The sequence below is a fragment of the Marinobacter antarcticus genome (assembly GCF_900142385.1).
Lineage (GTDB): Bacteria > Pseudomonadota > Gammaproteobacteria > Pseudomonadales > Oleiphilaceae > Marinobacter > Marinobacter antarcticus.
The window spans coordinates 115,343-230,685 of record NZ_FRAQ01000004.1; the positions used below are offsets into that span (position 1 = coordinate 115,343).

Genomic DNA, 115,343 nt, shown 5'->3' on the forward strand with positions numbered 1-115,343 from the left:
TTTTTGGGTAGGCCCTCATGTAGTCATCCCAGAATTTCCGTTCTTCACTGTCTGCCATACTGAATTTCCAGTTTTTATCAGCATCATCAATGCGGTCCAGGAATCGCTGGCGTTGCTCTTCTTTGGAAAGGTGCAGGAAAAACTTGCAGATGCGCGTGCCGTTGCGGTGCAAGTGCGCTTCCATGTCGACGATGGACTGGTGCCGGTCCCGCCAGATGGTGTTTTCGTTGAGTAATGCATCCGGAAGATTCTGGCTATGCAGGATTTCCTTATGCACCCGCACGATAAGCACTTCCTCGTAATAGGAGCGGTTAAAAATGCCAATGCGGCCGCGCTCCGGCAGTGCCTTATTCGTGCGCCAGAGAAAGTCGTGGTCCAGTTCCATGGCGCTGGGGTGCTGGAAGCTGAAAACCTGGCAGCCTTGCGGATTGACGCCGGACATCACGTGGCGAATGGCGCCATCTTTGCCGGCTGCATCCATCGCCTGGAAAACCAGCAGCATCGCGTAGCGATTAGAGGCATAGTGTAGTTGTTGGAGGTCACTCAACTCAGACACCTGGCTTTGGAGTCGCTTTTTATAGTCCTTCTTGGATGTGTAAAAGGGATCAACCCTTGTCGGCCACTGGCCGAGGTTCACCGCATGCCCCTCTTTTACGCGGAATTGAGTAGTATCGAGCTTCATCTTCATTGGCAGTGCACTCCAGATCCTCGGTGCTTTCCCTGCAGCGCGGATCGAACTATCTTCGCGCTGTTTCTTTAGGCGGCGTTTGTGCAGGATCAAGAAAAGGTAACGTCCACAAGGTTCAGAGGTATCCGCCCCGCGGGACCTTTGAATCGCGTAGTCTTTCCCCTAAACTTGAAATAATACATTGGCAGGGCGAGGCGGTTAGCACAAGCATATGTCCGACAAAGAGCTCCGTACCAAGTCTGATAAACAGTCGATCGACCAGTTTATCCATCAGGTCCGCAAGCTGCCTAAGCAGGGTGGCGAGCGAGGCCGGTTGATTTTCGCCCTGGATGCCACTGCCAGCCGGGATGCTACCTGGGATCAGGCTTGCCACTTGCAGAGTGAGCTTTTCCTGGCGACCAGGGATTTGGGCGGCTTGGCGATTCAGCTTTGCTACTACCGCGGTTTTGGGGAATTCAAGGCCACGGAGTTTGTCAGCGAGACCGGCCAGCTGCTTAACCTGATGAACGGTGTTTCCTGTCTGGGCGGACGTACCCAGATTAGCAGGGTGTTGGCGCACGCCCGGAAAGAGACCCGTGCAAAGGCAGTCAAGGCAGTGGTGTTTATCGGGGATTTTTGTGAGGAGCCTGTGGACGAGCTCTGCCATATTGCCGGGGAATTGGGCATGCTGCGAACCCCGGTGTTTATGTTTCATGAGGGAGCCGATGCACACGCCAGGGCGGTGTTCCAGCAGGTGAGCAAACTATCGGGGGGTGCCTATGCACCCTTTGATCGCAACAGCCCGCAGGTGCTTAAGGATCTTATGGCCGCTGTTGCGGTCTATGCGTCCGGGGGGGCCAAGGCACTGCAGGACTATTCCAACCGCAGCTCCTCGGAGGTTAAGCGTTTGACCCAACAGCTCAGATAGCGCTTATTTCAATCAACCGGTGGGCCATTTGGCCCGGAGTATCCGAGTGCCACTAACGCTTCTGGTTGTCATAATGGCGGTTGTTGCCTGGGTCTGGCTACGCAACCAGCCGCCCGGCCAACAAAAACCGGCCATCCTCAAGCTGGTGTCGATTGCCGGTATCCTGATGGCGATCGTTCTGGCCGTTACCGGCCGTTTGCAGGTCTTGTTGGCCTTGTTGGTTTTCCTGTTTCCCCTGCTGCGCCGTGTGTTGCCATCCTTGCTGATGGGTCGGATGCCGGGCTCAGGCGAAGCAAGCGCGAAACCGGGCAACCAATCTCATGTTTCGAGCGATATCCTCAATATGACCCTGGACCACGACTCCGGAACTATGAGCGGTGAGATATTGAAAGGCCCCATGGCCGGGCGGGCGCTGGCGGATCTGGGCGAGGGTGAATTCATCGAATTATTGCAGTATTGCCGGGACCACGACGAGGATTCCGCCAGGCTTCTGGAAACCTATCTGGACCGCCGTTTTGGAGATTCCTGGCGCACTGACGACCCGGCGGGCGATGACAGTGCGGGGGAAAGTGAACGTGAAAATTCAGGCAGTGGCGGCGCCCTGACCGAGAACGAAGCCCTGGATATCCTGGGGCTGGAGGCTGGTGCCAGCCGGGATGAGATTGTCCAGGCCCACCGTCGGGTGATGCAGAAAATACACCCGGACCGTGGTGGGAGTAACTACCTGGCTGCCCGTGTTAATGAAGCCAAAGAGCGTCTTCTGAGCTAAGGAGCCGACCTGCAGTTGCCGATCCTGAAGTGCCAACTATCAGACGAAGGGTGACTCGGATTGGAGGATCTCAATGTCAAGTTCTGGTTTCCTTAGCCAATGCAACCAGGTCTGTCCGGATGTCTTCAACACTCAGGTCAGGTTTGAACAGAAGGCGAGCATTTCCGTTGCGGTCGAATACATAGACGGCGCCACTGTGCGACACGTTGTAGTTGCCCTCCGCATCCGGATCGTCGTAGCCAAAGGTGGTGCGGTAGCGTTTACTCAGCTCCCGCAGCGCTTTTTCTTCACCGGTGAGGCCGATGGCTCTCTCGCTGAAGAAAGCCACATAGCTTTTGAGCCGTTCCGGCGTGTCCCTTTGAGGGTCAACGCTGACGAAGATAATCCGGGTGTCGTCCTGCCATTGGTCAGGCATGTCCTTAACGGCGCGGGACAGCTTCTGGAGGGTAGCGGGGCAGACGTCGGGGCAGGAGGTGAAGCCGAAGAACAGCATCCGGATCTCACCATCGGTTTTCTTAGCAGTCACGGTATCGCCGGATGTGTCTGTCAGCTCGAAGGCCAGTTCCGGCATCAGCCCGCTGATGTCCTTGCCGCGCCAGGATTTGTCGTCGCCGAAACAGCCGGCCAGGATTATCGCTGCGGTGACTACGACAGTGATCGGCAGCATTCTTGGCAGGCGTAAATGGAACTGAATACTCATGAATGGGTTGCCTTCAGCTTTTCGGAATAGGGGGGTATCTTACCGCTTTCCCGCATGGCGCGGCGAAGGATGATCAGTATGCCGAGAACGCTCATCATGGCAGGAGGGATCCAGGTGAGCAGCCCGCCCAGGAGCTGGTCCGTCTCCGGTGCCATCGGCCAGGCACGACCGCACACTTCGTAGACGTCATAAACCATGCTTCGGGAGAAAACGATGGTGGCGCCCAGGATTATCTGCGGAATCGCCACCAGGGCCAGCAGCAGGATCCGCTTGCCATACCCTAGGGCATCACCGGACACCGGCGAGCGCGGGTCGAAGATAAGCCACCAGAACAGCAGGCCATCCAGCAGCATGCTCCAGTTCATGATCCAGTATAGGTTGCGGCTGAGCATGGCATTAAAGTGGATGGGCGGCCATAACCAGAAGTAAATCAGCCCTATGAACAAGAAAGATGCAATAGCAGGGTGCTGCAGGAACCGGTAAACCCAGCCCAGAGGGGACAGTGCCTGCCTTGTCCCGGGCTTGATCCGGCTGTAGAGAAAGCGCATCACCGGCAGGGGATTGGAGAGTGCGATCAGGATCGGCCCCAGGTGGTGAAGAATCAGGTGCTGGCCCCGGTGAACGAAGAACATGTATTGAGAGTAGTAATCAAATCGGGTTTGCATAACACCGTAGCAAATCATCACGCCCACCACGAACACGAGTATCCGACCGCTACCAGGCCGATTGTCTTCAGGCATTTTCAGCAGCCCGTAACCATAGAACCCCAGCACCAGCAAGCAGCCCAATATTGTCGCTGGCGAAAAATCATAAGGTGTCAGGTAGTCTGTAATGGACATCGGGCGTGCCTTAAAGCTCTGGCGCGGAACCAGGGAGTAGTGTGGTAGGGGCCGTGTTGTAAGGACAGGCACCCCAAGCCTACCATCATTCGTGGGGCAAGGCAGGCATCCAATAAAGAAGGCCCCGGGCAAAGTCTGCTATCGCTGCGTCAAACTGCATTGACGCATTGGCTAGAGCACGGCTACCGCAAAGGGTCAGGGTGAATCCTGATTCTACTTTAAAATCATGTGCATCCAGGCCGTAGCGCACTCGTGTTGCTATCCACTCAGCCCTCGCGTAGTAACAGGGCCGGATTCAACCGCAGGGCCCGCAGTGTTGGCAGCAGGCCGCCCAGCAGGGCGAGTGAACTCACCGCCGCCGCAACCAGCGCGCCAATCCACCACAGATTTCCTGCCGGTAGTTTCAGCAACATGGTTGCCAATGGCAGCGCGATCAGTGCCCCGAGTGCTGTCGCGAACACCGTAGAGAGCAAGGTCAGTAACCCTGTTTCCAGCAGCATGGACAGCCGGATAGCCCGGTGCCTGGCGCCGAGGCAGTGCAGCAGATTGGCCTCATAGAGTTGTCGCCTGCGGCTGACGCTGACTACGCTGGACAGCACCAGCAGGCTTGCTGTGAGGCTGACCAGGGCAACGGCAGCAAGGCCGGCAGCCGCCTTGTTGAGCAGATCACCGGCTGTCTCTAGCCAGTCGGCGGTGCGCAGCGTAATCACATTCGGAATGTTTCTGGCCAGCCACTGTTGTGACCTTTTTGCGGCTGGGTCACTCTGGTAAACAACGCCGACGTAACGCCCAATCAAATCGTCCAGTGCGCCATCCTGCAGAACGCCCTCGAACCAGAACCGGGTCTGAAGACCTTTCTGCCGGTAGATGGCTCTGATTTCAGCGGCAATCGGCCGGCCCCCGGCCATAAACTCTACTCGGTCGCCGACCGTCAAGCCGAGCTGGTTGGCTTCCCGATCCTCCATAGCCATGAAGGCGGGCTGTCCCTCTGGCGCCGGAGACGACCACCAGCTGCCTCTGACCAGCTCGAGATCTTCCGGGTTCCCCGACAGATAGCTGAGCTTGTATTCATCACCCATGGCCTCGCGTCTGGCTTGCGAATTGTTCGCCAGAACATCCGCGATCGACTCCTCGTTGATCTTGGCCAGGCGGCCGCGAACCAAGGGCAGAAGCTCGGTCCGGCTGGCAGGATCAAGCTTCTTGAGGCCAGACTCGAGCGGTTCAATCTGATCAGGGAAAACCTCATACAGAATCAGGGCCGGTGCTTCGGCCGGTATCGTCGATTCCAGCGCTCGCAGGAGGGTGCTTACCAGCAGGGTGCAAGCCACCACCAGTGTCAGCGCCGTACCCAGTGAGAGCAGCGTTGCCCGCAACGGCGAATCTGGCCTGTGGAGATTGGCCAGCGCCAGCCGCCGGGCAAAATGTCGATCGGCAAAGCCACCGTTTTCCAGCGCTTTGGCAGCGCGTTGCAAGCCCTTGATCACACTTTCCAGCAAGCCCCAGAGCACGACGACAACCAACAGGAACATGAATCCAAGTTGCGGGGAGGGCAGCCAGAACAGAGTGGCCGCGATATAGACAGCCAGCAGAAGATAGCTGGCGATTCGCCAGCTGCGAGGCTCATGACGGGCCGCCTGAACCTGGCCTCTGAACAGCCCTGCCGGTGAGGCCGCAAGTGCTCTGGCCAGCGCCGGTAGCGCGAAGACGTAGGCGGTCAGCACCGCAAACAGCCAGCTCAGGAGCAAGGGTACGACCCAAAGGCCTATCCACTGGCCAGCCAGGCCAGCATTGTCAGATCCGGACAGCGCAAAGGCATCGCCGGCCAGACCAATGGCCACGGTGGACATTCCCAATCCGATGCCACCGCCGATGAGGCCGGCAAGGCTGCCCAGTATGCCGATCTGTAGCAGATAAATGCCCACCAGGGGCCTGCGCCGTAAGCCCAGCGTCTGCAGTGTGGCAATGGTGCCAAGCTTTTCATCCAGATAGGCATGTATGCTGTTGGCGACACCCAGACCGCCAATGAACAGCGTCGTGAAAGCGATCAGAATGAGCGCCGTTGCAACCTGGTCAAGCCGCTCGGACAGGCGTTCGCTGCGCTCGGCAAAGGTTGTGGTATCCCAGCGAGTATCGGGAAAGGCCTGCTCGAATTCATCCAGCCAGACGTTCAGGTCTCGGTCGGTCTGCACCCGGTATTCGTAGTCGATGCGGCTGCCTGGCCGGATCAGCCCCGTTGCCTCCACCGCCGCTTCGGAAATCATGATCGGTAAGCCGCGCCAGTTGGCATTCAGGCTGCGATCCGGCTGCGCCTGAATAAGGCCGCTGATGCGAAAGGTGGCTGCGCCAATCTGAATCTGATCGCCAATGGACTGGCCCAGACGTTCAGCAAGCAAGGGGTCAATGATGGCCCCCCAACGTTCATCTTTCTGTGCCGTGAGCTCCGACAGTGGTTGGTCCGGCGTCAGTTGCAGCTCGCCGTATAGAGGATAGGCCGCATCAGGGATCAGTATTTCGGCTCTCACGAAGCTTGCGCCATCGTCTTCACTCGCACCACTGACCATGGTGTCGAGCTCGCGAACCAGCGAGAGACTGCCAGTCGCACGAACCCATTCAAGCACTTCATCCGGCAGTGGCTCACTGGCATCCAGCTCGACGTCGCCACCCAGCAGGGCGCGGGTATCGGCCAGCAGACTCTGCTCGATAACCCGGTAGAGACTGGCCGTGGCGGCCACCAGGGTAACGCCGAGTATGAGGCAGGCCAGAAAAACCTTGAGTGCGGAGATGCGCGAGCGGAGATCGGAGATCGCGAATCTCAGCATCCAGAGAGGCCTGGCGGATGTTTCAGATTTCATAGAGGCGCCCACCCTCCATCCTGACCCGGTGCTGACAGCGCTGTGCAACGCGTTCATCGTGGGTAACCAGCACCAGCGTGGACTTGCTTTCCTTATGCAGGTCGAACAGCAGCGAAAGCACCTTCTCGCCGGTTTCCTGGTCCAGGTTGCCGGTTGGCTCATCGCCCAGCAGAAGGCTTGGCTGATGCACCAGCGCCCTGGCAATGGCTACACGCTGCTGCTCACCACCGGAGAGTTGTCCGGGATAATGCTGCAACCGATGGCTTAGCCCAACCGCCTCCAGCATGGCAAGGGCGCGCTCACGGGCGCTCGCCTGTCCGGCAATTTCAAGCGGCAGGCTGACGTTGCCAAGTGCGCTGAGGCCCGGTAGCAAATGAAATGACTGGAAGATGATGCCAAGGTGCTCACTGCGCCAGTCGGCGAGCGCATCCGAATCCATGTCGCCAAGGCGCTGGCTACCAACCTGGATCTCGCCCTTGTCTGGATGCTCAAGACCGGAGAGAAGCAGAAGCAGGGAGGTCTTTCCACTTCCGGATGGGCCGGTAATCGCCAGTGTCTCACCAGGTGGAACCTTGAGTGACGCGTTGTTCAGCACCGCGACGGTACCTGACTCTGTCGGGTAGGTGAGATAAATGTCGCTCATTTGGACGCTGGTGGACACAGAGGTTCCTTTTCATGATTAAGGGGTGTCGCTCGCACAGCAGAATGCGCTGTTTGCCACCGCCATAATTAGCTAAAATTGAGATTGACTCTGAACCGCTGAGTAGCTTTGAAAAAAAGTATGCCGGATGTCAGAAGGGTGTGCAATTGAGCGTGGCAATCTCGAAGATGTCGCGCCTGTTGGCGATAAAGGCTACCAGGCAGCATATATTGCAGCGCTAGCTGATCGAAGCGTTAGTTTCTACAAGGAGTGTCAATGTCAGTTGTAATACGAGAAGCAAATAAAGATGACTCAGGTTTAATTCTGAAGTTTGTTAAAGAGTTAGCCAAATATCAAAAAGCTGAACACCAAGTCCTCGCTACTGAGTCGTCTATTGAGAATTCGATCTTTGCTAAAGATTCTTCTACAAAAGCGGTCATTTGTGAGAAACAGGGTGAGCCAATTGGTTTCGCTGTTTACTATTTTAATTATTCAACCTGGTTAGGAAAGCATGGTCTCTATCTTGAAGACTTGTATGTAACGCATACGGAGCGAGGTAGTGGTGCAGGAAAGTTTATTCTGAAGCATTTGGCCAAAATTGCTTTGGATAATCGGTGTGGAAGGCTTGAGTGGAGCGTGCTTGATTGGAACGAAACGGCTATCAAATTTTATAAATCACTTGGTGCTAAACCAAAAGATGAATGGATTGGTTATCAGTTAACGGGTTCCGAGTTACTTTCTTTGGCTGAGTCCTGAAGCTAACACATTGTTGTCGTTTGTCCCCGACCTTGATTGGCATGCCTCGTGTCACTCAGGAGTGGGTGCGTTGGGCCACGAGGTAATCCGGCAACTCCGGTACCATTTCCTTGAGCAAGCCGATTAACCGGTTGTTAGCCCATTTCTGCTTGTACACCAGCCCAAAACGATAGTTAAAGGCTGGCGTGAACGGCTTTATTAGCAGGTCATCGCGGGTTACCTGGTGGTCGTAGGCTGTGATGGGGTTGATCAGGGTGATGCCGACACCGTTGGCGACCAGTGAGCAAATGGCCGCGATGTTGGCTTCGGTTTTACCGGCAATTGGTATGTTTTTCTGCGACAAATGCAGCAGGAGTTGGTCGGCTGCCAGATTGGGCTGGTTGGGTATGACCAGATGCTGTCCTTTCAGATCTTCTATTGAGATCACACTGGCTTTGGCCAGGCTGTGGTTTTTGGGAATCAGACACACGGCTTCGGTTGAGATCAACTCATCAACCACGAGTGCCTGACTGTTCACCGGAAGAGTGACAAATCCGACATCGAAATAACCTGCTTCAACCGCACGCACCACTTCCGGGCTGGGCATGATGTCCAGATAGACATTGTATTTGGGGTTGTCGCTAAGAATGCGGGCGATGGTTTTGGGGACATAGGCAAAGCCCAGAGCCGGTGCTGAGGCGATGCGTATGCGCGAAGCGCCAAATTCTCGCAGTGCCACAATGCTGTGCTTCATGTTCTCCAGGTTGCTCAGCAAACCAAGAATCTCACCATAGAGCTCATCGGCCTCAGGCAGAATAATTAGCCGCTTCTTGTGCCGCATGAACAGCGGAATTCCAATATTTTCTTCCAACTGCGCCAGAGATCGACTGACGCCAGACTGGGTAATGCCCAAATCCCTTGCCGTCCGTGTCGCGGTGCCGGTCTCATAAAGCGTTTTGAAAATAATCAAAGATTTCAGAGAGTTAATGTTTATATCGCTCATATGGCTGGCCTCAAAGACGGTTTTATAAGCTGGAACATGAGCATAAGTCATTAAATAATGAAAAAACATTATGCATTGAAATTAATTAATAGCTGTTCTATTAATTAATAGTGATCAAAAAAACACCACTTTGTGTCTGAGGATGTTAGGCGCCATGTCCAGCAATGCTTTGTTCTACCTGACCAGTAATGACATGCCGCTTGTCAGCCATGCCGATGGCATTTATATCTGGGACACCACAGGTCGGCGTTACATCGATGCCTGTTCCGGTGCCATCACCTGTAACGTTGGCCACAACCACCCCACCGTAAAACGCGCCATGGTTGAGCAACTTGATAAGGTTGCTTTCAGCTATCGCACCCAGTTCGAAAGCCAGGTCGCGCTGGACCTGGCAAACCGCCTGGTCGGTCTGACCGACGGTGAGCTGGATAAAGTCTTCTTTGTCGGCAGTGGTTCAGAAGCGGTCGAGAGCGCGATCAAACTGGCGGTTCAGTATTTTGTTGCCAAAGGGCAGCCAGAGCGTAGCAAGTTTGTGTCGCTACGCCCTTCGTATCATGGCAGTACCATGGGGGCACTGGGGCTAACCGGATACGAACCCCTGGAGGCACCGTATCGCTCGATAACTATTGGCTCGGTCAAGGTGCCCTCGCCGGACTTATACCGTTACCAGGAAACCAGTGTTGAAGAACACATTGCATTGGTGCTGGAACAGACCGAAAACGCCTTTCTGGCGGCGGGCCCGGAGACCATTGCCGCCCTGGCGCTGGAGCCGGTTGGCGGTGCCAGCACCGGGGGGCGCATGGTCACAAAGGCCTATATGGAAGGGTTGCGGGCTTTGTGTGACCGCTACGGTTGCCTATTGATCATGGACGAAGTGCTCAGCGGCATGGGCCGCACTGGCGCCTGGTTTGCCTACCAGCATTTTGGTGTTGCGCCCGACATTATGGCGCTGGCCAAAGGGCTTGGTTCTGGCTACTACCCCGTCGCGGCCATGATGGCGCGTCAGGAGCTGGTTGACGAGGTGAGTCGCAGTGGTGGTTTCATGCACGGTCATACCTACGCCGGCAACCCTTTGGCCTGTGCCACGGGCCTTGCTGTCATTGGTGTGATGGACTCGGAACAGCTGGTCAGCAATGCGGTAAAGCAGGGTGCCTATCTTCGTCAGCAACTCGACCAGCTGGCTCTTAAGTATGACTGCATTGGTAATGTGCGAGGCGTCGGTTTGTTGCAGGGGGTGGAACTGGTGCAGGACAAAGCCAGCAAGCAACCGTTCCCGGCATCGTTCAATGCCTTCGACAAGCTCACCGCTCTGGCCAAGGTCCGTGGCCTGCTGATTTATCCGAGGCGTTGCCTGAACGGCCTGGAGGGTGATCATGTGTTGATTACGCCGCCGTTGACCGTCACCGCTGCGGACATTGACGACATAATCGCCCTGCTGGATAACAGCCTGGCTGCCTTCGAACAGGTGGCGCTGGAGCTGGAGCAGGAGGTTTGTTCATGAAAAAGAATCAAAGACTGGAAAATGCCATCGCCGCCATTCCTTCCGGGGCTGTGGTCATGGTCGGTGGCTTTGGCAATCCGGGCACGCCGTTCAGCCTGATCAACGAACTGGTACGCCAGGGACAGACCGGTCTGACCCTTATCAAGAACGATGCTAATGAACCCGGTCATGGTTTGAGCCGGCTGATCGAGAATGGCCAGGTGCGCAAGTTGATCACCACGCACATTGGCCTGAACAAACGCGTGATTGAGCTGATGAATCAAGGCGATCTCGAGGTCGCGTTTCATCCCCAGGGCATTCTGGCCGAAAAGATTCGCACCGCCGGTGCCGGAAGCTTTGGTTTCCTCACCGACATCGGCATTGATTCCGAGATTACCCGGCCGGAAGATCTGCTCGACTGGCAAGGTCAGACTTACAAGGTCGAGATGGCGTTGCCGGCTGACTATGCTCTCATTCATGCCGCTCAGGCGGACTGGATCGGCAATCTGGTGTATCAGGGTTCGGCTATCAATTTCAGCCCGCTGATGGCCATGGCTGCGAACCACGTCATTGTCGAAACGCCGGATCTCGGTGAGCCGGGCCGATTCAAGCCGGAACAGGTGCATACGCCGGGTGCTTTTGTCGACAGCATTGTACCGCTGGAATCACTCACCTCTGAATACGGGATCCTGGAACATCATGTCCGCCGTTGAACGCATTTTGAGCCGGGCGGTGAATGAAATCACCCCGGGCAGCATTGTCAATCTGGGCATTGGTTTGCCAACGCAGGTTATCCATTACCTGCCGGACGACTTCGATGTACAGATTCATTCAGAGAACGGCATTCTCGGTGCCTGGAAGCAGAGTCTGCCAGAGGCAATGGACCCCTTTCTCATTGATGCCGCTGGTGCCTATGTTTCCCTTCGGGAAGGGGCCAGCCTGTTCGATAGTGCTGTCTCTTTCGCAATAATTCGTCGCGCCCGGCTGGATTTAACCATGATTGGCGCCTTCGAAGTCGACGCGCTCGGCAACCTTGCCAACTGGAAAATCCCGGGAAAATTTTCGCCCGGGATTGGTGGTGCCATGGAGCTGGCACAAAAGACGCCCCGCATCGTCGTGCTGACGACCCATACCGACAAACACGGGCGACCCAAGATCCTGACGTCTTGCCGCCTGCCTTTGACAGCCAAAGCCTGCGTCAGCCGCATAGTATCCGACCTGGCTGTAATGGACATTACCCCGCAAGGTCTGGTGGTGCGCGAAAAACTGGTCGAGATCAGCGACGCTGATTTGCAGGCCCGGACCGAAGCGGAGCTAACCTTTGCGATCGGGGAGGCAGAGTCATGATGTATTTCAATGGAATTTTGCCCATTACCGGTCGGATGCCGGGTAATGCGCACAAGACGCGTGCATCAGGCCGGACCCTGATGCCCCGGTCGCACGGGTGTTCTTCTGGCTGGTGCCGCTGGCACGGTCGCTGCATGAATCAGGAGTAAACGCACAGGAGGTGGCCATAGCAACAAGCAAGGTGGTTAAAACCAGTGTGAAGAGGTGCGATGCATCAATGTGTGCATTGCTTTATAGAAAGGTCTGAACAGGAAGAAGAATATGAAGGCGCTTACTAAAAAGTTATCTCAATCTCTGGCTGTCGCAGCAATAGTCACAAGTGCAGCGGCCATGGTCGCCATGCCGACACAGGCGCGTGAACTGGATGAAATTCGTGGCGACGTATTTCAGGTGGTCAACTCCGGTGCTTACCCTCCCTTCAGTTTTGTCGACACCCAGGGCAACCTGGTTGGCTTTGATGTTGATATTGCCGAGGCTCTGGCTGAAAAGATGGGCGTAGAGGTTAACGTGCAGTCATCTCCCTGGAACGGCATTATCGCCGCCATGGTCGGTGGCCGTTTTGATGCCTGCATTTGCAGCATGAGCGACACAGAAGAACGCCGGCAGGCGGTTGACTTTTCCGACCCTTACTACAGCGCCGGTCTGTCGGTTTGGGTACAAGGCAGCACCGACGATATTAACAGCATCGACGACTTTGCTGGCAAGACTGTCGGATCCACTCTGGGTGAAACCGGTAACCAGTGGGCGGTGGAAAATGGCGAAGGCAAGTGGCGTAACCAGACCTTTCAGGGCCTGCCTAGCATGATGAATGGCCTGACCACAGGCCGCATCGATCTCATGATCGCCGATGACGTGCCCGTGCTGGTTGCCATGCAGGAAAACGCACCCGACATCAAGATGGTAGACGTGGGTGAACTGCCACGCTGGCCTGCCGCCATTTCCATTCAAAAGAACAAGCCTGAACTGCTTAAAGCGCTGAATACTGCCCTGGCAGAAATCAAGGCTGATGGTACTTACCAGGCCATTGTCGACAAGTGGATTGGCGAGGGTGCCAACATCGAGTAAAGGCTGTGGGCAAGGGGGGAGCCAGTTGCAGCCTGCGCTTTAAGGCTCTCCCCTCGGTCAACACGTCGAACGTTGTATCACCGACAACAGCAAAAAAGGTAAGACCATGGATTTCAACTTGATGGTCGAGGTCACGCCCCTGTTGCTAAAGGCAGCCTGGGTCACGATCGATGTTTCTGCCCGTTCAATGTTCTTTGGATTCTTCGTCGCCTGTGGACTGGTGTTCTTGCAGTCTTTTCGCTTTGCACCCATCCGCTGGTTTGCCCGAGGCTATATCAGTGTGGTTCGCGGGACACCCTATTTCGTCCAATTGTTGCTGGTGTTTTATGGCGGTCCCAGCATTGGCTTCAGGCTTGACCCCATTACTTGTGGGATCTTCGTGGGCGCTTTCAATATTGGCGCCTATATGAGCGAAGCGATTCGCGGCTCCATCGAGTCTGTAGATAATGGTCAGACAGAAGCCGCCAGATCAGTGGGATTTGGCAAGGTACAAACGATGGTGTCTATCATATTGCCGCAAGCCGCAGCACTGATGATTCGGTCGGTCGGGGTGTTGGCCATTGTACTGGTGAAAAACTCCTCTCTGGTTTCCATCATCTCGGTGGTTGAGTTGACTTATCAGTCTCAGCGGTTGATTGGTTCGACCTACAAGCCGCTGGAGATTTTCACCCTCAGTGCGCTGATGTACATCGTCATTGTTTACGCGGTGATGGGTATTATCGAACTGGCCTATCGTCGCGCGACGCGCTACACAACCCAATAAAAGGACGCAGAGATGGAATTTGATTTCGGTCCGGTAATAACCTATTTCCCTACCTTGCTGAAAGGCCTTGGTGTGGGTTCTCTGGTGGCCATCGTCGTTGCATTCATGTCGGTTGTGGGTGGGCTGGTGGTGGCGGTGATCTCTGTTTATATCAATAAGGTTCTGAGCTGGCCATTGCGGTTTTTTATCTGGCTGTTCATGACGACGCCACTGCTGTTGCAACTCTACTTTTTGTATTTTGGCCTCGGCGAGTGGATTCTGATTCCCGCCATCCTGGTTGGCATTCTTGGGCTGGGTTTTCACTACATGGCCTACAATGCCGACATATTCATTGCCACCATCAAGTCAGTGTCCGACGGTCAGTATGAAGCTTCACGGTCGCTCGGCTTTGGGCATGGTGCCACCATTTTCTACATCATTGTGCCACAGGCCTTTATTCGCGCGATCCCGCAACTGGGCAACAATATGATCCTGATGGTGAAAGATACGTCGGTCTTATCCGCCATTGGTGTGGCTGAGGTGGTGTATGCCTCCCAGTATGCGATCAGCGTAACGTTCCGGCCATTCGAGTTTTTCATCGTTATCGCCCTGCTGTATTACGTGATCAACATCTTTATGGAGCTAGGCCAGGCCTGGCTGGAGCGGCAGACGGCCTATCGTCGCTAAACCCCAATTTATAACAGTATAAAAGGCGGTAGAGCCCATGAGCACTGAGCATCAAACCGACACTCCGATGGTCGAAATCCGCAATGTGCACAAGCGTTTTGGCGATCTGGAAGTTTTAAAAGGCATCGACCTGACGGTGAATCGCGGAAAGATCGTATCCATCATTGGTCCTTCCGGTTCTGGCAAGAGCACTCTGTTACGCTCGGTGAACCACCTGGAGGTGATTGACCAGGGTGAGATTCTTCTCGACGGCGTCCGGGTGAACCGGCCCGATATGAACGGTCTTATATTTGAACGGCACATCAACCACATCCGCCAGAACATGGGTATGGTGTTTCAACACTTTAATCTCTTTCCTCATCTGTCCACGATCGACAATGTCACCCTGGGGCCACGCAAGCTGAAAGGCATGGATAAACACATTGCCCGGGAATTGGGCATGGAATTGCTTGACCGGGTTGGCCTTGCTGAAAAAGCCGCGGTATTTCCCAACCATTTGTCGGGCGGCCAAAAGCAACGGGTGGCCATTGCCCGGGCGCTGGCGATGCAGCCCAAGGTGATGCTGTTTGACGAGGCGACTTCAGCCCTGGATCCGGAGCTTGTCGAAGAAGTTAACCGGGTAATGCGCGGCTTGGCAGAAGAACATATGACCATGTTGATCGTGACACACGAGATGACCTTTGCGCGCGATGTGTCGGACTGGGCCATGTTTATGGACGAAGGGGTCGTCGTTGAAGAATGCACCCCGGAGAAGCTGTTCAGCAATCCGGATCAGGAGCGCACCTGCCACTTCCTGCGCAAACACCTTGGCGATAATCACTAGGCGGTGAACCGTGAAATGTTTTTACCATGAGGCGCAAAAGCTTCACGCGCCCAAGCACTTTTTTCTTCGCGGCCAACCTGCGCCCTCACCAGAGCAACCGGTTCGCTCCGAGCACCTGAAAGCGGCGATTGATGCCACCAGTGCCAGTCTGGTTCTGCTGCCACCCCTTGCCGGGGATACGCTCCTCCTGGACCGGCTGAAGCGTATTCATACCCCTCGCTATCTTACCTTCCTTGAAATCGCGGTGGAGCGTTGGCGAGCCTTGCCTGGTACATCTGGTGTGGTTACTCCCAATGTACATCCTTGTGGTCATGCCCGTTTTTACCCACGCCACATAGTCGGCCAGGCAGGCTGGCACATGCATGATATGGCGTGCCCGATGGATGAAGGTAGCTATACCGGCATTCTCGCCAGTGCAACAACCGCCCAGGCAGCAGCCGATGCCATACTGCAAGGCGAGGTTGCGAGCTACGCTCTTTGTCGACCGCCGGGCCACCATGCCGGGCCGGAACGGGGAGGTGGCTTCTGCTTCCTGAACAACTCGGCTCTGGCCGCCACCGTATTGCGTGAGCGCTACGAGCGCGTAGCCATCGTTGATGTCGATGTGCATCACGGCAACGGAACTCAGGACATTTTTTGGCAACGAAGCGACGTCTGGACTGGATCAGTGCACGTCGACCCTGCGGATTACTACCCTTTTTACTGGGGTGCGTCGGATGAAGTGGGGGAGGGTGATGGCAAGGGGTATAACCGCAATATGCCTCTGCCACTTGGTGCCAATGGCATTGAATTTTTACAGGCCTTGTCGCGCCTGTTGTCAGCCCTTGCTGAATTCCAGCCTCAGGCCATCGTCATTGCACTCGGGCTCGACGCCCATAAGGATGACCCGCTGGCCGGGATGACGCTGGAAACCGAGGATTTTTACCGCATTGGCCAGCGCCTGGCTCAGGTCAAAGGCCCGAAAGTGATTGTTCAGGAGGGTGGCTATCCAACGGACAGCCTCGGTGATAATCTCACCGCCTTCTTGCAGGGCTTTCATCGTGGTTAATGGTGCGGGCTTCCCGTTTTTTTCAACGACAACTAGAAAGAGTGTGTTTTATGAGTGATCGTTACATTGATAGCAACCAACGCATGAGTCAGATCGTCATACACGGCAACACGGCCTATCTCGCAGGCCAGGTAGCGCATGACGCCAGTGCCGGTATGCAAGGACAGACTGAACAGATCCTGCAAGGCATTGATCAACTGCTGGCCAAGGCCGGGACCGATAAATCCCACATTTTGTCTGCAACCATCTGGGTAACCGACATGGCCGAGTTTCAGGAAATGAACATGGCCTGGGATGCCTGGGTAACACCAGGACGCACCCCGGCTCGTGCCTGTGTCACAGGCAACCTGGCCAAACCGGAATGGAAAGTGGAAATGATGGTCATTGCCGCCATTCCCGCTTGATTCACCACTATCAAACGGTAAAAGCGTAACAAGTCGTGTCGGCGGACGTGCTAACGCACGCCGCCCTCCGGTAGCATGGTTTTGGGGTCACGCTCGTAACGCTGGATCTCGTAGGGCACTCCCAGCTCCACCCTCGCCAGAAATTCCCCTATATGCTCGAACGCCTCTTCCGCCTCCGGTAACAGTGGCGTAAACAGGTGCCACACATGAACCATGTCGGGCCAGGTTTCCACTTCCACCGGTGAGCCAGCCGCCTGTGCTTTTGCTACATACCGTTTGGCGTTTTCCAGCAGTAGCTCCGATTCACTGACGTGAATCAGTGTTGGCGGGAGGTTGTGGAGGTCTCCTCGCAGGGGTGAGACCGTTGGGCTGGTGGGCAATACCCGCATGCCCAGAATCGTTCCCCACCACAGCAGCGGCAGGGGTATGCGCGCCAGTTTCTCAACAGTTGGCCCCAGCATGGCATCGGTCTTCAGGTTGGCCCGGCTGCCGAGCGACGTGAGCATGAGCTCGGTAGAGGGCGACAGGGCAATAGCGGCATTCGGTGTTTGCAGACCCTGGTCTCGTATCCAGGCAATCAGCCCCAGGGTGTGACTGCCGCCGGCGGAGTCCCCGGCGACCACTACAAAATCGGCCGGCGTCTTTTCGTCCGGGCCATTGTCAAGCAACCAACGGTAAGCCTGCTGGCAGTCGATAATTCCGTCCAGATAGCGATTTTCCGGCATTAGCCTGTAGTCAATGGCGAATACGCAGGCGTGGGCCAATCTCGACAGCCGGTCCGTGATAGTGCGATGACTTTTGGGGCTGCCGGCGACCCAGGAACCGCCGTGAATGTAGAGAATCCGGCGGTTGGGGTCTGATCCGGGTGCAATCACCCATTCCCCCTTGGGCGCGCCGTTTGCAGAGGGGCGGATTTCGGAGGCGAGTTCCAGGCCGTCGCTCATGCTATCCATGTGGCGTCGCAGGGCCTTTACCCGAGCCCGGCCACGGAGGCCTTCAACCGCTGTATGCATGCCCTTGACCTTTTCAAGCACTTGTTGGCGAGCCTCGCTTTGTTGCTGGGGGGTGGTCGTTTTGCGTTCATCACCGGCATCGTGTTTCCGGCGCAGGACAAACACCACTAAAGCCAACAGTGCGACCATTACCAGGCCAAACCACATCATTGCGAACCAGGCGATTCCAAAAATCATGTGCAATCCTTGCGTGGTTTTACGGCAGCTCGCGGGTTAGCTGCCCATGTTTGGTTAACCAGCGTCTCAATATCTGTAAGGATAGCAGGAGCATCGGTTACCCGGGCCAGCCAGCTCAGGGGAATGCCGCGCTCTCCACCAACGCCGAACAGGGCTTCCATCGCCGGCCCGATGATCCAGACCCGCCCGCAGGAATCTCCTTCACAATAAATATTGGCACGAACGGCTTCGGTAAAGCTACGGGCATGGCTCAGGATATGAAAGATCACCGGCATGGCTTCGGGCAGATAACAGGTACGTCCATAAGTGTCGCCAGCCCCCGGAGCAGATGGTCCAGAAGTTGCGCGGCACAGCGGGCCCATGCCACCGCTTCGTCGTTGTGATTGGTCACCCGAACAGCCGCTTCTGTCATCTCCATCAGATTGCTTTTACCGCCATAGCTCGCAACCAGTGGTGGCAGTTTTGAGACCGCTGATAGTTGCATGTCGTCGGCGCCATAAATTCCGGTGACAGGCCGCCAACCTCATGAATGCGTTGACTGTCGTACAGCCAGTGCAAGCCAAGACTGGCTGCGTCCGCAACCCAGCCGCCGACAAGGGCGTTGATGATGCGTGAGCGTTCCTCTGGCTTTGCTTCATGACTCATGTGGCTGCCTCCTGACGGATTGGTCTTTGTATGCAAGTATAAACCGTCTCAGAACAGGACATTCATAAGATTGCTTTGTGCGTCCCACCTTCTACCCAGCCAGAAACGAAAAAGGGCACATCCGAAGATGTACCCTAAATCATTGAAATATGGTCGGGACGGAAGGATTTGAACCTTCGACCCCTTGCACCCCATGCAAGTGCGCTACCAAGCTGCGCTACGCCCCGATTTGCTAATTACTGCCTTTTCAAAGCCGGACTTTGAAGGCATTGGCCAAAGAGACTTAAAGAGGAATCTCAGTGGCTTAGCGGGAGCGAAGTCTACACTAGCCCAGATCAAAAATAAACAGGCATTGTGGGATTCGCTCCCGGATTTTTAGCGAAGCTTTGTTTCTCTGAGTTGCTGAACAAACTTTGGCGGATCAAAGCTATACGGTTGAGATTCCGCCCAGTATTTGTCGAAGACCGCCATGCCGGTTTTGCCCTCAAGCAGCGCGCCGGGAGCCAGAAAGGGGAACAGGTCATTGTAAGAGTGTACCTCTGTTTTCGATACCCGGCGTATTATGTGCTCAGGCCCCAGCTCACCAGGATGGCGCAGGCCTGATGCTTCCAGCAGGTTTTGCAGGGCCTCCAGGGTGTTTTTGTGGAAGTTGTACACCCTCTCGCTTTTGTCTTTCACGTCAAGTTTGCTGCTTCTTCTGGGGTCCTGAGTGGCAACACCGCTGGGGCAGCGGCCGGTATGGCAGTTCAGAGCCTGAATGCAGCCCAGTGAAAACATGTAGCCGCGGGCCGCGTTGCACCAGTCAGCACCCAGAGCAAGCGTGCGCGCAATATTAAAGGCAGAGGTTATTTTGCCGGCGGCGCCGATGGAGATATCTTCTCTGAGATTGGTGCCTACTAGAGTGTTGTGTACAAGCAGCAGTGCTTCTGTCATCGGCGTGCCAATACGGTTGATGAATTCCAGTGGCGCTGCGCCGGTGCCACCTTCGCCGCCATCTATAACAATAAAGTCTGGTTTGCGTCCGGTTTCAAGCATGGCTTTAACTATGGCAAACCACTCCCAGGGATGGCCGATAGCCAGCTTGAATCCTACCGGTTTGCCTCCGGACAGATCGCGGAGCTGGTCCAGAAACTCAAGCAATTCAATGGGAGTTGAAAAGGCTGAGTGCTGCGCGGGGGAGACGCAGTCTTCGCCTACGGATACGCCACGGGCTTCGGCAATTTCCGGTGTTACCTTGGCGCCAGGGAGGATGCCGCCATGGCCGGGCTTTGCACCCTGAGATAGTTTGACCTCTATCATTTTTACCTGATCAAGCGTGGCATTTTTCTCGAACATTTCGGGGTTGAATGAGCCATCTTTGTTCCGGCAGCCGAAGTAGCCCGAGCCTATTTCCCAAACCAGATCGCCTCCTGGTTGCCTGTGATAGCGCGATATAGAGCCCTCTCCCGTGTCGTGATAGAAGTCGCCCATCTTGGCGCCTGTATTCAGGCTGAGAATGGCGTTGGCAGAAAGGGACCCGAAACTCATGGCGGAAATGTTGAAAACGCTTGCGCTATAGGGTTTGGCGCAGCGTGAGCCGATCTGAATGCGAAAGTTGCTGTCTGCAATTTTTGAGGGTTTTAGTGAGTGGTTTATCCACTCAAAACCTTCTTCGTACATTCCCAGTTGCGAGCCGAAGGGGCGCTTGTCCAGCGCGTTTTTGGCGCGCTGGTAAATGATGGTGCGCTGTTCTCTGGAGAAGGGCTGTTCTTCTGTATCTGACTGGATAAAGTATTGTCGAATCTCAGGTCCTATTGATTCAAACAGGTAGCGGAAGTGCACCATGATGGGGTAGTTGCGGCTGATCGTGTGCTTTCTCTGCAGTATGTCGTAGGTGCCAAGAATGACCAAAGCACCGAATATGCCAGGGAAAAGATACCCCGTCTCAAAGTGCAGGCTGAGCGCCAGTGAAACAATAAAGCCTGTAATGCTTGTAACGTAGGCTGAGTAGCGCATCGGGAAAGTGGTTGTTTTCTCCATGAATATCTCGTGTGGCTCCGTAAAATCTATGGGTGGCGTTGATAAATCTACTGCTGCGAAGTATATCGTTACGACGACTAACTGATATCCGATTGATCGGTTTTTTATCCTTCAGCGCTTAGATTTTGGTCTATTCTTGAGATTGAATCCCAGAAATATAGTGTCTTTGATGTTTTGAACTCAAAACATTATTATGGCGCGCCTGCAATGTTTGAATCCAGATCATGAAGGGTTTTCGGTACTAAATTCAGAATCAGGAGGCGCCAACACGTGGGCGACGTAGTTAAAGACGAATATCAAACGGATTACGTGGCCGGCCAGGACAATATCAATCCGTTCGGGCTGGATCTCCACGCACCGGTATTTCCGATTACGGCAATACTGGTTGTGCTATTTGTAGTGGGAACTCTCATGTTCCCCGCAGAGGCGAAATCGCTTCTGGACGGGGCGAAGTGGGATATTATTGCTACATTTGACTGGTTTTTCCTGCTCAGTGCGAACATTTTTGTGGTGGTTTGCTTTGCATTGATCGTAATGCCAGTGGGTAAGATTCGCCTTGGCGGTATGGATGCCAAGCCGGATTTCTCCACTATTTCCTGGTTTTCCATGCTGTTCGCAGCGGGTATGGGGATTGGTCTGATGTTCTGGGCAGTTGCGGAGCCGACTGCGTATTTCACCGGTTGGTACGAAACGCCGTTCAACGTTGAGGCAAACACCCCGGCGGCAGCCGATCTCGCCATGGGCGCGACCATTTACCACTGGGGTCTTCATCCCTGGGCGATCTACGCCATTGTAGCGCTCTCATTAGCGTTCTTTTCGTTCAACAAGGGTATGCCGCTGACTATTCGTTCGGCTTTCTTCCCACTGCTTAAGGATAAAGTCTGGGGCTGGCCTGGACATATCATTGATATTCTTGCGGTGGTTGCGACTATTTTCGGTCTGGCGACATCCCTCGGTTTCGGTGCTCAACAGGCGGCCGCTGGCATGAATTACCTGTTTGATACGGGCGCTGGAACCAATGTGCAGATGGCGATCATCGTTGGCGTGAGTGCGGTTGCTCTGGTATCGGTGCTCCGTGGCCTGGACGGCGGCGTGAAGGTGCTGAGTAACATCAACATGGCACTGGCGGGCCTTCTGCTGCTCTTTATCATTTTCGCCGGTCCGACTATGAAAATTCTGGAAACCTTATGGGTTACTTCATCCAGCTATGTCGGCAACATCATTCCCCTGAGCAACCCGTTTGGTCGTGAAGATGAGGCCTGGTTCCAGGGTTGGACTGTGTTCTACTGGGCATGGTGGATCTCCTGGTCACCGTTCGTAGGCATGTTTATCGCTCGTGTGTCCAAGGGACGTACCGTTCGGGAGTTCATTACAGCGGTTCTGATCGTTCCTACTGTGATAAGCGTGGTTTGGATGAGTGCCTTTGGTGGCTCAGCACTGGAGCAGATTCAGAATGGTATTGGCGAGCTTGCCAAGAATGGCCTCACAGATGTGTCGCTGGCCATGTTCCAGATGTTCGCCAATCTGCCGCTGACCGAGGTTATTTCGTTCGTTGGCATTATTCTGGTGCTGGTGTTCTTCGTAACCTCCTCGGATTCCGGGTCGCTGGTTATCGATAGCATCACCGCTGGTGGTAAGACGGATGCGCCCACTGCCCAGCGTGTTTTCTGGGTAGTCATGGAAGGCGCGATTGCCGCAGCTCTGATTTTTGGTGGTGGTGAAGACGCCCTCGGAGCGATTCAGGCAACCGCGATCATGGCGGGTCTGCCCTTTACAGCTATTCTTCTGGTGATGACATGGGGGTTGCTGAAAGGCCTGACCCATGAGCGTAAGTTGCTGATCTCCAGGGGCGAGATGACGTAAGCAACGATGCATAAAAAAACCGGAGCTTTGGCTCCGGTTTTTTTATGCTCATCATTCAGAAAAGCAAAAAGCTCAAAGCGAATTTTGCTTGCAGCTCAGAGACTCGCAAAGGTCTCCATCGCATAGTTTGCACGCTCTCTGGGTGTAAAGTGAGGGCGCTTGAGGCTTTCAACCGCGCGTAACCTTGGCAGCAGACCGCGGCCATTTGCCATCTGGATGGCAAGGCCCGGTCGCGCGTTGAGCTCGAGCAGCAGTGGGCCTTGATGGGCATCGACGACAAGGTCTACGCCCATATAACCCAAGCCGGTTGCCTCGTAGCAGCGCGATGCCATTTCGAGCATCTCTTCCCAGTCCTCAATATCGATGTTTTGCAGGGCCAGACCAGTATCCGGATGAAGCGTAATTGGCCGGTTAAACTGAACCGCGTTGAGGCTTTTACCCGTGCCAATATCAAGACCTACACCTACAGCACCCTGGTGCAAGTTGGCCTTGCCATCCGATGCGGTGGTTGCAAGCCGCAGCATGGCCATAACCGGATACCCCCGAAATACGATAATCCGAATATCAGGAACACCCTGGTGGGAATAACGAGCCAATGATGGCGCTGATTCCACCAGGTCTTCAACGATGGCAACGTCCGGGGTTCCTGCCAGAGAGTAGAGCCCGGCAAGAATGTTGGTCAGGTGCCGTTCCAGCACGGGTGTACCCACACGGGCTCCGGATGCTTTGATAAAGGAATCCTCATCCCGGCCGGTGATCACGGTAATGCCTTTGCCGCCAGAGCCCTTTGCAGGCTTGATGGCAAAGCCCACGAGCCCCTCAGCCATTTCCCTGAAGTGGGAAATCTCGTGCTGTTGCTTTACAACCTGCAGGAGTTTCGGGGTTTTAACACCATACTCTGCAACAACCAGCTTCGTTTTGAGCTTGTTGTCTACCAGCGGATAGGACGAGCGCTCGTTATAACGCGCGATATAGTCCACGTTGCGCCGGTTCATGTTCAGCATGCCCAGCCGGTTCAGCGAGCGCGGGGAGATCCAGTCCATATCAGTCGTAGACCTTCATTGGCGTAAAACGTCTAAGCTCGCTGAGCTTGTAGCCGGTGTATTGGCCCATCAGAAGAATCACTCCCAGAATCGCAAGGTGCAGCTCGGGGAAGTTGAATGTCAGGTGGCCCGCCAAGGGTGCGCTCATCAGTAAATAGGCACAGATAGCTACGAAAAGGCTGCCGGAACCCTGCACCAGAACTTCCTGTCCACCCTCTTCTTCCCAGAGAATGGACATGCGCTCAATGGTCCAGGCGATGATGACCATCGGGAAGAAGGTTACAGTCATGCCGGTATTGAAGCCCATCTGATAACCAAAGATGCTGAGACCTGCGGTAATAAAAATGACCAGAATGATCAGTGCTGATATACGGGATACCAGCAGAAGGTTCAGGCTTGAGAGATATCCCCGCATCGTCAGGCCAATGGCAACCACTGACAGGAAGGCAATAAGGCCGGGTATCAAAGTTGTTTGAACAAAGGCAACGGCAATTAGCACCGGCATGAAGGTGCCTGAAGTGCGAATGCCGATCACAATACGCATGAATGCAACCACGAGCGCCCCGAGTGGCAGCAGAAGAAGCATGCGGAACATGCTTTGTTCTTCAATGGGAAGTTCATAGAAGCTCAGAAAACCCAGGCCATTTCCATCAGATTGCATGGCTGCCAGCTGCAGGGCTGGTATGGTTTGCCGGAGCATTGAGAAGCTGACCTCGGAATTGCCGCCCCCAACGACATCAAGCAATGACTCCGATCCCTGTCGCCAGAGCAGGAGGTCTTCCGGTACGCCTTGGGCAGCGGTTTTCGGATTAAGCGTTAGCCATTGTTCCCCGTTGTAGATCTGCAGGAAAGGTGTCAATTGTTGGCGCCTGCGAGCGTCTTCAAGCTTCAGGCCGTCAGCGGTCCGGGCTGGAATTCCTGAGTGGTTCAGCATGTCGACCAGCAATTGCAGATAATTTTCCTCGGCAACCAACAGAGTCGTGTTCTGAACGCGTGTATCTGGCTGCATCAGCCGAATCAGTTCCCGCGTCATGCTCTCAGGTGTACTGGAGCGTGCCTTAGCCTGAGCCAGAATTTCTCGAACAGCCGTTGCTTGGGGCTCTTCCCAGAAGAGTCTTTGGGTCTTTGGCGGTTCGGACGGTGGCGTAGGTTCAGCACTCGGGTCGGGTATGAACTGCGCTTTGAAGTACAAGGTTTGCGGGCCGGATACTTCACGCTTTGTCCACTCTGCACGCCGACTACCGGATTTATCAATAATCGAAAAGCCATAACCCGGAGAAGCGGCCTGTTCTGTAAGAATCCGGAACCCGGGCGGCTGTTCGGGAACCTTCAGGCTCGCCACAACGGGTTCATTTGCGCCATCAAAATCAACCCGGGCTTCCACCATCCAGACCGGGCGCTGATCACCGGTTAGCCAGGGAATCCCAAGCTCTATGTGCCGCCATACGGCAAGTGAAATTCCCGCAGAAATGAGCAGGAAAACAGCAATATAAAACGGCAGGCGGGAGGGGGTAGTCACTATTTTTCCCCGTTGTCATTGTCGGTCTGGAGCGATTCGGGCAGTTCCGTGGCGTATTCCTTGCCGACATCAATCAGCATCACATCCCGGAGTACGTTACGGCCAATGAGAGCCTGATAGGTCAGGTTACTTCTGTCTGCCAAGGTAAATTCAGCCACCTGTTGATGATCGCCGATTGAGAACTGAAGCTCCACAACCACACGCCGTTCTGCACCGTCTGCGCTGGCCTGGATTACTTTTACGCGCCGTGAAATTTCCTTCTCAAGGGTTATGAAGTCGTCTGCACCAGGTACGGGTACATCAAAGCGAACCCAGTTACTTCCATCGCGCTCAAAGCGGGTGATGTTGCGCGCGTCGATAGAAGAGGTTTCCGCCCCGCTATCAATGCGCGCTTTGTAGATCAGCCCAGGACCTGCCAGGTAAAAGTTTTCAACCTCGCCAACAATTACCTTCCCTTTAAGCCGGTCAGTCCTGCCTTTTGTTTTATCAGCTGCAGGGCAGGCTTTCTGCTCCTGCACAGGAGGGCAGGAAGGCTTGGCAACCTGGGTTGCAATAGCATCCAGCACTTTCTGAGTGGCTGCTTCGTTGTGTTCGAGAACCTTCTCATGGCGAACCGTTGCGTTGTTCTCCATGGTTACCAGTGTCGCACGCTGGCTTTGAACTGAAGTGTTCAGTTCGCCCAGGCCGGCTTTAGGAACCATGAAATATCTGTCTGCCGAGCATCCCGTCAGCAGAACAGTGCCTGCAAGCACAATAACGGAGAATGTCGATAGACCAGCTCGCAATCGCTTAGAACACATGAAAAACCCCTGAGCCGGTAGCCGGTCACGCCCGGAATAAGGCAAATGTGACGGTATGAAAGTTTATGATGGAGAATATCCGGAGCGGGAGTATACAACAACTGACCTTTGTATTTGCTTTACAGTTGGTTAAGGGGACTTTGTTGTGCGCGTTTGTTATCCGTGCAGGTATCTGTTTAACGGGTTAGAAAAGGGCCAGTTCCAAGAACTTCGTCGTAGCGCAGATATTCCTGGATTATCGGGGAACAGTTCAGATAGAACAGCAACAGTTCCCGCTGGATGTCCTGATCCTGAATTCGCGCAGCATAAGTGATCAGATCAAGCACAGTATCGTCATTGCCGGTATCTGCTGTCCCGGAACTCATGCCATATCGGCTCTTAAGCAGTGATATCAGCCGTTCAAGCTGGAACTCACCGGTATGGGTGATGTGAGGGAGGATGCGAAACCCGTCTGAGCCATAAACCCCGGGCATGCTTTCTCTGCACTCATTGCCTGAGTAGTCAGCCTGCAGAAAATCTGCGCCCAGCTTCCGCCAAAGTTCTTTCAGCATGATCGTTTGTCCGTTCTGGCTCTGGTTTTGGCTCTGTGAGTGTGCCCGAACGCCGTTAAAAAAGCGTAATGCAATAAATCTCGGGCGACTATCACTCTGGTAATGGATATTACGTCACGCGTCCAGAAGCGTATTCAGGCGCATTACCAAATTTCCAAGCAGTCGCGATGCAGACCAAGCGAGCGCTCCGGCCGAAGAGCGTCAAAGAAAAGCCCGTTATGTTCCGATAGAATGTAATGCGAGCGTAAGCTCACGTTAATCCGGATAAATACGGAAAACCCAGAGGAGTCTTGTCTGTGCCTGAAGCCGTCAGCGAATTTATAGTATCCCGGCCGGGATTAGTGGCGGCATTTGTGGCTCTGCTGTTGGCAACTATGGTTATTGTTGCCGTTTTTCTGGCGAAGGCCAGGGCTGAAAGCCGGGCTGCAGGCCTGCAATCGGATGTGGCAGCTCACAGTCGACGAATCGAAGAGCTGGTAGACGAGCGCCAAAGCCAGCGAGCGAAGATTGATGAGCTTGCGACTGAGTTGAGCGAAGCCCGCGCGGTGCTGCGAGAGCACCAGGTTATGCTGAGAGAAGAACGGCGTTCCGCTTCTGAGAAACTGACGCTGTTGGAGCGCAACCGGGATGCTCTGAAACAGGAGTTTGAAAATCTCGCCAACCGGATTTTTGAGCAGAAAAGCGAGCATTTCACCCAGCAGACCCGCACGAGCCTCGATACCTTGCTCAACCCCTTTCGGGACCAGTTGCAGGATTTCCGCAAGCGCGTGGAAGACGTATATACCTCAGAAACCAGGGATCGGCAGGCCCTTCGCAGCGAGATAAAGTCTCTGCAGGATCTTAACCGGCAAATTACCGAAGAAGCTGCAAACCTGACCCGGGCTCTGAAAGGCGATAAAAAGATTCAAGGCAACTGGGGCGAACTTATCCTTGAGCGGGTTCTGGAGAAATCCGGGCTACGCAAGGGCGTTGAGTATGAAACCCAGGGCAGTTACAGAGGCGCCGAAAACCAGCTGTTGAGACCCGATGTGGTGGTTCATCTTCCTGATAATCGAAACCTGGTTATCGATTCCAAAGTATCTCTGCTGGCTTACCAGAAGTGGGTGATTGAGGAAGATGACAAGGCCCGGGAAGAGGCCCTGAAAAGCCATGTCGAAGCGGTGCGCAACCATATCCGCACGCTGAGTGAGAAAGACTACAGCCAACTTGAAGGTCTGCACTCGCCTGATTTTGTTTTTCTTTTTATGCCTATAGAGCCGGCATTTGTAGCAGCTTTTCAGCAGGACGAGAACCTTTTCTCAGAAGCCTTTGAGCGAAAGATTATTGTAGTAACACCAACAACATTGCTGGCGACTCTGCGGACGATCGAAAACATCTGGCGGTATGAGCGCCAGAGCCAGAACGCGCGCTTGATAGCAGAGCGCGCGAGCGCGGTTTATGACAAACTCAGGGTGTTTGTGGAAGCCATGGAGCGCCTTGGCGGACAACTTCATACTGCACAGGTCACGTACGACTCAGCAATGAGTACACTGACCAGAGGGCGGGGTAATCTGATTTCCCAGGCCAACCGGTTTGTTGAGCTTGGAGTGCGGGTAAAAAAAGAGCTGCCGAAAGCCATTACGGATCAGGCAGAGGTGGATTCGGAAGAACAGGCAGTTGGTGCAGATAACGAGCAGGAGTAAGTATCATGGCAGTAGGGTTTGGGAATAGCCGTTTACCGGCCTTGAGACTAAAAGGCCGGCAGCTGGCCAGAGTTGTGATTATCAGCTCTGCGCTGTTAGCAGGGCAGGTTGCTGCACTGGCACCAGAGCATGAAACCCGCCGGCTGATGTTGGCGATCGAAGAATCGGTAGCCGCCGAAAGCTGGGGCGAGGCCAGTGAATATCTTAACCGCTTGCAGCTTCTGGAGGCGGAAAAGCCAGCCGATTACCACTACTACCGTGGCAAGGTGATGCTGCAGTCTTCTCATTTCAATGAAGCCCAGTCAGCGCTTGAGGCCTATGTGAACGAGGCGGGTGCGGAAGGCAGTCATTATCAGGATGCCCTGAAGCTCATCACCGGCATTGAGCGGGCAAGAAAAGAGAAGTCCCTGGCAGCACCGGTTGGTGACGAAACCAGAATCGCTGTGATTGAGCCCGCAGGTGACAAGCGAACCGCGTCTTTGCGCAAACTGTATCTGGCAGACTCTGACCGTGAAGCACTTGTTTTACACATCAACAGCTTACTGGGTGTTGCCGGGTGGCGACAGGATCAGTCGGTAGTGCGTCTTGATCGGCCAGCGGATGTTGAATACCGGCTGAGCGTTGCCGATGACGCCATCTCCATTCAGGAAATCCAGCGCAACAACTCAGGCGGCGTTACACGGAAAACCGGGCAGATTCCGGTTTTTGGTGTAAATCCCCAGGTCGAGTGGGGCTGTGAACCGGCGGTGGCTACTTGCTGGGTATACGATCCAAGAGACGGCTCTCGCTTGTTCCAGCTTTCGCCAAACCGAAGCCAGGTCGAAGAGATAGCGCAGACTCTGGGCAAACTGATCCGAGACCTGCAGGCCCCTTCAGGCTCCTGACGCTAAACCTTGAGGTTGCCCCGCTCGCCTTCTCGATAGGCGCCCGGGGTAACGCCTGTCCACTTCTTGAAGGCCCGGTGAAAGGTTGAGGGCTCTGTAAACCCGACTTTCGCTGCTATGTCATTAATTGAAAGTTCCTGACGGCCCAAGTAGTAAATCGCCATATCCCTGCGCAGTAAATCTTTGATCTCCTGAAATGACGTGTTTTCCTGTTTCAGTCTGCGGCGCAGTGTTTGCGGGCTGGTATGCAGTTCAGTCGCAATCCATTCAAAGTCGGGCAGAGGTTTTGAAAAGTCCCGTCCAATGAGCGCTCGAATCTTACCGGTGAAGGTATTGCTCTCATCCGGGCGTGACAAAAGATCTGCCGGCGAGGTTTTCAGAAACTGAAGCATTTCCGGTTTATCCCGAATAACCGGTGCTGACAGAAAGCGTTTATCGAACGTCAGAGCCGTGCAATCAGACTCAAACTCCAGGGGGCAACGAAAAATGTGGCGATACTCATCGCCATGGGTCGGCCTCGGGTAGTCGAATTCCGCTTTCTCAAGCTCCACCGGCTGGCCTATCAGCCAACAGCCAAGCCGGTGCCAGATGACCAGAATGCTCTCGCGCAGAAAATAATGCGGGTCGTGGATTTCGCCTTCAATGTTAGTAACCAATCGCACCTTCTGTTCGTCGGTTTCCAGTTTCATGGCGACCATAGGATCAAACAAACGGGAAAACTGGTATGCGCGGCGGTAAACCGCCTCCAGCGTGGGGCAGTCAATAACCAGAGCACACATAGTGGCAAATGTACCTGCCCTCGCTCGCCGTGGACCCATGCCCATAAATTCATCATCCATGCGATTCCAGGCAATCTGTAACAGCAAGCTGAATTGGTCGCTGTTAACCCTTGCCATCTCAATGCGCAGAAGATCGGGGGATATGCCCGCTTCCCGGAGCATTTCCCCGGTATCAAACCCCAGATGTTCAGCGCCGGCCAGGGCAGCCTGCACAAAGTGCCGTGAAACTGTCAGGTCAGACATCTAACTCGCCATTTCATAAAAACGAGACCTATCATAAAACCCCCAAGCCACAATGCAACCGAGGCGGCTGTAAGAATCGGCTAATTGTAATGGCGCAACAGGCAGTTGGCCTTAATGGCAAAACCGTGCAGCATGGAGCCAGTCGCAAAAACAATCAGAACAACACATTACAGAAAAGGAGAGCACCATGGCGGGTCCTTTGACCTCGATGAAAATTCTGGATTTCAGCACCCTGTTGCCCGGGCCATACGCCACCATGCTTTTGGCAGACATGGGCGCGGAAGTTTTGAGAGTTGAGGCGCCAGACCGGGTAGACCTTACTCGCGTGATGCCGCCCCACGATGCGGGTGTGAGCACAGCTCATGGGTTCCTGAACCGGGGCAAGCAGTCCCTGGCGCTTAACCTGAAAAAAGAAGGCAGTAAGGAAAAGATTCTGGAGCTGGTCAAGGATTACGACATTGTGATCGAACAGTTCCGCCCCGGTGTGATGGATCGGCTCGGCATTGGCTATGACACTCTGAAAGCGATCAACCCCGGGCTTATCTATTGCGCCATTACCGGGTACGGCCAGACCGGCCCTTATAGAGATCGGGCAGGGCATGACATTAACTATCTCTCCCTTGCCGGCGTCAGCAGCCACTGTGGCCGTGCCGAGAGTGGCCCACCACCCATGGGTATCCAGATCGCCGACGTAGCGGGCGGCTCCCACCATGCGGTAATGGGAATACTCGCGGCCGTGATCCACCGGCAGCAAACCGGAGAAGGGCAGTTTGTCGATATCAGCATGACCGACGCCGCCTTTGCGCTCAACGGCATGGCCGGCGCCGCTTGCCTGGCGGGTGGCGTGGAGCAGATGCCAGAAACCAGCCTGCTGAATGGTGGATTCTTCTACGATTACTACCAGACCCAGGATAGCCGCTGGCTATCTGTAGGAAGCCTGGAGCCCCAGTTCTCCGCAAGGCTCTGCGACATACTCGAACTGGCCGATATGAAGAGCTTTGCGCTCAGCCAGAAGCCGGAACATCAGAAAGCCTTCAAAGCCGCGCTCAGTGAAAAGATACAGCAAAAAACGCTGGCGCAATGGCAGGCTATTTTTGCCGATGAAGATGCTTGCGTGGAGCCGGTGCTGACAATTTCCGAAGCGGCTGAGCACCCGCAGTTAAAAGCACGGGATATGGTGATTGGTGTTGACCGGGGTGATGGCACCCTGCAGAGGCAGATTGGGTTTCCGATCAAGTTTGAGAAGACACCTGCAGCAACTACACAGATTGGACAGCCGATGGGAGGGAGCGGTCAGAAAGTATGATTTGTTGCGAAATAGCCTGAATATAAATTCAGTTTTCTCGACCTTCTGCTAGGTTTAATAGTGTCGCCGGTGACGGCGAATCCCGTAGTCAACAATTATAAGGGTGACACTATGCAAACCTGGAATAATCGGGCCGCGCGCATGGCGCGTGGCATAACGCTGGTGCTATTGGGTAGCACTCTGCTGACCGCCTGTTTTGATGGCAGTAGCTCATCATCAGAGTCGTCTCAGTCTGAACTCGACACAAATCTGTTCCCGGCGGATGGCCAGCTGGAAGCAACCATACGGAGAACGGAAGGGGGTGTGCCCCATATTAAAGCAGACAACCTGAAGTCAGCGGCATTCGGGCATGGCTATGCGCAGGGACAGGATAATGTTTGCATGCTGGCGGAGGCCGTCGTCAAGGCACGGAGTGAGCGGGCCAAATACTTTGGCCCTGGCCCAGATGATATTAATATTATTAACGACTTCAGCTTTAAGGCCCAGAAAATACTGAGTGGGGCTGAAACCGAGTTTCCCGCGTTGAGCGACGAATCGAGGGCGCTTATTGAGGGGTTTGCGGCGGGATACAACAAGTATGTAGCCGAGACAGATCCAGCAGATCTGCCTGCTGAGTGCAGAAGTCAGCCCTGGGTGAAAGAGATATCGCCGATTGACCTTTTGGCGCACTATCGGATAGTTGGTCAGTACGCCAGTGGCGCGCTATTTGCCACAGGGGCACTATTCGTGGCGGTGCCTCCAGGGGAGTCGCCTAACCCTTTGCCGGTGATTAGTGCTACTGGCGGTGAGCTAGAAGGTTTTTTCAAGCAAGTTGCTCTCAATGCGCGGAGTAATGCCAGCGAGATTGAAGACTTTCAGGATATGGGGTTGGCAAGTAATGCCTGGGGTGTTGGTAGCGATCTGACAGAAAATGGTAAAGGCGCGCTGCTGGCAAATCCTCACTTTCCGTATACGGGGCATCGCAGGTTATATCAGGTTCAGATGACGGTGCCTGGATACCTTAATGCGATGGGAGCAGGCCTTCTGGGAACCGCAGTCCCTCTAATAAACTTCAACGAGAATCTTGGTTGGTCCCATACAGTTACTACGAGCCGTCGCTTTACTCTTTACGAGTTGACGCTCAAGGATGGAGACGATCTGGTTTATGTAAAAGAGGGCGAGGAAAAGCCGATTACATCAGAGACTTTCCAGATTGAGGTTTTTGATGGTTCGCCAAACCCTGTGGTTCTGGAGAAGACATTCTATTACTCCGAGTACGGACCCATGGTTTCTGCCAACGCTATAACTGACGGTGGACTGCCATCATGGGGAGCGAGCGGTACGGCCTACACCTATCGGGATGCTAACGCCAGTACTACGAGGCTTCTGGATACCTGGCTGCAGATGAGTCGGGCCTCTACGCTTGCGGAATTCCAGGATGTTTTCAGGAGCTGTGGGTCCACTCTCTGGACCAATTCGACATATGCTGACGATCAGGGCAATGCATTTTATATCGACAGCAGCTCTGTTCCGAATCTTTCCGATGCGACGCTTGCTGTCATTCAATTCAAGCGTCAGGCAAGCCCGGCATACAATCAGCTTTTTGAAGGCGGTTTGACCTTACTGGATGGTGATACGTCGCGCGATGATTGGGTAGAGGGTGAATGTGATGGGCTGGTTCCATACGAAGATAAGCCGAAGCTGTTGAGAACCGATTGGGTACAGAATTCGAACGACAGTTACTGGTCCACCAATCCTGATCAATTCCTGACTGGGTATTCTCCGATGTTCGGGCCCGAGGAGTCGGCCTTGGGTCCTCGTACTCGTCTTGGTATCTCAATGCTGCAGAACCCAATGTCATCGGGTGCGGTTTCACCCACCGCACCGCTTCCTGCGGGTCAAGATGGGAAGTTCGGGGCTCTGGACCTCATCAATGTCATCTACAATAACCGCGCATGGTACGCCGACCAGTTCCTGCAGGAGCTTCGTGACAGATGTACTACGATAGGAGCCACGCCCGTCAATATACCGGGGGGCGGGTCGCGGTCGGTGGATCAGGCATGTGGTGTCCTGCAGTCCTGGGATGGTTTGTACAATGTTGACAGCGTAGGTGCTCACGTCTTCCGGGTTTTCATTGCGAACTATCGAAAAAGCTTTGGTTCCGACCTGACGATTGCTTTTGATCCTGAAGATCCTGTGGAAACGCCATCCACCCCTTCAAGTAACAATGCTGGAACGGCAGATGACATTATGCTTCAGGCGCTTGCGGTGGGGCTCAACGCGCTTGATCAGGTGAATATCGCGTATGACGCAGACCTGGGTGCGGTCCAGTATTACCAGCCCTCGGGTGGTGCTCTGCCGGGTTTGGCGGGAGGCAGTCTGAGTGGCGGAACACCAACAGACCTCGGAGCTTCCTTTCCCTGGCATGGTGGAGACGGATCTATTGATGGTACGTTCAATGCGATTGGAGTCGTATCCGATCTGTTCCTCGAGGATACGCGCTTTCCTCGCGTTGCGCCCAGTACCATTGACGACACAGGCGGTCTGTCCGCGACCAGTGGAGAAGGCTGGCGAATGGCGCGTGGCACAAGTTGGCACTTTGGTCTGGAGTTTACCGATAACGGTCCTGAGGCTTACGGGCTGATCAGCTATTCCCAATCGACAGACTTTGAGTCTCCCTTCTTCAATGACCAGAGTTTGAGATACTCAGAGAAGAGCTTCAGACCAATCCTGTTTAAGGCTGAGGACGTCGAAGCAAATCTTTTGCCGCAGGGGGAAATGACCATTTCGAATTGATGGTAACAAATAAGCCTGGGAGATATTTCCGGGCTTTTTCAAGTTTTAGTGTGTTAGTTAAACGAAAAAGGGACGGCAAATGCCGTCCCTTTTCTCTTGCTTAGCTTATCAGTCTTGCTGAATGATTTCCGTGATTTCCGGGTCCAGGCCGGCTGGGTTGGGAACCACTGCGGTGCCCACCGCCGAGATCAAACTGGCAGTTTCGGAGACCATCTCTGCAAAGACTCTCTCGTCCAGAGGGCCGCCCAGCGGCAGCACTGGTGTGCTGTGAGTGCCTTCGAGATAACGGGTAATTGCCGCGTTATCCAGCGCTACAGGAACGCCATCCCCCGTTACCGGCGTCGCGCCCAGCAACCTGGCGAAAGGTTCGGTGCCAGACAGGTAGGCCTCGAACGCCTGACCAAGCGGGTTGGCCAGTGGATCATTTGGAATTACCTGATCGCCATTCACTTGCGAGAGCACCACCTTGGAAGTAGCCAGATCATCAGCAAAGTTGATCGGATCGGCAGAATCCAGAGCGGCCTGGAAGATGTTGAAGAATGTTTCCAGGTCGGCATCACCCTGCTCGAGTCCTGCAGCGGCTTGTAGGCCACCCAGAATAGTCGGCGCGAATGCTGGTGAGTTTTCGAGCAAGCGAACAATGCCTGCGCCAGGCGTCAGCAACTGGGTTGCAATGATATCGTCCGCAGTCTCAGCCGAATTATTGGCGACGGCAACGAACGGCGCTCCTACGATGGTTCCAAGTGAGTGGCCTGTGAAGTAAACCTGCGTTGCATCAAGGTCAGCACCGACGGTGCCATCGAAGTCGAGGCCGCCGAGAGATTCACGCAAGTTCAGCAAGTCGAGAACCGCTTGACGGTTCTTGTCACGGGAGTTGGTGAAGTTGGTCAAATTGATGAACAGGCTTCCGGACTCACCAGCAGTGGCCGTCATGGGCACTGGTTGGTTGGCGGCGCCTGCCGTAAAGTCAAAGTGACGCTCGTTCTCTGTCTTGGCAAGCCCAGGAACGGTGCTTCCCGCATTCGCTACGGTATTTTCGAACGAGCGCAGGCTACGGATCGCCGGGTCAAGGAGGGCGGCATCTGGAATGGAGATTCCCTGGAGGTCGCTGATCGTTCCTCCAGTGGCCACATCAGCCACTACCGCTGCCGCTGTAGCAGCATCAATCGGCTGCGCTTCTGCATCAGCTTCAACTGCCGCAAGAACGAAGCCAATCGCAATCTGACCAGCGATCACCGCATTGATGTTTGTTTCGTTGGAAGCCAAGGACTCGGGTAGTCCGCCTGCCTGGCCAACCGTTAGCAGCTGGCCAGCCAAGGCTTGCTGGTCTTCAACGCTGAAGGGTGTAACACCATGCAGAGGCTGGTCAATTGCGACTACAGCCACGTTGGCATTCTTTGCGAGAGCGCTGCCAAAAGTCAGAGCAGCACTGCGATCAGTGGTAATGCCGTGCTGATAAATCACCGTTTCAAGAGGTGTGGAGCCATTGTAAGAAGCCGGATATAGGATGAAAACCGGGATAGAGAGCGCATTGCTTGTCGCACCCGGGAAGGGGAAACGGTAGTTGACGACGTCGCTGACAGTGGCGTCTGATTGAGCCAGTTGAACGCCAAGCTGGTCACCGATGTTAGACGCTGCAACCAAGTCAGCGGTGAAGTCGCTTGTATTGATTACCGCACCTTCAGCTTCCGTTTGGCCTGTTGGTACGCCCAGATAGTAAGGCAGATCAATTGTGCCCTGGACGATATTGACGTCACCAAAATCAACAAACTGATCTGTAATGGCTGATACTTGAGTTACGTCTTGTGGCGCACCAAAAGTCGCGCTGCTACTCCGATCACCTGGATTCGGAAGAAGCGCGCCGAGACCTGCATTCAGGGCAGCCGCTGTATCATCGGGGTTTGAAGCTGCCTCCGCAGTATTCGCTGCTTCCAGCAAGTCTAAAAAGTCTGAAAGTCCATCGGCAAGTGCTTGTTTCACACCAGCCACTCGGGCAGCGCCTGCAACAGTGTCCCGGAAGTAAGTGGTTGGGTCAGCGATGTACTTCAGCACTTCCTCATCGTTAGACGTCGTAAAGCTGTAAGACAATGCGATGTCTTCAGCAGTTAGCGGTGTCGGGCGGGTTGTGTTGTTTACTCCGAAATAGCTGCCTGCGACGGTTTCCCAGAAGCTGTTAATAATTGTGCGGACAGGAGCCAGCGAAGAAGTGCCAAGAGGCTGGTTTTCATCGGTTAAGTTGCTATAGGTCGGTGAGGCGATAATTGGGTCGCCATTAATATCCGTTACTTCCTTGGTTACAACAACCAAATAACGCTTCTTGGGATCAAGAGGAACCGTGGGGTGAATCCGGATTGCCGAAGTGCCGTCGAGTTCTACAACTTCATGTGTGTAGGTCGGATTCTGAGCCAGGCCCGCCAGGTAAGCGCCTGCTGCGGCCTGGTCCCGGCCTTCAAGATCCAGTGGCAGAGCTCCCGCTGCAACCTGTGCAGTTATTGCAAGCGGGACTGTCGGCGGTTCACCCATACCGAGGCCCTGGACTGGGTCGCCACTTGCGTACTCCAGTTCGATCAGGAATACGTTTTGGTTTGGATTCGGGGCCGGTACGGGCCCGGATTCGGTCATTACGATTATGAACGGGCGAGAATCAACCGAGTCAACGTCAATCTGGCCATTCAGTCGGACTACCGCCGGAGCGACGGTTGAGGCACCGCTCAGGCTGTTCAAAGCGGTTGTGACGGGTGGGGAGGTGTCGGCGACACTAAAGGTTCCATCGGCTTCAATGATGGCTGTAGCCGGATCATCGGACTTGAATATAAGGTCGTTGGGAAGAGGTAGTTCACTGGTGACCGGATTAAAAATGGGCCAGGTTTTGCCATCAATGGCAGGATTGCTGATTATATAATCCGGATTAGCATTCGCCCCCGTTTCGGCACTATCAAAGCAGCCTGTCAGCCCAAGGGAAGACGCCACGGCAAGACTTATTAGAGTTTTCTTGAACATGGGTGGAACCTTTTCCTGTTGTTGTTTCGTTATGTTAGGCAACTAACGGGGCCGGTCTGATCCGGTAAGCCCGATGTCAGTGGCCTGTTCTGCTTAAACGGTTGTCTGAAATTGTAGCCAGCGCTTGAAGCCAATTTCTATGCCTATAACTATAGCGCCACTGTAGCCAGTGTTGATCAGCCAAAAGTGTGATTCTTGCTATTTGAATCCTCCTCGCACAAGGGGAACTTGGCCTTCATGAAAAATAGTTGGCCGGGGGCCGTTTGTCGAGCCTTGGCGGGTGATAGGATTATTTGAAATTCGAGAAATCCGGTTTGCGCTTTTGCATGAAGGCGCCGAAGGCTTCGGCCGCTTCCGGCGATTTCAGGCGTTCTGCAAACAGTTCCCCTTCCGCCAGCATGGTGGCGGCAAGCTCTTCATGAGTAGGGTGGCTCAGAAGCTTCTTTGTAGCCCGGATGGCGGCTGGTGGCTGGTTGGCAAGTCGCCGGCAGGCTTCGAGAGCGGCTGCTTCGGTGCCGGCAGGATCGCACACGCGGTTAATCAGCCCAAGGCGGTGGGCGTCGTCTGCACTGAAGGTGTCGCCCAGCATCAAAAGCTCGGCCGCTCGCACTCGCCCAATCCAGGAGGGCAACAGCAGGCTGGAGCCGCCTTCGGGGCACAAGCCCAGGCTGGCAAACGGCATCTGGAAGCGGGTATTGGTGCCGGCAAAGACCATATCGCAGTGCAGGAGCATGGTGGTGCCAATGCCCACGGCGGGCCCGTTTACGGCGACAACGACCGGTTTGGTGGCGCTGGCCAGAAGAAACAGAAAACGGCCCACGGGCGTTTCTTTGAAGTCTCCCTGTAAACCACTGGCAAAATCGCTCAGGTCGTTCCCGGCGGTAAAGCACTCTTCGCTGCCGGTAAACAGTACGCAGCGAATGTCAGCATCTGCATCGGCCTGTTCAATTGCATCTCCCAGCGCCGTATACATAGCGTGGGTGAGTGCATTCTTGCGCTCCGGGCGGTTAATGCGGACCGTCAGAACCTGGTTGTTGATCTCGGTAAGAACAAAGTCTGTCACGGTATCTCCTGACGTGCTTTTTGAAGTGCTTTTTATCATTTGATTAGGATGATACCTTTTTTGCGGCGTTTGTTAAGAAAAGCTTCGCCTTCTGTCGAGTCCTCGCTCTTTCGATTTTCTGGTAAACTCTGCGTCCTGTTTTTTGACGATACTCTCCTAACGAGACCAACCTGATGAGGCGCCTATGACCACCGTAATTCGCCAGGATGACCTGATTGAAAGCGTAGCGGACGCGCTGCAGTTCATTTCTTACTATCACCCGAAAGATTTTATTCAGGGTGTTTACGAGGCTTACCAGCGGGAAGAGTCGCAGGCGGCCAAAGATGCCATGGCGCAGATCCTGATCAACTCGCGTATGTGTGCTCAGGGCCACCGGCCGCTGTGTCAGGACACTGGCATTGTTACGGTATTTGTAAACGTTGGCATGAACGTTCAGTGGGATTGCGAGATGTCTCTGGACGATGTGATCAATGAAGGCGTACGTCGCGCCTATACCCACCCGGACAACGTGCTGCGTGCGTCGATTCTGGCGGATCCGGATGGTAAGCGTCAGAACACCGGAGACAACACGCCGGCGATTATCCACTACAAGATAGTGCCGGGAGACACGGTTGAAGTGCACGTGGCAGCCAAAGGTGGCGGTTCTGAAGCCAAATCCAAATTTGCCATGCTGAATCCGTCCGATTCTGTGGTGGACTGGGTGCTGAAAATGATTCCGCAGATGGGTGCTGGCTGGTGTCCGCCTGGCATGCTGGGTATTGGTATCGGCGGGACTGCCGAGAAGGCCATGGAAATGGCGAAAGAATCGCTGCTGGATCCGATTGATATCCACGACCTTCAGGAGCGCGGTGCGTCCAATCGTGCCGAGGAGCTGCGCCTTGAGCTTTTCGACAAGGTGAATGATCTTGGTATCGGTGCCCAGGGTCTGGGTGGTCTTACGACGGTTCTCGATGTGAAGGTCAAAGACTATCCGACTCATGCCGCGAATAAACCTGTCGCCATTATTCCGAACTGTGCCGCTACCCGCCACGCGCACTTCACGCTGGATGGCACTGGCCCGTCTCTGCAAACGCCGCCGAGCCTGGACGACTGGCCGGAAATCACCTGGGAAGTGGGTGAGAACGTGCGCCGGGTAAACCTGAATACGGTTACGCCGGAAGATGTAAAAGACTGGCAGCCAGGTGAAACCGTTCTGTTGTCCGGCAAGATGCTGACCGGCCGCGACGCAGCGCACAAGAAGATGGTCGATATGATCAATAACGGCGAAGAGCTGCCGGTGGATCTGAAAGGCCGCTTCATCTATTACGTAGGCCCGGTTGATCCTGTGCGCGAGGAAGTGGTTGGCCCCGCAGGCCCTACCACCGCAACTCGCATGGACAAGTTTACCCACACCATGCTGGAGAAAACCGGCCTCACCGGCATGATCGGCAAAGCCGAGCGCGGTCAGGCGGGGATTGACGCTATTCGTGAATTTGGTGCGGTGTATCTGATGGCGGTGGGCGGCGCTGCGTACCTGGTGTCAAAGGCCATCAAGCACGCTGAGGTGGTGGCCTTCCCGGAACTGGGTATGGAAGCCATTTACGAGTTTGATGTGGAAGACATGCCGGTAACGGTCGCGGTGGATTCCCGTGGTTCGTCCGTGCACCAGACTGGCCCCGCTGAGTGGCATGAGAAAATCATTGCTGCCAAGGCGGTCTGAGGTTTAGTGAATGGTTAGCTCGAGCAGCTGATATTTATGTGTTTGCCCCAGTCTGGCGGCAGCGCAGCGTATCTTGCATGCTCGGGCTGCTCATCATACGGCCGCTCCAGAACCTTGATCAGTTCCTTCATGGGCTCGTAATCGCCATTCTGTGCTTCCAGAATCACTTGCTGTGCCAGATAGTTCCGCAGAATGTATTTGGGGTTCACCCTGCGCATCTCGAACTCACGCTCGTCGTGGGCGCGGGTTTCTTTCTCAAGCCGCTGCTCATAGCGCGCCAACCATTCATCTGCCACTTGACGATCCACAAACAAATCCCGCACGGGTGCATGGCCATGGGCGTAAACGTTGGAAAGCGCGCGGAAGAAGGCGGTGTAGTCGGTATGGTGCTCGTTGAGCATGCTGAACGTGTCCATAATCAGACTCAGATCCCCTTCGTCTTCCTGCACCAGGCCGAGCTTGTCCCGCATATTCTGTAAAAAGCGACCGTTGTAGGCGGCTTCATAGCGCTGCAAGCCATTGTGGATGGTGTCTTCGTCCATGACCGGCAGCAGAGCGTTGGCAAGATACTGACAGTTTGCAAAGCCTACCTGAGGCTGGCGGTTATAAGCGTAGCGGCCACCCTGATCGGTGTGGTTGCAGATGTACCCGGCATCAAAGTCGTCCAGAAACGCGAAAGGCCCGTAATCGAAGGTATCGCCGATGATCGACATGTTGTCGCTGTTCATAACGCCATGGCAGAAACCGACCGCCTGCCAGTCCGCAATAAGACGGGCGGTGCGCTCCACCACTTCTTCAAACCAGCGGGCGTAACGCTCTTCCTCTGCCAGCTTTATCAGATGTGGAAAGTGCAGCGCGATAACATGTTCCAGCAGAGTTTTTACCGCTTCCGGCCCTTCATGGTGAGCCGCAAACTCAAAGTGACCAAAGCGGATATGGCTCTGAGCTACGCGCACCAGAGCCGCAGCGGTTTCAATAGATTCTCTGCGTACCGGATTCCGGGCACTGACCATAAACAGAGCGCGGGTGGTTGGAATGCCAAGCCCGCTCATGGCCTCGCTGCACAGATACTCGCGAATGGTTGAGCGCAGAACCGCCCGGCCATCCCCAAAGCGGGAATAGGGTGTCATGCCGGCGCCTTTGAGGTGCCAGTCCCAGCGGCGGCCATCGGGGCCTACCGTTTCCCATAAAAGCAGACCACGGCCATCACCCAGTTCCGGGTTGTACATGCCAAACTGATGGCCGGTGTATTTCATAGCCACCGGGTCCATGCCCTCAAGCAGTTCTGTGCCGCCACCGATTTTGGCCCAGTCGGCTTCGTTGGTGACATGAAACCCCATTTCCTGCGCCAGCTTGTGGTTGAAACACGCCATTTTTGCGTCTTTAAGCGGGGAAGGCTGCACGCGAGTGTAAAAGCTGTCCGGGAGTTCCAGGTAGCGATGCTCTACACGAAAACCGTTGCTACTCATAAAAACCTATACTCCCATATGGTACGAATTCTGCTGAATGCTTAATTAACCGATCCATCAAAGACGGGAACCTTAACGTGTCTGACCGTGAGCTTAAACCAACCATTGACGCCCTGATTGAGCAGGAAGGGCTACCTCACAATTACGCTGCTACCGTGGAACTGACCATCCTGCCCCTGATAGAACATATTGTCTCGTTAAGTAGCGCAAAAAAGAGAACCGTCGTTGTGGGCATTCATGGCGCCCAGGGCACCGGTAAATCCACCTTGGCGCGGTTCCTGACCACTCTGCTTTGCGATCACTGGCACTGCCCGACAGCGAGCTTTTCGCTGGACGACCTCTACCTTACCAGAGCCGAGCGACGGGCACTCGCTGAGCAGGTCCACCCCCTGTTTATGACCCGAGGGGTGCCTGGAACACACGATGTAGAGCTTGGCGAGCGGGTTATTGATCAGCTTCGAACGGCTGGCCCGGGCGATCAGACCCGTATTCCTGCGTTTGACAAGTCTCATGACGACCGCGTGCCCTTGAACGAATGGCCCGTTTTTAACGGCAAGGCAGAGATTATTCTGGTTGAAGGTTGGTGTATTGGCGCTCGACCTGAAGACGATAAAGCTCTGGCCGCACCCCTCAACACACTGGAGGCCGAGGAAGATCCCTCGGGCATCTGGAGAGGATACGTAAACCAGTGTCTCAAGGGTGCGTATCAAGAGTTTTTCGGCAAACTGGACAGCCTGATTATGCTGAAGGCGCCGTCGATGGCGAGTGTTCTGGAATGGCGCACGCTTCAGGAACATAAATTGGCAGAAAAAATCGATCGCGCACTAAATGAGGGCGCTTCAGCGCGTGCTGCGCAAGATTTGCGCATCATGAGTGACCAGGAGGTAACCCGCTTCATCATGCACTACGAGCGGGTGACCCGATCCTGCCTTAAGCAATTGCCAGGCCGGGCAGATGCGCTGATTGAGGTCTCCGAAGACCATTCCCTGAGCCGCCCCCACTTTCGGGCTCAACCATAAAGGAACTTCCCATGCCCAAGCCGCGTTTGCTCATATTTTCAGATCTGGATGGAACCCTGCTCAACCATGAAAACTATCGTTGGCAGCAGGCGATGCCGGCGCTGGAGCGGGTTGCGGAGGCGGGCATCCCGCTGATCCTGAACTCCAGCAAAACCGCTGCGGAAATCCGGATGTTGCGCCGGCAACTTGGAAACACCGACCCTTTCATAGTGGAAAATAGTGCAGCCGTGGTTATTCCGCCGGGAACGTTTGGGAATGATAGTGAGCAAATTGTGCATTTTGGGGCGTCCCGGGCAGAGGTGCTGAAGGCGCTGGCCGCGCAAAGGGCAAGCGGCGCACGGTTTCGGGGCTTTGCGGATATGACCGATGACGAACTGGCGCAGCTCACGGGGCTGGATTCTGCTTCGGCCGCACGCGCCCGGGAGCGCCTGGGAACCGAACCACTGATTTGGCAGGGGAGCGACGAAGAACGGCTACGTTTTGAAGCCGCCCTGTCTGCTGAAAACCTGCGACTGGTTAAAGGCGGCCGGTTCTATCACGCCATGGGCACCTTTGATAAGGCCGATGGGGCCCGCTTCTTGCTAAACAAATACAGAGAGCAATACCAGGAGCGCTATGGCAACCAACGAATGACGGCGATTGCGTTGGGGGACAGCCCCAATGATCAGCGAATGCTGGAGGAAGCAGATATTCCGGTCGTCATCCGTGGGGTTAACAGCAACGAGGTGCAGTTGCCCTCAGAAAAACACGCCATGCGCTCTCTCAAACCCGGCCCGGCGGGCTGGAATGAGTGTGTACTCAATCTCCTGTTTGAGTATGGATATTAGTACTGCAAAGGAGAAGCGCCATGGGCGACTTTTACCAGAATGGCATTGTCACCACACTGCACAACCTTGTTCGCCGGCCGGTGGAGGATCTGGAAGCCGAGCTGATGACCTTTCGCAAGTCCCGGCCTATGTCGCTGGTGTTGCCGTCGCTCTATTCCGAGCTGGAAGGGCCGGCGTTAAAGAACATTGTGCATGAACTCACGAAAGTGCCTTATCTGGACCAGATCATTATCGGCCTGGACCGTGCCAATGAAGAGCAGTACCGCCATGCACTTGAATACTTCTCTGAGCTGCCACAAAACTTCAAAGTGCTCTGGAACGATGGCCCGCGCCTTCGTGCTATTGATCTGAAGCTCCGCGAACAGGGGTTGGCGCCGACGGAAATGGGTAAGGGCCGCAATGTCTGGTACTGCTTCGGCTATGTGTTGGCCTCCGGCGTGAGCAAGTCGGTCGCGCTGCACGACTGTGACATTCTCACCTATTCGCGGGATCTGGTGGCGCGTCTGATCTATCCGGTGGCTAATCCCGGTTTTAATTATATGTTCTGCAAGGGCTATTACGCGCGAGTGGCGGATGGAAAGATGAACGGGCGAGTCAGCCGCCTGCTGGTGACCCCTCTGATTCGTGCACTGAAGAAAGTGTGTGGCCCGAACGATTTTCTGGATTATCTGGACAGTTACCGTTATCCCCTGGCCGGAGAATTCTCCTTCCGTACCGATGTAATTGATGATCTTCGTATTCCCAGCGACTGGGGGCTGGAGATTGGCGTACTCTCGGAAATGAAGCGGAACTATGCCACCAACCGGCTATGCCAGGTGGACATTGCCGATGTCTATGATCACAAGCATCAGGAACTCTCGCCGGAGGATGCCAGTCGTGGTCTTTCCAAAATGAGCGTGGATATCGCCAAGGCGCTATTCAGGAAACTGGCAACAAACGGAGAGATTTTCTCAAGCGAGAAGTTTCGCACCATCAAGGCCAGCTATTTCCGTATCGCTCTGGATTTTGTGGAGACCTACCAGAATGACGCCATCATTAACGGTCTTGGGTTTGATCGCCACAAGGAAGAGAAGGCTGTTGAGTTGTTCGCCCAGAACGTGATGCGTGCGGGCGCTTACTTTCTTGAGAATCCCATGGACACACCCTTTATTCCAAGCTGGAACCGGGTCACCAGTGCGATTCCGGATATCAAGGAACAACTGCTCAAGGCCGTGGATCTGGACAACGAGGAATATCGGCCATGAGCCAGGTGCTGAAGGCCAAGCTGGTTAGCATGCTTGAAGTTGTCTATCCAGCGCTGGATTGTGACTTCCTCGCTGAGCAGCTGCTAACAACGATGGGCCTGCTTCCGGATCAGCCTCCGCCGACGGCGCATCAGAGCCGCTGGAGTGAATCGGATGTCGTTCTGATCACCTATGCGGACACCGTTCAGCAAGCGGATGAAAAGCCTTTAGCGACACTGCATCAGTTTCTGAATCGATGCTTTTCCGACAGCATTTCCGCCGTTCATATCCTGCCGTTCTTCCCCTACAGCTCCGATGACGGTTTCTCGGTAATGGATTACCTTGCCGTCAACGAATCCCATGGAAGGTGGGAGGACGTTGAGGCCATCGCGCGGGACTTCAAGCTCATGGCGGATCTGGTGGTCAACCATATGTCAGCCCGCAGCCGTTGGTTTGAGAATTTCCGGAAGCGGATTGATCCGGGCAAGGACTATTTCTTCGAGGGAAACCCCCGGGACGATCTGAGCGCGGTGGTAAGGCCGCGCACATCACCTTTACTCACGCCGGTTCAGACGGACGATGGCGAGCGTTATGTATGGTGTACCTTCAGCGAGGATCAGGTCGATCTTAACTTTGCCAATCCCCGGGTTTTGATCGAGTTCGCAGCGATTATCCGTTATTACCTTGAGCGCGGCGTTGTTATTTTCCGGCTGGACGCCGTCGCTTTCCTGTGGAAAGAGCCAGGTACGCCCTGCATCCACCTGCAACAGACCCACGAACTGATCAAGATTTTGCGTCTGCTGATAGAGCATCATAGCCCGGATGCCGTGGTGATCACCGAAACCAATGTGCCCAACCGTGAGAACCTGACCTATTTCGGCAACGCTAACGAAGCCCACGTGATCTACAATTTTTCTCTGCCGCCGCTACTGATCAATACACTGGTTACAGGCGACTGCAAACACCTGAAAACCTGGCTGATGAGCATGCCACCGGCACAGATGGGTACCACCTACCTCAACTTCATTGCGTCCCACGATGGCATTGGCATGCGACCCACGGACGGGTTGCTGGATGAAGAGGAAAAGCAGCGACTGGTCAACACCATGGATTCGTTCGGCGGTAAAGTGTCCTTCAGGCGCACACCAGACGGCCGGGACCAGCCCTATGAAATCAACATCGCCCTCTATGATGCGTTGAAGGGCACCGCCGCGAACGGCGCGGACCATTGGCAGTTGCAGAGGTTCATTTGTGCGCACACGGTGATGCTCGCTCTGGAGGGAATACCCGCTTTTTACATACACAGCTTGCTGGCGACGGAAAATGATACCGAGCGGGTGGAGCATACCGGCCGCCTGCGCTCCATTAATCGCAGCCAGTGGCAGCTTGCGGATCTGGAACGGGAGCTGGACAACCCTTTGAGCCATCACAGCAAGGCCTACCGCGAACTGAAGCGCCTGATTGCGATTCGCCGCAGGCAATCGGCGTTTCATCCCAATGCGACCCAGTTCACCTTGCACCTGGGGCTAAAGCTGTTCGGCTTCTGGCGCCAAAGCACGCGGCGTGACCAGTCCATTTTCTGCATTCACAATATCAGTGACGAGGTGCAGCAGGTGGCGTTGAGTGATATCAACCTGATCGGTACCGACCACTGGCTCGATCTTATCGCGGGTACGACTATTGACGACCTCTCTGGTTGTATCACCCTGAAGCCTTATCAGAGCGTCTGGCTGTCCAATCGGGAGTAGGGCAGAATGCCTTCATGCCCAAAACCTCTGCCCCTCGAAAACCCAGAATACTCCTGCTCTCCGCCTATGACGCAGGCAGCCATCGTCGCTGGAGAGAGCAGTTGGTGCTCAGTCAGCCGGAATTTGAGTGGCATGTACTTTCTCTGTCTCCGAGATTCTTCCGCTGGCGGATTCGAGGTAACGCGCTTACCTGGCTGAACGAGCCGCTGTTAAAGGAGAGTTGGGACCTGCTGCTTGTGACTTCCATGGTCGACCTGGCGTCGATCCGGGGTTTTCATCCGAACCTGGCCGCTACGCCGGCGCTTCTCTATATGCATGAAAACCAGTTTGCCTATCCGGCATCGGATGCGCAGCACAACAGCATTGATCCTCAAATGGTGAATCTATACAGCGCTATTGCCGCCGAGGCCGTTCTGTTCAACAGCGACTGGAATCGACGGAGCTTTCTTGATGGTATTGAAAAACTCTTCCGGCGATTGCCCGATGGTATCCCGGAGGGAACGCTCGAACGCATTGCCGCGAAATCCCGGGTTCTGCCGGTCCCCATCGATGATCATGTGCTCCTCAACGAAGCAGGGCGCCGAAATCCTGAGGTGGGTGAGCGGTTATGGGGCAATGGAATTGAGTCCTGGCCCTGTTCATCGCCGCTAAGAATTGTGTGGGCGGCTCGCTGGGAATATGACAAGGGCCCTGACCGGCTGATCGCGATTTTGCAGGAACTTGATCGCAGGGCGGTGAACTTTCAGGTGTGTATCCTTGGTGAGAGTTTCCGAAAAGTACCCGAAGCCATGATGACTATCCAGCAGCAGTTTGCCCATCGACTTGTTCAGTTTGGATATGCCTCAAGCCGCACCGAGTATTACGAGTGGCTGGAGAGTGCAGATGTGATTCTTTCAACCGCGTTACATGAGTTTCAGGGGCTGGCGGTGCTTGAGGCTGTGGCTGCTGGCTGTGTGCCCATTGTGCCGGAAAGGGAGGTCTATCCGGAGTTGTTTGCACCGGAATACTTGTATCCGGACTGTGGCGACGATATTCCGGATGAGGCGGTCCACGCAGCGGCGTTGATTGAAAGCCAGGCTGTGGAAAGCCATCGTGACCGATTAATGGTGCCAGATGTAAAGCGCTTCAGCCGTCGCGCATTGAAGCCGATATACAAGGCGTTATTGTCGGGAGCTATAGCAGGTAACGCATGATATAAGGCCCGGCTGTGGGGCGCAGGCGATAACCGGATTATGAAAACATACTCATTACACCCACGCAGCCACATGGGGTATCCTGACCGAATATTCCTGACTGGACACTCGATTCATGACGGGACACTCGAAAGTGCCGAGACTTAATACATGATGAAAGTAATCAAGATAACCGGTGACTCCCTCAAATGGGAAGACTGCGCGAGCTTTGAAGAACTGCCGGCAGATCACGTAGAAATCGATGTTGTCTGGAGTGCCGTGAACCGTGCAGACCTGTCGCAACGTGCTGGAGTTTATCCTCCACCCCCGGGTGCGTCTGACATTTTAGGGCTGGAAGTCAGCGGTCGTATCGCGGCGGTTGGCAAAGCCGTGGCAGGCTTTGAACCGGGCGACGAAGTGTGTGCCCTGCTGACCGGTGGTGGCTATGCAACCAAGGTTATGGTTCCTGCCGTTCAGGTGTTGCCAGTTCCCAAGGGGTATTCGCTGAAAAAAGCCGCGGCTATTCCTGAGGTGTTTGCGACAGCCTGGCTGAATCTTTATCAGGAGGCTGACCTTCAGCCGGGCGAGAGGGTGCTGTTGCACGCAGCCGCCAGTGGCCTGGGTACTGCCGTTATTCAGATTGCGACAGCGTTTGGTAACCCGGTATTTGCAACCGCCGGCGATGAAGAAAAGCTTGAGATTTGCCGTAAGCTGGGTGCGACAGGCACTTGGAACCGAAAAGACGGCTCTTTCGTGGATGCTGTAAAGAGCTGGGGCGGTGTGGATATGGTGCTGGATCCGGTCGGTGGAAGCTACATCAAAGAGGACCAGGAAGTTCTGAGCGCCGATGGCAGGATTATTCTGATAGGCCTTATGGGTGGCCGATCTGCGGAAGTCGATCTGGGCCTTATGTTGATGAAGCGTCACAGGCTGATCGGCTCAACATTGCGGTCCCGGTCAGTAGAAGACAAGGGGAGTGTAATGCAGGCATTGTATCGTCACGTCTGGCCGTTGCTGGTAGCGGGGCAGATTGAGCCTATGATCGACAGCACCTGGCCCATCGAGGAGGTTGAGGATGCTATGGCTCACGTGGCGGCCAACAGGAATACCGGGAAGGTTCTCCTCAAGATAGCGGAATAGCCTTCCCAGTGGTGAATTCCGTTTTGCTTTAATCGGCGATATGCACCAGTTGCTTGCCGAAGTTCTTGCCCTTCAGCATACCCTTGAAGGCCTCAACTGCGTTTTCGAGGCCTTCAGCAACCGTCTCACGGTATTTGATCTGGCCTGAAGCAATGCGGCTAGTAAGGATATCGGTAATCTCCTGATGCTTATCCTGCCACTCGGTGACCAGAAAAAAGCGGTGCTCTGGAACCGGGTCGAGGCGTTTGAGAATATCGAATGGCGTCTCTACTTTGTCTGTACTCTTGGCATTGTAAGCCGAGACATAACCGCAAATGGGTACCCGTGCCCCAGGGTTCAGAAGCGGTGCAACGGCTCTGGTGACGTCTCCACCCACGTTCTCGTAGTAGATGTCGATGCCGTCCGGGCAGGCGGCTTTCAGATCGGCCTCCAGGTTGCCCGCCTTGTAGTCCACGCAGGCATCAAACCCTAGTTCATCAACCACATAGCTGCATTTCTCCGGGCCACCGGCAATGCCAACTACGCGGCAACCATTTGTTTTGGCGGTTTGGCCAACAACCGTGCCTACGGGGCCGGACGCGGCAGAGACCACCACGGTTTCACCTGCTTTGGGTTTGCCTACATAGGTTAAGCCGCAGTAGCCGGTGCGGCCTGGCATGCCTGCAACACCAAGGTAGGTTTGCAGTGGAACACCGTCTTTCTGATGGATTTTGTAAACCATCGGAGCTTCTGCGGGAAAGGTTACGTATTCCTGCCAACCTGAATAACAGGTGATCAGATCACCGACTTTCAGCTTGTCCGACCGGGACTCCACAACCCGCGCGACGCTCTCGCCGGTGATGGGCTCATCAATGCCGATCGGATCCATATACCCTTTGGCATCATTCATGCGCGGGCGCATGTACGGATCCAGCGAAAGCCATAGTATCTGTGCAACCACTTCGCCTTCTCCGGGCTCGCGTACCGGGCGCTCTTCCATAACCAGGTCACCCTCCTGGATTTCTCCGTTGGGGCGTTGCTTCAGAACGATGGCGCGATTGTGATAATTGCTCATGATGTTCCTCCCTAATCTTCAGTGAGATAGTTTGGAGCAGTCTTGCTCCTTGAGTTGCGTAACGAAACCAGATTAGCGTGCAGCAGAATGGTGTTGTGGTCAACCTCTCATGTTTTACGCGGTTCTGTGTGGCGGGGTTACATTCCGGAATCTGAAGGTTATAATCGGGCACCGGCTCAGGATGAGCACGAAAAGACACCAATCTTCAGGGATCGAAGATATGCCCCAGGCAAACGGACTGCAGTTTACCGCCTGTATTGGCGAACTCCCCTCTGATCTATTTTCCGTTGTTGGCTTTACGCTGACAGAACGGCTTTCCGAACTGTTCCACGGCTGCCTTGAACTGGCCAGTACCGATCCGGGCGTTGATGCGTCTGAGGTTCTGGAACAACCGGTGGATCTTCTGGTCTGGCAGGATGGTGCGCTCCTGCGACGCTTTACAGGTGTGGTCAACGAGTTTGCCCGGGGTGACAGCGGTCACCGCCGTACCCGCTATGAACTCGTCATCCAGCCGCCTTTATGGCGTTTAGGGCTGATGCACAACAGCCGCATCTTTCAGACTCAGACCACAGACACCATCGTGCGCTCGCTGTTGGAAGAGCGGGGCATAGTGAATTCGGTGTTTGATCTCAAACGAGGTCCCCAAGAACGGGAATACGGCGTTCAGCACCGGGAAAGCGATCTGGCGTTCATTGAACGAATGGCCGCAGAGGAAGGCTGGCATTACCGTTACCAGCACGGCAGTGTCGATGGAAGCCAGCAACCTGGCCTGGTCATGGCCGACCATCACGGCGATGCGCCCCGGCTGGGAACTGCTGAATATAACGGCAAAGCAGGCGGAAGTACCAGGCAGCCTTCGGTGTTCCGCTTCTGCTACGAAGAACGGGTTCGCGTCGCCGCCGTAGCCACGAAGGACTACACCTTCAAGAACCCTGCCTACGCCCTGATGCACGAACAGAGCGCCGCCACTCCCAGCCAGCGCCAAGACTATCAGCACTTCGACTACCCGGGCCGCTTCAAGGCCGATGCCAGCGGCCAGCCGTTTACCGAAGCGCGATTGGATGCTCTCAGAAACGACGCCAGCACCGCCCACGGCGAAAGCAATCGCGCAGACTTTACCTGCGGTGCCAAAGCCGAACTGACTGAGCACGACAACGAAAAACTGAACCGGGACTGGCTACTCACCGCCGTCACTCACACCGGTAAGCAGCCCCAGGCCATGGAAGAGGAGGGCGGTTCTGAACCGACCATCTATCACAATACGTTCAGCGCCGTTCCTGCCGACAAAACCTGGCGCCCCCTTTGCGACCATCGCCCGATGATGGACGGCCCCCAGATAGCCATCGTCACCGGCCCGGAAGGTGAAGAAATCCACTGTGACGAATTTGGCCGGGTAAAAGTACGGTTTCCCTGGGATCGGCGCCATCAGCAAAGCAAGGTAGAGAGCACCGAGAACAACGAACACAGCAGCGCCTGGCTCCGAGTCAGCCAGGGTTGGGCCGGTGGTCAATACGGTTTTATGGCCCTGCCGAGAATCGGCAACGAAGTCATCGTCTCCTTTCTTGATGGCGACCCGGATCAGCCCATCATTACTGGCCGAACTTTCCACGCCACCAATACACCGCCTTACGCGCTGCCGGAACATAAAACCCGCACTACCCTGAAAACCCGGACCCACAAGGGTGAGGGCAGTAACGAACTGCGCTTTGAGGACGAGGCGGACAAGGAGCAGATCTACATCCACGCTCAGAAAGACCTGGATCTGCTCACCGAAAACAACCGCACCGAAGTCATCAACAACGACAGCCACCTGACCGTTGAGAATGACCGCTTCAGCCACGTAAAGAGCAATGATCACATCACCGTTGATGGCGAAAAACGCCAAACCGTGGGCGCCGATTGCAGCCAGAACGTTGGCGGCACCCTGCATCAGAAATCTGGCGGCGCAACCTTGTGTGAGGCCGGTCGTGAAGTTCACTACAAGGCTGGCTCCAAAGTCATGCTGGATGCCGGCGTCGAACTCACCATTGCCGGTGGCGGCAGTTTTATCAAACTTGATCCGGGTGGTGTGACGCTGAGTGGGCCGGGGATCAAGATTAATTCTGGGGGGAGTCCGGGGCGTGGAAGCGGTGTGAGCGTTCAAAGTGCAGATATGCCACAGATGTTAGATGGCGACAGGCCGGTTTCTCCGCCTGCAGCAACTTTTGCGAATGTCAGTACGCGCAAAGCTGCTTCTGCAGCTCCCCTTCAGATAGAAGGCCTGCCAGGTACCGATCGAAAGCTCATTGTTGATGTGATTGGAGGGGATGCTGGCAGGGGTTCCGTTGACGTTATCAAGGGCTCTTCAGAAGGCGATGAGGTATGACAGGCCCCGTGACTTTTACAGACGAGCTCAAAGATCGTTCAGTTCGTCGCAAAGCAGAATACGATGACAGCAATCCTCACGATCTGGTTCTCACGATAGCCAAGCGTGGAGGAGGGCAGATCACCATCCCTCTCCTGAAAAATGCCCGTTCGAATATTGAGCGGGAAGACTATCAGGAGAATACCCTGTTAAGAATTAAACCCTTGGCAGAAATTGAAAGCGCACTGCCCGTCTCCACCGGTTATGGAGCCCCGGTTTTTCAGGGCAAGGCTGTTGCGATGATCCGGCCGGGTTATCTGTATATCTATCGTCGGGACAGGCTGTGGCGTGAACTGGAGATCGGGCCGGATTCGAGGGTGAGTGATGTGGATCTGGTTGCAGCTCGGAAAGCCATAGAGAGCCCGGAAAGCAACTTACGGATAGAGCGACCCGCCGAAGGCGAATGGCTTGATGATGTGCTTGTACCTGTATTTCTGCAGGGACAGGGAGTCATGCACGATATCCGCATGGCTTACAGTGAAGTGCAGTGGGATTGGAAATATATCCAGAAGCTGGAGACAGACGAAAAGGCCAGAAATGCCCGAACGACAGGTGTTGGGCATGCCTGGGCAGTGACCACGGTGGAAGGTCTTAGCTTCCAGACCGGTTTTCCGGCATCACGAGTTGAGGATTTGCCAGAGCTCCGTGCAAGGGATCTGGGTGTTGAGCTGATGCTGGAGAACCCCAGAAATTTTATACCCGAATTCGAAAAACCATCTGACTCTGAACTCTGCGTAAAACTATCTGCGCGCCTGCGCGAAGCGCAAGGAGAGGGTGAGAAACCTATTGAGCTCGACATCCATTGTGATGCCGATGAAGACCGGTTGGCTGGGCTGAGAGGGCAGAAAGGGTTGGCCTGTGTTGCTTTGCCGGATCCGCTATTCAAACTGCGCCATTCTCTAGCTCAGTTACAGTTGGCTTTGCATTATCTGGATGCAGTTGATGCTTCTATTCAGAAAGACCCGATGGTTCATTCTGCAATGCTGATCCGGCAAGCGGTGTTTGATCCTTCGCCAAGCGGAAGTCCCAGCGCTCTGGCCAATTACTCCCAGGCTATCGACAGATCAAAGCTGGATGAGGTGCTGGGCACGGAAGAAAAAAATCATGCCATTCGCGTAATTGAGCAACACGTTGGCGAGTTTCTGAGGTTGATGGGTGCAAGAAAGCTCGACCCCGTTCTGGAAGATTATCGGGAGTGTAGAGACATCGCGGTCTGTGAGGCCTACCTGTTGATTGCAAACAAGCTAGACCTGCTCCAGCAGATCCCGGGTGTGCTCAAAGCGCAAGGTGTCGATAGCCAGAATAACGTGTTGCCGGGTTTACGAGATTGGATGCTGAATGGCGATTTCCTGGAAGACTGGGCTCCAGCATCAAGTGAATCCACGGAGGAGTACGAGGTTGATGGGCGAACGCCGTCCGCCTTTGAGCGTTTGCAAAAGCTTGCTCAGCAGCAAACCGAGATTGATGAAGCCTTGTTGAATCGGCTGAATGTAATGTCCTTGATTCACCTTGAAAAGCAAGTCAGAGAAAACGATGAAAGCAATAGCAGTGGTATCAAGGGTGTTGCTAACGCAGGCAAGGTAGGCGGTATGATTTCCGGCGCCCTTAATGAGTGGAGTGCTTCGATATTGGCCGTGTGCAAGCGTCTTATCGAAGCCGACGTGATTCAGTCCATCGAAATGCAGCGGATCATGCAGAGAGTCAGCTCGAACCTTGTGCTGGCTGACCCGTGGCTCACGGGCATTGATGTGAAGAGCAGAGCCGGGGCAATGGAGCGAAGAGTTATTGTGGGAGTTTATGGTGATGGACTCCGGCGGGGGCTTACGGATTTCGATCTAACTCATGGCCCGCTCACAAGGCGTAACGATTATCTATATGCGGATCTTTTGGATGAGGCAGGTAAAAGGGTGGCTTCAACCAGTCCTTCTCGTGTTGCGGAGACACTGGGTGAAGCCATTAAAAAGGTTGCTGGCTCGACCTTTGTGTTTTCTGCTCCGGCGGGGCACCCGGAAGTCCAGAAGCTGAGTTTGCTTAAGGTGGATTATGCCAAGCAGCTCGGAAAAGTCGTGGATGGTCCGGTGGTGTCTCGTGGGCTGGCGGTGTTGGCGGCGTTTAATGTGTTTCTTGAGTTACATAACTTTGGCAAGGCACTGAATTCAAATAATGAAAACGGAGCGTTGGCCGGGGTGAAGCTTTTTGCTGGTGCTGTGTCTGACCTGGTTGCGGCATCGTTTAAGCTTAGCGAAGTCATGGGCAGATCTGCGTTAAGCGCTACCACCCGGATGAACCGAATAGCCACCCGCCCCCTATTTGATATGAAAAATTGGATTTTCATTGGTGACGGGCTAAAAGCTGCGGGAGCACCCACCTTGGTTCGGGTCGTTGGCTTGGCTACCTTCTTTGCAGGAAGTGTAGGCGCTGGCCTTAGCTATTGGGATATGCGTATTAGCATGTCCAGCAAGGATTTTGATGCCGCCACTGGCCATGCCATCGCCATGACTGGCAGCCTGGTTGTATTGGCATCACCTCTTATGAATGGATTGCTGGCAATGCCCGGTTGGGGCTGGGCTATTTTCGGTTTAGCGATGGCGGTTGGCGGTGGGTTGTATGCGGGTTCGGCCACCGATGATGCGTTTGAAAAATTGCTCAAGCGTGGCCCTTGGGGCACTCACTCTGAAGGAGCGTTGCCGGGGCAGGATGACCAAGCCTACTACAGCCAGTTGCTAACCCTTTTGTCGCCCGTACAGGTGACAGCCCAGCGCTACGAGAACGTGGAGCCAGATCCTGCTTTGTTCCATTCAGACTATCCGCCGAAAGCGGATGATTACGTGATTACGCTCCAGTTTCCGCTCGTTAGTCGCCTGAAGATATACCAAAAGGATGGTGACGGCCTGCCTGATAACCCCTTCCGTTTGGTGGTCCAAGAGGTGGCTTATCGGTCCTCGACAACTGCTGCTGTTGCTCTTGGCTCGACAGGTTCTGTGAGTGACACCCAGCTGCTTAAGGTCACACCACTGACCAAGGTCACCGCCCGGCAGTCCCTGCCGAACCAGTCAGCTGTTCGATTTCTGGTGCGGCGTGAAATTCAGGACAGCAGTTATAAAAGTCTGTTTTACGAGGAGTCTGTAACGACTCAGGTCCGGGTTGGGCTTCAGGCTACCCTGGATACCGAACTGGGGCCGCTGGTGTTCCCAGCCCCGGTGTTAGAACACTATGAGCCGTTCGACGAGGCCCTGCATAGCGAGCCACCTTCCAAAGTCCGGTTGGCCCTCAACCCCTATACCCAGCCTCAATCCCCTTACTGGTATTTCACCGAGGTCAGCACATGAATAGCGAACACGAACAATCTGTGTTCACTGAAATCGCCTTCCGGGCATCGGCGATTGCCCCCTTGCCCGAAGCCCCGATCAAGCGCATCCGCATAGGTGAAGAGCTTCAGCCCATTGGTAGCTACGCGTGGGCCATTCCTTATCTTGGTACTATTGAGGCTATTGAGGCGCTTCAGGACTGCGACAAAAGTGATCCAGAGTTTCAGGATAAAGAGTGGTGGTGGGACCATCAGCGTATACGGTTTTTGAATGGGAAGCTGGGCTTAAAGTTTCTGATCATGATCATTCCCATTGTTTGGATATTCATTTTATGGCTCGCCGGCCCTGCAGCGTTGGTTTGGGCGGTCGTCGAGATAGAGTTAATTCGAGCTCTTCCAGGGTTGTTCGTAGGCTGCGTTGGTATAGTACTAGCTCTCGCATGGTACATATTCGCTATTTGGATAACCCCGGCCACCACCAACTGGATCATGAGCACCGGTATCGGCTTTTTCCTCAAGCCTTTCGAAAAGACCCTCAGCAAAAAGCTGGGCGAGACGCTGGAAGACGGATGCAGTGAGTTCAACCGGGTCACCGGGCAGGTTCGCATTGCTTTGGGACGGAAACGGTTTCTTGAAGCTCCCTTTGTAGAATTCGATGCCTATGTGGATAGGGTTATTCAGGAAAGCGGCGTGTTTTACCGGTTAATGCTGGTGCACCGCTATACCCAGAAAACCTTCAACAAAACGGCGTTCAGTTCCATTGAATCCAACAAGAATGAAGTGCTGGCGACCTGGGATATGCTGCAGCGCTACATGGATGTGAGCCAGCCGCTACCGGATACCCCTCGCCTCGAACCATTCCGTCACCTGGACCCCGTAACGGCAGAACATGACCGGAAGACAGGACGCAACCCGCGATACTGGCGAGACCTGGATCTGGAAGCCTGGAAGGACGGTGAGGGTTGGACGGAAGTCCACAGATATCAGAATGAATATCCATGGGGAAGCCGGCTCTGCAAACTCACCCCACAGCTCGGCAAGATCTCGATGGAGGAATACCGGCAGCAGCGACCGGCGGGGGCGTGGCCTATTTGAAAATATTTCGGTAGTTGGCACTGAATTGGCCATGCAAAGTACTAATGAGAACAAAGTGAGTCAGTTTCGCCTATCTCATTTTGCAAGTTGCAACGGTTATTGCAAAACGCAACACTGGTGGTAACCTGTACATATTAAAAGTCAAATCACTGGAGGCCCTATGACCACAGCTATTCGCTTGGACGACAACCTGGTTCGTCACGCGGCTGCCGAAGGACAGGTGCACCGGCGCTCTACGCCCAAGCAGATTGAGTATTGGGCGGAGATAGGTCGTGCGGTTGCGGGAGAGGTGAGTGCGGAGGATCTGATTGCGATCCTTCAGGGTATTCGCCGCGTTAAGGTGGAGCCAGTGGTTCCGGAAACGGTCACCAGTGATGATTTGTGGGCAGAAGTGGATCAGGCCCGCGACAGCGGCGAATTGAGCCGCTCGATTGCCCGGGGGCGTACGGTGTATCAGGCCGCTGCGGATAAACCGGGTTATCTGGAAGCGATTTACCCTGGTGGTACGCGCTCGATCGGTCAGTTCCGTAATGGGCGGTTTGAAGCCGTGAGCGACCGTGACGACGCAGCCTGAGCTTTGGCTGCTCGTCGGCGGCAATGGTGCGGGCAAGTCGACGTTTTATGAGCGTTTTCTTGCCCGGCGCAGCATCCCTTTAGTCAACGCGGATAACATTGCGCGTAGCCTGTGGCCTGATTCCCCCGAAAAACATAGTTATGAGGCGGCTCTGATTGCTGAGAAAGAGCGGTTCCGTCTTTTGAAGGAGCGTCAGAGCTTCTGTTTTGAAACGGTTTTTTCTCACCCCTCAAAAATTGACTTTGTGGGAGCTGCTAAGGCTGCAGGTTTCCGTATCCGTATTTTCTATTTTCATCTGGAAACTGCGGCTCTGAACAAGGCCCGCGTAATCACTCGTGTCCAGTCCGGTGGCCACAATGTGCCGGAGAAGAAAATAGAGAGCAGGGTTCCGAGATCGTACGCCAACTTGCGTGAATGCATCGGGCTGGCGGATGAGCTACATCTTGTTGACAACTCCAGCCTGGATCGGCCCTTTGTTCGTGTTGCCGTCTGGGAAAATGGCGAGTGGCGGCGCTGCTGTGAGACGTTACCTGGTTGGGCGCGGGATTTGCTGGATGGATGAAGTTTTTGCGCAAGAGTCTTGGTAGGAGTTTCAGGGCCAGGTTTCAGGCACCACAAAAACCCGGTCAATCTCAAGCCAGTTTCCCGTTTGGCGATCTGGCCGCATCATTGCGAATAGCTGCGGAACGACTTTGCGTTCCACACGTTCCAGTGCTTCCAGAACATGTTCTGTATCCGGCTGCTCGCTCTGAAACCAGTTGCCAATCCAGTGTGGTTTGTTAAGTACAACCCAATGTGACGTGTCCAGGACTCTCGCGTCATGGGCGTACATCCAGCGCCCGCGCAGATGGTTCGCCGGAACATAATTCGGCGTTACAACCTTCTGGTCATCGGGATAGAAAAGATACCCAGGCATAAAAATTCGCGGAGTCAGCGGGCCGGTTATATGAAATTCCGAGAGCAGTACGAGGGTTTCCGGGAGCTGTGTGCGGCGGCTCTGTTGTTCTAGCAGGCTGGTTGTTTTCATATCCAGCCGGTCACGGGCATTGGGGCCGTACCAGAGGGTTGAGCCGGCGAGTTCTGAAACGCCGAGATAGAACTTGATAGCGATCTCGTGGTGCTCGATGCGATCATTTTTCTTGTTGTGCACCACGAAATCCAATTCGCCGATGGTGCGCCCGCTTGACTGGATCTGCTGGTTTTTCAGCAGAATGGGCCAGCCGAGCAAGTCCTCCATCAAAACCTGATAGAGTCGCTCGAAATAGAAGCCCAGCCTGCGCTGCGGTGGTTCATGCAGTAGCGGTGGTGCAGCCGCTGTTTCCTGATCCCAGGTTTTAAGAATATCGGGATAATTTGAAGGCAGGTACTTTAAAGGTTCAAAAGTGATCGGCGAGCGCATCAGTTGAGGTGCCTGGCACAGCCATGCGAGATGCCTGATTGCTGGCGTTTGATACGAGTTGATCAGATGAGAGGCGAGGTTTGCATCCATTCGCCAAGAATACCGTAAACTGTCAGTTAATAAAGGTGCGAGTGTTCTACGAGACGGTCGCCGAATCATGAAGGCTCGCCGCACCAAGCAACCGGAAATAACAGGAGACAGTATGCAATACCTACATACGATGATCCGCGTAAGCAATCTTGAGCAAACCCTGCATTTTTTCTGCGACCTGCTCGGTATGATCGAAATTGATCGTAAAAGCAGTGAGAAAGGCCGATTTACCCTGGTATTTCTGGCAGCGCCGGAAGATGAGGCGCGAGCACGTGAAGACAAGGCTCCGATGCTTGAGTTGACCTATAACTGGGACCCGGAAGAGTATTCCGGTGGTCGCAACTTTGGCCATCTGGCTTTCAGAGTGGATGATATTTATAGCCTGTGCGAGACGCTGCAGGCAAACGGCGTAACCATTAATCGCCCGCCCCGGGATGGTTACATGGCGTTTATCCGCACTCCAGACAACGTATCTATCGAGTTATTGCAGAAGGGTGACGCGCTGGCGCCTAAAGAGCCATGGCTGAGCATGGAAAACACGGGGACATGGTAAGGAGAGTCATTCGGTTCGAAAGAATTGAAGATGCAGGGAAACGCCCATAAAATCATCAAAACTTTAAAGTAAACGTTATCGGTATAACTTCTACGGCATCAGGATGATGCGATAAAACAGGGAGATGTTTCATGGAAGATTGGCAAGGATGCCTTACCCCTCAATGTCAGACTGCGTTACTGAGTGCCCGTGATCATGTTGATCGCCGTGGCGGTTCCGTCATCACGGTTGAAGACTTCCTGCTGGCGCTGCTGGATTCCAGCCCCTGTGCAAGCAGTTTTCTGCGCAGCTGTGGTGTGGATATGGATGAGCTGACCCGAACCATCCAGTGCGAGCAGCCCATTGTGACTGAGGTAGGCGGTGAAGGGCTGCTTTCCTCCCAGTTAATATACTGGTTGGCGACAGCACGTGAATCCTTTGGAACGCCCGCCTGGCTGGATTGGCCCCAGCTTCTCGAAGTGCTTGCACGGCATGCAGAGCGCTTGCAGGGCAAGGCCTATGTTGCGGTTCTTGAGATGGTTTCACGTTGGCCAGAATCGGGTGATCCGGTTAATACCGGAGTGGACCTGGAGCAGTCTGGCATTGAAGAGCATGAAGCAGCGCCGATTGTGATTACCGATCCGGAGTGGATCGAGCTGGCGGAAGACGTCGCCATCACACTTGGCGCAGCGCCTGATGCTTTGGTGTGGGTCAAGGGAGCGCGCGGGGGAGGGAAGTCCTCCTGGCTGAGCTCGATGCTGTCATCGATAGCGCAACCCTTCGTTGAAATGGATCTGCGCCGTGAAGCTGAGCTGCTGGCCAGTGATCTTGCCGTGATTCCTGTGGCGGCCAGAAAACCCTGGCCTGTCCTAGTGCTTGATAATGTAGCACCGGCCGACCTGCTGGCCCTGATGGAGTTTCCGTTCGGCCTTGCGTCGGAGCTGGTTCTTCGCTGGCAGGGCCCTGTCATGCTTCTGGGGCCTGATACGTCAGGCAGCGATGCCAGCTGCAACTTGCTGGAACAGCGCCTGGGTCGGGCTCTGGAGACGTTCAATATGCGCCTTTCGAGTGCAACACAGCGTAAGGCTATTCTGGTCGCTCATCAGGCGGCTATTGAGCGTCGCTGGAACATTCAGCTATCGCACTCAGCCGCCCAGTTTGCGGCCTCCCGGCGCAGCCAGTGCGTCAGTACGCCGGGTGGGATGCTGCAGTGGGTAGAGCGTGCAGCGGCGCGACTCGACCTGTTTGCCCGGCGCGGCCCGGCAAGTTCGGTGGCGCTTTCCGGGCAGGCGGAGACGCTCCGGCGCCAGAGCTTGGTTGCAATAGCACGGCAGGAGCCGCTGCATGAGATTGAACAGTCACTTGAAGAGGTAAATCTCTTGCGCGCCGCCACGGAAGTGGCATGGCATGAACGAAAAGCTGCGGGCACACTGCGCCAGCTTACGGTGGAAGATCTGCGCCAGGAACTGGAACGCTGGGTTGCAGCGCGGCGCGGGCCGGTTCACTATGTGCTCCATTGTGACCATCAGCATGGAGAATCTGCGGGTGAAGGATCTGGAAATCTACATTCGTGACCTGGAATCAGGCGCGGTTTGCCGTTGGCTGGAAAGCCATGTGGAGCAGTTGGTGCTTGATGACGGTGATGTTTCATCCGTTATCAAAGGCTCTGCCCGCTTCGGTGAAGACCGCTTAAAAATAACGCTTTATCCGCAAGCTTTTGGTAAGCGGTATACGTCACTGATTATCGAAGGCGAACGGCTTCCTTGGAGCGCTGATCTGGATTGTGCGCGCAGCGCATGGCGAGCTTTGGATACAGAAATCCGATGCAGCCCGGGAGAGTGGAAAGAGGGTGAGTCGGCAGAAGATGAGAAGTGGTGGCGGTTGGATAACCGGGGTGAGCAGCTCGTAGTCTGGAACTGAATAGTCTGTAACTAAAAAAAGCAGCCCCTTATGAGTAAAGGGCTGCCTTTTGTTTTATATCAGCAGATGTTTCATTCGCTCAGAATAGAAACGTTATCTGCCTGTAGGCCTTTATCCGCATCAACCACGCTGAAGCGAACCAGTTGGCCCTGGCGAAGAACCCGGCGGCCACTTCCGCGAATAGCACGAAAGTGAACAAAGATTTCATCTCCGCTTTCACGAACGATAAAGCCAAATCCTTTTTTAACGTTAAACCACTTTACAGTGCCTTCTTCGTCACCTTCCGGGCTGTTGTCATCGTAGCCTTCATCGTCATCGGAATAGTTCTGGTTAGAACTCTTATTGGAGCTCCGATCAGAACTCTGGCTCCGTGACGGTGAGCTCCCACGCTGAGAAGTGCTGCGGGCAGGCTGCTGTTTGGCTGAAATTGCGACGGCCAGAAAACCGGCAATACCGAAAACAATGAAAGTGATGATATATGCGGTGATGCCGCGAGTGCTGCCCAGAGCCTCTACAAATTCTCCCACCGCAAGCAGGCGAAGTGGTTCAGGGGTAAACGAGAGCAGCAGGGCAAGTACCAACGGTGCTGGAATAGCGATCAGGATAGCAACAAGGATCGCTTTGGCTGGATTACGCATTGATTGGGAATTCTCCGTTATTTATTAACGCTGACGATAAAAAACCGGATATCGGGTAAAATCGCTTATCCGGCCAGTGAATACCGCCTAGTTTCCGGGAAAACAGAAACAGGGGCGGGCAAAAACGGCATGATAACAGATTATCCCGACGGCTGACCAAGCTTCACTTATCCACGCGAACGATTCATGCGAGGGAGTTCCGATACCCGATGAGCCATAACGATCTGCAAGCCAGACTGGACGAGCTTGAAACACGGCTGGCGTTCCAGGACGACATTATCAATACCCTGAGCGAACAGGTGGCAAAACAGGAAATGGATATCCGTGAGCTCTGGGACGCAAAGCGGTTATTGCATAACCAACTGAAAGATGTCTCCTCTTCCCACCTGAAGCGTGAAGAGGAAGAAGCCCCTCCGCCACACTACTGAGCCTGAAAACGAAAATGCCGAAGTAGTTGCTCCGGCATTTTCGTTGTGTCAGTCAGCCTGTAAAAAGGCTGGTCAGGCCAGCAGTTCTGCAAGTATCTGCTCGTAGATCAGCGATAGCGTATCCAGATCATCGGCTTTCACGCACTCGTTTACCTTGTGAATAGTGGCATTGATCGGGCCAAGCTCCACAACTTGCGCTCCGGTGGGTGCGATAAAGCGCCCATCAGACGTGCCGCCTGAGGTGGAAAGCTCCGTTTCACGGCCTGTCACATTGCGGATAGCATTCTGGCTGGCAGCGACCAAAGCACCCTTGTCGGTAAGGAAAGGGCGGCCACTGAGGTGCCACTGCAGGTCATATTTAAGGTTGTGCCGGTCAAGGATAGCCACAACCCGTTCCTCAAGGCTCTCCGCTGTATTTTCAGTGCAGTAACGGAAGTTGAAGTGCACCAGACATTCACCGGGAATGATATTACTGCCGGTCCCGGCTTCCACTTTCGTGATCTGAAAGGTTGTGGGAGGGAAATAATCGTTGCCGTTATCCCAGAACTCGTTAGCCAGCGTGTGCAGCGCAGGCGCAACGGTATGAACGGCATTCTCCGCAAGATGCGGGTAGGCCACGTGGCCCTGAACCCCTTGCACAGTCAGGTAGCCGTGCAATGATCCACGACGACCGTTCTTGATCACATCCCCGACTTCCCGGGTGCTGGAGGGCTCGCCTATCAAACACCAGTCAATTTTTTCCGAGCGGGCTTCCAGGGCCTCAACCACTTTAACGGTGCCGTTCTGGGCTGGGCCTTCTTCATCGCTTGTGATCAGCAGGGCAATGGAGCCGTGATGATTGGGGTGGGCGCTTACAAAGCGCTCACATGCAGTGATGAAAGCCGCAAGGCTGCCTTTCATGTCGGCAGCGCCGCGGCCATGCAGATAGCCGTCTTTGATAATGGGATCAAATGGCGGGTGTGCCCAGTTTTTCTCCGGCCCTGTGGGAACCACATCGGTATGACCGGCAAAGGCCAGCACTGGCCCCTCTGAACCTTTGCGGGCCCAGAGGTTATCAGTATCGCCAAAGCGCAGGTGTTCGCCGACAAAGCCCAGAGGCGCCAGCCGGGACAGCATCAGTTCCTGGCAGCCGGCGTCATCCGGCGTTACCGATGGCCGGCTGATAAGGTCGATGGCCAGTTCGAGTGTTGGAGAATCAGTTGTTTGCATGCAGTTCTTCGTTCAGCTCGATGGCGGATTTGTTGGTTTTGCATTCAACCGCGCCTGTCTGACTATTGCGACGGAACAGCAGGTCTGGCTTGTTGGCCAGATCACGGGCTTTGATGATTTCTACCAGCTCATTGTTGTCATCCAGCAGGGCAACCTTGGTGCCTGCGGTAATGTACAGGCCAGCTTCAACCTTGCAGCGGTCGCCCAGGGGAATGCCAATACCTGCATTGGCCCCGATCAGGCAGTTTTCGCCAACGGCAATAACCATGTTGCCACCACCAGACAGGGTGCCCATGGTGGAGCAGCCGCCGCCAAGGTCAGACCCTTTGCCTACCATAACGCCCGCAGAGATACGGCCCTCAATCATGCTGGTGCCTTCGGTGCCGGCATTGAAGTTGATAAAGCCCTCGTGCATTACGGTTGTGCCTTCACCTACATAGGCACCGAGACGCACGCGGGCTGTGTCGGCAATGCGAACACCTTTGGGAACCACGTAATCTGTCATCTGTGGAAACTTGTCTACGGATTTGACCTCCAGAGAGCGGCCGTCCAGGCGCGCCTTGAGCTGGCGCTCCGACAGTTCGTTCAGATCAATAGCGCCCTCGTTGGTCCAGGCCAGATTCGGCAGCAGGCCGAAGATGCCGTCAAGTTTGAGGCCGTGAGGTTTGGCCTGGCGATGGGAGATCAGATGCAGTTTGAGGTAAACCTCCGGAGTGCTGGAGGCGGTGTCGTCTGTTTCCAGAACGGTCACCACAACTGGACGCTTGCTGCGGGCTGCTTTTTCCGCGAGAGATGCTTGATCAGTCGCGTCGGTTTGGCGCAAGGCATTGGCAAACTGTGTCAGTTGCTCAGCGGTTGCATGGATAGCCTGATTGCCGCCTTTATAGTCGAGGGCAGTTTTTACCACATCAATCAGCTCTCTTCCGGGTGTCATGATCGGCTGCTGATAAAAGACCTCCAGCCATTCGCCCTGATTGTTTTGGGTGCCGATACCGATACCGAATGCAAAGCTCATGTGGTGATTGCTCCTGTTTAGTTGATCATTGTTGCCCAGTCGTTGGCATTAAAGCCGACATGCACAGAGCCTTCATGCTCGACCACGGGTCGTTTTATGATGGATGTATTTTCCAGCATGATGTCATGGGCAGATTGGGCGCTAATGGTATCACGAACCTCGTCGCTGAGTTTGCGCCAGGTAGTGCCTCGACGGTTCAGCAGGAGTTCCCAGCCAACCGCCTTTTCCCATTGGCTCAGGCGAGCCCCGTCGAGTCCGTCCTTTTTAAAATCGTGGAACTCATAGGAAATGCCCTGTTCATCAAGCCATTTTCGGGCCTTTTTGACGGTGTCGCAGTTCCGGATTCCATATAGCTTCATAATTCAGTTTGCCTTTACAAATTCAACAATGCGCTTTGCGGCTTCAACGCACTCTTCCAGCGGTGCAACCAGTGCCATTCGCACCCGGTTCTCTCCCGGATTATGACCATCTACCGTGCGGGACAAGTAGCGGCCGGGCAGAACATGGACGTTCTGTTGGGCCGACAGCTCTTTCGCAAAGGTCTCGTCATCGATCGGTGTCACCGGCCAGAGATAGAAGCCGGCATCGGGGAAATCTACGTCCATGACCTCACGCAGAATGGGCACCACGGCTTCAAACTTGGCGCGGTAAGCCGCCCGGTTGTCCCGCACATGACTTTCATCCTGCCATGCTGCAATACTGGCCAGCTGGTTATGAACAGGCATGGCGCAGCCATGATAAGTGCGGTAGTTCAGATAACCTTTCAATACACTCGCATCTCCGGCGACAAAGCCTGATCTCAGGCCAGGCAGGTTGCTGCGTTTTGAGAGGCTGTGAAAAACCACACAGCGTGCGAAGTCATGCCGGCCGATAGCTGCGCAGGTCTGCAGTAAGCCTTCGGGTGGATTTTTTTCATCGGGATAAAGCTCGGAATAGCACTCGTCTGAAGCAACGATGAAGTCGTGCCTGTCCGCCAGTTCAATGACCTTCGTCAGGGTTGCCCGGGGCATGACGGCGCCACTGGGATTGCCCGGGGAGCATAGGAACAGCACTTGGCAATCCCTCCATACGGATTCTGGTACTGCGTCAAAATCCGGAATGAAGCCGTTGGAGCCATCGCACGGCAGGTAAACCGGCGTGGCGCCTGCCAGAAATGCAGCACCTTCATACACCTGATAAAAGGGGTTTGGGCTCACAACCGTTGCCGGCTTGCTCGAATCAACCACGGCCTGCACCAGCGAAAATATCGCTTCCCGGGTACCGTTCACCGGAACGATGTTGTGATCTGGGCTCAGGGATCCGGATTGCAGTTGGAATCGCCGCGTGGCCCATTCGCTGATTGCCGCCCGCAACTCGCTCAAACCTCGGGTGGTGGGGTAGTTGGCCAAGCGGTCGAGGTTGTCGGCAATCACCAGTTTCACAAATTCAGGTGAAGGGTGCTTGGGTTCGCCAATGCCCAGGGAAATAGGTGAAAGATGATCGGGCGCAGATATTCCGGCCTTGAGTTGTGCGAGCTTTTCGAACGGGTAGGGGTGAAGCTTATCCAGGTTCGGATTCATTGAATGTCATCCAGCATTTTGCATAGGTCCTGCTGCAGGTCAAGGCATACGGAAGGATCGCTGATAGGCTCGCCATGCTCGTCGGTAACAAAGAACACGTCTTCCACACGTTCGCCTAATGTTGCAATTTTGGCATTGCTCAGGCGAATACGATGATTCAGCAGAACCTGCCCAATCCGTGCCAGAAGGCCGGGACGGTCCGGCGTGATTACTTCGATCACCGTGCGCTCGTTGATGGTGTCGTTGGAAAACACCACCTCGGTCGGGAACGCGAAATGCCTGAGTTGCCGTGGTGTACGGCGGTGAATAATGTCGGGGTAGTCTTCCGGATCGTCGAGCTCTTCGATCAGGCGCTTGCGCACCCGCTCTTTGCGGGCCGGATCCGCTCCCAGAGGTTGGCCTTTATCATCCAGCACCACATAGGAACTGATCGTATAGGGGCCTTCGTTTGAGCTGATACGGGCATCAACAATGTTCAGGTTGAGCTGTTCCAGTACCGCTGTTGTTGCAGCAAACAGGGTTGGCCGGTCGTTCATGTAAATAATGATCTGGGAGTAACCATCGGTAGGGCCACCGAGTGTATCCCGGATAAGTACCAGCGGGTCAGGCGTATTGCCATGGTTGATGATAGCTGCGGTTTGCCATGCGATATCAACTGTGGAGTCCTGCAGGAAGTAGTCCTCATCAACCGTATTCCAGATCGCATCAATTTGTTTGTCGGTAATTCTCTGGGCGTGGAGAATTTCACGGGCCTCAGACTGTGTGGCCCGAACCCATGCCTGCCGATCAACAGGAACTTCTGTGCCGCGCCGAAGAGCGCGTTTTGCTTCTGTATATAGCTGGCGCAGCAGGGATGCTCTCCAGGTATTCCAGAGCTTTGGGTTGGTTGCACTGATGTCGCACACCGTCAGGATATACAGGTAATCCAGGTGCGCGTGGCTGGGCAGAGCCCGGGCAAACGACTGGATAATATCCGGGTCGGAAATGTCCTTACGCTGCGCCGTCATGGACATTAGCAGGTGGTTTTCCACCAGCCAGGATGCCAGCTGGGTGTCACGCTCCCCAAGATGATGGCGCTTGCAGAACGACTCCACATCCTGAGCGCCAAGCTCCGAATGATCTCCTCCACGTCCCTTGGCAATGTCGTGATACAAGCCGGCAATATAGAGAACTTCCCGTTTGGGAAGCCCGTGAATCAGCCGGGCTGCCAAGGGGTAGTCGTTGCGAGCTTCCGGGCTGTTCAGTCGCACCATGTTGCGCACAACCTGCATGGTGTGGGCATCAACGGTGTAAATGTGGAAAAGGTCGTGCTGCATCTGGCCGATAATCTGGCCGAACTCCGGCAGATAACGGCCCAGCACGTTGTATTTCTTCATGGCGGAGAGGGTTTTATCCAGCGCATGGGGTGTCCGTAGTAGTTCCATGAACAGGGATGTCACGGCCAGATCACCCCGGAAAGCATCGTCAATCAGGTGTCTGTGTGCCCGCAAAGACCGGATGGTTGTGGCCCGGATGCCTTTTATTTCAGAGTGCTGGGCCATCAGCACAAAGATTTCCATGATTGCGTAGGGTGAGTAGGCAAATACCTGGTTGTTTACCGCCTCTATATAGCTGTTGCGAATCTGGAACCGTTTGTTAATGGGCTGAATGTTGTCTTCTGTGCCGGTGCCGAGTATCGCCTCGTCGTAAAACTGAAGAATAACATCGGCGAGCTCAGCCAGTGCCAGCACAGTGCGATAATAGGATTGCATCATCAGCTCGACATCCAGCCGTTTGCCTTCGTCCTTGTATCCCAGCATCTGAGCCAAGGCGCGCTGATGGTCGAACAGCAGCCGATTTTCGTTACGGTCTGCGATCAGCTGAAGCCCGTAGCGCAATTGCCACAGGAAGGTTTCGCCCTGAACCAGAATCTGGTGCTCCTCGTCAGTGAGAATGCTGAAGCGGGTCAGGTCGGCAATGCTTTGCAGGCCAAAGTGCCGTTTGGTAATCCAGCCGATGGTCTGAATATCCCGCAGCGCGCCAGGGGAGCCTTTTACGTTTGGCTCCAGGTTATACTCCGTGTCACTGTACTTTCTGTGGCGCTGCTGCTGCTCTTCGCGCTTGGCAATAAAGTAGTCTCGATCGGTGATGATGTTATCGGAGTAGGCTTGTTCGCTGAGCTCTTTGCGCAGCTCATCCGGGCCGGCAATTGTGCGGGTTTCCAGCAGGTTGGTCAGGGTGGATATATCGCCCCGAGCCGCGGCTTTACTTTCTTCAATGCTGCGAACGCTGTGGCCGATGTCGAGCTTCAGATCCCATAGCAGAGTGACAAAAGCGCCAAGATCCTCCTGCCAGCTCGGCTCAATTCCGTTGCGGGTCAGAATCAGCAGGTCGATATCCGAGTGCGGATGAAGTTCACCGCGGCCGTAACCGCCAACGGCAATCAGCGCAATATCGGATGAGCTGGAGAAAGGATAGCGATTCCAGATCAGTCTCAGTACGGTGTCAACGGTATCGGCTCTGGAGTGAACCAGAGCCCTTACGTCGGCGCCTTGTCGAAAGGCTTCTGCATCTGCGTTATAGCGGTCTTTCAGCAGCTCCCGGGCTGCCATGACAGGGGAGACGTCCTTGCTGATCCTGGCCTCCAGCTCCTGACGCTCCACTTAGAAGGACTCCTCCGATCGTTTGGTCAATACTTCATGGCCATCGGCTGTTACAAGAATGGTGTGTTCCCATTGCGCGGAAAGCTTGTGGTCTTTGGTAACCACGGTCCATTGATCCGGTAGCAGTTTGGTGTGGTACTTGCCTTGGTTGATCATCGGTTCAATGGTGAAGATCATGCCTTCTTTCAGCTCCATGCCAGTGCCTGGTTTGCCGTAGTGCATAACCTGTGGCTCCTCATGAAACACCTTGCCGATGCCGTGACCGCAGTAATCCCGCACCACGGAGTAGTGGTGCTTTTCGGCGTGTTGCTGGATTACATGCCCGATATCCCCCAGGTGCGCGCCGGGCTTTACCAGCTCTATGCCTTTGTAGAGGCATTCCTGAGTGATGTTGATCAGGCGTTCAGTGCCAGGTTTGGGTTTACCAACAATCCACATCTTGCTGGTATCACCGTGGTACTCATCCTTTATCACTGTGACATCAATGTTAAGTATGTCGCCGTCCTTCAGGATTTTCTTCTCCGAGGGTATCCCGTGGCAGATAACGTGATTGACGGAAGTGCACACGGATTTCGGAAAGCCTTTGTAGTTCAGTGGAGCTGGGATCGCTTGCCGCTCTTTAACAATGTAGTCGTGGCAGATCTGATTGAGTTCTTCGGTGGACACGCCAGGCTTGACGTGCTCCCCGATCATATCGAGAACATCGGCCGCCAGGCGGCCGGCCACGCGCATCTTTTCAATTTCTTCCGGAGTCTTGATCGATACCTGCATTGGGCTTCCCGTAGATTTGTATCAAGCGACTATTTTAAGGGGCTGAGGCTCAGGGTACAAGGAAGCCTCGGTGCAAAAATAATGGCGGGAGGCCTGCGTTTTGTGATATAAACGCGCCCGCTGGAAACGAATCCGGCAAATTCGCACACGTGTCAGCACGTTGTCCCAGGGTGCCTGCTCCTGTTCTAGAGTTATAAAGGAGCCTGGTTGGGGCAATCGGACGCGTGGAGGACTAACCCGAAGCTACATTAAGGTAATTATCATGGCTCAGGTAAACATGCGCGACCTGCTTAAAGCAGGTGCTCACTTTGGTCACCAGACTCGCTACTGGAACCCGAAAATGTCGAAGTTCATCTTCGGCGCCCGTAACAAGATTCACATCATCAACCTTGAGCAGACTGTTCCTGCCATGAACGAAGCACTCGACTTCGTTCAGAAGCTGACAGAGAGCAAGAACAAGATCCTGTTCGTCGGCACCAAGCGCGCCGCCGCCAAGGTCATCAAGGAAGAAGCAGAGCGTTCCAGTCAGCCTTTTGTTAACCACCGCTGGCTCGGCGGCATGCTGACGAACTACAAAACCATCCGTCAGTCCATCCGTCGTTACCGTGATCTGGAAGCCCAGAGCAAAGACGGTACCTTCGACAAGCTGACCAAAAAAGAAGCCCTTGAGCGCACCCGTGAGATGGATAAGCTTGAGCGTTCTATTGGTGGTATCAAGGATATGGGTGGCCTGCCTGACGCGTTGTTTGTTATCGACGTCGATCACGAGCGTATCGCTATCAAGGAAGCCAATAAGCTGGGTATCCCCGTTATCGGCGTAGTCGATACCAACAGCAATCCCGATGGCGTTGATTATGTAATCCCCGGTAACGATGACGCTATCCGTGCGATTCAGATCTACGTGAAAGCTGTTGCTGACACATGTCTGGAAGCAGCGCAGGCTGGCAGCGCAGGCGCTGACGAGTTTGTTGAAGTCGCCGAAGAGACTGCAAAAGCCGCTCCGGCTGCTGAGTGATGCGTCAGCTTCACTTTTGAGATGTAAGGCATACCCGGGCATGTTTTGGGTATGCCTCCCCACCGAATTCGAAAAAGTTAAGAGGATTGAACATGGCTGCAATTACCGCTGCAATGGTCAAAGAACTGCGTGAGCGCACTGGTCTTGGCATGATGGAGTGCAAAAAGGCTCTGGTTGAATCTGAAGGTAGTGTAGACGGTGCGATCGAAGAGTTGCGCAAGTCTTCCGGCCTCAAAGCCGCCAAAAAAGCCGGTCGCACAGCCGCTGAAGGCGTCTCGTTGATCAAGATTTCTGACGACAATACCGCTGCCTATATCGTTGAAGTGAATTCCGAAACGGACTTCGTTGCCCGCGACGACAACTTCATCGATTTTGCCAACGACGTTCTGAACCTTGCCTTCGAGAAAGGTGAGACCGACGTTGCCAAGCTGATGGCAGGCGAGTTGGAAGCCAAGCGCGAAGCGCTGGTTCAGAAAATTGGCGAGAACGTTACGGTGCGCCGTGTCGTTGAAATCAAAGGCCCGGTTGTTGGTGGCTATGTTCACAGCACCAACAAGATTGCCTCAGTTGTTGCTCTGACTGCAGGTGACGCCGAGCTGGCTCGCGATATCGCTATGCACGCTGCTGCGGTTAACCCGCGTGTTGCAAGGCCGGAAGATATGCCGGCTGACGAGCTCGAAAAAGAAAAGGATGTCATCAAGGCTCAGCCGGATATGGCAGGCAAGCCCGCCGAGATCGTTGAGAAAATGATGGGCGGCCGGATCAAGAAGTTCCTCAAGGAGCACAGCCTTGTAGAGCAGCCCTTCGTCAAGAACCCGGAACAGACCGTGGGTGAGCTGATCAAGGCTGCTGGCGGCGAACTGGTCGGTTTCGTTCGCCTGGAAGTGGGCGAAGGCATTGAAAGAGAAGAAGTAGACTTTGCTGCTGAGGTCGCCGCTGCAGGCGGTACAGGCAAGGCCTGATTTTTCTGGGCGCTGTGATAACCACGTATAGCGCTACCTGAGTCTGCCACGTTAGTTGGATTTTTCCGGCTCTCGTGGCGGGCTTGTATCTGAGATCCCCCTTTTTTCAAGGAGTATGTCAGATACAAGCCTGCAATGCGTATCACGCCGGATAGCAGTCAACAGACGAAAAGGGGATCAGTATGCCGACACCATCGAAAAACCAGCCAAGATACAATCGTGTTTTGCTCAAGCTCAGCGGCGAGGCCCTTCTGGGTGATCATGATTTCGGTATTGATCCCAAAGTTCTTGATCGTATGGCGCTTGAAATCGGTGCACTGATAGGCATCGGTGTTCAGGTTGGCCTCGTTATTGGCGGCGGCAACCTGTTTCGGGGCGCCTCACTCAGCGCTGCCGGTATGGATCGGGTTACCGGCGATCACATGGGCATGCTGGCAACCGTTATGAACGGCTTGGCTATGCGTGATGCTCTTGAGCGCTCGAACATTCGCACCCGCGTTATGTCGGCCATTCCCATGAGTGGTATTGTTGAGCATTATGATCGCCGCCGCGCTGTTCGCGATCTGAAAGATGGTGATGTGGTTATATTTTGTGCTGGTACCGGCAATCCTTTCTTCACGACAGATTCAGCAGCCTGCCTGCGTGGTATCGAGATTGAAGCAGACGCGGTACTGAAAGCCACCAAGGTGGATGGTGTTTACTCTGCAGATCCGCACCTTGACCCGACTGCGGTAAGGTACGAAAGACTGACTTATGATCAGGTGCTCGACAAAAAGCTGGGCGTGATGGATCTGACCGCTATCTGCCTGGCGCGGGATCACGGAATGCCGCTGCGTGTTTTTGATATGAAGCGTCCGGGCGCCCTGACGCGCATCGTGACCGGTGAAAAAGAAGGTACACTGATTGAATAACGGGTTTTATGATAGCCCGACGAACAAATTGAGGATGATTACGTGATTAATGACATAAAAGCAGAAGCCGAAAAGAAAATGACCAAGAGCCTTGAATCTCTGCACTCGGCTTTCAACAAGATCCGTACCGGCCGTGCTCACCCGTCTATTCTGGACAGCGTGATGGTTAACTACTACGGTCAGGAAACGCCTCTGAAGCAGGTCGCGAGCGTTAACGTTGAAGACAACCGTACACTTGCCGTATCACCTTGGGAAAAGAACCTGGTTCCGGTTATCGAAAAAGCCATTATGATGGCTGATCTCGGTCTTAACCCGGCAACCAGCGGTGATTTGATTCGTATCCCGATGCCGATGCTGACTGAAGAAACCCGCAGAAACATGGTAAAGCAGTCGAAAGCGGATGCCGAGAATGGTCGTGTTTCTATCCGGAATGCCCGTCGCGATGCAAACAGCACGATGAAAGAGCTGCTGAAAGATAAAGACATTAGCGAAGACGACGAGCGCAGGGGTGAGGAAGAAATCCAGAAGCTCACTGACCGCTATATTGCTGAAGTTGAGAAAATGCTCAAAGCGAAAGAAGAGGATCTGATGGCGGTCTGATTGCCTCGGTTCACTTTCAAGCGAAACGCGCGGCTGGTGGGTTTTCTGCTGGACGCACAGGGGATTTCATGACGGGAACAGTATCCGCAGAGATTCCGGTGTCGGCTGATAGCCGGCCCCGGCATGTGGCCATTATCATGGACGGTAATAACCGGTGGGCCAAAGAGCGCCGGCTAAAAGGGGTGGCAGGGCACAAGGCCGGAGTGGGCGCGGTAAAGTCTGTTGTTGAGGTCTGTGCCCGGGAAGGGGTGGAGGTGCTCACGTTATTCGCTTTCTCAAGCGAAAACTGGCGCCGCCCCCAGGACGAAGTTTCGGCCTTGATGAAGCTGTTTGTTTTTGCTTTGGAACGGGAAGTCAGAAAACTTCACCGCAATGATATACGCCTGCGCATTATCGGTGACCGCTCTGCGTTCAGTCCGACGCTGCAAGAACTCATGGCTAAGGCGGAGCAACTCACCAGCAATAACACCACAATGACGCTCGTCATTGCCGCAAACTACGGCGGCCATTGGGATATCGCTCAGGCTACCAGACAGGTTGCCGAACAGGTGAAAGCGGGTCAGCTTCAGCCATCTGACATTACCGATGATCTTATCCAACAGCATCTGAGCATTGGCGATCTTCCCGTGCCAGACCTTATGATTCGTACGGCGGGGGAGCAGCGGATAAGCAACTTCATGCTTTGGCACCTGGCCTACACCGAGCTGTATTTCTCGCCCGTATTCTGGCCGGACTTCAAAGAAGACGAGATGCGCAAAGCGTTGCAGGTCTATGCCGGGCGCCAGCGTCGCTTTGGTCAGACGGATGACCAGATTACAGCCAGTCCGTCACAACAATAACGAACCATAGTGACCTCTATTGTGCTAAAAACCCGAATCATTACCGCTCTTATCCTTGCTCCCATCGCTATTGGTGGCATCTTTTTCCTGCCGCCTTTGGGTTTTGCGCTGTTTACCGCTGCGATAATCACACTGGGTGCCTGGGAATGGGCCAATATGTCCGGTTTTGAGCAGCAACCGGGCCGGGTTGGTTATGCGGTAGTGATTGCAATAATTCTCTATAGCCTTCTTGATGTGCCTGCTGTTGCAGTGCTTTGGCTTGCCCTTGCCTGGTGGTTTGCCTGCTTCTTTCTGGTTCGCAGTTATCCGGCGGGTTCAGAGCGTTGGGGCAGTGTGTCGGTGAGAGCGCTTATGGGGGTGTTGGTTCTGGTGCCCGCATGGGTTGGTCTGAATTACCTTCGGGCAGGCGGGTTTCAATTTGGCAGTACCGACAACAATCTGATGGTTATTCTTTACGTGTTTTGTGTTGTCTGGGTGGCGGACATTGGCGCTTACTTTGCCGGCAAGGCCTTTGGTAAGGCCAAGCTCGCGCCGAGAGTCAGTCCTGGTAAGTCCTGGGCGGGAGTATGGGGCGGCCTGGCAGCCGTTGGTGCGTTTGCTGTGATTGTTAGTGTCCTTGCCTCGGCCAGCACTGCTGAAACCATCATGCTGGTCGTCGCGAGCCTGATAACGGGCATGGTGTCAGTGCTTGGAGATCTGCTGGAAAGTATGCTCAAGCGCTTCAGGGGTATCAAGGACAGCAGCCGGCTGCTGCCCGGGCACGGTGGAATCATGGATCGCATCGACAGTCTCACTGCCGCAATTCCGGTATTTGCGCTTATTATCACCCAGCTTGGCTGGCTGACGACGGTCGGGTCCTTTTGAGTACGGCCGCTCGCTCTATTACGGTGCTCGGGGCCACGGGGTCAATCGGGCTCTCGACTCTGGATGTTATTCGCCGCCATCCCGGACGGTTTTCTGTGTATGCGTTGACGGCCGGAACTCGCGCTGAGGAACTCGCGCTGCTGTGCCGTGAGTTTCGCCCTGAAGTTGCCGTAATGGCAGATGTGCCAGCGGCGCAAAGACTGGCAGATCTGCTTTCGGATCTCCCGGATATTTCTGTTCGAAGTGGAGAGTCGGGGTTGTGCGAAGTCGCCTCCGCTCCGGAAGCATGTACCGTTATGGCGGCGATTGTGGGGGCCGCGGGGCTGGCGCCCACTCTCGCAGCCGTGCGCGCTGGGAAGCGAGTGCTGCTGGCTAACAAAGAAGCGCTGGTTATGTCTGGCAAGCTTTTTATGGACGCCGTATTGGCCTCTGGCGCCGAGTTGTTACCTATAGACTCCGAGCACAACGCAATCTTCCAATGCCTGCCAGCGGATAAAGTTCGCGACCCGGATGGGGCCGGCATTACTCGTATTCTTCTGACGGCTTCCGGCGGACCTTTCCGGGAGCACAGCGCGGAAGCTCTACGCTCTGTTACGCCGGTTCAGGCCTGCGCTCACCCGAACTGGTCCATGGGGCAGAAGATCTCTGTGGATTCAGCAACCCTGATGAATAAGGGGCTTGAGCTGATTGAAGCGTGTTGGCTGTTTAACATTACGCCAGACCGTATTGAGGTTCACGTACACCCGGAAAGTATTATTCACTCCATGGTAGAGTATGCGGACGGCTCTGTGCTGGCTCAGCTGGGCAGTCCGGATATGCGTACGCCCATTGCCAACGGCCTGGCGTGGCCGGAACGTATTGATGCCGGGGTTGAGCAGCTGGATCTGTTCAAGATAGGGCGGTTTCACTTTGAACGACCGGATCTTTTGCGCTTTCCCTGTCTGCGGTTAGCGGCTGAAGCCTTTGAGATTGGCGGTACCGCGCCTGCGGTACTGAATGCTGCGAACGAAGTTGCGGTGGCCGAGTTCCTGAAGGGGAATTTGGCGTTTACGGATATACCCGTTGTTATTGAGAGGACGCTTGCGGTAACGCCCGTAGTGCCCGCAGATAGCTTTGATGTCATCTTCGCGAAAAACTCGGAAGCACGGCAACGGGCGTGGGAACAGATCGGCCTCTTAGCAGTCTGATATAAGTTAAAGATTTTCGCCGTGCTGGCGCCAATACCAGGAAAGCTATGCAGATTATTCAAACCGTACTTGCTCTCGCGCTTACCTTGGGCATACTCGTCACCCTGCATGAGTATGGCCATTTTTGGGTAGCGCGCCGATGTGGGGTTAAGGTACTTCGTTTTTCAGTAGGTTTTGGTAAACCGTTATTCTCGTGGTATGACCGCCATGGTACCGAGTTTGCCATAGCGGCTATCCCGCTGGGTGGCTATGTCAAAATGCTCGATGAGCGTGAAGGGCCGGTCCCCGACGAACTCAGGGATCAGGCCTTTACCTCCAAACCGCCTTCCCAGCGAATTGCCATTGCGGCAGCAGGCCCGATTGCCAATTTTTTGTTCGCAATTTTTGCCTATTGGGTACTCAGTGTAGTGGGTGTTACCCAAGTTGCGCCGATTGTCGGTGAAATTACGGGGAAAAGCGTTGCCGCGCAGGTTGGCTTGCAGGAGGGGATGGAAATTCATGCAGTTGACGGGCACCGGGTAAGTTCCTGGCGAGACGTGAATATGCGCATTCTTGAGCGTGTGGGCGAGCGCGGCCTGATAACTCTGGACGTGTCCGGTGGCGGAACTCGGGGAACTTTGAGTGGCGAACTCGGCGGCTGGAGCTTGAGCGATGAAACTCCTGACCCGCTTGCGGAGTTCGGTATTACCCCGTGGCGACCGGATGTGCCCGCCGTTCTTGGTCAGATTTCAGATGGCGGCCGCGCACAGGCCGCAGGCCTGCAGGCAGGAGATCGCATCCTCGCGGTGAACGATGAGCCAGTGAGTAACTGGTTTGAACTGGTTGATTTTATTCGCAATGCACCCGAGCAAACGCTGGCTCTTACTGTCGAGCGCGCGGGCTCGGGGCAATCTGTACAGATTACCCCGGAAGCAAAAAAACAGGATGATGGTGAGATAATCGGGTTTGTAGGTGCCGGAGTTGAGGCTATTTCCTGGCCCGACAATGTGCTGCGGGAGGTTCGCTACGGTCCCCTGGCGGCGATTCCTGTTGCGCTGGATGAAACCTGGGCGGATACCCGCCTCACCCTTGTTGCCATTAAAAAGATGGTTACAGGGCTGCTTTCCCCCAGTAATCTCAGTGGTCCTATTACCATTGCCCGAGTGGCGGAGGCCAGTGTCAGTTCCGGATTTGAAGGTTTTGTTCGTTTTCTGGCTTATCTCAGTGTCAGCCTGGGTATTCTCAACCTGTTGCCGGTGCCGGTTCTGGATGGTGGTCACATCGTGTATTACACCATCGAGGCCATCCGCAAAAAACCGCTCTCGGACGAGGTTCAGGCCCTTGGATTACGAATTGGTATGGCAATGATCCTCACATTAATGGTGTTTGCTCTTTACAACGACCTGATGCGGTTGTGAGAATTGCGGGCTCCTTACGCGCATTAACCAGGCGAAATAATTGAATGAGACGTTCTCTTCTAGGTTTAGCCGTTGGCCTCGCTGTTGCCGCAACCGGCATGACGCCAGCATTTGCAGATGAATTTACGGTTGCAGATATTGAGGTGGAAGGCTTGCAGCGTGTTTCTGCGGGTACCGTTTTTTCCGCTTTCCCCGTCAATATCGGTGAGCAGATGGACGAAACGGAACTGGCAGATGCGATCAAATCACTCTTCCGGACCGGTTTGTTCACTGATATAGAAGCCAGTCGGGATTCCGGTATTCTTATCCTTACCGTGCGGGAACGCCCTTCGATCACCTCGATCGAAATTGAAGGCAACAAGAATATCGAAACCGACATGCTCATGGATGCTCTGGCAGGTGCCGGCCTTCAGGAAGGTCAGGTGTTTCGTCGAGCAACGCTGGAGCGGCTGGAGCTGGAGATTTTGCGCTCTTACATTGGCCAGGGGCGTTACAATGCTCGGGTGAAAGCAACCGCCGAAGTGCTGCCGCGTAATCGTGTTGCCATTCGTCTGGATATTAACGAAGGTACGGTTGCTGCCATCCAGCACATTAACCTGGTGGGTAACCGGGACTTCAGCGATGAGCAATTGCGCGATCTGTTCGAGCTGCGAACCAGCAGCTGGTGGAACTCCCTTACTAACTCAGACAAATACGCCCGGGAACGTTTGGGTGGCGATCTGGAAACGCTGCGCTCATTCTACCTCGACCGTGGTTATCTGGACTTCAATGTCGAATCCAGTCAGGTTTCCATTTCGCCTGATAAGCGGCAGGTCTTTATTGCGATAGCATTGGACGAAGGGCCGCAGTACACGATCTCCGAGATCCGGCTCCGCGGTAACCTCATTATTGATGAAGAAGAATTGCGGGAACTTATTCCGGTGGATGAGGGGGATGTATTCTCCCGTGCCCGCATGACGGCGATCTCGGAAACACTGGCGTTCCGGCTGGGTAAAGAAGGTTATGCCTTTGCCAGTGTGAATGCCGTGCCTGAGCCAGGTGAAGGTAATACTGCTGCCGTTACCTTTTTTGTTGAACCGGGCAAGAGGGCTTATGTTCGTCGGATCAACTTTGACGGGAATGTATCCACACGGGACGATGTTTTGCGCCAGGAAATGACGCAAATGGAAGGCGGTATTGCCTCCTCGGATCGCATCGAGTTTTCCAAAAGTCGTCTCGAGCGGCTTGGTTTTTTCAAGTCGGTCAATGTGGACACGCTTCCTGTGCCGGGAACAGACGACCTGGTTGATGTGAACTACTCTGTAGAAGAGCAGCCAACAGGCAGCCTCTCTGCTTCCGTGGGATTCTCTCAGGATTCCGGTATCATCCTTGGTGCCAATGTCTCCGAAAACAACTTCTTCGGCACCGGCAAGCGCGTATCGTTTGGTGTGAACGTCAGCGATTCGGTCAAGAGTGCCAATATCTCTTACATGGATCCTTACTACACGGTGGACGGCGTCAGCCGGGGCTTCAGCGTGTTTGCCCGAAAAACGGACTACCAAGAAGAGGACATTACTTCTTACCTTCTGGACGAGTATGGCGGCCGTCTTACCTTTGGTTATCCTACGGACAGCATCACGCGACTGAACTTCGGGCTCGGATACACGCTCTCCAAGGTCAAAGGCGGCGTATTCACTTCTCAGGAAGTGAGTGACTTTATAGATGAGGAAGGTGACTCATTCAATAACTATTTCCTGTTTGGCAGCTGGCGCCGTAGCACTCTTAACCGTGGTGTATTGCCCTCAGACGGTTACAGCCACTCGTTGTCGCTTGATGTCGCAGTGCCCGGCAGTGATCTCACATTCTACAAAGTGAGCCACAAAACCGACTTTTATTTCCCGCTCACAGATACCAATCGCTGGGTGCTGCGCACAAGAACAGATATTGGCTATGGTGATGGCTACGGAAGCCGCTCAATCATGCCATTTTATGAGCATTTTTATGCCGGCGGCTATGGGTCAGTCCGGGGGTATCAAGCTAACTCGCTCGGAAGGCGGGCCACCAACGCGGTCAACGATTTCTCCGACCCTGATCCTTTCGGTGGTAATCTCCTCACTGAGGGTTCCCTGGAACTGATCTTCCCGACACCGTTCGCCGGTGATAGCCGCTCCATGCGGACGGCATTCTTTCTGGATGCCGGGCAGGTGTTCGATACAGATCGCGGATTCCATCCGAGTACTGACGAGGTGCGTTTGTCAGCCGGGGTGGGGTTCCAGTGGATTACAGCGGTAGGCCCCCTGGCATTCAGCCTTGCCAAGCCGCTGAACGACAAGCCTGGTGACGATACTCAGATATTCCAGTTCTCACTGGGCCAGACATTCTGAATCAGAAATTTGAGAAACAAGAACGAATGAAACTCCGGAGACCTATTATGTTCAGAAGCGTACTGATATTTGCTGCAGCTATGGCGCTGGCATTGCCTGCCGTGGCGGAAACCCGCATTGGTGTTGTAGATCTGCGCCAAGCTTTGTTTTCGTCCAACGATGCCAAGGCGTTCAGTGAAGTCCTTCAGAAGGACTTTGCCGGCGACGAGGAAAAAGTCCGCGAAACTCAGGAGGCCGCCCGCAAGTTAAAGGAGCGTCTGGAAAAAGACGGTGCGATGATGAATGAGAGCGAGCGTAACAAGCTTGCTGGTGAATTTCAGGAGAAGGTCAAGGAATTCAACTTTCTTAAGCAGCGTCTCGACTCCACCGTTAACCAGCGTAAGCAGGCGTTTCTTGAAGAAGCTCGCCCTGAGGTAGACGCGTCGGTGAAAGAGCTGCTGGAAGAAAACGATCTTGATCTGATTCTGCCAAGTGAAGCTGTTGTCTATGTGAAGCCGGAAATGAACCTGACCTCGCAGCTTCTGGATAAGCTGAATCGTTAATTCCTGCCGGAGGGCCCCCGGGCTCGTGAGCGTGTTTTGGAGCGCCTGATGACAGAAAAGTCTTACCGGCTTGGGGAAATCGCAAAAGCTCTGGGAGCAGAGCTTCGCGGCGATCCTGAGGTCCGGGTTTCCGGCCTTGCGACTCTTCAGGCAGCTGGCCCGGATCAGCTCAGCTTTCTGGCAAATCCCGCCTACGCAAGGCACATGGCGGATACCCGGGCTGCAGCGGTTATTTTATCGCCGGTAGCTGCGGGGGATCGTCCGAACAATGTTTTGTTACTCGATAATCCGTACCTGGGCTACGCTCGTCTCAGCCACTGGTTTGATCCGGCGCCAGTCGCGCCGCCCGGCATTCATCCTGCGGCCGTGGTTGATGCCAGTGCGATAATAGCGACCAGCGCCAGTATCGGCCCCAACGCCGTTATCGAAGCGGATGTTGTAATTGGTGAGCAGGTTGTAATTGGTGCAGGCTGCGTTATTGGAGCCAGAACCAGTATTGGCCCTGGCTCAATTATTCGCGCCAGAGTTACCTTGGCCCACGATGTGGTTATAGGGCAGCGCTGCCATATCCTCAGTGGCGCTGTGATTGGTTCTGATGGGTTCGGTTTTGCCAATGAAAAAGGCCAATGGCACAGAATCGCGCAACTCGGGCGTGTCATTCTTGGCGATGATGTTGAGGTTGGCGCGAATACAACGATTGATCGTGGTGCATTGGATGACACCATTATTGGTAATGGTGTGAAGCTCGATAATCTCATTCAGATTGCTCACAACGTCCGCATTGGTGATCACAGTGCCATGGCCGCTATGGTCGGGATTGCGGGCAGCACACGGATTGGAAGCCACTGTGTATTTGGCGGAGCCTCCGGAGTGGCCGGACACCTGGAAATTGCAAACGGGGTGCACCTGACGGGTATGACCCTGGTAACCGGAGACATTCGGGAGCCGGGAGTCTATTCTTCCGGCACCAGCGCAGATACGAATCGGCGATGGCGCAAGAACGCCGTGCGTTTCCGCCAGCTCGATGCTCTGGCACGGCGCGTTAAAGAACTGGAAAAGAAATCAGAGGGCTGAGGCCGATAAAATGATGTATATCGATGAAATACTGGAATATCTGCCGCACCGCTATCCGTTTTTGCTGGTAGATCGGGTTACCGAGATTGAAAAGTCAAGTTCGATTAAGGGTTACAAGAACATCTCCTTTAATGAGCCGTTCTTTGCCGGCCATTTCCCAGGTAACCCGATTATGCCAGGTGTACTGATTATCGAGGCCATGGCCCAGCTTTCAGGCATTCTCGGGTTTGTGACGGTGGGGCGGAAACCGTCAGACGGGCTGGCACAGTACTTGGCTGGATCCAGTAAGGCGCGGTTCAAACGCCCGGTGGCGCCGGGAGACCGCATGTGTATGGAGTCGCAGCTTATATCGAGTAAACGTGGTATCTGGAAATTTGATTGTCGTGCACTGGTCGATGGTCAAGTCGTCTGTGTGGCGGAGATACTGACCGCTGAGAGAGAAGTCTGATGGCGACAAATGACTGGTCGGGTGTTCATCCTCAGGCGATTGTAGACCCGTCAGCCAAACTTGCGGATAACGTAACGGTTGGCCCGTGGACTTATATTGGCCCGAACGTTGAGATCGGCGAAGGCACAGAAATCCTCTCCCATGTGGTTGTGAAAGGGCCAACGGTAATCGGCCGGAACAACCGGATTTTCCAGTTTTGCAGCATTGGTGAAGAGTGCCAGGATAAAAAGTACGCCGGGGAGCCAACAACACTGGTTATCGGCGATAACAACGTTATCCGCGAGAACTGCACCATTCATCGGGGTACAGTGCAGGACCGAGGTGAAACCCGGGTTGGCAGCAACAATTTGCTTATGGCTTATGTGCATGTGGCCCACGATTGCGTTATAGGTGACAACATCATCCTTGCGAACTGCGCAACGCTGGCAGGCCACGTAAAAGTTGGGGATCACGCTATTCTGGGCGGCGGCACTATGGTGCACCAGTTCTGTAATATCGGGCCGCACAGTATGGCCGCCGGTGGGAGTATCGTCCTTAAGGATATTCCAGCTTATGTGATGGCAGCTGGCCAGTCGGCGGAGCCTCACGGCATGAACGTTGAGGGTCTCAAGCGGCGTGGTTTCGACAAAGAGGTGCTGATGATCCTGCGGCGCGCTTACAAGGTTATCTACCGTCAGGGCCTGACCACAGAGCAGGCCGTCGAAACGCTGGAAGATGCCTACGCTGATACGCCGGAAGTGCGCGTGCTTATCGACTCCCTGCGAGGAGCTCATCGCGGCATTATCCGCTGAGCAGGCAGGAGCTCCGGTTGATGGATTATCCCCTGACTAATGCGATTGTCAGTGATCGCAGAATAACCTTTGCCATGATCGCAGGAGAGGCATCGGGAGATATTCTCGGTGCCGGCCTGATCCGCTCGCTTCGCAATCGATACCCTAACGCGCGATTTGTCGGCATCGGTGGCGATGAGATGGTTTCCGAAGGCTTCCACTCTCTGGTTCCCATGGAGCGGCTCTCTGTGATGGGGCTGGTTGAAGTTCTTGGTCGCATCCGGGAACTCTTCAGTATCCGCGCCCGACTGCTAAGCTATTTCTTTGCTACACCACCAGATGTGGTTATCGGCATTGATTCCCCGGATTTCACCCTTGCTATTGAGCGGCGTTGCCATGAAGCCGGTATCCCATCCGTTCATTACGTAAGCCCTTCCGTTTGGGCCTGGCGGCAAAAGCGAATCTTCAAAATCGCCAAATCCGTTGATCTTATGCTCACCCTGCTGCCGTTTGAGGCCAGGTTTTATGAAGAGCATAACGTGCCCGTTGCGTTCGTAGGGCACCCTCTCGCTGATCGTATTCCTGTTGTCCCGGAGACAAGCAAAGCCCGTCAGGAGCTGGGGCTTGATGAGAACGTACCCTTGTTAGCCGTACTGCCAGGAAGCAGAGCCGGCGAGGTTGAACGTCTGGGAACCCTGTTTCTGGAAGCTGCACGCTGGATACAGGCTAAGCGGCCGGATGTGCAGTTGGTTATACCCTGTGTTAATCGTGAACGGGAAAAGCAGGTTCGCGACCTTATTGAAGCGCTTGAAGTGAAGTTGCAGGTCACCATTGTGAGAGGTCGGTCCCGCGAGGTGATGGCCGCCTCAGATGTTGTATTGCTAGCTTCCGGAACGGCGACCCTTGAGGCAATGCTGCTGAAGAAACCCATGGTAGTGGGTTACCGCTTGAGCAACGTCAGCTACGCACTTCTATCCCGCTTGGTGAAAGTGCCTCACGTTTCATTGCCCAACCTGTTGGCAAAGCAACCTTTGGTTCCTGAGCTTTTGCAGGACGACGCGACACCAGAATCACTTGGCGCAGCCGTGTTGGAGCGCATGGAAAACCAGCAGGAGCGTGATCGACTGGTGGAGGCATTTACAGAGCTTCACCACACATTGAGACAGGATGCCGATGAGAAAGCGGCCCAGGCAATCTCGACGCTTCTTGAAAAGAGGGCCCACTAAATGGCCCGCGCGCCAGTACTGCCACCTTTTGAGTGTGCGTATCAGGGAAGGCTTCTGGCCGGCGTTGATGAAGTTGGGCGTGGCCCGCTCATCGGCGCGGTTGTAACGGCCGCCGTGATTCTGGATCCCGACCGGCCCATCGCAGGGCTGGCAGATTCCAAAAAGCTCACGGAAAAAAAACGTAACGCTCTGTACGACGAAATCATTGAACACGCAACGGCTTGGTCTTTGGGCCGTTGTGAGGCCCGTGAGATCGACCAGATCAATATCTACCAGGCCACAATGGTGGCTATGGAACGTGCCGTTGCCGGTCTGAAAATCCTGCCGGAATACGTATTGGTAGATGGCAACAAATGCCCGAAGTGGCACTGGCCCTCAGAGCCGGTGATAAAAGGGGATAGCCGGGTGGAGGCGATCAGTGCAGCATCCATTATCGCCAAAGTAACCCGAGACCGGGAGATGGCAGAGATGGAGTTGCAATACCCCGGTTACGGCCTGGCCCAACACAAGGGTTATCCCACACCCGTGCACCTGGAAGCGCTGTTCCGGTTGGGCGTAACGCCAGAGCACCGCAAGTCCTTCCGTCCGGTTCAAGACGCGATAGAGCAGGTCGGTTTCTTCAAGGCTCCGGTGACATCTGTGGCAGAAGCCCTGCAATACCCTACGGATCTCTTCGAAAACAGTAATTGACAATGTTCTCCCGAGTCCTTAATATACGCGCACGTTGATCGGGGCAACCCGGTAACAACCAGTTTGATGCGGGGTGGAGCAGTCTGGTAGCTCGTCGGGCTCATAACCCGAAGGTCGTAGGTTCGAATCCTGCCCCCGCTACCATATTTTAAAGGCAAATCAGTAACATACTGATTTGCCTTTTTTCGTTTGGGGCATAAAAAGTCTCTCTGACGATCTCAGAACATGTCGCCTAACCAAGAAACCCCTTGCAGCCTCAATCCCAGTAGGGCGGGTCGCCAAAGTAGCCATCGATAAAATCAACAAAACTCCGAACTTTGCTCGCCAACAGTTGCCGGTGGGCATAGACCGCATAGAGCCCCATGGGTTCAGGTTCATACTCCTGCAGGATAACCTGCAGCTTTCCTTCCTTGATTGCCGGGCCTGAAATAAACGTAGGCTGCAAGGCAATCCCTGCTCCCGCAATAGCGGATTCGACCAGTACATCGCCGTTGTTGCTGGTCATACCGTTGCTGTCGTTTTGGCCATTGTTTTGCAGCCATCGGTGCAATGGTTGGCTGGCATCCAGCTCTATGTAGCTGTAGCGCAGGTAGCGGTGACCCTGAAGATCTTCCAGGTATTGGGGAGTGCCGTTTTGTTTGAGGTAGGCCGGTGAGGCGCACACAACCATGCGGATCGGTGCAATTGGTTTGGCGATCAGCGAAGAGCTTTTCAAGTGGCCGATCCGCAGGACTATGTCGAACCCCTCCTCAACCACGTCGACTTTTCGATCATTCAGCTGCAAATCGATGCCTACGCCCGGATGAGCCTTCTGAAACTCGCGCAGCAGCGGCGCCATATGGCGGATAGCAAAGGAAACAGGCGCACTGATCCTTAGCAGGCCGCGAGCCTCGGTTTGCAGGTCTCCAATCTGGCTCTCCATGTCATCAATGTCGTGCAGTATCTGTTGCGCTCGCTGATGATAGCTGGTGCCAGCTTCGGTTAAGTGAATCCGGCGAGTGGTGCGGTTGAGCAGGCGTACACTCAGGTGTTGCTCAAGCTGGGAGACATACTTACTGACCAGCTGTGGGGAGATGTCCAGCCGCTCGGCGGCGCGGGTGAAGGCGCCTTCACCCACCACCGTAACGAAGGCGCGCATAGCGTCGATGCGATCCATAGGCTCATCCAGATTGTGTGATTATCAACGTTTTGTTGATAATGATGCAATGATCGTCATCTTATTCTTCTTTATTGGCGATAGTAAAGTAGGTTCATCATCTGGAGCGCGCGGCTTCAGAGGGAAGTCAACAGATCACTATTCGGGGAATGATGATGAACTCTAAAATTACACAAGCCTTGTTCAATTCCAACGGCGGTTATGCGGCGCTGATTTTGCGGGTACCGGTTGGACTGATTTTGGCGGCACACGGTGCGCAGAAGCTTTTCGGCTGGTTCGGAGGCTATGGCTTGGAAGGAACCGGGCAGTGGATGGCCAGCATCGGGCTCGAGCCTGGTTATTTGATGGCGCTAATGGCTGGCGGCGCGGAGTTCTTCGGTGGGCTGGCGTTATTGTTGGGCTTGCTGACACGCCCTGCCGCATTGGTTGTCGCCTTTGCCATGCTGATTGCCATTTTTGCCGTGCATATTGGTAATGGTTTGTTTATGGCTAACAACGGTTACGAGTACGCCTTGACCTTGTTTGTAGTTTCCTCGGCCCTGGTAGTTCAGGGCGCCGGACGATTTGCCTTGGACAAGGTGCTTCTGGAGCGTTTCGGTGGTGCCAGCCGCTAAGCAATGGCTTGATGAGATCAGTGGGTGTTGCTCATTCCCATGAGCCTGCTGATCGCCCTACACTGGCTTATCTGTCAAAACTCTGAATTTAATCACTGAGGTCGATTATGCAAGCCATACAGTTTTCAGAAGCGGGCTCTCTCGATTCGCTGCAATTATGTGACCTGCCGAGGCCTGTACCCGGTGCCGGAGAGGTTCTGATTGAGGTTCGGGCTACGGGCCTGAACCCCAGCGATTTGAAGAACGTTCTCGGGCGCTTTCCTTACACCACCACGCCGCGCATTCCCGGCAGGGACTTCTCGGGTGTTGTTGTGGAGGGCTCGGCAGAACTGCTGGGCAAAGCAGTCTGGGGCGGCACCGGTACAGGCTTCAGTTTCAACCGGGACGGGTGTCATGCTCAGTATGTGGTTCTGCCGGCAACCGCAGTTGCGCCCAAGCCGGAATCGCTGACCTTTGCCCAGGCGGCTACCTTCGGCGTTCCATACATCACTTCATGGGATGCCTTGGAGCGAAGCCAGGTTCAAGCTGGCACCCGGTTCCTGATCATAGGTGCCGGGGCGGTGGCCAAAGCAGCCCAGGCACTGGCCAAAGCAAGGGGCGCTGATGTTGTGCTGGGCGTGCGCCGTGCCGAGGTTGTGAGGGAACTCGAAGCGCAAGGTATCAGTGCTTTTCAATTAGCAGAAGCGGAGCAATTGCCAGAGCAGGCGCAAGAGTGCTTCCAGCAGCAATCGCCCGAGGTCATTTTTGATACCACCGGCTACTGGCTGCCTGCGGCGGTTAATTCGGTAGGTGCGTTCGGGCGCATCGTGGTCATCGCAGCGCCGGTGGATGGGATGATCAGTATGCCCGTTCTCAATCTGTACCGCCGCGGCGGCTCGATCATAGGCATCAACTCGCTGCTATACAGCCTGGAGGATTGCGCGAAGATGCTTGAGCGAATAAGCGCAGCGTTTGAGGGTGATCTACCGATTCCTGACGACTTTACCGAGTTGCCGCTCTCGGAGGCAGTTGCGGCCTACCATAAGGTGAACGAGGGTGGGTCTGAAAAGATCGTCCTGATCCCTCAAGGCAAGATGATCTAACCGTCACGGTTTAGACGAAGCAGGAGATCTTACAATGATTGAACTTAGACCTCACAGTGAACTCGGCGGTGCCCATCATGGCTGGCTCGATACTCGCCACCATTTTTCGTTCGCCGAATATTATGATCCCAACCGTATGCACTGGGGCAACCTCAGAGTGTGGAATGACGATACCATTGCTCCGCATTCGGGTTTTCCGCGCCATCCGCACCGCGATATGGAAATCATCACCTATGTGCGCAAGGGTGCCATTACGCACCAGGACAGTCTTGGCAACAAGGGTCGCACTGAGGCCGGCGATGTCCAGGTGATGAGTGCCGGAACAGGCATTGCTCATAGTGAGATGAACGAAGAGGGCGAAGCTACCCAGATCTTCCAGATCTGGATCATGCCCAATGAAGCGGGCCTGCCACCGATCTGGGGCACCAAGCCGTTTCCAAAAGGTGAGCGAAGTGGGTCTTTCGTTACCCTCGCCAGTGGTCTGCCCGGTGATGACGAGGCTTTGCCAATCCGAACGGATGCTCGCATGGTAGCAGCAACCCTGGAGGCAGGTCAGAGTACCGAATACCACATTGCTGCAGGGCGCAGGGTCTATCTGGTGCCAGCAACCGGCAAGATTGAAGTGAATGGTGTGGTAGCCTCAGCCGGCGACGGCGTTGCGATTAGCAATGAACGACTGCTGAAGGTCAGTGCCCGGGAAGACAGCGAACTCGTGCTGGTGGATGTGGCATAAGCGAACCGTCCGGTTTTCGGGTGGTGGGTTGCAACAACCCTTATGGCGCGTTGACCATTGCCGGTGGTGATGGTCCGCGCCAAGCCCATGGCTTTGTCCGGGAACTATTCACTGTATACTGCGGGTATTTAGAATGACCTGCCGTTATGGGGAAATCAGTTTGTCTGGCGAAACTGTAAGTTACGGATTAGAAAGCATCGTCCTGCACCATTCCTTCAAGCAGGTGAGGGGACGAACCATCAAAATCGACTGCCGTGAACGAACGCACCTGGGTGGTGTGAACGGGGCCGGCAAAACGTCTGTTCTGGCGCTTGTTCCGGCCTTCTTTGGTGAAGAGCCAGAACGGATCGTCACCAAGGCATCGGGGAAGCTGTCCTTTTTGGACTACTATCTGCCCACCTTTCAAAGTCTCATCATTTTTGAGTACCGGCGACATACGGGGCTCTATTGCGCGGTGATGTATCGTCACGCTCAGGGTAAGCCATGCTATCGCTTCGTGGCTGGATCCGCCGAAGAAACTTTCTTCGCGCCCGAGATTAAAGAGCTTCTTCAGGGTGGTGCCAGTGCAGACGATGTATTTGCCGCTATCCGTCGGGGAGGCACGCCCGTCTCGAAGATCATCGATACCATTACCAATTACCGCGCGATCATTCAGCGCAATCAAAAGCTGCTGAAGCGGCTGCCTGCGGATGCCCGGTCGCTTCGCGCATTGGCTGCAGAATTTGGCCTGGGGGACAGCGACACCCAGATGACCAACATTGAACGGCTCACCCATGTGGTGTTGAACAAGCATCGGCTTCTGAGCAGCTTCAAGACCATGATCTGCGAGACGCAATTCGAGAATATCCACCAGCATGCCAGGCCCCGCGCCATTGACCGTAAAGATCTGATTGCGGATATACAGAGCCTTTCTGCCTTCGCGGGTGAGGAAGAAAAAATCCGTGAATGCCTGAGAAAAGACGCCGAGCGCAGGGCGATACTTGAGCAAGCCGATAAAACCGTCGCCAACTTGTTCGTGACCGTTGAGGAAGCCCGGGAAAAAGCGAGTGAGCTGAGCCAGCAGAAAGAGCGGTTCGAGACTGAGAGAAGTGATCGAAAAACGGTGTTTGAGGACACGGATCACCAGCTTGCTCGCCAGGTTACCGATCATAACGCCCATTTTGAGACCCTGGATGGGCAAGTCGCGGCCCTGCACAGGCAGAACGATCAGTATGAGGTTGATGATCTGCCCGGCCTGGCACAGAGATTTGATAATCTGGCCGATTACCGTCAGCGCCATGCAACAGCGCAAGCCGATTACGACAGCCTGACAGGTAAGGCCTCTGCCATTGAGGGCGAATACGATCTTGAGAAGCAAAGCATCCAACGCGAGCATGAGAAGCATCAGGCCCAGCGCGAGCAGCGCTTGAGAGAGGCCACCGACGCGCTGACCTCGGCAAGACACGCCTACGATTTGAAGCTGAACTCGATCAAAACGGACAAGGTAACGGCAGTATCTGAGTACAAAGATAGCCGGGCAGTCGAGCGGTCGGAGCTGACGAACGAACAAGCCCGCTTGTCAGCGCTCAGGGAAAGTCCAGGGCAGACGGAAGCGGAACAACAGGAAGTCGCTTTCGCAGAGCAGGCATCCGAGGAAGCCTCCGAGCAGGTCGCTCAGACGCACGAGAGTCGTCTGGAAGCCGGCCGTAAGCGGGATCAGGCGGATCACGACTGGAAAGCGGCTCAGGAACAGGTTCAGCACATGGATGTAAAAGTCCAAGGGCTGGAAGACAGCTTTAACGAGCTGCAGAAGCAGATCGCGCCTGAAAATGGTACTTGGTTGTCGCAGCTACGTGCCCAGGACCCAGAGTGGGGCAACCGCTTGGCAAAGGTTGTTAATCCGTCTTTGCTGCATAGAAAAGACCTAACGCCAACTCGCGATCTAAATGCCAGTGAAACAGCTGTTATGGGCTGGCAGCTCGCGCTGGATGCCATACCGGTACCGGATTTTGCAGCTTCTGAGGATGCTCTGCAGGAGCGCAGCCGAAGCATCGATGCGGAGCGCCAGGGAGCGATTAAGCAGCGGGCAGACACCGAGCGCGAGGCCCAGCGTCGGCATGAAACCTACAAAGCCCGTGCCGAAGCTGCAGACCGGCTGGAAACAGAGTTTTCTCTGGTAGAGCGCACCCGCAATAACGCCCAAAACAAGCTGGGTAATGCGCGCCAGCGTGTTAAGGAGGCGCAGGCGGCCCGAATCGCAAAAATCACCAGGGATCTCGACGCGGTTCAGCTCAGGCTTAAAGACTTCGATGAGCAAACCGGAGAAGGTATTCGAGACGTTGAATCCGGCTTTCAGCAGCAGATGCTGGACATGCGAGGTCATTGGGCGGAGCAGGAGTCGGAGCATCAATCCAGCGTTGACCAGCTGTCTGAACTGATTGCCTCGGCAGAGTCGGAACACAAAGCACGCCTCAAGAAAAAGCGTCAGATATATGATCAACGCCTCTCTGAGGAAGGCATTGATCCTAAGGTGGTTCAGGACGCCAGAGATGCGTTGGCCAAACTCACTGAGACTGTCGAAAAAATTGTGGTGTCTGAGGATCTTGTACGCGGATACCGAAAATGGCGCGAACAGGAATGGAGCAAGGTTGAGGCTCTGACAGAGCAAGCCAGCCAAGCCAGGGCAAAGCGCGAGGCCGCAATCCGAAAGCGCGATGAAGCTGAGCGCACGTGGAAGGAGCATGACAGCAAGCTGAAAGCTTCTATTGCCGAACACCAGGGAGTAATCAAGACGCTCCGGGAGCAAACGGAAGCCGCCGAAGGCGTGCTTAAACACTTCCGCGGAGATACTTTTTCAGAAGGGTTTCCGGGTAACCTGGCAGATCTCACCCAGGAGCTTCAGGGTGCCTACCAGAAGCTGGAACAGCTGCGTAAAGAGGTTGTTGGAACGTTTGATCAGGCCACATCTATCCTGAACCGGTATGACAACACCCAAATCCAGCAAGCGTGGCAGAAACTATCGGCCCATCGGCACGGCCAGATGACCGGCGATGTGCTGGATCATGAGGAAAGCTTTAAGCTGGCGCGGGTTCCGGATCTGCGAGAGTTGTTGGATACCGACATACCTCAGCTACGTGATGCGCTGATCGATCAGTTTGTATCCGAGGCTGGCAGTCTGGTGAAGTATTTCGACAGCCTGGAAGTCATGGCGCGCGAGGTGAAAGCGGTTTCCAGCCTGCTGAAACGAAAGATCAACACCGATCAACAGATCGAGAGCCTCAGTGATATTCAGGTGGTGCTCGAGCCCCGGATTTATGAGGACGAGACCTGGCAGCCTCTGAAGGAATTCGTGGAGCAGTGGCAAACGTGGATTCACATGAACCGTCGTTCACTGCCGAGCGATGCAATTCTGAGACGCTTTAAGTTGGTTACGGATACCCTGAGTGATGCCAAAGTAAAGGAAAGTGTCGAGTCGATGATCGACATGCGCCTGGAAATGAAAGAAAACGACCGGCAAGTGGTGATCCGCACAGATGCTGACTTCCTGTCTGCCAGTTCGACTGGTCTCACATACCTGGCAATCATGACGGTGTTCATGGGGCTGACGCGCTATCTGTGCCCGGACCTGAATACCCGTATTACCTGGCCCATTGATGAACTGGCTACGCTCAGCCCCAACAACATCTCTCATCTGGCCGATATGCTGGAAGCGAACAATCTGACCATGATTTCCGCGTGTCCGAAGTTGGACAGAAGTTTGCGCAAATTTTTTGAAAATAAGATTTCGCTCAAGCAGGGTCGGGTTCATACCTACGAAACGTCGGAGATTCAGGGAAAGCACACCGAGATGTTCGCAAGCGTGAGCCACGGCGGGCAGACGCCGCAGACAACAGCAGAAGAGGTGCCAAGCCATGAGTAGTCCGTTATTCGAGCGCACCGTTACAGCTTTGCTTCAGGAGCGGGTGATCTGTGAAGTCAGTGACGACGAGCTCTACAACTATCTGCTTTTGCCGGGCAACCAGGATGCGGTGAACCGTTTTTTGGGTCAGATCAACCGAACGCTTCGCCAGACCAGCGCCCACGACGCCTTTGTGTGTGCGTATCTGGACATCTCGGATGCCGGCACCAAGGAAGCGATCCGTCATCAGTTCAGGGATGTTGCCAATAATCTTGAGGCTTTTGTGCAGTTCCTGCGGCTTGTGATGATGCTCGAAGCAAACGACCGCCCGGTGTTGCCTGGCGATAAGCTTTCTGAGGGTGCCATCTTAGATCGCATTGCGGCGGCACCGGCGCTGGAATCAAAGCTCAGATCGCTGGCGGAGAAAAAAGTGTTTCATACTAAGCGCGCGGACTCGGCAGGCCAGATTCGTGCGGTTCTCTCCAGCCTGGAGAAGATGGGCTACCTGAAGCCCGTGGGCACCAGCGGCAGCCTGTTCCGGGCCACCGGCCGCTGGAGCTGGCTTTACGATGCCATGACGTTCATTCAGGCTCACGAAGGCATTCAGGGCTCCGAAGATGCTGATTCCGAGCAGATGAGGCTTCACTGATGGCTCGCGCTCAAGACGCTCAAAGCACACTCCGTGCCTTGGCCAAGTACGGCGAGGCGATTCTGGAGGCACATCTGCGAAACGGAAACCGTATTCCGGATTCTGATGACAATCTCGGGCTGATTGAAACCTTGGAGCATCACCGCCTGGTGTGGCGCATTGGTGAGTCTGAAGACCTTCAGCTGAAAAAGGTGCTGGTTCAGTTTCTCGATCACATAACCGAGTCGGAAAGGCGTCGCTACGCCAGTGCCCAGGTGCACATACTGTGGCAGCAGCTGAGCGAGCTGTTTCAGGAATATAAAGAGGCCAAGAAACGATCCGCCCTGAGTGATATCGACCGACTGGAAGGTGAGATCAAGGAATGTCTTGCGGATGTGATCGAGGATATTCGCAATGCTACGGAGGCGTTCGCCACCTACATAAACACGGGTTTTGCGTATATCACGAATCTGAATTTGCGCATCCGTGAAAACGAGCGGGTTATTGAGCGCGCCGGTCGACTGATTACTCTGTTCGAGAGTTTTCGTATCCCGGAACTCGCGGAGCAGGCCGGTTCGGATGCGTTTCTGAAGCGCCTGTTGCTTCGACATCTGCCGGCTACTTTGGAGTCCTCTCAGAAGAACCTTTCTTACGCACTTAACCAGCTGCGTAAAATGCTGGTGCGCATGCGCGAAGATCAGAGGCTGAGCCGAATGGTCGGTGCTTTTGAAGCACATTTTATCAACAACCGCGGGTTTGAGCCGTCTATTGACCACCTGGATTTGAGGCAGGTTCCGGAAGCTCTCAACACAGTTGCCCCTTTCCAGATACGTGGATTCGGGGATATTTACGATTCTGCTGACGATCTTGAGCTGATAGAGATAGCCGCCAAAGCCCGGACTGTCCCCGTTGAAATTGAGGATAAGCCCGTCCCGGATGGTGTGGGCACCGTCAATTTTGACGTTGCAGGTGAAACCGAAATTGAGGAAGACGATCCGGTAGAAGAGGCCATTGAAGAGCTGATTAAACTGGTTGTAGACGGTGCTCTTGGCGAGCGAACTATACTCGCTTCCGAGGCGCTTGCCAGTACCGGTCTGGGGATTGACAAAGCTGACTGGCTACAGGCCATTGTCTCTGAGATTGAATCTCTGTCAGATGGAGATCAGAGACATATAGACGTGGTTTATCACCAGATCCCGCACCGGATCTATCCGGATAATGTCATGGTTTCTGATCTGACTCTGAGGCACAACCATGCTGGCTGAAATTGCTGCCATAGAGCGCCTGTTGAAGGCGGGCAAGTCGAAGGTTCAGCGTAGCCAGACCTGGGAACAGATTTGTGCGGAAAATGGAGTGGGGCAGGTCATTGGCCGAGAGATCCACTTTACTGCCGCTGATAAACAGCGCCTGAGAGAGTATGCCTTGGCCGAGCATGGGGTAGATCCGCAATTTGACTCCCGCGTCGGTGGCCGGATGGTTATGGCTCTTCAAGATGCCAGCGAAAAGCTCAGCAGCGACTCAGTTTTTGGCCACTTGATCGTGCTGGCAACCGCTGGCACTGCGAAGGTGGCAGTGGGTGGTGAAGAGTTCAGGACGCCCCGAGGCAGTGTGCTCAGCGTGCTACCGGGATGTCTGGATACCGATCACCTTCAGTCCCAGAAATTGGTGATCGTTGAGAACGGAGGTGTCGTGCCCTATTGGGCAGACATTCGGCTGCCGGGCTCCTGGGAGAATTCGGTGATTCTCTACCGCGGTCATCGAGAGAATGTCCGCACAATTGCTGAGATCGCCAGGAATCAGCCTGCAGGCAATCTGGCATGGTTCTTTGACTTCGACCCGGCTGGGCTGGCACTTGCACTTGATCAAGGCAGAGGGAGTGCTCTGGTGGCCGGAAAATGGCGTGAGCTCGGCAGGCATACACCGTTTAATCAACCTAAGATCCATCGCAAACAGTCGGTAGCTCTGAAAAGACTGAAAGCCCGGGCTACCGGTGAGCTTCTCGCCATCGCAGAACATATGTCGAACGAAGAGTTGGCGGTGATGCAGGAACACCTGACTCGGCGGCACATACAACTGGTAGCGCTACCCATTACTTGTTGAAAAATGGAACAGTCCCGGAGTAGCCCCTGAGTCAGAAGCCAGCCTTAAACCTTTTCAGCTCATGAATACAACCCCAACAAATCATCTAATATTTTTTTTGCCTCTCCGATAGCCCGCACGACAAATGCTGGGCAAAAAATTGCCCGGGCAATCAGTAATTCGCGTTAATCCGACCGTTTCATTACGGTTTCCTGACGGGATATTGACGATTTTTTAATTAGAGAAATGACAGGCCTCACATTGATAATCGCCCGAGTTTTGTATAATTCGACAAATTCGGCGATTTACTGGTGTAAAAATACTATGAAACGCGTCATTAAAATGTCACGGGCATGGATAGCCGCGTTTTTTCTGGGAGTTCTTCTTACAGGGTGTGGCGGTTCTTCTGATTCGGCCAGCACAGGTTCAGGTTCGGCTGGAACCAACACGGAAGGGTCAGTCAGTGAGCCCGCTCTTCCCGGGCAAGCGAAATCCGCAGTCCTGAGTTGGAATGCACCTGATAGCCGGGTGAACGGTGACGGAATAAAAATGGCTGAACTGGATAAGTACATCATCCGCTATGGTCAGGATGCCAATAAGCTGGATCGGGAAGTTGTTATTTCCGATGCTCAGTCAGATGCTCGCATGACTCATAAGGTGAGCGGTCTGGAAGCTGGAACCTGGTATTTTACGATCCTGGTTCAGGATAATAACGGCTTGTTAAGCGCTCCTTCTGCAGTTGTTGACAAGGAAATCAAATCCTGACGAATGTGATTGGCTGACCTGTTGATAAGTTTCGATTCCTGGGGCTTAAGACATGGGATCTGCAATCGGAAGTTTCAGAGTAAAAGATGAACCTTCCCCGGGGCTGGAGGCCACATAAATCTCACCGCGGTGCTTCTCGACCACAGTTTTCACAAACGAGAGCCCTAGCCCGGTCCCGTGAATGCCTGCCAGCTCGCTGCTTTTCTGGCGACGGTAACGGTCAAACAGATGGGGCAGCTCGTCCGGGTCGATACCACAACCGTCGTCTGCGATCGTCAGGCATGCCTGATGCCCGGCACGAAACACCTGAAGGCTCACGGCTGACCCCGCCGGGCTGTACTGGACGGCGTTGGTCAAAAGGTTAATGACCGCCCGCTCAAGCAGTTCTGCGTTGCCTCTTAACCACAGATCTTCCGTGCCTTGCAGTTGCAATGGAATGTGCTTCTCAAGTGCCTGCTCGCTCACGCTGTCACGGGCGTTTTCAACAATAGCCAGAAATTCGCACTCATAAAACAGGGTCTCAGTCAGCTGTTCGGCGCGCGCCAGCTGAACAAACTCCTCAGCCAGATGGTAGCTTCGCCTTGCCAGTCGTCCCAGTTGCTCCAGCTGGCTTTGGTCGATATGAGTGGGGTCGCGCTTCAACTGTTCGATAAGCGCCAGCTGTGACACCAGAGGCGAGCGTACATCGTGGGAAATAAAGTCTATTGCCTCTCGGTGCTGGCGCTGCTGCTCCCGCAGTTCGGAAATGTCGGAGATGTTGGCAATGATGCCGTATTGCACGCTGTCTGGCAGAGCAAAGGGCGCGAAATGAATGAGAAAGTCCTTTTCCCGGATTTTTAAATCCACCGTCCGGCTTTGCAACAGCGTGAGCGTTTCAGAAACCGTTTCATGCCAGGGCGGAGTTTCGCGTGGATCGTGACCTTCCAGAAGTCGTGTCAGAGGAAGCCCACCCAAGCTGGGCATGGGCTCTCCGAACCACTCTTCAATATGGCCGTTGGCGAATCGGATGATGCCCAATTCATCGGTTACGATGATGCCATCAGGCATGCGCTCAAAACTGCGGCGGATAAACTCCTGCATGTGGTTCAGGCGTTCAGTGGCCACCTTAACGCGCTCGATACGCGCTGAAATGTTTTCGCTGGGCCGGAGCATTTTTATTGCGGGGCCGGAGGTGGAAAGTTTCAACCGGCGAAGGTAGCGCTGTATGGCGTCTCGGCTCAGATCGTTGGGCAGGGTAAGGCCAAGCGTGTAGCAGCTGTTGCCGCGGTTCAGTTGAATCCAGCTCTGGTTTCCGTCATTTCGCCAGAGCCCTGGTTCCAGATCATCCGGAACCTCGGCCCGCCCAAGGTTCCGGGTGGAAACGATGTTGCTATTTTCCATCAGTAACCAGCCTTGCGGCTGAAACAGCGCCTGAAAGTGTTCAAGAAGCTGGGTCAGCGGGCGTTTTGATAGCTCCGGTAAGGCTACTCTCGGCGCTCGGGCCAGCTCATCCAGTTGTCGATTGAGGAACTGATTGGTCATAGCCAGGCGCATGCCGCTGGCTATCGGGAGCGCAAGCAAGGGAATGATCAGTGCATGGGCAACCGGAAGCCATACCTGTAGCGCAGTCAGCATAGCAATGTACAGGCCAAGGATTGTGATGCCGGCCGTAACGCATGCGAACAGCGTGCGGGCAGGGCGCATGCGGGGCAACAGGACGGCCAGTGCCACAAGTGTGATAATCGCCAAGGCTATACCAACCCATGCCGGGGCCGCAGTGATAAGAAGTCTCTGCTGGTAAGCTGAAAACGTATTGGCGTGGAACTCCACGCCGGAAATAGGCCGACTGAGCCCCGAGAACGGCGTTGGCAAGATATCTCCCAGCCCGGCTGCTGTGGCTCCGACAAAAACGGTCTTGCCGCCAAACACATCCGGAGCCGGAGGGGCGTTGAGTACATCACTATATGGGTATGTGGGCAATGTACCGGCACCACCCGCGAGGGGAACAATCCGATAGTCGTCCCGCACGTTTACAAATGGGGGCAGCCCTTGCGAATCGGGTTGCCTCGAGCTGACACCGGAGGCTGCGAGCGCGAGAGCAGGCCACAGCTGGCGAGTCATGCCGTTGAACAGATAGAGCCCCCTGGCGATACCATCGTGATCCAGTTCAACGTGTGCGTGGCCAATACCAGCGGCTGCAGTGATCAGGTCGCTTGCAGGAAACTGTTCACTAAGCAGTAAGCGCGAGTTCGGTGGCGACATATGTACTGGCATAATAACCCTGCCATGGGCCTGCATGGCGCGGCTAAGCACAGCATCATCCGGAGACGGTTCCGTGAACAGCACGTCGAATACGATGGTTTCGGCACCGGCCTGGTGCAATTTCCCGATAAGCGCAGCATGGGTTCGACGTGGCCAAGGCCAGCGGCCTTGCTGAGCCAGGCTGAGATCATCAATAGCGACGATCACTACGTCTGGAGATGCGACGGCTGGGCTGGCAAACATTACAGAATCAAGAAGCCAGTAGTCAACGCGTTGAGGCAGCGCAGCCGTTTCTGCTAACAGGAACATCAACAGGAGTGCCAGACCGAGCGTCCATGGAGTCGTTTTAATTGGCAGCCAATCCCGGGTCATGAGTCCTGCTGTGCGTGTTAATTGTTCAAGGTGTTATTCCAGGTACAACTCCCTCCCTGGTCCCCAGCGGCTTTGTAACGGGCCGTCAGAAAGTGCTTTCAAGCGCACAAAATACCGCCTTCCGGGAATAAGACGCAAGGCCGCCGTGGTTTCTGGCAGCGTAGCTTCCTTGATTATGTTGTTGAAACCGGGTTCTTCCGCCAGCTGCATTCGGTAATTGGCAGCAGTATCAACCTTCTCCCAGAATACGCGAACCTGGCTGTCGATGTAATTGATACTGATGATGCGTACTGGCGGGAGCGTTCCGGTTACGATCAGTTTGCGCGGCTGCGTTGTTGCTACTGAGTTTCCGCCGGCTTCTGTCACTACGCGCCAGTAATATTGGCCAGGACTCAGGGGGCGGGAGGGCAGAGCGGTTGTTTCCGGTGCCCATTCGCTGGTCGCTACCAGATTCCGGAAGGCTTCATCCTCGGCAATTTCTACCCGGGCCACTTCGTTTTCACCATTGAGGGCCCAACGGAACTCAGGCATATCGTCATTCACGCTGCCTTTGTTTTCCGGTGCCAGCAAGCTGGCTGTGCGGGCTTGTAAATCAACCTCTATCGGAAGTATGCCGGGCATTCCCGCCATACCTTGCGGGTCAAACGCCGCCAGGTGAATCTCATACTGGCCGTTGTCCAGGCGGCTGATATCAAAGCGGCTGCCGTTGACTTCACGGCTTTCAACCCAGCGGCCGCTATCTGTTTCAAAGATATCCAGTCGATAGTTTGCTGCCGGGCTTTGTTTCCAGGTCATCTCTGCCGGGAGCTGAGTAAGTATTGGAGGAAGCGGATTGATTTCCGGCGCCGGTGGCATCCTGCGTATGCTCAGTGTGCGACTGTTGTTACTGGCAACCGTTGCGCTGAAGCCGGCAGGAATCCGATGGGTCTGGTTTGGTGCTCCGAAATCAACTACGCCTTTGGTTACCTGCAAACTGGTGCCTTCCGGCCCGGTTTGCAGTGAGAATGCGGTGCCACGAACGGCGGCAACGGCAGACGGAGTTTCAATTTCAAAGCGGGCACCACCTTCCATCACTGGCTTGACCCGGGTGTGGACTTCTCCCCGGTTCAGCCTCAGCCGGGTGTCTACCATGCCGGGTTTGCCGTACTGCGTCAGGCGGTTGAAGATCAGCCGGGAATCCGGGGAGAGGCGGACTTCTGAACCGTCAGCCAAGGTGATGGTTGCTGCTCCCGCACCGGAAAGCACTTCATCACCCACCCGTATCAGGTCGTTTTTTGTCAGGATTTTTTTTCGGCCGTCAATTCCTGATATCAGTTGAACGTTGCCGGAAACCGACGTAGCGCGCGCAGGGTCGGGCTGTCTCTTCAGCCAGGACAGGGGGATGCGAATGCGATCGCCTTCTCCCAGCGTGGCGGGGTTTTGGATGGCGTTATATTGAAGGAGCCGGCCGGCATTGTAGTTTTTTACCAGAAGGTCGCTGGCGACTTCCGCAAAGCTCTCGCCGGATTTCAGGGTGTAGATCCACTCTGGCACGGCTTCGTTGGCGGAGCTTGTCACCGTTGTTGCCGAGCCGCGGGTAATGGACAGCTCCGCCCACGCAGGCATACCCGGTGCCAGAAGCAGCAGCACCAGGAATACTTTGGCGAGAGCGGGTAACCGGTATTCAGTCATTCGGTGCTTGCACTTCCTGGCCTGCTGCCTGGGATTCTGTCATCTCTTCATCGATAGCTTCGGCTTTCATGGCCTCCAGGCGGTAGCCGCGCTGGTAGATCGTCTTGATACGGAAGCCATTTTCCGGGTTCAGGCCCAATCGACGACGTAGCCGGCTCATGTGCGTGTCTACTGTTCGTGTGTTGATATCCCTGGCTAGTCCCCAGACTCTCTCAAGAAGCACTTCACGGGTGAGCAGGCGGCCCTGGTTCTGAAACAGGAATAGAGTCAGATCGAAGTCTTTGTCGGTCAATGTAAGCGCTTCACCATGGAGGGAGATGGTTCTGTGCTGGGTATTAATTTCAAACGGACCGTATTTAAGGTCTTCTTTCTCATTGTCCGGATTGGCGCGGCGCGCCAGAGCATTGATGCGAGCGACCAGTTCCGCAGCGCCTGCAGGTTTTGCGAGAAAGTCGTCTGCGCCCGCGTCCAGGGCCTGGACAATATCGGATTCGCTGTCGCGCTGGGTAAGGAATACCACGGGAATTGCCCAGTTGATCTGCGCTCTGACGCTTTTCAGCACATCAATGCCGGTCATGTCAGGAATCTGCCAGTCGAGAATCATCAGGTCATAGCTGCGATGCAGTGCCGCGCTGAGAAAACTCTGACCTGTCGGGAAGCTGTCGCAGTGATGGCCGCGCTCAGTCAGAATGGACTGGATGTGCTGCGCCTGTTCCTGTTGGTCTTCGAGCAGAGCGATGCGCATTGCGCCTCTCCTGGAGTAGGTAGTGTGGGTGCGATCCTGTTTCACAGTGCGTGATAGCGGATTCCCTGCCATATCAGGCGATTATCACAAAATGCTGCCAAGCATTCCGTTTCGTTATGTAGACTTGCGTAAACGCGTTGCCGGCTTTCCGTCTTCGTCGTCCAGTGTTTGTCGGCAGGCGGGGAAATTACTGCAGCCCCAGAACCAGCCTTTTTTACCTTTCCGTCTTACCAGAGGCGAAAAACAGTGAGGGCAGGGGATGGGTTTTTGCCCGGTGCCGTCTTGAGGTTTGTCATCTTCAAGTTGGCGTGTTCCCCGGCAATCCGGGTACCGCGTGCAGGCATAGAAACGTCCAAATTTGCCGTCTCTTTCAGCCATCGGAGACCGGCATTTCGGGCAGTTAGGAGCATTGGTTTGCAGCCCGGTATCAGGCGCATCGGCGGCAGGACCAATGAAACCCCGGATCTCCGCCTTCAGAGTCTCCAGGAATTCCCGGGGGTCGTCCTCGCCCCTGCGGATACTTTCCAGGGTTGCTTCCCAGACCGCAGTTCTGTCCGGCTTGCTGACAGATTTCGGTAGCGCGCCGATCAGCGCTTTACCTTTATCGGTAGAACGGATTTGGCGGCTATCCCGGTACAGGTAGTCCCGTTTGAACAGGGTATCGATGATGTTCGCACGGGTGGCCTCTGTACCAAGGCCATCGGTCTCCCGCAGGGTTTTTCGCAGCTCCGGGTCGGTTACAAATCGGGCAATGTTGGTCATCGCCGACAGTAGAGTGGCATCGGTGAAGTGCTGGGGTGGTTGGGTTTTGCGCTCGCTCACGGTGCTGTCTTCGCAGAATACCGGTTCGCCCTCATCCAGGCGCGGCAGCGGAGACTTTTCTGTTTCTTTCTGGTTGTCCCGGAGCTTCAGTTCCAGTGTTTTCCAGCCTGGTTCCAGCACAGCGGTTTCTGTGGCACGGAACCGTTGCTCTGCCACTCGCACGGTGAGCCGGCCTTCTCGGTGTATGGCATCCGCTGAAAACTGCATCAGGAAATAGCGGCTGACAAGACCATAGATTTTCTGTTCGGCTTCACTGAGCTTGCCATTGGGTGCTGTCCGGCTGGTCGGAATAATGGCGTGGTGGGCATCGACCTTTTTATCGTTCCAGGCAGTCGTTCGGCGGCTGAGGTCCGCTTTGTTGCGGGCATCAGCAAGATCTGGCGAGACTCTGCCAATCGCCCCCGTGACCTGCTCGCGCTGGGCATAATGCCCTTCAGGCAGGTACCGGCTGTCGGAACGGGGGTAGGTGATGAGCTGGTGGCGCTCGTAAAGATTCTGGGCAGTGTCCAGTACGTCCTTTGCACCCATGCGGAACAGGCGGCCAGCTTCTATCTGTAATGCTGACAGCGATAAGGGCAAAGGCGGAGCTTCGGGCCGGTCGCGGAAGCGTGATTCTATAACGGAGCCGGGCCGGCTATGAATACTGGCGGCAATCTGCTCGGCTGTTACCCGATCCAGCAGTCGGTTTTCTTCGTCCAGATGGTCCTGAAACTGTTCGTCCGGGAGCCATCGGGCGGTGAAAGCCTGCTTGTCAACTTCCTCTTCCTGTGCTTTGAAGCGGGCTTCTATGCGGAAGTAAGGTTTGGGCTCGAAGTTTTCGATGGTGTTGTCCCGCTCCACCACCAGCCCCAGTACCGGTGTTTGAACCCGACCGACGGAGTAAACGCCCTGCTGCCCCTGCTGCTGGTAGTTCAGCGTGTAAAAGCGAGTGAGGTTAATGCCATAGAGCCAGTCGGCCCGTTGCCGGGCGAGTGCAGAGTGTGAAAGCCTGCGAAATTCCAGGTTGTCTCTGGGTTGCTGTATGGCTTTGGCGACCGCTGCCGGGGTCAGGTCATTGATGAGTATCCGTTTTACGGGTGCCTTGGTTCCGAAATAGCGAATCACTTCATCAACCAGCAACTGGCCTTCTCTGTCCGGGTCGCCGGCGTGGACTATGGTGTCGGCCTGCCGGATCAGGGATTCCAGTGCTTTAAGCTGCTGGCGAACGCTGTCTTTGGGGGTGACCTGCCATTTGTCCGGGAACATGGGGAGGTCGTGCTGGCGCCAGGCTTTCCAGGCCGGGTTGTAGCTGGCGGGTTCGGCCGGCTCCAGCAGGTGGCCGATGCACCAGCTTACGGTGGCAGCGTCATTGCCTGTGCCGCAGCGGATCCAGCCCTGGCCTTTTTGATAAGGGCCGGGGAGAGCGGCGGCGATTGCTCTGCCGAGGCTTGGTTTTTCGGCGATATACAGGAGCATGGTTTGGGTATGGTTTTGTCTGGGTTGAAGTGGGAGGGGAATGTGGCTGTTTGGTAGTTGAGTGTCAAGGTTCGGGTGGCTCGCTTCTTCTGTAGTAGACTGTTTGCCATTGTTAAAGCGGATGTGGGAGTCAATGAGCGATGAAAATCCAGAGCACAATCGAAACTAAACTTAAGGAAGCGTTTGACGCCAGCATTCTTCAGGTGGAAAACGAAAGCCACAAGCACAGTGTGCCGCCAAACTCAGAGACGCACTTCAAGGTGACGATGGTTTCGCCGGCCTTTGCGGGGCAGATGAAGGTGAAGCGGCATCAGGCTATTTATAAAGTGCTTTCGGAGGAGCTGGATATGGCTGGTGGCGTGCATGCGCTGGCTTTGCATCTATACTCTCCGCAAGAGTGGGAGGCGTCCGGGCAGGAGGTGCCGGCGTCACCGAATTGTATGGGCGGTTCCAAGGCGGATCTGAAGCCGGCCGCTTCAGGCGCTCAAAAACAGAGTGGAGGGCATTCATGAGTCAGTTCTTTCAGATTCATCCTGAGAACCCGCAAAAGCGGTTGATCAAGCAGGCAGTTGATATTCTTCGCAGTGGCGGTGTTGTGGTGTATCCCACCGATTCAGGCTATGCCCTTGGCTGCCATTTGGGTGACAAACCGGCGGCGGACAAGATCAAGCGGATTCGCCGGTTGGATGACAAACATAACTTCACGCTGGTGTGTCGGGATCTCTCTGACATCGGTGTTTATGCCAAGGTGGATAACACTCAGTACCGGTTGTTGAAAACCTTCACGCCCGGGCCTTATACGTTCATTCTGGATGCGACCAGCGAAGTGCCTAGACGGTTGTTGCATCCCAAGCGGCGTACTATTGGCGTTCGGGTTCCCGATAACGCGATTGTTCAGGCTCTGCTGGGTGAGCTTGGCGAGCCGATCATGAGCAGCACGCTGATTTTGCCGGGCGAGTCCGAACCCATGACGGATCCCTACGATATCCGGGATACGCTGGAGCATGAGCTGGATCTGATTATTGATGGCGGTTTTTGCGGAATGGAGCCGACTACAGTGGTCAACTTCACTGGCGATATGCCGGCTGTTACAAGGGTTGGCAAGGGTGATCCTACTCCCTTTGAGGGGTAGTGCTCAGGCCCGGGTGTTCAGGTTGAAGGCATAAGCGCCTCGATTCGTCGCAGCTTCAATCTGATCAGTCGGGGCCGAACGGCGCAGGGTGTCGTAGCGGTTTACGAGATCCTGCAAGCCGTTGAACTGCTGGTTCTCACTGACCAGTGTGTCCAGAAGTGAATTATTCACGCCGTAGGCCTGGTTGAGTTTCAGGGCGTTATCCATGAAATGCAGTGTCGGTTCGTTGACGCTCAGCCGGCTGAAAGCATCCGTGAAATTCTTGTTCACGTTCAGGTCATTTTCGATCCGGGTGCGGGTTTCTTCCGCCAGTTTGCCGCCCGCCTCAAGCTTACCGCTATCATTTTTATTGACGCTTATTGCGGTGGCCGGGCTCAGATTGTATTCGGCAAGTTTGTGCCGCAGTGTCTCCCTTATAAAGGCAAGATCCTGCCCTACGGTTTGTTTGTAATCCGCTAGCGGCAACTTCTGCGATTTCAATCGGTTCGCATCACTCAGGGAATCTCCTGAGGGAGTGAAACGGTCGTCGCCGGGGCTTGCAGGTGGCACTGTCTCTGCGCTGTTCGCGCCTCTGGCTCGTTGCTCCTCTGCCCCCGCTGCCGGTCGCTTTTCCAGAGTTTGCTGGAAGCGGGTACTTGCCTGAATTAGGGATGTCAGCAGTGACATGGCGTGTTTTCCTCCATTGGCTCGCAGCAGGCGTGCCAGAAAATGCTCGTTAAAACGTTATGAAGCATATTCCGGGCCACATGATAGAAATGCGTCATTCTGACTTGCGTCAGTAAATAATTGACGTATGTCTGTAAAGTTAGCTGCCGCTTTGCCGTCAACAACAGAGAGCATCTGAGGAACCCCGGCTTGTTATGAAAAAACACTATTCCATCCGCTTTCTGTTGCTCGCTGCTCTGGCAGCAGCATTTTCACTGATTCTGGTCTTCACGGTGCTCTATAGCGCGAATGCACAGCGTGATCACATGGAGGCATTCAGTCACAAGTATGTGGATGGTCTGGCCAAATCCTATTTTGATGGCCTGAACACCATGATGGTAACTGGCACGATCAGTAACCGAGAGGTGCTCCGGGACAAAGTCATGGCTCCTGAGGATGTGCTGGATATAAGGGTGATCCGCAGTGACCAGTTGAATCGGATGTTTGGCAGCGGCACGAAGGCAGAACAGAAGCGCGATCCTGCTGATAAAAAGGCTTTGGCGGGCGAACGGATTGAACACTATTCAAGCAACGAAGATGGTCGCGTTTATACGCTGATTGAGCCGGTCATTGCCCGGGAAAACTATCAGGGTGTCAATTGCCTGGGCTGCCACCAGGCCCGGGAAGGTGATGTACTGGGTGCGATCCGTGTGGATTACTCACTGGCCGAGGCTGACGACAGCCTGCACCAGCAACTGTTGGCCAGCGGTGGTATTCAGGCCGTTATCTTCATTGTGGTGTTTTTCCTGACCGCGCTGGCTTTGAATCGGCTGGTTTTCTCCAGATTGCGACGGCTCCAGGCCAGTATGGATGAGATTTCCGGAAACTCCGATCTCACGCTTGAACTGGACGTTTCCCGCAACGACGAAATTGGTTCGGTATCCCTGGCGTTCAATCGCATGATGGCAAAAATCCGGGAAAGTATGCATACGGTCATGGATAACGCCGCACAGGTGGAACAGGCTGCTCGCCGCATCGCAGCAAAAGCCGAAACCACCGGTGATGAAGTGATGGCACAGAAGGACAATACGGATCAGGTTGCCAGCGCAACCACCGAAATGGCAGCATCGGCCGTTCAAGTGCGCGAAAACGCTAATCACACGACTCGCAAATCGGCAGAGACAGCGGATTTGGCCAATAGCGGCGAACGCCGGGCCCGCGCCGCGGTGGAAGGTATTGAAGCACTGAATACGGAAGTGCAGGGCGGTGCCAGGCGAATTGAGGGTCTGAACCAGCGCACCAGCCAGATGGCGAGCATGCTGGAAGAGATTTCCAACATTGCCGAGCAGACGAACCTGCTAGCGCTGAATGCAGCCATTGAGGCTGCCAGAGCAGGAGAGCAGGGGCGTGGCTTTTCTGTGGTTGCGGATGAGGTTCGTGCACTGGCATCACGGACACAGGTTTCCACGGAAGAAATCCGAAAGACAATTAACGGGCTTAAAAGCGAGGTGGTTGATTGCGTTTCTACGATGCGCCATGCCTCGGATATGGCGGGCCATCAGGTAGAGGCCATCCTGAAAGTAGAATCCGAATTGCAGAGCATTGCCTCCGCTGTTCGTGAAATTACGTCTCTCAATCAGGAGATGGAAAGCGCGGCGAACGAGCAGAGCGATGTGTCAGAGGCGATTAATCAGAACGTGATTGAAATCAGCCGTTCCGCAGAGCAGACGTCAGCAGATGCGCAGGAAACGGCCGACATTGCGGGTGACTTGCTTGTGATGGCTGAAACGCTCAGAGAAACCATTGAGCAGTTCCGTTTGACCAAAAAGGACAGATGACGGGCCGGCCTTTGCGGGCCGCCCCCGTAACCGCCTCCCAGCAGTCAGCCTTTGCGGGTGACGTTAATGATCTTAAGATGGATATTGTTGCGGCCACGGATCGGCCACTCTATGGAATCACCCACCGACAACCCGAGCAGAGCAGAGCCTGCTGGCGCAAGAATAGAGATTTTACCTTCTCCGGTGCCCATTTCGTGCGGATACACCAGCGTCAGTTCCTGTTCCTGACCGCTATCTTCATTCTTAAAGCAAACACTTGAATTCATTGTCACCACGTGCGCTGGCATTTCTGCGAGTGGGACGAGCGTTGCCCTGCTCAGCTCATCATCCAGGCCGTCCGCAACATCAGAATCTCCCTGTTTTTCGATCAGGGTCGTCAAACGGTTGAAATCTTCTTCAGCAACCAATATTGCCGGCATATCAGCCATGGATATCTCCAGAAAATTAAATTAATAGCTCGGAATTTCAGGATTCAGACGCCGAATCCGGCGTTTCAGCAGCGGATTCAGCGATAAAAGAGAAAAGCGGGCAACACACCGGTAGCACCTGCCTGGTGGCGGGCACTGAAATAGTAGGAAGGAATGGTCTCTGAGAAAAGCGTTCTCACAGGCTCACCTAGTGCGTTGTTTCTGATAATTAAAGGAAAAGCGGGAATTTGGCCGCTTTGATCAACTTATAAGCTTTTGCCGGGTTCCACAAGTGGGCGTACGGTAAACGTGAGAAATAAAGCGCATAACGCCAGATTTGTTAGACTGGCACTAAAGACGACTCATCCACAAGCTGCACCAGGCAAGGAATTCCCAGCCATGTCCAAATTGTTTCCTTCTGTTGACCCCGACGGGTTGCTGGAATACTCCGTGGTATTCAATGACCGCTCGCTAAACCACATGTCGGCTCCCTTCCAGCAGGTAATGCGGGATATTTCTTCCACACTGCGGCAGGTGTATAACGCCGAAGGCGCCGTTATTGTTCCTGGTGGAGGCAGTTTTGGTATGGAAGCTGTTGCCCGCCAATTTGCCAACGGAGAACACTGCCTTGTGGTTCGCAACGGCTGGTTCAGTTACCGCTGGTCGCAGATATTGGAAGCAGGCCGAATCACCGACAGAGTTACCGTGCTCAAGGCCCGGGCTTTGGACAATACTCCTCAGGCGGCCTACGCACCGGTTCCCGCCGAGACTGTGGCAGAGCGCATCAGAGCAGAAAAACCCGCCGTTGTATTTGTTCCCCACGTGGAAACAGCAGCGGGCATCGTGCTGCCGGACGACTACCTAAAAACCATTGGCAACGCAGTAAAGGACGTCAACGGCCTGTTCGTGCTGGATTGCGTAGCCTCCGGTGCTCTCTGGGTGAATACCAAAGCGTGCGGCGTGGACGTTCTGATCAGCGCGCCCCAGAAAGGCTGGAGTGCCTCACCTTGCGCAGCGCTGATCACATTGAACGAGCGTGCCATCGCACGCATGGAGGAAACCACCAGCAGCAGCTTCGCGGCGGATTTGCGCAAATGGTCCCAGATCATGCAGGCCTATGAGTCCGGCAACCACGCATATCACGCAACCATGCCTACCGATACCCTGGTTATCCTCCGCGACGCCATGCTCGAGACACTGAAAACTGGTCCGGATCTGCTTTATCAGCGCCAGGTTGAGCTTGGCCAACAGGTGCGCGAACTGTTTTACAGCGCCGGCTTCAAAAGCGTCGCCGCTCCCGGCTTTGAGTCGCCCAGCGTGGTGGTTTTGCATACTGATGACATTAATATGCACAACACCAGCCTGTTCCGTGAGCAGGGCTTGCAAACTGCAGCTGGCGTGCCGCTGATGTGCGATGAACCAGAGGGCTTTCGCACGTTCCGCATAGGATTGTTTGGTCTGGAAAAGCTGAATAATGTGGAGAGGACGATGGAGAATCTGCGAGTGGCTTTGGAGGCGATTCGGGGCTGAAGTCATTTCCCCGCTTGACGTCAAACTGTCTTAAAACTGCCCACAAACTGTCATGGCGCCGCTTTAGGGTGTGTCGGAAATACAAACACATCAGACATACTGAGGCGACCATGGAATTTCGAAAATCTCTTCTGGCTTTGGCCATTTCGGGTTCAGTCATCGCACTTGCGGGCTGCACAGACGACGGCACTGACGGTACTGACGGCGTAGCCGGTATCAGCCAGACTCTTATCGAACTGAATGTATTAGGTACATATAACAGCGGCACGTTCGACGAGAGTGCTGCAGAAATTGTTGCCCATGACGCGATCAATCAGCGTTTGTTCGTAATTAACGCTAACGATTCGAGCGTGGACGTACTGGATATCAATGACCCGGAAATGCCCACCAAGCTCAGCACAATCGATGCCAGCGCGGAAGGTGCATCAGCCAACAGCGTTGCAGTCTACGGCAACCTTGTAGCCGTAGCCATTGAAGCTACGGTGAAGCAAGACAACGGAAAAGTGGTGTTCTATAACACCACCGACCTGAATAAGGTAGGGGAAGTGACGGTTGGTGCGCTGCCGGATATGGTGACCTTTACCCGCGGCGGCCAGAAAGTACTGGTAGCCAACGAAGGCGAGCCCAGCGACGATTATTCCAACGACCCGGAAGGCTCCGTCAGCATCATTGATATCTCCAATGGTGTGGCCTCCGCCACCGTGACCACGGCAGGCTTCACTGCCTTTAACGCCGACCAGGCAAACCTGGAAGCCGCCGGGCTGCGCGTGTTTGGCCCTAATGCCACCCTGGCGCAGGACATGGAGCCGGAATACATCGCCGTCTCCATCGACAACACCAAAGCCTGGGTTACCCTGCAGGAAAACAACGCCGTGGCCGAACTGGACATCGCCGCCGGTGAAATCAGCGCTATCGTGCCGCTGCGCTTCAAGAACCACGGCCTCATCGGCAACGAACTGGACGCCAGCAACGACGATGACGGCATCAACATTCGCAACTGGCCGGTGAAAGGCATGTACATGCCGGATTCCATTGCCAGCTACGGCTACAACGGCAAAACCTATTACCTGACCGCCAACGAAGGCGATTCCCGGGACTACGACGGCTGGACCGAAGAATTCCGCATGGGCGACCTGACCCTGACTGGCGCTTTGGCCGGCATTGCCAACCTGCAGGACGACGCCAACCTGGGCCGCCTGAACACCACCTCTACGATGGGTATCAGCAACGGTTGCAACCCGTCACAGCTGCCCGCCGACCTGGGTGACCTGAACAGCGACACCAACGTGGATGTGGACGACGTGAAGTTCTACGTGGAAAACAACTGCGAATACGACACCCTTTACAGCTATGGCGCGCGCTCCTTCAGCATCTGGAGCGCCGACGGCCAGCGCGTGTTCGACAGCGGCAGCGAGTTTGAACGCATTACCGCCAGCCTGATCCCGGACAACTTCAACGGCAACAACGACGAAAACAGCTTCGATAACCGCTCCGACGACAAAGGCCCGGAACCTGAAGCCATCACCACCGGCACCATCAACGGCCAGACCTTCGTCTTCATCGGCCTGGAACGCGCTGGCGGCATCATGGTGTACAACGTGACCAACCCGCAGAACCCCGAGTTCGTCCAGTACATCAACAACCGCGACTTCTCAGTATCCCAGACCGACCTGGAAAACGGCATGGCCGGTGACCTGGGCCCCGAAGGCTTTGCCTTCATCCCGGCGGGTAGCAGCCCTAACAGCAAGCCGATGCTGGTGGTGGGTAACGAAGTGAGTGGAACCACCACGCTGTATGGAATTGATGTGATTGAGTCGTCAGCTAACTGATTCGGGCTTGTTGTTGCTCGGCGCCTTGGGCGCAGTCCAAGGTGTCCTTGCGAAGCGCATCCAATACATCATTGATCAGTTTCTTGAGCGGCAGGGGATATTCCGGCCGGATACAGGTCGGCTATTGAGGCGAGTGCGCACCGGTATCAAAAGCAGTCCGAAGGTAGTGAACGAATAGTCGGGAAGAAAACCCTAAGCTAAATCTCTTTTGTCTCAGATGTCGTTATATGGACACAATCCACAGATAAGTCTATATTGAGACTTAATGGTGGGTTGCGTCCAGTTTACGAAGGAGGGCAAGTGATGACTGCAAGCAAAGCGCAAAAATCGCCGGCTGATGCCCGTAGAATGAGTGTTAGCGGCCTTAAAGCCGCCTTCAATATCCTGGATAAATGGGGATGCACCGCTGAGCAGGCGCAGGCGATTCTGAGACTCCCAAGGGCCACTTATTATAAGTATCGAAATGATCCAGAAAGTGCCCGTCTGGATCGGGATCAGCTCACACGTATCAGCTATCTGTTGAACATGCACCAAGCGTTGCGCATTGTGTTCGAGAACCCGGAAAACGTTTATGGTTTCATGCGTAAGCGGAACCATAACCCCTATTTTCATGGCAGGGCTCCGCTCGACGTGATTGAAAGTGGCGATTTTGCGGCACTGTATGAAACGTTCCGGCGCATTGATACTCTGCGAAGCGGTTTATGGTGATGGAGTTGAACCTTCCGGTTATCAGCCTGTCGCAAACCAAGGGCTTCCGCTTGATCAACTCCAAGCTTCCCACCATCGATATCTTCAATGATGTGGCAGATCCGGATGAATTCCAGGATCTCTATGATCTCCAAACCATGAGCAATCCCCGTCCTATCCAGGATGTGGGGAATCTCAACTACATCGATCTAGCCGAGATCCCGTGGGGTATTCCCGGTTGTCATTACGCGGCTGCGTCCTTTACCCATGTTGCTCCTGACGGGAGCAGGTTCAGCGGCGGGGAATTCGGGATGCTTTACATTGCCGATACCATCGAAACAGCGCTGGCTGAGGTGGAATACCACCAAGGCCAATATCTGGCAAATGTTGAAGACCTGAAGTTTGATCGGCTGATTTTCAGGGGGCTCGCGTGCACCTTTTCCGGCGATGTTATGCACGACGCCACTGAGCTTGCAGCAGAGCACGAGATTTATCATCCGGATGACTACACGGCAGCTCGGGCGCTGGGAACCAGGCTCCGTGCCGCCGGATCTGAGGGACTTCAATACTGGTCAGTGCGACATTCCGGAGCCATCTGCTGGGGCCTTTTCACACCGAAAAATATTCATTCAATTGTTCAGACTGCGCACTATGAGTTCATTGTGCGCGGTGGGGGCATTGTTGATAGAAGGAAGGTCGTAGGGCTTTGAGTAGTTTGTGGATCGCTTGTTTTGACCGAGTTATTAGCTTGCGGGCTGTTATGAAGAAAAGCCACACTTTCCAGAAAGGTAAATTCGGAGGGGGTTGATGTGGTAAGGCCTGACGGGAAATGGTCGCAAAGCTAGTGTTCTTGTATGCTGCCAGTAAAGAAGAACTGGTAACAGCTTGCGATTGCTCTTACTGCACGGATTAATTTGAAAGAACTATTTGTGGGTTGCACTATGGATGACGTTATAAACCGTTTACGCCAGTTTCGTGATGATAGAGATTGGAAGCAGTTCCATAATCCGAAGGATCTCGCGCTGGCTCTGAGCATCGAGTCCAGCGAACTGTTGGAAGCGTTTTTGTGGAAATCTGCGGAGGATGCAGACATTGAAAAGGTGAAAGAAGAACTCGCAGATGTCTTTGCTTTCGCGTTTTTGATGGCCGATGCCTGTGACCTTGACGTCAAACAGATCGTAATGGAAAAAATAGAGAAAAATGAGAAAAAGTATCCAGTTGAAAAGGCTCGAGGTACTGCTAAAAAGTATACGGAGCTATGACGGATCCCCACCTGGTTGAAGTCAATCGATATCCCTTTTCAAAAAAAGCATTGGCGGACATTCGAGATAATGCTTACGCAGGTACCAACTGGCCGCTCGTTTACATACTGAGTGATGGAGGGAGTAAGCAGGCATACATCGGTGAGACTACCGATACACTGACTCGTTTGAGCACGCACCTCAAGCACGATGAAAAGCAGCTATTGACCACGGTACATCTCATAAGCAGTGAGCGCTTCAATAAGTCAGCCACTCTGGATATCGAATCAGGGCTCATCAAGTACATGGCGGCAGATGGCGCATTCAGCCTGCTGAACGGCAACCTGGGGCTGGTGGATCATAACTATTATCAAAAGGATGAGCTGTACGCCCGTGTGTTTAGGGTGGCGTGGGATAAACTGAGGGCTGAAGGAGTAGCCAGACACTCACTTGAATCCATCGATAACTCGGATGTCTTCAAGTATTCCCCCTACAAGTCTCTCTCTCGTGATCAGCGCCAGAGTTTGCTCGGATTACTTTATGCGTTGTTAGATGAAAGAGTCGAAAACCTGGTTGTTGAAGGTGGCGCGGGAACGGGCAAATCAGTTCTGGCTATATTCCTTTTCAAGTTGCTGAATGCAAAGGAGATCGAATTAAATCTCCGTTCGTTCTCCGATGAGGAAAAGGAACTGGAAGGACTTCTTGAGAAGCTTCGGGAGATTTATCCACAGCCAAAGATGGCACTGGTTGTGCCGATGACCTCTTTTCGAAACACGCTGAAGAAAGCATTCCGGAATGTGTCAGGACTGAAAGCAGATATGGTTATCAGCCCGTCGGAGCTGGTCAAACAGAACTACGATATTGTGTTAGTGGATGAGTCCCATCGGCTCAGAAAACGGACCAACCTCGGGGCGTATTTCGGTGCTTTTGATAAGGCTTGTGCGGCCTTGGGGCTCGATAAGCACGTTTGTAGTGAGCTTGACTGGGTTTGTAAACAGTCCGCTAAGGCCATCTTCTTTTATGACGAAAACCAGTCGATTAAGCCATCTGATGCAAACGCTACGGACTTCGCTCGTCTGAAAGCTGCAAGCTCTACTCAGGTGCAGACTTTATCTTCCCAGTTTCGTGTTCGTGCCGGCCAGCCCTTTGTCAAATTTGTGGACGATCTTTTGAATGTTCGGCTGCAAACAGGGAAACGGTTCCGTAGCGGCCATTACGAATTTAAACTTTTTGACTCAATTGAAGAGATGGTTCGGGCTGTCAGAGAGAAGAACGACCAGTTCGGGTTATCCAGGATGATTGCTGGTTATGCCTGGCCTTGGATATCCAAGACCAAAACATCCGAATACGACATCGAAATCGATGGTGTTCAGTTGCGGTGGAATCGAACGAACACCGACTGGATCAACGCGTCTGGTGCCGACTCCGAAGTAGGCTGTATTCACACTACACAAGGTTATGACCTGAACTACACGGGTATTATCTTTGGCAATGAAATTCGATATGACAAAGCTAGCGACACGATCATTATCGATAAGGAAAACTACTTCGATAGAAACGGGAAACAGGGCATTCAGGACCCTCAGGCGCTGAAACAATATATCCTCAACATCTATAAGACCATCATGCTACGAGGTATCCGAGGAACCTTTGTGTATGCCTGTGATGAGTCACTCAGAGAATATTTGAAGCAACACATTCCCGTCCAGACTCATCCTGCGCAAGATGCCGAGAGCCCGGCATCTATAGTAAAACTTGTCCCCCATGTTAACGCAGTCCCATTTTATGACCTGGAGGTAGCTGCGGGAGACTTTGGTGATCTTCAGGATCAGCCAGATTACGAAAAAGAATGGATCGCTGTCCCTGAGCATGTCCGCGTGAGCAAAACTCTGTTCGCCTGCCGTGTTATTGGTGAGTCGATGAACCGAATTATCCCGAATGGCGCAACCTGCCTTTTCAGAATGGCGCTCGGCGGCACCCGTAATGGCAAGATTGTGCTGGTAGAGTGCACGGAGGATGCTGGGCCAGGCTCACGTTATACGGTAAAGGACTACGAGAGTGTGAAAATCCAGCACGAGGATGGTTGGCATCACAAGATGATTCGGCTAAATCCGCGCTCTAACGACGAAACGTTTGAACCCCTTGAACTCACTGAGGATCAGGCGTTGCAGTACCGGGTAGTCGGCGAATTTGTGCAGGTACTTGACTAGAACTGTCGGCAAAAAAACAGACTTCAAGTCGATTCGTGGACTGATTAGGAAAAATGGATGGTGCCCTCGGCAGGACTCGAACCTGCTACCTTCCCCTTAGGAGAGCATTTCCGGCCCTTTCCCCGCCTACCTTCCAGAGCATAACAATATGTTTTATATGGAATCTGAACAATAAAGAACAATCACGTGTTCATATAGCACCGCCTTTTCTGGTAACATATTGGTAACACGTTTTGATCTGTTACCGGAGTGTCGCCATGAGCAAAGCCAAGCTGTCATCCATAACCGAAGCCACTGCTGCCGCGTTCGACCGCGAGGCCAGCGAGCGCGAAACCAAGTTTTGCATCATGCAGCCAGGGCTTCACTTGATGAAGCTAAAGCGTGGTAGTTCATGGCGCTATCGTTATGAGGATGCAACAGGCAAGCGCAGAACCGTCACCATCGGCAAGTTGTCGCAGATAAAGCCGGAGCAGGCAGCCCGTAAAGTTATCGACTGGCTAGATAGTGAAGCCGATCCGCTGGCAGACAAAGCAGATCAGCGACAGAGCGCCCTCAGCGCCGCAGAGCAGGCCGAATTGCGTACCTTGCGCCACTACCTTGTAAACGGTTATGGCCGTGTCATGGACTCCTGGAAGCCTCAGAACGCCAAAGCCAACGATCAGCGGATCAGGCTGTACTTCCCCGACCTGCTAGACGCTGACATGGAGTCTATTACCCGCAGTTACATCCACAACAAATGGCAGCCGCGCGAGAGTCAGGGCAGGGCGCACGACACTATCCGGCGCGCGTTCGGATCACTCAAGACACTACTGGGCCAAGCCGTACAAGATGAGGTACTTGGTTCGAGTCCCCTTGACGGCGTCAAACTGAAAGCACCGACACACAACGAACAGGCCAAACAGGAAGAAAACGAAGATGAGATCCAACAGACCCGCCGCCCACTGACTGACGATGAGATCAGCGGCATCCTAGCCGGGCTGGATTTGTACGCCGAAGAAATCCGCGAGGGCAGGCGCAACAGCCGCAAGCATGGCAAGTTCCATCTGCCAGACCTGGATGCAGTGACCTATCCACATTGGTTTATCCCGTTCACTCACTTGGCATTGCATACCGGCCTGCGCACTGGTGATTTGCGGACGCTGACGTGGGCAGAGCTAAACATTAAGTTTGGCCGCTTAATCAAGACAACGGAAAAAAGCAAAGTAGCAATCCGCCACGTAAAGAAACCGGCGGTTATTGACCTGAAATTGAATGATCGAATTAAAACCATCATGACCGACTGGTGGAAAGATCAGGGCAGCCCCAAAGACGGGCTGGTGTTCCCGTCACCACGTGGCGGTAAGTTACTCGACACCATGGCAACCCGAGCGCCGTGGGTGCGTGTAAAGAAGCTGGGAGGCGTAGACGCGGGGCTGGTGTTTTATTCATTCCGACATAATTTTATTTCGGCGCGGCTGGCGGCAGGCGTCCCGATGTTTACCGTTGCCAGAATGGCAGGGCATAAGTCGGTAGCGATGATTGAACAGCATTATGGCCACGTGTGCGAACAGCACCAAGACGAAGCTGTGGACGTTGTAAGCGAGGCAATCGGCAGGACAGCTAATAGGGTGGCTGTATGACGGATCTGGCAAAAGATTTTCCGGGGCCATGGCCGAATATCATCTATAAGTA

At 54.5% G+C, this 115,343-nt stretch carries 102 protein-coding genes and 2 tRNA genes (2 of these 104 running past the window's edge); 68 read left to right on the forward strand and 36 right to left on the reverse strand.

The annotated features are described in order from the left end of the window. A protein-coding gene (locus BUA49_RS15850; protein WP_228704521.1) for a PPK2 family polyphosphate kinase crosses the window boundary here: on the reverse strand, positions 1-688 show its 5' portion. The gene continues 56 nt to the left of window position 1, outside the view; only the first 688 of its 744 coding nucleotides appear in the window; the start codon lies at positions 686-688; its stop codon lies beyond the left edge, outside the window. A 211-nt stretch (positions 689-899) separates the two neighbouring features. Between BUA49_RS15850 and BUA49_RS15855 the strand changes: the two genes are divergently transcribed. Continuing rightward, complete coding sequence (locus BUA49_RS15855; RefSeq protein WP_072799358.1) at positions 900-1,595, forward strand: hypothetical protein; 696 nt, start codon at positions 900-902, stop codon at positions 1,593-1,595. Between the two features lie 46 nt (positions 1,596-1,641). Continuing rightward, positions 1,642-2,364 carry a J domain-containing protein gene (locus BUA49_RS15860; RefSeq protein WP_072799360.1) on the forward strand — a complete coding sequence of 241 codons (723 nt, stop codon included), beginning with the start codon at positions 1,642-1,644 and terminating at the stop codon, positions 2,362-2,364. A 76-nt stretch (positions 2,365-2,440) separates the two neighbouring features. On the opposite strand, the gene BUA49_RS15865 is transcribed toward BUA49_RS15860, so the two are convergent. From BUA49_RS15865 to BUA49_RS15880, 4 genes are all read right to left on the reverse strand, one after another. Next, complete coding sequence (locus tag BUA49_RS15865; protein ID WP_072799362.1) at positions 2,441-3,064, reverse strand: SCO family protein; 624 nt, start codon at positions 3,062-3,064, stop codon at positions 2,441-2,443. Next, positions 3,061-3,903: a cytochrome c oxidase assembly protein gene (locus tag BUA49_RS15870; protein ID WP_072799363.1), complete on the reverse strand. Its 843-nt coding sequence runs from the start codon at positions 3,901-3,903 to the stop codon at positions 3,061-3,063. The genes BUA49_RS15865 and BUA49_RS15870 overlap by 4 nt, the downstream gene beginning before the upstream one ends. A 266-nt stretch (positions 3,904-4,169) precedes the next feature. After that, positions 4,170-6,755: an ABC transporter permease gene (locus BUA49_RS15875; protein WP_072799365.1), complete on the reverse strand. Its 2,586-nt coding sequence runs from the start codon at positions 6,753-6,755 to the stop codon at positions 4,170-4,172. Further along, a complete protein-coding gene (locus BUA49_RS15880) occupies positions 6,745-7,398 on the reverse strand; it encodes an ABC transporter ATP-binding protein (protein WP_072799367.1) in 654 nt (217 codons plus the stop codon). Before BUA49_RS15880 ends, BUA49_RS15875 begins: the two co-directional genes overlap by 11 nt. A gap of 273 nt (positions 7,399-7,671) precedes the next feature. On the opposite strand from BUA49_RS15880, the gene BUA49_RS15885 reads away from it, so the two are divergent. Next, positions 7,672-8,151, forward strand: coding sequence for a GNAT family N-acetyltransferase (locus BUA49_RS15885; protein ID WP_072799369.1), 480 nt, complete (start codon positions 7,672-7,674; stop codon positions 8,149-8,151). Positions 8,152-8,206: 55 nt separating this feature from the next. Here the strand turns inward: BUA49_RS15885 and BUA49_RS15890 are convergent, their stop codons facing one another. Further along, positions 8,207-9,133: a LysR family transcriptional regulator gene (locus BUA49_RS15890; protein WP_072799533.1), complete on the reverse strand. Its 927-nt coding sequence runs from the start codon at positions 9,131-9,133 to the stop codon at positions 8,207-8,209. A gap of 154 nt (positions 9,134-9,287) precedes the next feature. On the opposite strand from BUA49_RS15890, the gene BUA49_RS15895 reads away from it, so the two are divergent. The 9 genes from BUA49_RS15895 (at position 9,288) to BUA49_RS15935 (ending at position 16,729) form a co-directional block, all read left to right on the forward strand. After that, on the forward strand, positions 9,288-10,634 hold the full coding sequence (locus BUA49_RS15895) for an aminotransferase family protein (protein ID WP_072799371.1): 1,347 nt from the start codon (positions 9,288-9,290) through the stop codon (positions 10,632-10,634). Further along, positions 10,631-11,326 (forward strand): CoA transferase subunit A, encoded by a 696-nt coding sequence (locus tag BUA49_RS15900; protein WP_072799373.1) that lies wholly within the window; start codon positions 10,631-10,633, stop codon positions 11,324-11,326. Before BUA49_RS15895 ends, BUA49_RS15900 begins: the two co-directional genes overlap by 4 nt. Next, positions 11,313-11,960, forward strand: a complete 648-nt coding sequence (locus BUA49_RS15905) for a 3-oxoacid CoA-transferase subunit B (protein WP_139248806.1) — start codon at positions 11,313-11,315, stop codon at positions 11,958-11,960. The genes BUA49_RS15900 and BUA49_RS15905 overlap by 14 nt, the downstream gene beginning before the upstream one ends. Positions 11,961-12,221: 261 nt before the next feature. Then, the gene (locus BUA49_RS15910) at positions 12,222-13,025 is read left to right on the forward strand and encodes a transporter substrate-binding domain-containing protein (RefSeq protein WP_072799374.1); all 804 of its coding nucleotides are present in this window, start codon (positions 12,222-12,224) and stop codon (positions 13,023-13,025) included. A gap of 106 nt (positions 13,026-13,131) precedes the next feature. After that, a complete protein-coding gene (locus BUA49_RS15915) occupies positions 13,132-13,788 on the forward strand; it encodes an amino acid ABC transporter permease (protein ID WP_072799376.1) in 657 nt (218 codons plus the stop codon). A 12-nt stretch (positions 13,789-13,800) separates the two neighbouring features. Continuing rightward, positions 13,801-14,454 carry an amino acid ABC transporter permease gene (locus tag BUA49_RS15920; protein ID WP_072799377.1) on the forward strand — a complete coding sequence of 218 codons (654 nt, stop codon included), beginning with the start codon at positions 13,801-13,803 and terminating at the stop codon, positions 14,452-14,454. Between the two features lie 37 nt (positions 14,455-14,491). After that, positions 14,492-15,277: an amino acid ABC transporter ATP-binding protein gene (locus BUA49_RS15925; RefSeq protein WP_323807527.1), complete on the forward strand. Its 786-nt coding sequence runs from the start codon at positions 14,492-14,494 to the stop codon at positions 15,275-15,277. A gap of 10 nt (positions 15,278-15,287) precedes the next feature. Further along, positions 15,288-16,325: a histone deacetylase family protein gene (locus BUA49_RS15930; RefSeq protein WP_072799379.1), complete on the forward strand. Its 1,038-nt coding sequence runs from the start codon at positions 15,288-15,290 to the stop codon at positions 16,323-16,325. A 50-nt stretch (positions 16,326-16,375) separates the two neighbouring features. After that, on the forward strand, positions 16,376-16,729 hold the full coding sequence (locus BUA49_RS15935) for a RidA family protein (RefSeq protein WP_072799381.1): 354 nt from the start codon (positions 16,376-16,378) through the stop codon (positions 16,727-16,729). A 50-nt stretch (positions 16,730-16,779) separates the two neighbouring features. On the opposite strand, the gene BUA49_RS15940 is transcribed toward BUA49_RS15935, so the two are convergent. The 6 genes from BUA49_RS15940 to BUA49_RS15965 form a co-directional block, all read right to left on the reverse strand. Further along, positions 16,780-17,919: an alpha/beta hydrolase gene (locus BUA49_RS15940; RefSeq protein ID WP_084063608.1), complete on the reverse strand. Its 1,140-nt coding sequence runs from the start codon at positions 17,917-17,919 to the stop codon at positions 16,780-16,782. Then, the gene (locus tag BUA49_RS18100; protein WP_267283720.1) at positions 17,916-18,188 is read right to left on the reverse strand and encodes a hypothetical protein; all 273 of its coding nucleotides are present in this window, start codon (positions 18,186-18,188) and stop codon (positions 17,916-17,918) included. Before BUA49_RS18100 ends, BUA49_RS15940 begins: the two co-directional genes overlap by 4 nt. Then, positions 18,185-18,337, reverse strand: a complete 153-nt coding sequence (locus BUA49_RS18105; protein WP_228704526.1) for a hypothetical protein — start codon at positions 18,335-18,337, stop codon at positions 18,185-18,187. The genes BUA49_RS18100 and BUA49_RS18105 overlap by 4 nt, the downstream gene beginning before the upstream one ends. Continuing rightward, entirely contained in the window at positions 18,337-18,564 is a 228-nt protein-coding gene (locus tag BUA49_RS18110) for a hypothetical protein (protein ID WP_228704522.1), read from the reverse strand. Before BUA49_RS18110 ends, BUA49_RS18105 begins: the two co-directional genes overlap by 1 nt. A gap of 150 nt (positions 18,565-18,714) precedes the next feature. Beyond that, positions 18,715-18,791: transfer RNA gene (locus BUA49_RS15955), tRNA-Pro, on the reverse strand. 148 nt (positions 18,792-18,939) lie between these two features. Next, complete coding sequence (locus BUA49_RS15965) at positions 18,940-20,583, reverse strand: FMN-binding glutamate synthase family protein (RefSeq protein WP_072799388.1); 1,644 nt, start codon at positions 20,581-20,583, stop codon at positions 18,940-18,942. 270 nt (positions 20,584-20,853) lie between these two features. Between BUA49_RS15965 and BUA49_RS15970 the strand changes: the two genes are divergently transcribed. After that, complete coding sequence (locus BUA49_RS15970) at positions 20,854-22,446, forward strand: BCCT family transporter (protein ID WP_072799389.1); 1,593 nt, start codon at positions 20,854-20,856, stop codon at positions 22,444-22,446. Between the two features lie 95 nt (positions 22,447-22,541). On the opposite strand, the gene BUA49_RS15975 is transcribed toward BUA49_RS15970, so the two are convergent. From BUA49_RS15975 to BUA49_RS15990, 4 genes are all read right to left on the reverse strand, one after another. Further along, a complete protein-coding gene (locus tag BUA49_RS15975) occupies positions 22,542-23,489 on the reverse strand; it encodes an alpha-L-glutamate ligase-like protein (RefSeq protein WP_072799391.1) in 948 nt (315 codons plus the stop codon). Between the two features lies 1 nt (position 23,490). Next, a complete protein-coding gene (locus BUA49_RS15980) occupies positions 23,491-25,008 on the reverse strand; it encodes an inactive transglutaminase family protein (protein ID WP_072799393.1) in 1,518 nt (505 codons plus the stop codon). Continuing rightward, the gene (locus tag BUA49_RS15985) at positions 25,008-25,709 is read right to left on the reverse strand and encodes an ATP-dependent zinc protease family protein (protein WP_228704523.1); all 702 of its coding nucleotides are present in this window, start codon (positions 25,707-25,709) and stop codon (positions 25,008-25,010) included. The genes BUA49_RS15980 and BUA49_RS15985 overlap by 1 nt, the downstream gene beginning before the upstream one ends. Before the next feature lie 275 nt (positions 25,710-25,984). Further along, on the reverse strand, positions 25,985-26,359 hold the full coding sequence (locus tag BUA49_RS15990; RefSeq protein WP_072799397.1) for a hypothetical protein: 375 nt from the start codon (positions 26,357-26,359) through the stop codon (positions 25,985-25,987). Positions 26,360-26,733: 374 nt separating this feature from the next. Here BUA49_RS15990 and rmuC point away from each other — a divergent pair, with 374 nt between their 5' ends. Continuing rightward, positions 26,734-28,041, forward strand: a complete 1,308-nt coding sequence (gene rmuC, locus BUA49_RS15995) for a DNA recombination protein RmuC (RefSeq protein ID WP_084063614.1) — start codon at positions 26,734-26,736, stop codon at positions 28,039-28,041. Between the two features lie 5 nt (positions 28,042-28,046). Further along, positions 28,047-28,925: a hypothetical protein gene (locus BUA49_RS16000; protein ID WP_072799400.1), complete on the forward strand. Its 879-nt coding sequence runs from the start codon at positions 28,047-28,049 to the stop codon at positions 28,923-28,925. A 2-nt stretch (positions 28,926-28,927) separates the two neighbouring features. On the opposite strand, the gene BUA49_RS16005 is transcribed toward BUA49_RS16000, so the two are convergent. Further along, positions 28,928-29,947, reverse strand: a complete 1,020-nt coding sequence (locus tag BUA49_RS16005; protein WP_072799402.1) for an AraC family transcriptional regulator — start codon at positions 29,945-29,947, stop codon at positions 28,928-28,930. A gap of 187 nt (positions 29,948-30,134) precedes the next feature. On the opposite strand from BUA49_RS16005, the gene BUA49_RS16010 reads away from it, so the two are divergent. After that, complete coding sequence (locus tag BUA49_RS16010) at positions 30,135-31,253, forward strand: CaiB/BaiF CoA transferase family protein (protein ID WP_072799403.1); 1,119 nt, start codon at positions 30,135-30,137, stop codon at positions 31,251-31,253. A 111-nt stretch (positions 31,254-31,364) separates the two neighbouring features. After that, positions 31,365-34,028: a penicillin acylase family protein gene (locus tag BUA49_RS16015; RefSeq protein WP_072799405.1), complete on the forward strand. Its 2,664-nt coding sequence runs from the start codon at positions 31,365-31,367 to the stop codon at positions 34,026-34,028. Between the two features lie 108 nt (positions 34,029-34,136). Here BUA49_RS16015 and BUA49_RS16020 read toward each other — a convergent pair whose 3' ends face one another. Next, positions 34,137-37,028, reverse strand: coding sequence for a hypothetical protein (locus BUA49_RS16020; protein ID WP_072799406.1), 2,892 nt, complete (start codon positions 37,026-37,028; stop codon positions 34,137-34,139). Between the two features lie 289 nt (positions 37,029-37,317). Next, positions 37,318-38,091, reverse strand: coding sequence for an enoyl-CoA hydratase (locus BUA49_RS16025; RefSeq protein ID WP_072799408.1), 774 nt, complete (start codon positions 38,089-38,091; stop codon positions 37,318-37,320). A 184-nt stretch (positions 38,092-38,275) separates the two neighbouring features. Here BUA49_RS16025 and BUA49_RS16030 point away from each other — a divergent pair, with 184 nt between their 5' ends. Further along, the gene (locus BUA49_RS16030; protein ID WP_072799410.1) at positions 38,276-39,790 is read left to right on the forward strand and encodes a fumarate hydratase; all 1,515 of its coding nucleotides are present in this window, start codon (positions 38,276-38,278) and stop codon (positions 39,788-39,790) included. A 14-nt stretch (positions 39,791-39,804) separates the two neighbouring features. On the opposite strand, the gene BUA49_RS16035 is transcribed toward BUA49_RS16030, so the two are convergent. Further along, positions 39,805-41,259 carry a protein adenylyltransferase SelO gene (locus tag BUA49_RS16035; RefSeq protein WP_072799412.1) on the reverse strand — a complete coding sequence of 485 codons (1,455 nt, stop codon included), beginning with the start codon at positions 41,257-41,259 and terminating at the stop codon, positions 39,805-39,807. A 77-nt stretch (positions 41,260-41,336) separates the two neighbouring features. Between BUA49_RS16035 and BUA49_RS16040 the strand changes: the two genes are divergently transcribed. From BUA49_RS16040 to BUA49_RS16065, 6 genes are all read left to right on the forward strand, one after another. Then, entirely contained in the window at positions 41,337-42,278 is a 942-nt protein-coding gene (locus BUA49_RS16040; protein ID WP_072799414.1) for a hypothetical protein, read from the forward strand. Positions 42,279-42,289: 11 nt separating this feature from the next. Next, positions 42,290-43,105: an HAD-IIB family hydrolase gene (locus tag BUA49_RS16045; protein WP_072799416.1), complete on the forward strand. Its 816-nt coding sequence runs from the start codon at positions 42,290-42,292 to the stop codon at positions 43,103-43,105. 20 nt (positions 43,106-43,125) lie between these two features. Continuing rightward, complete coding sequence (locus BUA49_RS16050) at positions 43,126-44,349, forward strand: glycosyltransferase family protein (protein ID WP_072799418.1); 1,224 nt, start codon at positions 43,126-43,128, stop codon at positions 44,347-44,349. Next, positions 44,346-46,076: a sugar phosphorylase gene (locus BUA49_RS16055; RefSeq protein WP_072799420.1), complete on the forward strand. Its 1,731-nt coding sequence runs from the start codon at positions 44,346-44,348 to the stop codon at positions 46,074-46,076. The genes BUA49_RS16050 and BUA49_RS16055 overlap by 4 nt, the downstream gene beginning before the upstream one ends. A 14-nt stretch (positions 46,077-46,090) precedes the next feature. Next, positions 46,091-47,269: a tRNA-queuosine alpha-mannosyltransferase domain-containing protein gene (locus BUA49_RS16060; RefSeq protein WP_072799422.1), complete on the forward strand. Its 1,179-nt coding sequence runs from the start codon at positions 46,091-46,093 to the stop codon at positions 47,267-47,269. A 153-nt stretch (positions 47,270-47,422) separates the two neighbouring features. After that, the gene (locus BUA49_RS16065; protein WP_072799539.1) at positions 47,423-48,388 is read left to right on the forward strand and encodes an NAD(P)H-quinone oxidoreductase; all 966 of its coding nucleotides are present in this window, start codon (positions 47,423-47,425) and stop codon (positions 48,386-48,388) included. A 28-nt stretch (positions 48,389-48,416) separates the two neighbouring features. Here the strand turns inward: BUA49_RS16065 and BUA49_RS16070 are convergent, their stop codons facing one another. Then, positions 48,417-49,442 carry an NADP-dependent oxidoreductase gene (locus BUA49_RS16070; RefSeq protein ID WP_072799423.1) on the reverse strand — a complete coding sequence of 342 codons (1,026 nt, stop codon included), beginning with the start codon at positions 49,440-49,442 and terminating at the stop codon, positions 48,417-48,419. Positions 49,443-49,662: 220 nt separating this feature from the next. Between BUA49_RS16070 and BUA49_RS16075 the strand changes: the two genes are divergently transcribed. The 5 genes from BUA49_RS16075 to BUA49_RS16095 all read left to right on the forward strand — a co-directional run bounded on the left by BUA49_RS16075 (position 49,663) and on the right by BUA49_RS16095 (position 57,384). Beyond that, complete coding sequence (locus BUA49_RS16075; RefSeq protein ID WP_084063610.1) at positions 49,663-51,807, forward strand: type VI secretion system Vgr family protein; 2,145 nt, start codon at positions 49,663-49,665, stop codon at positions 51,805-51,807. Next, entirely contained in the window at positions 51,804-55,175 is a 3,372-nt protein-coding gene (locus BUA49_RS16080) for a toxin VasX (RefSeq protein ID WP_072799425.1), read from the forward strand. Before BUA49_RS16075 ends, BUA49_RS16080 begins: the two co-directional genes overlap by 4 nt. Then, positions 55,172-56,248 carry a hypothetical protein gene (locus BUA49_RS16085; protein WP_072799427.1) on the forward strand — a complete coding sequence of 359 codons (1,077 nt, stop codon included), beginning with the start codon at positions 55,172-55,174 and terminating at the stop codon, positions 56,246-56,248. The genes BUA49_RS16080 and BUA49_RS16085 overlap by 4 nt, the downstream gene beginning before the upstream one ends. A 160-nt stretch (positions 56,249-56,408) precedes the next feature. Beyond that, complete coding sequence (locus tag BUA49_RS16090; protein ID WP_072799428.1) at positions 56,409-56,822, forward strand: TA system antitoxin ParD family protein; 414 nt, start codon at positions 56,409-56,411, stop codon at positions 56,820-56,822. After that, the gene (locus BUA49_RS16095) at positions 56,806-57,384 is read left to right on the forward strand and encodes an AAA family ATPase (RefSeq protein ID WP_072799430.1); all 579 of its coding nucleotides are present in this window, start codon (positions 56,806-56,808) and stop codon (positions 57,382-57,384) included. The genes BUA49_RS16090 and BUA49_RS16095 overlap by 17 nt, the downstream gene beginning before the upstream one ends. Before the next feature lie 30 nt (positions 57,385-57,414). On the opposite strand, the gene BUA49_RS16100 is transcribed toward BUA49_RS16095, so the two are convergent. After that, a complete protein-coding gene (locus BUA49_RS16100; RefSeq protein ID WP_072799432.1) occupies positions 57,415-58,311 on the reverse strand; it encodes a DUF1853 family protein in 897 nt (298 codons plus the stop codon). A 112-nt stretch (positions 58,312-58,423) separates the two neighbouring features. Between BUA49_RS16100 and BUA49_RS16105 the strand changes: the two genes are divergently transcribed. The 3 genes from BUA49_RS16105 to BUA49_RS16115 all read left to right on the forward strand — a co-directional run bounded on the left by BUA49_RS16105 (position 58,424) and on the right by BUA49_RS16115 (position 60,763). Beyond that, positions 58,424-58,864 carry a VOC family protein gene (locus BUA49_RS16105; RefSeq protein WP_072799433.1) on the forward strand — a complete coding sequence of 147 codons (441 nt, stop codon included), beginning with the start codon at positions 58,424-58,426 and terminating at the stop codon, positions 58,862-58,864. 131 nt (positions 58,865-58,995) lie between these two features. Continuing rightward, positions 58,996-60,417: a hypothetical protein gene (locus BUA49_RS16110; protein ID WP_072799435.1), complete on the forward strand. Its 1,422-nt coding sequence runs from the start codon at positions 58,996-58,998 to the stop codon at positions 60,415-60,417. Further along, positions 60,389-60,763: a hypothetical protein gene (locus tag BUA49_RS16115; protein ID WP_072799436.1), complete on the forward strand. Its 375-nt coding sequence runs from the start codon at positions 60,389-60,391 to the stop codon at positions 60,761-60,763. Before BUA49_RS16110 ends, BUA49_RS16115 begins: the two co-directional genes overlap by 29 nt. A gap of 71 nt (positions 60,764-60,834) precedes the next feature. Here BUA49_RS16115 and BUA49_RS18195 read toward each other — a convergent pair whose 3' ends face one another. Beyond that, positions 60,835-61,401: a cold-shock protein gene (locus tag BUA49_RS18195; RefSeq protein ID WP_072799438.1), complete on the reverse strand. Its 567-nt coding sequence runs from the start codon at positions 61,399-61,401 to the stop codon at positions 60,835-60,837. 209 nt (positions 61,402-61,610) lie between these two features. On the opposite strand from BUA49_RS18195, the gene BUA49_RS16125 reads away from it, so the two are divergent. Beyond that, positions 61,611-61,829: a SlyX family protein gene (locus BUA49_RS16125; protein ID WP_072799440.1), complete on the forward strand. Its 219-nt coding sequence runs from the start codon at positions 61,611-61,613 to the stop codon at positions 61,827-61,829. A gap of 72 nt (positions 61,830-61,901) precedes the next feature. On the opposite strand, the gene dapE is transcribed toward BUA49_RS16125, so the two are convergent. From dapE to map, 6 genes are read right to left on the reverse strand one after another with little or no spacing between them, the layout of a single operon-like run. After that, positions 61,902-63,038: a succinyl-diaminopimelate desuccinylase gene (gene dapE / locus BUA49_RS16130; protein ID WP_072799441.1), complete on the reverse strand. Its 1,137-nt coding sequence runs from the start codon at positions 63,036-63,038 to the stop codon at positions 61,902-61,904. Next, complete coding sequence (gene dapD, locus BUA49_RS16135) at positions 63,025-64,053, reverse strand: 2,3,4,5-tetrahydropyridine-2,6-dicarboxylate N-succinyltransferase (RefSeq protein WP_072799443.1); 1,029 nt, start codon at positions 64,051-64,053, stop codon at positions 63,025-63,027. Before dapD ends, dapE begins: the two co-directional genes overlap by 14 nt. A gap of 17 nt (positions 64,054-64,070) precedes the next feature. Further along, the gene (locus BUA49_RS16140) at positions 64,071-64,412 is read right to left on the reverse strand and encodes an ArsC family reductase (RefSeq protein ID WP_072799444.1); all 342 of its coding nucleotides are present in this window, start codon (positions 64,410-64,412) and stop codon (positions 64,071-64,073) included. Positions 64,413-64,415: 3 nt separating this feature from the next. Continuing rightward, the gene (dapC, locus tag BUA49_RS16145; RefSeq protein ID WP_072799446.1) at positions 64,416-65,612 is read right to left on the reverse strand and encodes a succinyldiaminopimelate transaminase; all 1,197 of its coding nucleotides are present in this window, start codon (positions 65,610-65,612) and stop codon (positions 64,416-64,418) included. After that, on the reverse strand, positions 65,609-68,254 hold the full coding sequence (locus BUA49_RS16150) for a [protein-PII] uridylyltransferase (protein ID WP_072799448.1): 2,646 nt from the start codon (positions 68,252-68,254) through the stop codon (positions 65,609-65,611). Before BUA49_RS16150 ends, dapC begins: the two co-directional genes overlap by 4 nt. Continuing rightward, positions 68,255-69,025 carry a type I methionyl aminopeptidase gene (gene map, locus BUA49_RS16155; protein WP_072799450.1) on the reverse strand — a complete coding sequence of 257 codons (771 nt, stop codon included), beginning with the start codon at positions 69,023-69,025 and terminating at the stop codon, positions 68,255-68,257. A 262-nt stretch (positions 69,026-69,287) separates the two neighbouring features. Here map and rpsB point away from each other — a divergent pair, with 262 nt between their 5' ends. The 16 genes from rpsB (at position 69,288) to BUA49_RS16235 (ending at position 84,057) form a co-directional block, all read left to right on the forward strand. Continuing rightward, positions 69,288-70,040 (forward strand): 30S ribosomal protein S2, encoded by a 753-nt coding sequence (gene rpsB / locus BUA49_RS16160; RefSeq protein ID WP_072799451.1) that lies wholly within the window; start codon positions 69,288-69,290, stop codon positions 70,038-70,040. Between the two features lie 92 nt (positions 70,041-70,132). Continuing rightward, entirely contained in the window at positions 70,133-71,002 is an 870-nt protein-coding gene (gene tsf / locus BUA49_RS16165; protein WP_072799453.1) for a translation elongation factor Ts, read from the forward strand. Between the two features lie 182 nt (positions 71,003-71,184). After that, the gene (gene pyrH, locus BUA49_RS16170) at positions 71,185-71,913 is read left to right on the forward strand and encodes a UMP kinase (RefSeq protein ID WP_072799455.1); all 729 of its coding nucleotides are present in this window, start codon (positions 71,185-71,187) and stop codon (positions 71,911-71,913) included. Positions 71,914-71,955: 42 nt separating this feature from the next. Continuing rightward, positions 71,956-72,513 carry a ribosome recycling factor gene (gene frr / locus BUA49_RS16175; protein WP_072799457.1) on the forward strand — a complete coding sequence of 186 codons (558 nt, stop codon included), beginning with the start codon at positions 71,956-71,958 and terminating at the stop codon, positions 72,511-72,513. Between the two features lie 68 nt (positions 72,514-72,581). Further along, on the forward strand, positions 72,582-73,352 hold the full coding sequence (gene uppS / locus BUA49_RS16180) for a polyprenyl diphosphate synthase (RefSeq protein ID WP_072799459.1): 771 nt from the start codon (positions 72,582-72,584) through the stop codon (positions 73,350-73,352). Positions 73,353-73,373: 21 nt separating this feature from the next. After that, on the forward strand, positions 73,374-74,216 hold the full coding sequence (locus BUA49_RS16185; protein WP_072799540.1) for a phosphatidate cytidylyltransferase: 843 nt from the start codon (positions 73,374-73,376) through the stop codon (positions 74,214-74,216). Further along, positions 74,213-75,403, forward strand: coding sequence for a 1-deoxy-D-xylulose-5-phosphate reductoisomerase (gene ispC, locus BUA49_RS16190; protein ID WP_072799461.1), 1,191 nt, complete (start codon positions 74,213-74,215; stop codon positions 75,401-75,403). Before BUA49_RS16185 ends, ispC begins: the two co-directional genes overlap by 4 nt. A 47-nt stretch (positions 75,404-75,450) precedes the next feature. Further along, positions 75,451-76,800: an RIP metalloprotease RseP gene (gene rseP, locus BUA49_RS16195; protein WP_072799462.1), complete on the forward strand. Its 1,350-nt coding sequence runs from the start codon at positions 75,451-75,453 to the stop codon at positions 76,798-76,800. 44 nt (positions 76,801-76,844) lie between these two features. Continuing rightward, positions 76,845-79,163, forward strand: coding sequence for an outer membrane protein assembly factor BamA (gene bamA, locus BUA49_RS16200; RefSeq protein ID WP_072799464.1), 2,319 nt, complete (start codon positions 76,845-76,847; stop codon positions 79,161-79,163). 47 nt (positions 79,164-79,210) lie between these two features. Continuing rightward, entirely contained in the window at positions 79,211-79,705 is a 495-nt protein-coding gene (locus BUA49_RS16205) for an OmpH family outer membrane protein (protein WP_072799466.1), read from the forward strand. 48 nt (positions 79,706-79,753) lie between these two features. Beyond that, the gene (gene lpxD, locus BUA49_RS16210; RefSeq protein ID WP_072799468.1) at positions 79,754-80,779 is read left to right on the forward strand and encodes a UDP-3-O-(3-hydroxymyristoyl)glucosamine N-acyltransferase; all 1,026 of its coding nucleotides are present in this window, start codon (positions 79,754-79,756) and stop codon (positions 80,777-80,779) included. Positions 80,780-80,789: 10 nt separating this feature from the next. Next, on the forward strand, positions 80,790-81,227 hold the full coding sequence (fabZ, locus tag BUA49_RS16215; RefSeq protein WP_072799469.1) for a 3-hydroxyacyl-ACP dehydratase FabZ: 438 nt from the start codon (positions 80,790-80,792) through the stop codon (positions 81,225-81,227). Further along, on the forward strand, positions 81,227-82,018 hold the full coding sequence (lpxA, locus tag BUA49_RS16220; RefSeq protein ID WP_072799471.1) for an acyl-ACP--UDP-N-acetylglucosamine O-acyltransferase: 792 nt from the start codon (positions 81,227-81,229) through the stop codon (positions 82,016-82,018). The genes fabZ and lpxA overlap by 1 nt, the downstream gene beginning before the upstream one ends. 20 nt (positions 82,019-82,038) lie before the next feature. Next, positions 82,039-83,223 (forward strand): lipid-A-disaccharide synthase, encoded by a 1,185-nt coding sequence (gene lpxB / locus BUA49_RS16225; RefSeq protein ID WP_072799473.1) that lies wholly within the window; start codon positions 82,039-82,041, stop codon positions 83,221-83,223. Continuing rightward, on the forward strand, positions 83,224-83,913 hold the full coding sequence (rnhB, locus tag BUA49_RS16230; RefSeq protein WP_072799474.1) for a ribonuclease HII: 690 nt from the start codon (positions 83,224-83,226) through the stop codon (positions 83,911-83,913). Between the two features lie 67 nt (positions 83,914-83,980). Beyond that, positions 83,981-84,057, forward strand: a tRNA-Met gene (locus BUA49_RS16235). Between the two features lie 112 nt (positions 84,058-84,169). Here the strand turns inward: BUA49_RS16235 and BUA49_RS16240 are convergent. Then, the gene (locus BUA49_RS16240) at positions 84,170-85,069 is read right to left on the reverse strand and encodes a LysR family transcriptional regulator (RefSeq protein WP_072799476.1); all 900 of its coding nucleotides are present in this window, start codon (positions 85,067-85,069) and stop codon (positions 84,170-84,172) included. A gap of 155 nt (positions 85,070-85,224) precedes the next feature. Between BUA49_RS16240 and BUA49_RS16245 the strand changes: the two genes are divergently transcribed. The 8 genes from BUA49_RS16245 (at position 85,225) to BUA49_RS16280 (ending at position 94,847) form a co-directional block, all read left to right on the forward strand. Further along, the gene (locus tag BUA49_RS16245) at positions 85,225-85,683 is read left to right on the forward strand and encodes a DoxX family protein (protein WP_072799542.1); all 459 of its coding nucleotides are present in this window, start codon (positions 85,225-85,227) and stop codon (positions 85,681-85,683) included. A gap of 107 nt (positions 85,684-85,790) precedes the next feature. Then, on the forward strand, positions 85,791-86,765 hold the full coding sequence (locus BUA49_RS16250) for a quinone oxidoreductase family protein (protein WP_072799478.1): 975 nt from the start codon (positions 85,791-85,793) through the stop codon (positions 86,763-86,765). A 34-nt stretch (positions 86,766-86,799) separates the two neighbouring features. Continuing rightward, positions 86,800-87,498: a pirin family protein gene (locus BUA49_RS16255; protein WP_072799480.1), complete on the forward strand. Its 699-nt coding sequence runs from the start codon at positions 86,800-86,802 to the stop codon at positions 87,496-87,498. Between the two features lie 160 nt (positions 87,499-87,658). Next, positions 87,659-91,396, forward strand: a complete 3,738-nt coding sequence (locus tag BUA49_RS16260; RefSeq protein WP_175547603.1) for an ATP-binding protein — start codon at positions 87,659-87,661, stop codon at positions 91,394-91,396. Then, complete coding sequence (locus BUA49_RS16265; RefSeq protein WP_072799484.1) at positions 91,389-92,024, forward strand: condensin complex protein MksE; 636 nt, start codon at positions 91,389-91,391, stop codon at positions 92,022-92,024. Before BUA49_RS16260 ends, BUA49_RS16265 begins: the two co-directional genes overlap by 8 nt. Beyond that, positions 92,024-93,268: a hypothetical protein gene (locus BUA49_RS16270; protein ID WP_072799486.1), complete on the forward strand. Its 1,245-nt coding sequence runs from the start codon at positions 92,024-92,026 to the stop codon at positions 93,266-93,268. The genes BUA49_RS16265 and BUA49_RS16270 overlap by 1 nt, the downstream gene beginning before the upstream one ends. Then, positions 93,258-94,103 carry a DUF7281 domain-containing protein gene (locus tag BUA49_RS16275; protein WP_072799488.1) on the forward strand — a complete coding sequence of 282 codons (846 nt, stop codon included), beginning with the start codon at positions 93,258-93,260 and terminating at the stop codon, positions 94,101-94,103. The genes BUA49_RS16270 and BUA49_RS16275 overlap by 11 nt, the downstream gene beginning before the upstream one ends. A gap of 528 nt (positions 94,104-94,631) precedes the next feature. Beyond that, complete coding sequence (locus BUA49_RS16280) at positions 94,632-94,847, forward strand: fibronectin type III domain-containing protein (RefSeq protein ID WP_072799489.1); 216 nt, start codon at positions 94,632-94,634, stop codon at positions 94,845-94,847. A 45-nt stretch (positions 94,848-94,892) separates the two neighbouring features. Here BUA49_RS16280 and BUA49_RS16285 read toward each other — a convergent pair whose 3' ends face one another. The 4 genes from BUA49_RS16285 to BUA49_RS16300 all read right to left on the reverse strand — a co-directional run bounded on the left by BUA49_RS16285 (position 94,893) and on the right by BUA49_RS16300 (position 102,153). Next, the gene (locus BUA49_RS16285) at positions 94,893-97,460 is read right to left on the reverse strand and encodes a CHASE2 domain-containing protein (RefSeq protein ID WP_072799491.1); all 2,568 of its coding nucleotides are present in this window, start codon (positions 97,458-97,460) and stop codon (positions 94,893-94,895) included. A 33-nt stretch (positions 97,461-97,493) separates the two neighbouring features. Beyond that, complete coding sequence (locus BUA49_RS16290) at positions 97,494-99,131, reverse strand: FecR family protein (protein WP_072799493.1); 1,638 nt, start codon at positions 99,129-99,131, stop codon at positions 97,494-97,496. Next, positions 99,124-99,876: a response regulator transcription factor gene (locus BUA49_RS16295; protein ID WP_072799495.1), complete on the reverse strand. Its 753-nt coding sequence runs from the start codon at positions 99,874-99,876 to the stop codon at positions 99,124-99,126. Before BUA49_RS16295 ends, BUA49_RS16290 begins: the two co-directional genes overlap by 8 nt. Before the next feature lie 114 nt (positions 99,877-99,990). Continuing rightward, the gene (locus tag BUA49_RS16300) at positions 99,991-102,153 is read right to left on the reverse strand and encodes a DNA topoisomerase III (protein ID WP_072799497.1); all 2,163 of its coding nucleotides are present in this window, start codon (positions 102,151-102,153) and stop codon (positions 99,991-99,993) included. Between the two features lie 140 nt (positions 102,154-102,293). On the opposite strand from BUA49_RS16300, the gene BUA49_RS16305 reads away from it, so the two are divergent. Beyond that, the gene (locus BUA49_RS16305; protein WP_072799498.1) at positions 102,294-102,665 is read left to right on the forward strand and encodes a BolA family protein; all 372 of its coding nucleotides are present in this window, start codon (positions 102,294-102,296) and stop codon (positions 102,663-102,665) included. Beyond that, the gene (locus tag BUA49_RS16310; protein WP_072799500.1) at positions 102,662-103,285 is read left to right on the forward strand and encodes an L-threonylcarbamoyladenylate synthase; all 624 of its coding nucleotides are present in this window, start codon (positions 102,662-102,664) and stop codon (positions 103,283-103,285) included. Before BUA49_RS16305 ends, BUA49_RS16310 begins: the two co-directional genes overlap by 4 nt. A gap of 3 nt (positions 103,286-103,288) precedes the next feature. Here the strand turns inward: BUA49_RS16310 and BUA49_RS16315 are convergent, their stop codons facing one another. Further along, positions 103,289-103,951, reverse strand: a complete 663-nt coding sequence (locus BUA49_RS16315; RefSeq protein WP_072799502.1) for a hypothetical protein — start codon at positions 103,949-103,951, stop codon at positions 103,289-103,291. Between the two features lie 194 nt (positions 103,952-104,145). Here BUA49_RS16315 and BUA49_RS16320 point away from each other — a divergent pair, with 194 nt between their 5' ends. Then, positions 104,146-105,768 carry a methyl-accepting chemotaxis protein gene (locus BUA49_RS16320; RefSeq protein WP_072799504.1) on the forward strand — a complete coding sequence of 541 codons (1,623 nt, stop codon included), beginning with the start codon at positions 104,146-104,148 and terminating at the stop codon, positions 105,766-105,768. 44 nt (positions 105,769-105,812) lie between these two features. On the opposite strand, the gene rnk is transcribed toward BUA49_RS16320, so the two are convergent. Next, complete coding sequence (gene rnk / locus BUA49_RS16325) at positions 105,813-106,196, reverse strand: nucleoside diphosphate kinase regulator (protein ID WP_072799505.1); 384 nt, start codon at positions 106,194-106,196, stop codon at positions 105,813-105,815. Positions 106,197-106,574: 378 nt separating this feature from the next. On the opposite strand from rnk, the gene BUA49_RS16330 reads away from it, so the two are divergent. The 8 genes from BUA49_RS16330 to BUA49_RS16365 form a co-directional block, all read left to right on the forward strand. Continuing rightward, complete coding sequence (locus BUA49_RS16330; protein ID WP_072799507.1) at positions 106,575-107,705, forward strand: aminotransferase class V-fold PLP-dependent enzyme; 1,131 nt, start codon at positions 106,575-106,577, stop codon at positions 107,703-107,705. Between the two features lie 110 nt (positions 107,706-107,815). Next, positions 107,816-109,534: a choice-of-anchor I family protein gene (locus BUA49_RS16335; RefSeq protein ID WP_072799509.1), complete on the forward strand. Its 1,719-nt coding sequence runs from the start codon at positions 107,816-107,818 to the stop codon at positions 109,532-109,534. Positions 109,535-109,837: 303 nt separating this feature from the next. Beyond that, positions 109,838-110,242 (forward strand): antitoxin Xre-like helix-turn-helix domain-containing protein, encoded by a 405-nt coding sequence (locus BUA49_RS16340; protein WP_175547604.1) that lies wholly within the window; start codon positions 109,838-109,840, stop codon positions 110,240-110,242. After that, positions 110,242-110,931 (forward strand): RES family NAD+ phosphorylase, encoded by a 690-nt coding sequence (locus tag BUA49_RS16345; RefSeq protein WP_072799544.1) that lies wholly within the window; start codon positions 110,242-110,244, stop codon positions 110,929-110,931. The genes BUA49_RS16340 and BUA49_RS16345 overlap by 1 nt, the downstream gene beginning before the upstream one ends. A 231-nt stretch (positions 110,932-111,162) precedes the next feature. After that, a complete protein-coding gene (locus BUA49_RS16350) occupies positions 111,163-111,483 on the forward strand; it encodes a nucleotide pyrophosphohydrolase (protein WP_072799512.1) in 321 nt (106 codons plus the stop codon). Next, positions 111,480-113,672, forward strand: a complete 2,193-nt coding sequence (locus tag BUA49_RS16355; RefSeq protein ID WP_072799514.1) for a DNA/RNA helicase domain-containing protein — start codon at positions 111,480-111,482, stop codon at positions 113,670-113,672. Before BUA49_RS16350 ends, BUA49_RS16355 begins: the two co-directional genes overlap by 4 nt. A gap of 257 nt (positions 113,673-113,929) precedes the next feature. Next, positions 113,930-115,291: a tyrosine-type recombinase/integrase gene (locus BUA49_RS16360; RefSeq protein ID WP_072799516.1), complete on the forward strand. Its 1,362-nt coding sequence runs from the start codon at positions 113,930-113,932 to the stop codon at positions 115,289-115,291. Then, positions 115,288-115,343: the 5' portion of a hypothetical protein gene (locus tag BUA49_RS16365; protein WP_072799517.1), read on the forward strand. It continues 349 nt past the right edge of the window; 56 of the gene's 405 nt are visible here — the first part of the coding sequence; its start codon is at positions 115,288-115,290; its stop codon lies off the right edge, out of view. The genes BUA49_RS16360 and BUA49_RS16365 overlap by 4 nt, the downstream gene beginning before the upstream one ends.

Bases quoted from the DNA above. Each gene is read 5' to 3' on its own strand.
- tsf (WP_072799453.1), top strand. From the start codon at position 70,133: ATGGCTGCAATTACCGCTGCAATGGTCAAAGAACTGCGTGAGCGCACT.
- BUA49_RS16125 (WP_072799440.1), top strand. From the start codon at position 61,611: ATGAGCCATAACGATCTGCAAGCCAGACTGGACGAGCTTGAAACACGG.
- BUA49_RS16005 (WP_072799402.1), bottom strand. From the start codon at position 29,947: ATGTCTGACCTGACAGTTTCACGGCACTTTGTGCAGGCTGCCCTGGCC.
- BUA49_RS15940 (WP_084063608.1), bottom strand. From the start codon at position 17,919: ATGATTTTTGGAATCGCCTGGTTCGCAATGATGTGGTTTGGCCTGGTA.
- BUA49_RS15890 (WP_072799533.1), bottom strand. From the start codon at position 9,133: ATGAGCGATATAAACATTAACTCTCTGAAATCTTTGATTATTTTCAAA.
- BUA49_RS18105 (WP_228704526.1), bottom strand. From the start codon at position 18,337: ATGGAGATGACAGAAGCGGCTGTTCGGGTGACCAATCACAACGACGAA.
- BUA49_RS16050 (WP_072799418.1), top strand. From the start codon at position 43,126: ATGGGCGACTTTTACCAGAATGGCATTGTCACCACACTGCACAACCTT.
- lpxD (WP_072799468.1), top strand. From the start codon at position 79,754: ATGACAGAAAAGTCTTACCGGCTTGGGGAAATCGCAAAAGCTCTGGGA.
- rseP (WP_072799462.1), top strand. From the start codon at position 75,451: ATGCAGATTATTCAAACCGTACTTGCTCTCGCGCTTACCTTGGGCATA.
- BUA49_RS16345 (WP_072799544.1), top strand. From the start codon at position 110,242: ATGGAGTTGAACCTTCCGGTTATCAGCCTGTCGCAAACCAAGGGCTTC.
- bamA (WP_072799464.1), top strand. From the start codon at position 76,845: ATGAGACGTTCTCTTCTAGGTTTAGCCGTTGGCCTCGCTGTTGCCGCA.
- BUA49_RS16030 (WP_072799410.1), top strand. From the start codon at position 38,276: ATGACCACCGTAATTCGCCAGGATGACCTGATTGAAAGCGTAGCGGAC.
- BUA49_RS16140 (WP_072799444.1), bottom strand. From the start codon at position 64,412: ATGAAGCTATATGGAATCCGGAACTGCGACACCGTCAAAAAGGCCCGA.
- BUA49_RS15875 (WP_072799365.1), bottom strand. From the start codon at position 6,755: ATGAAATCTGAAACATCCGCCAGGCCTCTCTGGATGCTGAGATTCGCG.
- BUA49_RS15915 (WP_072799376.1), top strand. From the start codon at position 13,132: ATGGATTTCAACTTGATGGTCGAGGTCACGCCCCTGTTGCTAAAGGCA.
- BUA49_RS15985 (WP_228704523.1), bottom strand. From the start codon at position 25,709: ATGGTTCCTAAAGCCGGCCTGGGCGAACTGAACACTTCAGTTCAAAGC.
- BUA49_RS15905 (WP_139248806.1), top strand. From the start codon at position 11,313: ATGTCCGCCGTTGAACGCATTTTGAGCCGGGCGGTGAATGAAATCACC.
- BUA49_RS15975 (WP_072799391.1), bottom strand. From the start codon at position 23,489: ATGGACTGGATCTCCCCGCGCTCGCTGAACCGGCTGGGCATGCTGAAC.
- BUA49_RS16330 (WP_072799507.1), top strand. From the start codon at position 106,575: ATGTCCAAATTGTTTCCTTCTGTTGACCCCGACGGGTTGCTGGAATAC.
- rnk (WP_072799505.1), bottom strand. From the start codon at position 106,196: ATGGCTGATATGCCGGCAATATTGGTTGCTGAAGAAGATTTCAACCGT.
- BUA49_RS15965 (WP_072799388.1), bottom strand. From the start codon at position 20,583: ATGGAGAAAACAACCACTTTCCCGATGCGCTACTCAGCCTACGTTACA.
- BUA49_RS16295 (WP_072799495.1), bottom strand. From the start codon at position 99,876: ATGCGCATCGCTCTGCTCGAAGACCAACAGGAACAGGCGCAGCACATC.
- BUA49_RS15935 (WP_072799381.1), top strand. From the start codon at position 16,376: ATGAGTGATCGTTACATTGATAGCAACCAACGCATGAGTCAGATCGTC.
- BUA49_RS16310 (WP_072799500.1), top strand. From the start codon at position 102,662: ATGAGTCAGTTCTTTCAGATTCATCCTGAGAACCCGCAAAAGCGGTTG.
- BUA49_RS16340 (WP_175547604.1), top strand. From the start codon at position 109,838: ATGACTGCAAGCAAAGCGCAAAAATCGCCGGCTGATGCCCGTAGAATG.
- BUA49_RS16250 (WP_072799478.1), top strand. From the start codon at position 85,791: ATGCAAGCCATACAGTTTTCAGAAGCGGGCTCTCTCGATTCGCTGCAA.
- BUA49_RS16285 (WP_072799491.1), bottom strand. From the start codon at position 97,460: ATGACCCGGGATTGGCTGCCAATTAAAACGACTCCATGGACGCTCGGT.
- BUA49_RS16320 (WP_072799504.1), top strand. From the start codon at position 104,146: ATGAAAAAACACTATTCCATCCGCTTTCTGTTGCTCGCTGCTCTGGCA.
- BUA49_RS16075 (WP_084063610.1), top strand. From the start codon at position 49,663: ATGCCCCAGGCAAACGGACTGCAGTTTACCGCCTGTATTGGCGAACTC.
- BUA49_RS16270 (WP_072799486.1), top strand. From the start codon at position 92,024: ATGGCTCGCGCTCAAGACGCTCAAAGCACACTCCGTGCCTTGGCCAAG.
- BUA49_RS16080 (WP_072799425.1), top strand. From the start codon at position 51,804: ATGACAGGCCCCGTGACTTTTACAGACGAGCTCAAAGATCGTTCAGTT.
- BUA49_RS15855 (WP_072799358.1), top strand. From the start codon at position 900: ATGTCCGACAAAGAGCTCCGTACCAAGTCTGATAAACAGTCGATCGAC.
- BUA49_RS16305 (WP_072799498.1), top strand. From the start codon at position 102,294: ATGAAAATCCAGAGCACAATCGAAACTAAACTTAAGGAAGCGTTTGAC.
- BUA49_RS16090 (WP_072799428.1), top strand. From the start codon at position 56,409: ATGACCACAGCTATTCGCTTGGACGACAACCTGGTTCGTCACGCGGCT.
- BUA49_RS15885 (WP_072799369.1), top strand. From the start codon at position 7,672: ATGTCAGTTGTAATACGAGAAGCAAATAAAGATGACTCAGGTTTAATT.
- BUA49_RS16350 (WP_072799512.1), top strand. From the start codon at position 111,163: ATGGATGACGTTATAAACCGTTTACGCCAGTTTCGTGATGATAGAGAT.
- fabZ (WP_072799469.1), top strand. From the start codon at position 80,790: ATGATGTATATCGATGAAATACTGGAATATCTGCCGCACCGCTATCCG.
- BUA49_RS16055 (WP_072799420.1), top strand. From the start codon at position 44,346: ATGAGCCAGGTGCTGAAGGCCAAGCTGGTTAGCATGCTTGAAGTTGTC.
- BUA49_RS16255 (WP_072799480.1), top strand. From the start codon at position 86,800: ATGATTGAACTTAGACCTCACAGTGAACTCGGCGGTGCCCATCATGGC.
- BUA49_RS16065 (WP_072799539.1), top strand. From the start codon at position 47,423: ATGAAAGTAATCAAGATAACCGGTGACTCCCTCAAATGGGAAGACTGC.
- BUA49_RS15900 (WP_072799373.1), top strand. From the start codon at position 10,631: ATGAAAAAGAATCAAAGACTGGAAAATGCCATCGCCGCCATTCCTTCC.
- BUA49_RS16275 (WP_072799488.1), top strand. From the start codon at position 93,258: ATGCTGGCTGAAATTGCTGCCATAGAGCGCCTGTTGAAGGCGGGCAAG.
- BUA49_RS16290 (WP_072799493.1), bottom strand. From the start codon at position 99,131: ATGACTGAATACCGGTTACCCGCTCTCGCCAAAGTATTCCTGGTGCTG.
- rmuC (WP_084063614.1), top strand. From the start codon at position 26,734: ATGGTTATTGTTGCCGTTTTTCTGGCGAAGGCCAGGGCTGAAAGCCGG.
- uppS (WP_072799459.1), top strand. From the start codon at position 72,582: ATGACGGGAACAGTATCCGCAGAGATTCCGGTGTCGGCTGATAGCCGG.
- BUA49_RS16010 (WP_072799403.1), top strand. From the start codon at position 30,135: ATGGCGGGTCCTTTGACCTCGATGAAAATTCTGGATTTCAGCACCCTG.
- BUA49_RS18195 (WP_072799438.1), bottom strand. From the start codon at position 61,401: ATGCGTAATCCAGCCAAAGCGATCCTTGTTGCTATCCTGATCGCTATT.
- BUA49_RS16035 (WP_072799412.1), bottom strand. From the start codon at position 41,259: ATGAGTAGCAACGGTTTTCGTGTAGAGCATCGCTACCTGGAACTCCCG.
- lpxA (WP_072799471.1), top strand. From the start codon at position 81,227: ATGGCGACAAATGACTGGTCGGGTGTTCATCCTCAGGCGATTGTAGAC.
- BUA49_RS16240 (WP_072799476.1), bottom strand. From the start codon at position 85,069: ATGGATCGCATCGACGCTATGCGCGCCTTCGTTACGGTGGTGGGTGAA.
- BUA49_RS16360 (WP_072799516.1), top strand. From the start codon at position 113,930: ATGAGCAAAGCCAAGCTGTCATCCATAACCGAAGCCACTGCTGCCGCG.
- BUA49_RS16245 (WP_072799542.1), top strand. From the start codon at position 85,225: ATGAACTCTAAAATTACACAAGCCTTGTTCAATTCCAACGGCGGTTAT.
- BUA49_RS16355 (WP_072799514.1), top strand. From the start codon at position 111,480: ATGACGGATCCCCACCTGGTTGAAGTCAATCGATATCCCTTTTCAAAA.
- lpxB (WP_072799473.1), top strand. From the start codon at position 82,039: ATGGATTATCCCCTGACTAATGCGATTGTCAGTGATCGCAGAATAACC.
- BUA49_RS16060 (WP_072799422.1), top strand. From the start codon at position 46,091: ATGCCCAAAACCTCTGCCCCTCGAAAACCCAGAATACTCCTGCTCTCC.
- BUA49_RS16265 (WP_072799484.1), top strand. From the start codon at position 91,389: ATGAGTAGTCCGTTATTCGAGCGCACCGTTACAGCTTTGCTTCAGGAG.
- BUA49_RS16280 (WP_072799489.1), top strand. From the start codon at position 94,632: ATGGCTGAACTGGATAAGTACATCATCCGCTATGGTCAGGATGCCAAT.
- dapC (WP_072799446.1), bottom strand. From the start codon at position 65,612: ATGAATCCGAACCTGGATAAGCTTCACCCCTACCCGTTCGAAAAGCTC.
- BUA49_RS15920 (WP_072799377.1), top strand. From the start codon at position 13,801: ATGGAATTTGATTTCGGTCCGGTAATAACCTATTTCCCTACCTTGCTG.
- rnhB (WP_072799474.1), top strand. From the start codon at position 83,224: ATGGCCCGCGCGCCAGTACTGCCACCTTTTGAGTGTGCGTATCAGGGA.
- rpsB (WP_072799451.1), top strand. From the start codon at position 69,288: ATGGCTCAGGTAAACATGCGCGACCTGCTTAAAGCAGGTGCTCACTTT.
- BUA49_RS15925 (WP_323807527.1), top strand. From the start codon at position 14,492: ATGAGCACTGAGCATCAAACCGACACTCCGATGGTCGAAATCCGCAAT.
- BUA49_RS16070 (WP_072799423.1), bottom strand. From the start codon at position 49,442: ATGAGCAATTATCACAATCGCGCCATCGTTCTGAAGCAACGCCCCAAC.
- BUA49_RS16105 (WP_072799433.1), top strand. From the start codon at position 58,424: ATGCAATACCTACATACGATGATCCGCGTAAGCAATCTTGAGCAAACC.
- BUA49_RS16045 (WP_072799416.1), top strand. From the start codon at position 42,290: ATGCCCAAGCCGCGTTTGCTCATATTTTCAGATCTGGATGGAACCCTG.
- BUA49_RS16020 (WP_072799406.1), bottom strand. From the start codon at position 37,028: ATGTTCAAGAAAACTCTAATAAGTCTTGCCGTGGCGTCTTCCCTTGGG.
- BUA49_RS15865 (WP_072799362.1), bottom strand. From the start codon at position 3,064: ATGAGTATTCAGTTCCATTTACGCCTGCCAAGAATGCTGCCGATCACT.
- BUA49_RS15895 (WP_072799371.1), top strand. From the start codon at position 9,288: ATGTCCAGCAATGCTTTGTTCTACCTGACCAGTAATGACATGCCGCTT.
- BUA49_RS15990 (WP_072799397.1), bottom strand. From the start codon at position 26,359: ATGCTGAAAGAACTTTGGCGGAAGCTGGGCGCAGATTTTCTGCAGGCT.
- BUA49_RS15870 (WP_072799363.1), bottom strand. From the start codon at position 3,903: ATGTCCATTACAGACTACCTGACACCTTATGATTTTTCGCCAGCGACA.
- dapD (WP_072799443.1), bottom strand. From the start codon at position 64,053: ATGAGCTTTGCATTCGGTATCGGTATCGGCACCCAAAACAATCAGGGC.
- map (WP_072799450.1), bottom strand. From the start codon at position 69,025: ATGCAGGTATCGATCAAGACTCCGGAAGAAATTGAAAAGATGCGCGTG.
- BUA49_RS15880 (WP_072799367.1), bottom strand. From the start codon at position 7,398: ATGAGCGACATTTATCTCACCTACCCGACAGAGTCAGGTACCGTCGCG.
- BUA49_RS16110 (WP_072799435.1), top strand. From the start codon at position 58,996: ATGGAAGATTGGCAAGGATGCCTTACCCCTCAATGTCAGACTGCGTTA.
- BUA49_RS16315 (WP_072799502.1), bottom strand. From the start codon at position 103,951: ATGTCACTGCTGACATCCCTAATTCAGGCAAGTACCCGCTTCCAGCAA.
- BUA49_RS18110 (WP_228704522.1), bottom strand. From the start codon at position 18,564: ATGAGTCATGAAGCAAAGCCAGAGGAACGCTCACGCATCATCAACGCC.
- BUA49_RS16000 (WP_072799400.1), top strand. From the start codon at position 28,047: ATGGCAGTAGGGTTTGGGAATAGCCGTTTACCGGCCTTGAGACTAAAA.
- BUA49_RS16100 (WP_072799432.1), bottom strand. From the start codon at position 58,311: ATGGATGCAAACCTCGCCTCTCATCTGATCAACTCGTATCAAACGCCA.
- pyrH (WP_072799455.1), top strand. From the start codon at position 71,185: ATGCCGACACCATCGAAAAACCAGCCAAGATACAATCGTGTTTTGCTC.
- BUA49_RS15910 (WP_072799374.1), top strand. From the start codon at position 12,222: ATGAAGGCGCTTACTAAAAAGTTATCTCAATCTCTGGCTGTCGCAGCA.
- BUA49_RS16300 (WP_072799497.1), bottom strand. From the start codon at position 102,153: ATGCTCCTGTATATCGCCGAAAAACCAAGCCTCGGCAGAGCAATCGCC.
- BUA49_RS16015 (WP_072799405.1), top strand. From the start codon at position 31,365: ATGCAAACCTGGAATAATCGGGCCGCGCGCATGGCGCGTGGCATAACG.
- BUA49_RS16205 (WP_072799466.1), top strand. From the start codon at position 79,211: ATGTTCAGAAGCGTACTGATATTTGCTGCAGCTATGGCGCTGGCATTG.
- dapE (WP_072799441.1), bottom strand. From the start codon at position 63,038: ATGCAAACAACTGATTCTCCAACACTCGAACTGGCCATCGACCTTATC.
- BUA49_RS16335 (WP_072799509.1), top strand. From the start codon at position 107,816: ATGGAATTTCGAAAATCTCTTCTGGCTTTGGCCATTTCGGGTTCAGTC.
- BUA49_RS16085 (WP_072799427.1), top strand. From the start codon at position 55,172: ATGAATAGCGAACACGAACAATCTGTGTTCACTGAAATCGCCTTCCGG.